The following is a 111963-nucleotide window of genomic DNA, read 5'->3' as shown; positions in this document are numbered from 1 at the left end:
AGATTTCTGCCCACCACTGCGACAGGCGACTGGCACCGTCACCATCGGCAGTCAGCGCACCGAGCGCATCGGCGTTGCTGGCGAACTCGGGCGACTGGGCGCTGAGTTCCTGAACCAGTTCACGCTGGGCGGCAAGCTTGAGGAACAGGCCGGTGCGGTCCGGCTGCTGGGTGCTGTTGAGCGTGGCCAGGCTGCGCGCCAGTTGCTCGCGGGCGGCAAAGGCGCCCGGGTCGCTCTGTTCGCGGAGGATTTCGTCGGCGCCTTCGACCAGGGCCTTGGCGCTGGTGATGTCCTGCAGTGCCGACAAGCGCAGGGTAGCCAGGCGCAGCAGGTGCTCGGCCTCGGCCAGACGCCACTCCTTGCGGCTTTCGCCGAGTGCGGTTTCCAGACGCTGGCTGAGACGCTGCTGGTCGCCTTGCAGCTGCGCCACCAGGCGGCGGCGGTCTTCCAGCTCGCTGGCGGCCGGCAGGCTGGCCAGTTGTGCACTGATCTGCTGCTCACGCTGCTGCAGTGCCGCAGCGCGCTGGCTGAGGGCTTCAAGGTGCTGGCCCTGGTTCACTTCACTGCCTTGCAGTTGCCGCACCTGCCACACACCCCAACCCCCTACTGCGACCCCGGTCGCACCCAGCAACAGCGCCAGCACGGCCAGACCACTGCCAGAGCGCTTTACAGGCTTGTCGGTGACGGGTTGCGCCGACGCTTGCGCCGACGGCTGATCATTGTTGGACAAGACAGTTTCGCTCACGTATCCATCCTTTGCATGGGGGCACCTCGCGCTAGTGCGAAGCGCCTTGAAAAGCAGGTGCAGCGCTGCGCTGCACGGCTGCCAGCAAGGCCGTGGCACTCGCGCCACGGCAATCCACAACCTGTTGGGCCCCGGCGGCCCGGGCCTGTTCAGCGACTCGCGGGCTGGGTACGAACAACGGCAGGCAGGCTACTCGCGGCCAATCGGCTGCGGCCATCTGCTGCAAATGTTCCAGACCCTGCCCACTGCTGACCACCAGGCCATTGAGGCGTTCCGCTTCTATGCGGCGCATCAGCGTGCCCGCCGGGTACTCCGGCAGACAGCGGCGATACAGTTCCAGATATTCGACACTAGCACCTTGCTCTGCAAGACGCTCGGCCAGCAGTTCGCGACCTCCGACGCCACGCACGATCAGCACGCGCGCTCCAGGCGCCGCAATAGCCTGGCGCAAGGCCGGGAGCGCGAGCAAGGCCTCGCTGTCGTCACCCTGCCCGGGAAATCTCACCTGAAGGCCCGCGCCCTGCAACACCGCCGCCGTTGCCTCGCCCACGGTAAACCAGCCTGCAGACGGTGCTTGCATGCCAGCACGCTGCAACTGCTCAAGCAGCAGTCGGGCCGCCGGCTTGCTGACCACGATGATCGCCTGGTACTGCGCCAGCCCGGCCAGCTGTTGACGCTGCCCGTCAGCCACAGCGACGGGCTCGATGGCCAGCAACGGCAGGCAGCTGCTGGCCACACCGGCAGCGGCCAGGCTCTGCGCCAGTGCCGCGCAGTCCTCTTCAGGCCGGGTCAGCAACAGGCGCCAGGGGCTCACGGATGCCCGGCCTCGCCGTAGACTTCCTTGAGAATGGCTTCGGCGCCCTGGCCCAGCAGAGCTTCGGCAACCTGCACGCCCAAGGTTTCGGCAGCCTCACGCGGTGCGCGCGCATCCGCCACCAGCAGGGTACCGCCGCTTGGCTGGCCAACCAGGCCGCGCAGCCACAGCTGATCGCCTTCAAGCACGGCATAACAGGCGATCGGCACCTGGCAGCCGCCGTTGAGGCGCTTGTTCAAGGCACGCTCGGCGACTACGCGGTCAGCAGTATCGGCATGGTGCAGCGGAGCCAGCAGCGCATGGATTTCGCTGTCGGCGCTGCGGCACTCGATGCCTACCGCGCCTTGGCCACCGGCTGGCAGGCTGTCGTCGACGCTGATGGTATCGGTGATGCGTTCCTCGAAGCCCAGGCGAATCAGGCCGGCGGCGGCGAGGATGATGGCGTCGTATTCACCGGCATCGAGTTTGGCCAGGCGGGTGTTGACGTTGCCACGCAGGAAGTGGATTTTCAGGTCCGGCCGGCGTGCCAGCAACTGGGCCTGGCGGCGCAGGCTGGAGGTGCCGACGATGCTGCCGGCCGGCAGGGTGTCGAGGCTGGCGAAGGTATTGGAGACGAAGGCATCGCGTGGGTCTTCGCGCTCGCAGATGCAGTACAGGCCCAGACCTTCGGGGAAGTCCATGGGCACGTCCTTCATCGAATGCACAGCGATGTCGGCTTCGTTGTCCAGCAGCGCTGTTTCCAGCTCTTTGACGAACAGTCCCTTGCCGCCGATCTTCGCCAGCGGTGCATCGAGCAGCTTGTCGCCGCGGCTGACCATGGGTACCAGGGTCACCAGCAGACCGGGGTGGGCCTGCTCGAGGCGGGCTTTGACGTATTCGGCCTGCCACAGGGCCAAGGCACTTTTACGGGTGGCAATGCGGATTTCGCGAGTGGACATGGAACGCCCCGATCCAGAGAAATGCCGCTGATGATAACAGCATCACCGGCATCGCTAGCAGATGTGGGTCAGGATCCAGTTGTGGCCTGTACCGGCGAGGACGCCGGTACTGCGTCAAAGCGTCTGCATCATTTTGCGCACGCCCGCCACATGCCGGCGGCTGACCGTCAGGGCATCGCCGTCCAGGCCCTTGAGGAACAGCTGGAAATGCCCCAGCGGCGTGCGTTGCAGACGCTCGATGCGCTCGCGGGCAACCAGCGCATTGCGATGGATACGCACGAAGCGCTCGCCGAACTCGTCCTCCAACGCCTTGAGCGGCTCGTCGAGCAGCACTTCCCCGGCTTCGTGGCGCAAGGTCACGTACTTGTGGTCGGCGATGAAATAGATCACCTGGGGCAAAGGAATCAGCTCGATCCCCTTGCGCGTGCGCGCACTGATATGGCTGCGCGGGCCGCCACCTTCACTGCCAGGCCGGGTCAACGCCGCCAGCTGGGCGCGGTTGGGCTTTTCGGCCTTGCGCAAGGCATCGCGCAGGGCTTGAGGTTGAATCGGCTTGGTCACGTGGCTGAGGGTGCTTTCCTTGAAGGCCTCTGCACCGTATTCATCGTCGCCGGTACAGAACACCACCGACGGTGGCGCCTCGCGCTCGCACAAGCGAGCGGCGACCTGCAAGCCATCCAGGCCTGGCATGCCGATGTCCAGCAGGACCACATCGGGCTTGAGGCTTTCGATCAATGCCAGGGCCTCTTCGCCATTGGTGGCGCTGGGCTCCAGCACGGAATACCCCTCCAGTTCAGCGAATAGCCGTGTGAGGCGTTCACGGGCTTGGGGTTCGTCATCAACGATCAGGACATTCATAATTGCTCTGGATTCCTGAGTGAGTCTCGCACAGGTATAGCGTAGACAAGAGCAGGTCGAGCGACGCTGCGGTCACGCTCTAGACCGATACGAAGGCCAAAGATTCACTGAGCCGGCAGAAACGCTGCCAGTCCTCTGTCCAACTGTAGACGGTCCGTGGAACACTGCCGTTCAATCGTTGAATATCGTCCTGCCCTGCCTTTATGGATGTTTCCCTCCGGTTTCTGTCGACCGACGCCCTGCGGCAGTCGGCCCAACCCTGCTATTATCGGCGCCACTTTTTCGTTCACGCCTGCATAGAGTGAATCCATGAGCACCGACAAGACCAATCAGTCCTGGGGCGGCCGCTTCAGTGAGCCCGTCGACGCCTTCGTCGCCCGTTTCACCGCCTCGGTCGACTTCGACAAGCGCCTGTACCGCCACGACATCATGGGTTCGATCGCCCACGCCACCATGCTGGCGCAGGTCGGCGTTCTCAGCGATGCCGAGCGCGACACCATCATCGATGGCCTGAAAACCATCCAGGGCGAAATCGAGGCTGGCAGTTTCGACTGGCGCGTCGACCTGGAAGACGTGCACATGAACATCGAAGCACGCCTGACCGACCGCATCGGCATCACCGGCAAGAAACTGCACACCGGCCGCAGCCGCAACGACCAGGTTGCCACCGACATCCGCCTGTGGCTGCGTGACGAGATCGACCTGATCCTGGCCGAGATCACCCGCCTGCAACAGGGCCTGCTGGAGCAGGCCGAGCGTGAAGCCGAGACCATCATGCCCGGCTTCACCCACCTGCAGACCGCCCAGCCAGTCACCTTCGGCCACCACCTGCTGGCCTGGTTCGAAATGCTCAGCCGCGACTACGAGCGCCTGGTAGACTGCCGCAAGCGCGCCAACCGCATGCCTCTGGGCAGCGCCGCGCTGGCCGGCACCACCTACCCGATCGACCGTGAACTGACCTGCAAGTTGCTGGGCTTCGAAGCCGTGGCCGGCAACTCGCTGGACGGCGTTTCGGACCGCGACTTCGCCATCGAATTCTGCGCTGCCGCCAGCGTGGCGATGATGCACCTGTCGCGCTTCTCCGAAGAGCTGGTGCTTTGGACCAGCGCCCAGTTCCAGTTCATCGACCTACCTGATCGCTTCTGCACCGGCAGCTCGATCATGCCGCAGAAGAAGAACCCGGACGTTCCGGAGCTGGTGCGTGGCAAGAGCGGCCGTGTCTTCGGCGCTCTGACCGGCCTGCTGACCCTGATGAAAGGCCAGCCTCTGGCCTACAACAAGGACAACCAGGAAGATAAAGAGCCGCTGTTCGACGCCGCAGACACCCTGCGCGACTCGCTGCGCGCCTTCGCCGACATGATCCCGGCAATCAAGCCCAAGCACGCCATCATGCGCGAAGCGGCCCTGCGCGGTTTCTCCACCGCCACCGACCTCGCCGACTACCTGGTGCGCCGTGGCCTGCCGTTCCGTGATTGCCACGAGATCGTCGGCCACGCCGTGAAGTATGGCGTCGACACCGGCAAGGACCTGGCCGAGATGAGCCTGGACGAGCTGCGCCAGTTCAGCGACCAGATCGAGCAGGACGTGTTTGCCGTGCTGACCCTGGAAGGCTCGGTGAATGCCCGTAACCACATCGGTGGTACGGCGCCTGCGCAGGTACGTGCCGCCGTTGTGCGCGGCAAGGCCCTGCTGGCTTCGCGTTAAGTAGAGTCTGGGGCTGCCCTGCAGCCCCAGCCTTCAACGTTTACCGCTACGAATCATCTCCATGAAGGCCGGCATCGAGGCCTCCTTGTCTGTAACGATCCTCGCCATGTGCGGGTTCTCGCCCATCAATTGCAGCAACGCCTTCGCCTGCGGGAAGTCCGCCAGGAAGTCGATGCCCAGCACTTTCTTGCCTACCGCGTACGCCAGGTCCACCGAGAAGCAGAACATCAGGTCCGCCAGCGTCAGCTGCTCACCCGCCACATAAGGCGCGAAACGGCCATTGCGCTTGAGCGTGGCAAACCCTGCCAGCAAGTCGGTACGCGCACGCTCCTTGATCAGCGGCTCCACCGCCATGCCGAAGAACGACTCGGCATAGCAGGTACGCGCCGGCAGCTCGATATACAGTTCGATTTCCTTGAGCAGTTCGCGCACCTTGGCCCGGCCGAACGGGTCACTCGGCAGCAGCGCCTTGCCACCCTCGGTCTGCTCGATATAGTCGAGGATTACACTGGTTTCGCTGAGGAAGCCGTGTTCGGTTTCCAGCACCGGAACCTTGCCCCGCGGGCTGACTTCCAGGGCCTGCGGTGCCTGCCCGCCGTAGAAGGTGACTTCCTCGAAACGCAGGCCTTTTTCCAGCAGGGCCAGCTTGACCATGTTGTAGTAGTTGCTGACCGAGAATCCGTGAAGCTTGAGCATGGGGTTACAGCCTCCAGGCCGTGTGGGGATAGCTCGGCTGTTATAGACGGTCCGCCGGTGCCTGACCAGCGTCATGCACCGGGTCGATGATCGGGCATTGCCGACGCGGGCATGGCAAACTGTGCGTCCCACCATAGGAGTAGCGCCATGAGCGAACACGACGAAATCGGCAATGACGACGAAGCCTTCGCCGAAGCGACGCTGACCGAAGCCATCGAAAACCAGATCGAAAGCGGCGAGCCGCCAGCGGCCAAGGCCACCTTCAACAAACTGACCCTGGTCGGCTACGAGCGCGAAGACATCCTCAACCTCATGGCCCACGTGCTGGCCTTCGAAATCGACAACATGCTCCAGGAAGACCGCCCGTTCAACGGCGAGTGGTACGAGACCGCCCTGCGCGCCCTGCCCGAGCTGCCGCCTGAGATGGATCAAGGCGACGACGAATAAGCCGACTACACTCCAGGATCAGGCACCGCTGGCGGTGCCGCCATCCTCGTCTGGAAGTCAGGAGTCGCCATGTCTTTTACCCCCGAACTGATCGCCGAACTGGAAGTGCTCGCCCTGTTCAACCTGGACAACCACCAGGAAGGCATCAAAGTTGGCAGTAACGCGTCGCCCGCCCTGATCGCTGCTGCCAAGCGCCTTCATGAAAAAGAACTCACCGACCAGCCCGATGGTGGCTACCTCACCAGCCTCGGGAATGATGCGGCTGAAAGCGTCCAACTGTTGCTTAGCATCCTCAAGTCCACACAGCCCGCATAACCCTGTACCGACCTCTTCGCGGGCAAGCCTGCGAAGAGGCCAGAACAGACGATAGAAAAATGGCGCCAATAATCCATATTCCGCTTATCCGACTGCCCCACTCAGGCTAAACTCGCCTCAGCTTTTCTGGCCCGCCCTGAGTGTGCAATGAACCACCCCCACGAAATCCGCCCTGACCTGGACGAAGGCATCGACCGCAAGGTGCTGGCGACATTGCGTGCGCGCTTCCTGCACATCAACCAGTGCCGGCTCGAACGCGCGATGGAAGGCCTGTCGAGTCGCCAGCAGCTGGTCCTGACCCTCCTGCCGCTGCTGTTCCACGTCAACCACCCGCTGTTGCCCGGTTATGTATCCGGCGCCACACCGGCCGGGGTGGCGGGGTTCGAGCCGGATGCCGAACAGGTTGCCGATGCCCAGCGCCTGGCGCGCTCGTTCGCCTACAAGGCGCGCCACGGCAACCCGCCACGCCCGATCCACGGGCTATTCCTGATGGGCAGCCTCGGCTCACTGGCCCAGGCCGAACAGAGCGACATGGACCTGTGGGTGTGCCATGCCCCGGGCCTGGCCGAAACCGAGCGTGAGGAACTGCGCCGCAAATGCCAGCTGCTGGAGACCTGGGCGGCCAGCCAGGGTGCCGAGGCGCATTTCTTCCTGATCGACCCGCAAAGTTTTGCCCAGGGCCTGCGCGACAGCCAGCTCAGCTCCGATGACTGCGGCACTACCCAGCATTTCCTGCTGCTCGACGAGTTCTACCGCACGGCCATCTGGCTCGCCGGGCGCACGCCGCTGTGGTGGTTGGTGCCGGTCTACGAAGAGCACAACTATCAGGCCTATACCGAGACCCTGCTGTCCAAGCGCTTCATCCGTAATCAGGACGCCCTCGACCTTGGCAACCTTGCGCATATTCCGCCCGGCGAGTATGTCGGGGCTGGGCTGTGGCAGTTGTACAAGGGCATCGACTCGCCCTACAAGTCGCTGCTCAAGCTGCTGCTGACCGAGGTTTACGCCAGCGAGCATCCGACCGTGCGCTGCCTGAGCCTGGACTACAAGCAGGCAGTGTTCGCCAACCACCTCAACCTCGACGAACTCGACCCCTATGTGATGGTGTACCGGCGTATCGAGCGCTACCTGCAGCAACGCGGCGAAACCGCGCGGCTCGAATTGGTCAGGCGCAGCCTGTACCTGAAGGTCAACAAAAAGCTGAGCGGCCTGGACCGTAGCCGCAGCAACGGCTGGCAACGGCAACTGCTGCAGCGCCTGGCCGATGAGTGGGGCTGGGACGAACGGCAACTGGCCATGCTCGACAGCCGCAGCCAGTGGAAGGTCCGCCAGGTCGCCGTCGAACGCCGTGAACTGGTGGCCGAGCTCAACCACAGCTATCGCTTTCTGGGCCAGTTCGCGCAAAGCCAGGCTGCCAGCAGCCGCGCCGACCAGCGTGACCTGAATGTTCTGGGCCGGCGCCTGTACGCGGCCTTCGAACGCCGCGCCGGCAAGATCGAAGTGATCAACCCGGGCATTGCCCCGGACATCGCCGAAGACACCTTGACGCTGGTCCAGTCGCCAAACCGCAAGGAGCCTGGCAGCCACCACTGGGGGCTGTACAACGGTAACCTGGGGGTGCACGAATGGGAGCATTTCAGCCCAATCAAGCGCTGCCGCGAGCTGCTCGAACTGCTGACCTGGGCCCACCGCAACGGCGTCATCGACAGTACCACACGGCTTGCCCTGCACCCGGGCGACAGCGACCTCAGCGAGTTCGAGCTGTTCAACCTGCTGGGTAGCCTGCAGCAGAGCATCCCGCTGCCGCTGGGCAGTGTCAGCGAAGAGCGCCTGCTGCAACCAAGCGTGGCTGACGAGATCCTGCTGCTGGTCAACGTCGGCGTGGACCCGCTGCGCCATCACCGCGACCTGAACATCCTGATGACCACCGAGCGCACCGACTCGTTGAGCTACGCTGGCGTACGCGAGAACCTGGTGCTGACCGTCGACCAGATCACCCTCAACAGCTGGAACGAAGTGCTGGTGCAGCGCTACGACGGTGAACACGCGCTGCTGCGCTGCCTGCGTGACTTCCTCAACAGCCTCGGCCAACGCAGCCACCGCCCTAAGGTACGGGTGCGCTGCTTCTGCCACAACCGCGCCCAGGCAATCAGCCAGCGTGTCGAGGAGGTCTTCGACACGGCGCAACTGCTGCTCGACCAGGGCCTGAACCACCGCTACCTGCTGCAGGTAGCGCAATACACCCATGTGCTGGAACTGTTGCCCGGCCAGGTAAGCCTGGCAACCATGACGGAGCATGACGCCGTGCTCGATCACCTGGGCCAAGTGCGCAGCCGCTACAGCCCGCTGCACCTGGATGGCAATGCGATGCAGGACTACGACCTGCCCCTGGTACTTGAACACGGTCGGCGCAATTGCATCCAGGTGTTCTACCGCTTGCTCGACGGCTGGGCCGACCTGTACGTGCTGGATGAGTACAATGCCCTGTGGCAGCAGCGCCTGCCGCTGCATGATGAAAACCATCTGCTGCTGCCGATGCAGCGCTTCCTGCGATCGGTGGTGATGCGCCACGACGCGCGTTTGCCGCTGGACAGACTGCAACAGGCATCGCTGGAAATCCGCTACGCGCAATTGCTGCCTTCAGGGCCAGGCAAGGCACGCTGCATCGAGCCCAGGCCGACACCGAGCGTTGCCACCGATCAGCCCTACTACGAGGTGCAGGCCATTCTGCAGGCCGGTGCCGGTGGCGAGGTACAGGTCACACTGTATTGCGACCAGCGGGAGTTTTCCGAGCTGGAGCATGGCGACCAGCTGTATGAGGTTGTCGCCCGGCAGATCCTCGGCCAGCGCCGCAGTGCCGGGCACTACCGCTGCTATATCACCGACCTGGAGCTTTCAGAACTGCTAGAGGATGAACAGGGTTCGACCAGCCTGTATCTGCGTTACAAGCGCGAGCTGGAGTATGCGCTCAATCAGGGGCTGGAAAAGATCCAGGCTGAGCTCGCCTGCTGAACCAGCAGGCATTTCCTTCTGCACGGCTCTCCTGGCCAGCGGCATGCTTTGCCCTCATTCAATGACTGAGGTGCATCATGAACAATCAGAACTGGATGGGTAACTTGCCTGAACTGGGTCGCCTGCGTATTGATCAGCTGATTTTGCCCGGCAGCCATGATTCGGGAATGGACAAACAGGCGGACAATATCGTCCCACCGCAGGAAGTGACCCAGGACGTTCCGTGCATCGAGCAGATCCGTGCCGGCATTCGCGTACTGGACCTTCGTGTAAGGGCAAACCGCGAGTATTCACCCGACTCACCTTACCGGTACAAGCTCTATCACCTGAGTACATCGGGACGCACTGTTCTCGGCGACGTAGTGTCCGAGCTTGGTGTTTTCTATGAAGATCCTGCCAACGAGCGAGAAATCATCATCCTCGACTTCCATGAATTCGATAACTTCAGCGCCCGGGAGCATGAGTGGCTGCTGGCGATGCTGGACAAGCACATGGGGCAGCGCATCATCCCCTATGACTTGCATGCTCTGACCCTGGATCAACTGTGGAATGACCACCCAGGCAAAACCGTGGTCATTGCCTATAACGATCCCGCCGGCGGGGACCACTGGAATGGTGTGGAGCAGGTCTGGATGGGTGAGAACACGCCCTCCACAGAAGAACTGAAAGCGTTCATCGACCAGCATAGCCAGCGTTACAAGCCTGACGGCACGCTACGCTCGATTCAGTGCGCGAAGTACAACAAGGTGGTGTTCACGCCTGATGATTTCAGCGACAAGATCGATCAGTGGTTCGACTCGAAAGACCTGGACAGCTACATCCAGGGCTTCCACATCATCAATACCGATTGGTCGCTGCGCAGCCGCATAGTCGATAACTGTATTCACGCCTGCCAGCTCAGGGCGCAGAACGCCCCCTGAACGACCAGTCTCAGAGGTCGAAATCACCAGCCGCTTCAGGCTGGTATTCGACTTCCAGCAACTTCAGCTTCAGGGTCTTGCCCCCCGGTGCCGGCCAGTCGATCTGCTCACCCACCGACAAGCCCAGCAGCGCACAGCCGATCGGCGCAAGGATCGACACCTTGCCCTCGCCACCCGCATCCTTCGGGTACACCAGGGTCAGGTGGTAGTCCTTGCCACTGGCTTCCTCACGGCAATGCACGCGCGAGTTCATGGTCACCACACCGGCGGGCACTTCATCATGGCCGACCACCTGACCGGCACGGTCCAGCTCCTCCTGCAAGGCGAGCACACCCGGCGTATTTTCGTCGAGGCCTTCGATCAGGCGCTCGAGACGCTGTACGTCCAATCGGGTGAGGATGAGGGAAGGCTTGGTGCTCATGATCCAGTCAGACTCCTTTGAACAGGCTGTTTCCTGCAGGCAGATAAAGCAAAACCCCGCCCAAGGGCGGGGTTTGTGAATGCTTTTGCGTCAACGACGCACCCCCTGACACTACCACAGCCGGGCAAATACTCAAGCCCGTACGCGCAGGGCCTCGGCTTCGCGACAGATCTGCCGGCGCCGTTCGTCGTCGGCCGAGCGCCATTCGCGGATGTGCTCGACGTGCCGGTGGCAGCCGGTGCATACCCGCTGCTCATCCAACCGGCAAACGCTGATGCAGGGTGAAGGCACCGCCTGGCTGACGTTGCTGTACAGCGGCTTGGGTGGCCGCAGCTGGCTGGTCATGTCAGATCTCGTCGAAGTCCAGCTTCTCGCCGGCCCGCTCCCAGACGACGCGCTCGAGCATCTCACCAAGCAGCTCTTCGCTCTTCTCGCACACCCACTTGCCGTTCTCTTCGTCGTAATCGAAGTGGAAGCCGCCGGAACGGTCGGCCAGCCACAGCTGACGCAGCGGCTCCTGGCGGCTGAAGATCAGTTGGGCGCCGCCTTCGAACTTGACGGTCAGCACGCCGCCGGAATTTTCCATGTCCAGGTCCAGGCCGCTCTCGTCGAACAGGTCTTCCAGTGCCTGTTGGGTCGCGTCGACCAGATCATGGAAACGCGCTTCGCTCAAACTCATTGCAGGAACCTCGAAATTGGCTGCTTTACGGGCAAGCCGGGCAAGATACGGGCGCCGGGCCATGAATGCAAAGGTTTAGCCGCTGCCGGCACGGGCCCACTACCGGCGGCGATAACCCCTAAGCATAGCCCGCCCGACGGACCGGCTCTTGCGTAGGCAATCCGCCGGTCGCTCGGTATACTCGGGCGCAATACTGCATATTTCAAAGGATTTCACCCATGAAGCGCCTGATTTCCTCGCTCGCGGCGCTGGTCGCGGTTGCCTGCCTCGTTTCGGCCTGCGGTCAGAAGGGCCCCCTGTACCTGCCAGAAGACGGCAAGGACGGCAAAGGCCCGAAAAAGACGCACCAGCACCAGCACGCTCCAGCGGTCCAGCCGCAGGAAGAGCAGCCAATCCAGCCCGAGCAGACGCCAGAGCAGTAAGGAATTCAGATGAACGCTTTCAACTACCGCGACGGTGAACTGTTCGCGGAAGGCGTGGCCCTGTCGGCCATCGCCGAACGTTTCGGCACCCCGACCTACGTGTACTCGCGCGCTCACATCGAAGCCCAGTACCGCAGCTACACCGACGCCCTGCAGGGCACCGAGCACCTGGTCTGCTTCGCCGTCAAGGCCAACTCCAACCTTGGCGTGCTGAACGTCCTGGCGCGCCTGGGCGCAGGCTTCGACATCGTCTCCGGCGGTGAGCTTGAGCGCGTGCTGGCCGCTGGTGGGCGCGCTGATCGCGTGGTGTTCTCCGGCGTCGGCAAGACCCGCGAAGACATGCGCCGCGCCCTGGAAGTCGGTGTGCACTGCTTCAACGTCGAATCCACCGATGAGCTCGAGCGCCTGCAAGTGGTGGCCGCCGAGATGGGCAAGGTTGCGCCGATCTCGCTGCGTGTGAACCCGGACGTCGATGCCGGCACCCACCCGTACATTTCCACCGGCCTCAAAGAGAACAAGTTCGGTATCGCCATCGCCGACGCCGAAGCCATCTACGTGCGCGCCGCGCAGCTGCCGAACCTGGACGTGGTCGGTGTCGACTGCCACATCGGCTCGCAGCTGACCACCGTCGACCCGTTCCTCGATGCCCTCGACCGCCTGCTGGCCCTGGTCGACCGCCTGGCCGAGTGCGGCATCCACCTGCGCCACCTGGACCTGGGCGGCGGCGTTGGCGTGCGCTATCGCGACGAAGAGCCGCCACTGGTGGCCGACTACATCAAGGCCATCCGCGAGCGCGTCGGCACCCGTGACCTGGCCCTGGTGTTCGAGCCTGGCCGCTACATCGTGGCCAACGCCGGTGCCCTGCTGACCCGCGTGGAGTACCTCAAGCACACCGAACACAAGGACTTCGCCATCATCGACGCGGCGATGAACGACCTGATCCGCCCGGCCCTGTACCAGGCCTGGATGGGTGTCAGCGCGGTCGCCCCGCGGGCGGGCGAAGGCCGTGCCTACGACCTGGTCGGCCCGATCTGCGAAACCGGCGACTTCCTCGCCAAGGACCGCGTGCTGAACCTGGCCGAAGGTGACCTGCTGGCCGTGCAGTCGGCGGGCGCCTATGGTTTCGTCATGAGCTCGAACTACAACACCCGTGGCCGTTGCGCGGAAATCCTGGTCGACGGCGACCAGGCTTTCGAAGTCCGCCGCCGCGAGACCATCGCCGAACTGTACGCTGGCGAAAGCCTGCTGCCGGAGTGAGCCCATGCTGCTGCGCTTTACCAAGATGCATGGGCTGGGCAACGACTTCATGGTCCTAGACCTGGTCAGCCAGCACGCGCACATCCAGCCCAAGCACGCCAAGCAATGGGGCGACCGTCACACCGGCATCGGCTTCGACCAGCTGCTGATCGTCGAGGCGCCGAGCAACCCGGAAGTGGACTTCCGCTACCGGATCTTCAACGCTGACGGTTCCGAGGTCGAGCAGTGCGGCAATGGCGCGCGCTGCTTCGCCCGCTTCGTGCTGGACAAGCGCCTGACCGCGAAGAAGCGCATCCGCGTGGAAACCAAGGGTGGCATCATCGAGCTGGACGTGCAGAACGACGGCCAGGTATGTGTCGACATGGGCCCACCGCGTTTCGTCCCGGCAGACATCCCGTTCATTGCCGAAGAACAGGCGTTGAACTACCCGCTGGAGGTCGACGGCCGGGTGCATTCGATTGCCGCCGTGTCCATGGGCAACCCGCATGCCGTGCTGCGCGTCGATGACGTGCACACCGCACCGGTCCATGAACTGGGCCCGAAAATCGAAAACCACCCGCGCTTCCCGCAGCGGGTGAATGCCGGTTTCCTCCAGGTCATCGACCGCCACCGCGCCTACTTGCGGGTATGGGAACGTGGCGCTGGCGAGACCCAGGCCTGTGGCACCGGCGCCTGCGCCGCGGCCGTGGCCGCCATCAGCCAGGGCTGGATGGACTCCCCGGTGACCCTCGACCTGCCGGGTGGTCGCCTGAACATCGAATGGGCCGGCCCCGGCAAGCCCGTGTTGATGACCGGCCCAGCCGTACGCGTCTTCGAAGGACAGGTTCGTCTCTAAGCGAGTAACCGCCATGACCGATCAGCCAGTACCCCAGCAGCCCGATGAGCTCGATGCCGAAGCGGTGGTCGCCTACCTGCGCGCCCACCCCACCTTCTTCGCCGAGCACGACGAGCTGCTGATCGAGCAACGCATCCCCCACCAGCGCGGCGACAGCGTGTCGCTGGTGGAACGCCAGCTCAAGCTGCTGCGCGACCGCAACATCGAGATGCGCCATCGCCTGTCGCAACTGATGGACGTGGCCCGTGACAACGACCGGCTGTTCGACAAGACCCGCCGGCTGATCCTCGACCTGCTCGATGCCAGCAGCTTGGAAGAAGTGGTGATGGCCGTCGAAGACAGCTTGCGCCAGGAATTCCAGGTGCCTTTCGTCAGCCTGATCCTGTTCGGCGACAATGCAGCCCCCGTCGGCCGCTGGGTGAGCAATGCCGAAGCCCAGCAAGCCATCGGCGGCCTGCTCGGCGGCGGCAAGACGGTCAGCGGCAACCTGCGCGAGCACGAACTGGCCTTCCTGTTCGGCAAGGAGCAGCAGCAGGAAGTCGGCTCCAGTGCGGTTGCCGCCCTCGAATACCAGGGGCTGCATGGCGTGCTGGCGATCGGCAGCCGCGACCCACAGCACTACAAGAGCAGCGTCGGCACCTTGTTCCTCGGCTATATCGCCGAAGTGCTCGGCCGCGTGGTACCACGCGTGACCCAGACCCTGCGTTCGGTGCGCTGATGGAACGCCAGCTGGAGGCTTATTGCGCACACCTGCGCAACGAGCGCCAGGTGTCGGAACACACCCTGCTGGCCTATCGCCGCGACCTCGACAAGGTCATCGAATACTGCAACAGCCAGGGCATCGCCGGCTGGGGCGCGCTGCAGATCCAGCAGCTGCGCCAACTGGTCGCGCGCCAGCACCACCAGGGGCAGTCCTCGCGCAGCCTGGCGCGATTGCTGTCGGCGGTGCGCGGCCTGTACCGCTACCTCAACCGCGAAGGCCTGTGCCAGCACGACCCGGCCACCGGCCTGAGCGCGCCCAAGGGCGAACGTCGGCTGCCCAAGGTGCTGGACACCGACCGCGCCCTGCAACTGCTCGATGGCGGCGTCGACGACGACTTCATCGCCCGCCGCGACCAGGCCATCCTCGAACTGTTCTATTCCTCCGGCTTGCGCCTGTCCGAGCTGAACAACCTCGACCTCGAGCAGCTCGACCTGGCCGCCGGCTTGGTGCAGGTGCTTGGCAAGGGCAGCAAGACCCGCGTGCTACCGGTTGGCCGCAAGGCCCGTGAGGCCTTGCAGGCCTGGTTCAAGCTGCGCGGCATCGGCGGCCCGCGCGACAGCGCAGTGTTCATCACCCGCCAAGGCAATCGCATGAGCCCACGGGCCATCCAATTGCGAGTCAAGGCCGCCGGCGAGCGCGAGCTAGGCCAGCACCTGCACCCGCACATGCTTCGCCATTCCTTCGCCAGCCATGTGCTGGAATCGTCCCAGGACCTGCGCGCGGTACAGGAAATGCTCGGCCATGCCGACATCAGCACCACGCAGATCTACACCCACCTGGACTTCCAGCACCTGGCCGCGGTGTACGACAGCGCCCACCCTCGGGCCAAACGCAGCAAAGGCACAGACTCATGAGCATCAAGCTGATCACCTTCGACCTCGACGACACCCTGTGGGACACCGCGCCCGTGATTGCCAGCGCCGAGGTCGTGCTGCGCGACTGGCTCGAAGCCAACGCCCCGATCCTTGGTGGTGTGCCGGTGGAACACCTGTTCGCCATTCGCGAACGCCTGGTGCAGGCTGAGCCAGGCCTCAAGCACCGCATCAGCGCCCTGCGTCGGCGTGTGCTGTTCCACGCTCTGGAGGAAGTCGGCTACAGCGAGAAGCAGGCGCAGGAACTGGCCAACGAGGGCTTTGAAGTGTTCCTGCATGCCCGCCACCAGGTCGAAGTGTTCCCTGAAGTGCAGCCGGTGCTGGAGATCCTGCGCCATCACTACACCCTGGGCGTGGTCACCAACGGCAACGCCGATGTTCGCCGCCTGGGGCTGGCGGATTACTTCCGCTTTGCCCTGTGCGCGGAGGATCTGGGCATTGGCAAGCCGGACCCGGCGCCGTTCATGGAGGCCCTCAAGCTCGGCGAAGTCGAGGCCAGTGCGGCGGTGCATATTGGTGATCACCCGGGCGACGACATTGCCGGGGCCCAGCGCGCCGGTTTGCGCGCGGTATGGTTCAACCCGCAGGGCAAGGCCTGGGCTGGCGATCAGGCGCCGGATGCAGAGATTCAGCGGCTGTCCCAGGTGCCGGACGTCTTGGCGCGCTGGCGCTGACAGACAGGCACAAAAAAGCCCGCAGCGACGGCGGGCTCTTTTGCATTCAGCCACTCAGATAGGGCGGCTGCCGTACTTGTTGTCCGGTTTCTTGGGCGGGTCGGCGACCACGTTGGCCTCGACTTCCTGCACCTTGCCGCCGCGCGAAAGGAACTCTTCCATCGCCTTGGCCAGGGCATCACGCTCTTTCTGCTTGGCTTCCATGCTCGGCATCTCGTCTACCGAGACAGCGGCCTTGGATTTACCCTTGGCAGTCGGTGCCGGGCTGCTGTCGTCATCGCCAGCATCTTCCGCACCATCGTCAGCCGCCGCTTCAAGGCCTTCATCAGCCTCGTCTTCGTCGCCTACTTCGAGGTCATCATTTTCCAGATCGTCGTCGCTCATGTTCTACCTCATGACTTGCGAAAAGCAGGTTAGTTATAGACCAGTGCAGCCGTAGACCGGCAGCCACCAGTGAAAATTCAACTGGCCGTGGGTTAGGCCACTGCCCTTGGGTCGGCGCTCCTGATGGGAGGCGGTACCCAGCAGGCCCTGCTCCTGGCAGGACCTGACAAATCCTTGAACCCTGCTGGCCACTCGCTACTGGCAAGCCTAGCAAAGGCTGGTAAAGCGTGCGGACTACTCGTCAAACACCCTTTGGCGCGCATTCTAGCGCGCCCGTGGAAAAAGCAAAGCACCATAAACGCCCCAAGACTTGTAAGTTTTTGGCCTACGTCGCGAACGTGAGTGATAAACCGTTTGCACTGCGGGAAATGGCAAAAAACAGGCAAAAAAATGCCCGGCGAACCGGGCAAGTTTTTCCAGCGTCGCGGTTACAGGTTGTAGCCGCGTTCGTTGTGCTGAGCCAGGTCGAGGCCGACCGACTCTTCTTCTTCGTTGACCCGCAGGCCCATCACCACATCCAGCACCTTGAGGATCAAGTAGGTGACGATGGCGGTGTAGACCACGGTGAAGATCACGCCCTTGGCCTGAACCCAGACCTGAGCACCAATGTCGGTGACTGCGCCGAAGCCGCCCAGGGCCGGTGCTGCGAACACGCCGGTGAGGATGGCACCGATGATGCCGCCGACGCCATGCACGCCGAAGGCGTCGAGGGAGTCGTCATAACCCAGCTTGCGCTTGAGGGTAGTGGCGCAGAAGTAGCAGATCACGCCAGAGGCAAGGCCGATCACCAAAGCACCCATTGGGCCCACGGTACCGGCAGCCGGGGTAATGGCGACCAGGCCGGCGACCACACCCGAGGCGATGCCCAGGGCACTTGGCTTGCCGTGGAAGATCCACTCGGCGAACATCCAGCCCATTGCTGCGGCGGCGGTGGCGATCTGGGTCACCAGCATGGCCATGCCCGCAGTACCGTTGGCGGCGGCGGCGGAACCGGCGTTGAAGCCGAACCAGCCGATCCACAGCATGGCCGCGCCCATCAGGGTGTAACCCAGGTTGTGCGGGGCCATCGGGGTGGTCGGGTAGCCTTTGCGCTTGCCCAGCACCAGGCAGCAGACCAGGCCTGCGATACCGGCGTTGATGTGCACCACGGTCCCGCCAGCGAAGTCGAGCACGCCCCAGTCCCACAGCAGCGCGCCGTCACCACTCCAGACCATGTGCGCGATCGGTGCGTAGACCAGGGTGAACCAGATGCCCATAAACACCAGCATCGCCGAGAACTTCATGCGTTCGGCAAAGGCACCGACGATCAGCGCCGGGGTGATGATGGCGAAAGTCATCTGGAAGGTGATGAACACCGCTTCAGGGAACAGCGCGGTGGCCGAAGTCAGGTTGGCCGGGGTAACGCCGCTGAGGAACGCCTTGGAGAACCCGCCGACGAAGGAATTGAAGTTGAGCACGCCCTTTTCCATACCGGTGGTATCGAAGGCCATGCTGTAGCCGTAGATGACCCAGAGAATGCTGATCAGGCCAGTGATGGCAAAGCACTGCATCATCACCGACAGCACGTTCTTGGAACGCACCATGCCGCCGTAGAACAGGGCCAGGCCCGGAATGGTCATGAACAGCACCAGCGCTGTCGAGGTGAGCATCCAGGCGGTGTCGCCGGAGTTCAGCGCTGGGGCAGCTGCTTCCTCTGCCAGGGCAAGCCCGGGCATTACGAGGGACAATAGGGCTCCTAGCCCTGCGATCTTACGCAGAGTCATGTTGTTTTCTCCTGGGGCGTTGGGTTTGGTGAGGCTTTTTTCGGCGCTTAGATCGCGTCGGTATCGGTTTCGCCGGTACGGATGCGGATCGCCTGCTCCAGATTCACCACGAAGATCTTGCCGTCACCGATCTTGCCGGTGTTGGCTGCCTTGGTGATGGCTTCGATCACTCGATCAAGGTCCTTGTCGTCGATGGCGACGTCGATCTTCACTTTGGGCAGGAAGTCGACCACGTACTCCGCGCCGCGATACAGCTCGGTGTGGCCCTTCTGCCGGCCGAAACCTTTGACTTCGGTGACGGTAATGCCCTGCACGCCGATTTCCGACAGCGACTCGCGCACGTCGTCCAACTTGAACGGCTTGATGATGGCTGTGACTAGCTTCATGAAACTCTCTCCCGATTTGGTGGACTTGCCCCAGGAAAACAAACCCGTCTCAAGTCTAAGCGCAGCGGTTGGCTTTGTAACGCGTCGTCGGCATCCGGCTCCGCGTGCGCACTGCCTGGTCACAAGGAACTGCATCAGTGCATGGCTCGTACAGGTCTTTGCAGAAACCTTGCCAGTTCCGTTAAAACACCGGAAAACAGCGAGTTATGTGAATCAGTCGGGATTGGCCACTCGCCAGCATGGCGTACATGCACAACTTCGGTGCAGGCAGGCCCGGCGAGTTGCTCAAAAAGCGTGCAATGGCCTGAGGTCAATGGTGCAGGTCTGCCCCGTGCTACACTGCGGGCCATTTCTCAGTATTCAGTGGACAGCCGCCCATGCTCGCGCCAAAAGCCCTTCTCGACGCCCTGAGCGACCAGGCCTCGCGCCTGTTCAGCAGCGATACCGCCCAACCCCGCGCGGAACTGGAAAGCCAGTTCAAGGTGCTGATGCAAGGCGCCTTCAGCAAGCTGGACCTGGTTAGCCGTGAAGAATTCGACAGCCAGATGGTCGTGCTGGCGCGCACCCGCGCCCGCCTCGAGGCCCTGGAGAAGCAGGTCGCCGAACTGGAAGCGCGGATGGCGCCAGCGTCGCAGGAATAACAATCGATAACGAGTAGTCACCCCCGATTTCGATCAGGCCGAAGCCCTGTGATGGCCGGTGGCCTTGGGCGGTAGCTCGCTGGCATGCAGGTCGCCACGGAACAACGCCGCCCCACATACCGTGAACAACGTCTTCACCCGGCTGTGCGAATTGCGGATCTCGGCCTGAATTTCCTCGATGAGCGGATCGCTCGACTGCAGCGCAACGGCACGATTGGCCCATTCGATTGCCGCAAAGCGGCTCTGTTTGCGCGTACCGCTGCCCTGCATCCAGGCCAGCCCGAGTTCCGCACAGGCACGCGCGGCGGTCCAGGCATCGGGGTGCTCGGCCAGCCCCAGCAGATAGTCGACCGCCTCGACACGCTCCAGCGAATCACCGTACTGGCGCAGCAGGATGCCTAACTGCAACTGCGCCTTGGCATGGATGTTCGGATCGCCCATTGCGTCGAGCAGCAGTCGCTTGACCGCCAGCATTGCCTTGCGGTCCTCCAGCCCTTGTGGAGAACCCATACGCTGACGGGCCAGGTCGAGCTTGGCAAGCGGATGGCCAGATTCCGCCGCCCGCAACAGCCAGTGCTCGGCAGCCTTGGCACTCAGATACTGCGCGGGGGTGTTGTCCAGCCAGCCACGATGCAGGTCGTACAGCGCGATGGCCGCATCCGGCAGTTTCAGCTCCGCACAGGCTTCATACAGAAAGTGCGCGGCTTCATGCAGATTGGCAGCCCAGAGCAGGCGCGGCACATCGAGCACATCGAAGCCCTGCCCCTCTCGCCCGCACTGGCGCTTGACCGCCATGCGCAACCACGTTCCAGCCTGCTCGGCAGATTGCCCAAAGCCCCACAAGCCAAACTGGTGCCCCGCAGCCCGCAGAGCGCAGGCCGCTGCCTGTCGACGGTCGTCGCAGAGCCGCTCGATGACGGTACGCAATACCTGCGAATCGTCCTCGGCCTCATTGAACAGCACCAGGCAAACAAGGCTATGGAAAGGCTCGCCAATGGCCGGGACAAAGCCGTGGTCCGGGAAGAGTGCGACGCTGTCGGCAAAGTCGCGCATCGCACCGGCGTAATCACCCATCGAATAGCGCCGCAGCGCGCCACGCCGGGCCAGCAACGTGGCGCGCTCTTTGGGCCTGAGTTCGCGTTGGGCCCATTGGGCAAAGGTTCTTTGCCAGGTTGCGACCTGAGGCAGTTGCTTGGCATGCGGCAGCCAGAAAGTCTCTTCCAGGGCCAGCCAGCGGATCGCATTGCGCTGTGCTTCAGACCAACCGTGGCAAAGCGGCCCGCTGGCCAGTGCGTCAATCGCTTCAGCGCTGCCACCCCAACGAGGGGTCAGGTAAGCGGCATAGGCCTCGATTGCCTCGAAGCAGCCGGGAAACCACCACAGCGCATGGCGCAGCCAGTAATCCCTGGCGGGCTCGCCTTGCTCATGCAAACGCGCGCTCAACCCGGCCGGCAACGTTTGCGGCAGTTCCAGCAAGGGCGTCAGGCCGTACTTGACCAACAATGGCGCTGCGGCCTCCTGCACCTCCACATCGGCATGCGCGCTGGGCCGATAGCGCGCCGCCTGCCCAGCGAACAATTCGACCAACCAGCCAGGCTCGCGCAGGTAAGCGCTGATGTGCAGCATGCCGATGACTGCGGCAACCGGTTGCGCGCTGCGCTCCAGGGCCTGCAGGAAGTGCGCCGTGCCTTTCTCGCAGGCCTGCTCGGCAGCCAGCCAGCGTTCTTCGGACACTTCATGAGCATCAGCCTGCCCACGAATCTGGCAGGCATGGTTGAAGCAGTGAAAACCCATCACCACATGCGGGTGATAAGCCTTGGGGCAGGCGTCGATCCAGGCCTTGAGGGTGTGCGTCAGGGCCTTGCCGCCCTGTGTGTCCCAATCCAGCATGTAGCCTTGCACAGCTTCCAGGTAGACGGGGCACTCACCAGGGGGCGCCTGGCGCCACTGCGCCTCCAGCGCATCGAACAAACGGTTGAGTTCAGCGTATTCATTGGCCTGCACCCGTTCTCGGATCTGCTGGCGGGTGCGAATGAGCGTTTGCACGGGCAGTACCTTAAGTCCATTTCAAGGGTTGCGTTGCCATCCCATGGCAACAGCAGTCGCTGTTGAACACTAAGCTATAGCCGGGTTCTTCGCAAAGAATTGGATCCAGTATTTGTCAGGCTTTTTCAAAAGGCAGGGAAAACCCTGCGTTTCACAGCATGCCTGGCGGCGGCCGACCATTTGGACCGTACAACCGGTCAGCCATGATGCGATCGAAAAAATCGAGGATTTGCTGATTGCCTTGCAGGCGCAGGCCCAGCGAAAGACGCTGAAGCACTTTACTCGATAGAGCGGGCCCCTGGATCACTATGCTTGGGTCAGCCGCAGGAAGCGGCTCCCCACTCATGACAACGGAGCGTCCATGTCCCTCGCCCTCGTTCACAGCCGTGCCCAGGTCGGCGTGCAGGCCCCGGCGGTCAGCGTCGAAACGCACCTGGCCAACGGCCTGCCCCACCTCACTCTGGTCGGCCTGCCGGAAACCACGGTCAAGGAAAGCAAGGACCGTGTGCGCAGCGCCATCGTCAATTCCGGGCTGAACTACCCGCAGCGGCGCATTACCCAGAACCTCGCACCGGCCGACCTGCCCAAGGACGGCGGGCGTTATGACCTGGCCATCGCCCTGGGCATCCTCGCCGCCGATGGCCAGGTGCCGTTGCCCGCCCTGACTGAAATGGAATGTCTGGGCGAGCTGGCCCTGTCGGGTAAGTTGCGCCCGGTGCAGGGCGTGTTGCCAGCGGCACTGGCGGCGCGCGAGGCTGGCCGGGCATTGGTGGTGCCGCGGGAAAACGCTGAAGAAGCCAGCCTGGCGGGCGGGCTGGTGGTATATGCAGTGGGGCACCTGCTGGAATTGGTGGCGCATCTGAACGGGCAGGTGCCACTAGCTCCGTTTGCCGCCAATGGCTTGGTCCTGAAGCAACAGCCTTATCCGGACCTCAGCGAGGTACAAGGCCAGGTTGCGGCCAAGCGGGCATTGCTGCTGGCCGCAGCCGGGGCGCATAACCTGCTGTTCACCGGGCCGCCCGGAACGGGCAAGACGCTACTCGCCAGCCGCCTGCCCGGCCTGCTGCCACCTCTGGATGAACAAGAGGCGCTGGAAGTGGCGGCGATCCAGTCGGTGAGTGGCCACACGCCGCTGAGCAGCTGGCCGCAGCGCCCGTTTCGCCATCCGCACCATTCGGCTTCGGGGCCAGCGCTGGTAGGCGGCAGCAGCCGGCCGCAGCCAGGCGAGATCACCCTGGCGCACCATGGCGTGCTGTTTCTCGACGAGCTGCCAGAGTTTGAACGGCGCGTGCTGGAAGTCCTGCGCGAGCCGCTGGAGTCGGGCGAAATCGTGATTGCGCGGGCGCGCGACAAGGTGCGTTTCCCGGCGCGCTTCCAGCTGGTGGCGGCGATGAACCCCTGCCCTTGCGGCTACTTGGGCGACCCCACCGGCCGCTGCCGCTGCAGCACCGAGCAGATCGCACGGTATCGCAACAAACTGTCCGGCCCGTTGCTGGACCGCATCGACCTGCACCTGACCGTGGCCCGCGAGACCACCACGCTGAACAACCAGCCCAGTGGGGAGACTAGTGCCGACGTGGCTGTAAAGGTGGCAGAGGCTCGTGAGGTGCAGCAGCGGCGGCAAGGCTGTGCCAATGCGTTTCTGAACCTGGAAGGGTTGCGGAGCCATTGTCAGCTGGTAGCGGCGGACCAGGCTTGGTTGGAGAATGCCTGCGAGCGGCTGACGCTTTCTTTGCGGGCGGCGCATCGGTTGCTGAAGGTGGCCCGGACTTTGGCGGATCTGGAAGCTAGCCAGGCGATCAGCCGCGGGCATCTGGCCGAGGCTTTACAGTACCGGCCGGGCAGCAGCTAGAGCCTGGGGCTGCCTTGCCGCCCCAAGATCCATCAGGAAAACTTGCTTCGGCCGATCAACCCGGAGACCGAGTACAGCCCAGGCCCAGTCAACGCCAGCCCGCCATAAAGCGCCACCAGCAACCAGGCAAACTGGCCCTGCTCCAGCGACCAGTCCGGGTGCACCACCACCAGCGCCACCAGCAACACTGCCAGCACCGGCAAGCAGGCCAACCGCGCTGCCACGCCCAGCACCAGCAACACCGGGCAGACCACTTCGGCAAACACCGCCAGGCCCAAGGTCAGCGGCGCCCCCAGGCCAAAAGGATCCTCGATGCGCTGCAACTCCCCGCTCCAGTCCAGCAGCTTGGGTAACCCGTGGATGGAAAACAGCAGCACAGCGGCCATCACCCGCATGAACAGCAGGCCACTGGCGATAAGGGTTGGCGACTGGGGAGCATGAAGGGTCTTGAGGTGTGGCATGGCAAAGATCTCGTGATTCAATCAACCCAACGAGCATCAGCCGGCGGCACAGCAATTGATTGTTCAGGTGTGCTCATTCAGCTGCCAACGCCGCTTCGACCACCTTGAGCAGTACCTCTTCGGAAAACGGCTTACCCAGGCAAGATTGCGCGCCATTTGCTAGCGCCGCCTGCACCGCACCTTCGTCCCAATGCGCCGACATGCCGATCACCGGCAAGCGCCAACCCCGCCGCGCCAGCTCACGCTGCACCTCCAGCCCGCTCATCCCCGGCATCTTCAGATCGAGCAGAACGCACCCAGCCTCACGTGACTGGCCCGAGGCCAGAAACACCTCGCCCGCAGCGAACGCCAAGCACTCGAACCCCGCAGAACGCAGCAGGTTGCCCAGGCTTTTGCGCACAGAAGCATCGTCATCGACGATGCACACCGCTCTGCTCATGTGCCAGACCGAGCCTCGATGACGTTGTGCATGGCCACCAGCTCCAGCAGCGAGCGGGATTGCATCTTGTTCATGATGTTCTTCTTGTGCACCTTTGTGGTCACTTCACTGGTGCCGATCGCCTTGGCAATCTGCTTGTGCGACAAGCCGCCAACCACCAGCGAAAATACCTGGCGCTCGCGCTGGGTCAGGTGCTGGTACTTTTCTTCGACCTGCCGCGCATGCTGCCATTTGCGCCCCTCGGCCACGGCGCGCGTACGTACCGACTCAAGCAGTGCCAGCAACTGGTCTTCGTCGAAGGGCTTGGTCAGGAACTCCACGGCCCCGGCACGCATGGCCTGGACCGTCATGGGGATAGTGCCGAAACCGGTCATGAACACGATCGGCCAAGGCAGCGCCAGCCGGTGCAGCGCAGCCTGAACCTCAAGGCCGCTGGTTTCGGGCAAATGCATGTCCAGCAGCAGGCAAGCGCAAGGGCTTTCCAGGCGAGCGTCGAAAAGCTCTTCGGCGCTGGCGAACAAACGGTGTGGAATGTCTTGCGAACGCAGCAGGCGGCCCAGTGCCGTGCGCACCGAAGGATCGTCATCCACCACCAGCACAGGGACGTTCATGGCGTCGTCGAACGGTTCGTTGGCATCAGCCATAGCGCCAAATGGCGACTGACCGAGGGCCAGGCAAGGTACGTCGAAACTGACCTGCGCAGCCAGACGATAACCCCGGCGCGGCACGGTCTGGATCAGCCCGCGGTCGCCGAAGGCCTTGCGCAGCAGCGACACCTGCACCTGCAGGTTGTTGTCCTCGACTACCGTGCCGGCCCACACCTGGCTGAACAGCTCATCCTTGCAGACCACCCGGCCCTTGGCCTTGATCAGTGTGGCCAACACCTCGAATGCACGCCCGCCCAATGGGACCGGCTTGCCATCGAGAAAGGCTTCTCGCCGCTCCAGCGACACCTGGGCATTACCGATTCGGATCATGGTTTCCTCACGCGGGCATGGGCGTTTGCGCAGCCTCGGGCAGCCTAGGCGAGCAACCGCATTCAGACAATTATCCCGAGGGATAGGTTGGCCTCAGCACTATACAAGCGCCCTCCAGCCGCCAGGTATTGATAACGGACAACGGCGTACCCGTTTCTGCCAAGGAGGCTGCAGGCCGCATTCTTGAAGGGGTTGCTGCGTATACTCGCGCGTCAGGATGTCGCTAGCAGGGAGTGCTTTATGCTCGATGAACGCCTCGCAAACAGGCCCATCGATTTTGACCAGTCGATCGACGACGACTGGCTGAATCGCTGCGACATCACACAACTGGGCCAGGAGGGTGAGCTCAGCTACTTCCGCTTGCGCGACCCCGCCACCCGCCAAGCCTGGATCGCCGTGCGCGCACCGCTCGAGGCCCCCGCTGCCTGCCAGCGTCTTGAGCGCGACTACCGCCTGCAGCTGGACCCGCAATGGGCGGTAATCCCGTCAGCGTTCGTCCGTTCCGCCGAAGGCCCTTTGCTGGTGTACCCGGCCGGCCGCTCCATCGCCGACCTGATCAGCGAGGGCCCGATCGCCCTGGCGACCTTTCTCGACATCGCGGTAAATGCCGCCAACGCCTTGGCCCAAGCCCACGAGCACAATGTACTGCACGGTGCGTTGCAGCCCGAACACGTGTGCCTGCAGCCGAACCAGCGGGTGCGACTGGGCTGCTTTCGTGCCGATACGCCAGAGCTGATCAGCGAGCAGGGCAATGCGCTCGGCAACTGGGCCTACCTGGCACCGGAGCAGGTCTGCCCCCATGGCAGCAGCGGCGACCGGCGCAGCGACATCTATGCCTTGGGCGCGATCCTCTACCAGCTGCTGTTGGGCGAGCTGCCGCTGGCCGGGCGCGACACCCAGCACTGGCGCCAGTTGCATGCCGGCGTCCAGCCACGCACGGCCTGCGAGGTCGACCGCCAGGTGCCGCAGGCGCTCAGCAGGATCCTGGCCAAGGCCCTGGCAAAGGAACCTGACGCGCGCTACCAGAGCGCCCAGGCTCTGGCCGTAGACCTGGCCCACTGCCAACGGCAATGGGCCGCCAGCAAGACCATCGCCCCCTTCGAGCCCGGTTGCGCCGACCCGGTTTCGCCCAGTCGCGAGCGCCTGTACGGCCGCGAGGCCGAACAGAATGTCATCGCCCAGATGCTCAATGCCCTGCGTCGCGATAGCAAACCCCAGGTGTTGTTCATCAACGGCGCGGCGGGCATGGGCAAGTCCAGCCTGGTCCAGGCCGCACTCAAAGCCCATGCCGAAGGCTATTGGGCTGTCGGCACGTGCAGCAGCCCGGAACAGGCTGTGCCCTATGCCCCCTGGGTCGAGATCCTCGGTTCGCTGACCACCCAGCTGCTGGCCAAGAACAGCCAGGACCTGGACACCCTGCGCCGCGAGATCCTGGATCGCATCAAAGACCACGGTCGGTTACTCGGCAAACTGGCCCCAGACCTGCAACTGATCCTCGGCCCCCTGCCCGAGCTACCGGAGAAGCCCACTCGGCTGGCATTGCAGAAGGCACAGCGGGCCATCGTCGAATTCCTGCAGGTGCTCAGCCACCCTGGCCACCCGCTGACGCTATGTTTCGATGACCTGCAGTGGGCCGACGATGCCAGCCAACAGCTGCTGGCACAGTTGCTCACCCAAGCCCCCGACAACCTGCTGCTGATCTTCGTTCAACGCAACGATGCGCACACCGCGGTTACGCCACTTGCCGCGCCCGCAACGCTGCGCAGCATCACCCTGAACCTTCGCCCACTGACCGTCGGTGCAGTCACCGAGCTGGTCGGCGAGCGTTACCACATCGGGCCCGACCAGGCGTTGCAGGTTGCCGAGCTGATTCACGGCAAGACCGCAGGCAACCCGTTCTTCATCAACCAGATCCTCAGGGTCATGGTCGAGGACCGGCTGTTCACCTTCGATACCCAGGCCATGCGCTGGTCATGGTGCCTGCAAGCCGTGGCCCGGCAACGCTATTCCGACAACGTCGCCGATCTGATGATCCACCGTCTGGCACGCCTGCCGGCGCCCCAACGGGATGTGCTGCGAATCGCCAGCGCGGCAGGCAGCCGCTGTGATGAACGCCTGCTGCTTGCACTGCTGCCGGGCAAACCGTTGAAGGCATTGATTGACGCGGGCTTCCTGCTACCGGGCCAAAAAGGTCTGAGCTTCGCCCATGGCCGTGTGATGGAGGCTGCCTATCAACTCACGCCTGCGTGTGATCGCGGCCAGCTGCATGCGAGCATTGCCCTGGCCATGCTCCAGGTCTGGCGCAACGACTTGCAGGAGGCTGTGTTCGAGGTCGCCAATCAGCTGCAACGCGCCAGCCCATGCGGGTTTGCAGCGGATGACTGCGATCTTTTCCTGCAGCTTTTGCGTGATGCGGCGCTGCGCTCGCGTGACACGGGCGCCTGCGAGCAGTCTGCGGCCTACCTGCAAACGTGCGAGCAGTTGCTGCAACAGAGCGCCACGCCGCAAAGCCACGCCACGCATGCCTTTGCCATTGCCTGCATGGCTGCAGAGTGCGACCTGCAGCTGTCGCGCATGACAGCAGCCGAAGAACGGATCATGGAATGCCGCCAGCGCGCACGTTCGACGCTGGAGCGGGCACGGGTATGCCGGCTGCAGGCACGCCTGCACACCGTGAGCGGCGATTACCAGGCCGCCATCAACACCGCCATTGCCGGCCTCGAACTGCTGGGGATCAGCCTGACTTGCGGTGTCGACCCTCAGCAGGTGGAAGCCAGCCATGCGCATGTCCGGGCCCTGATCGATCAGCAAGGCCGCCATTGCCTGGCGTCGCTGCCGCGTACCGACTCGGAGGAAGTCGCGGTTGCCATTAGCTTGCTGGCCACCTTGTCGTCATCGTTTTTCGTAAAGGACGATATCTGCTTCCTGCACCTGGCCAAGCTGATTGAGCTATCGCTGTTGCACGGTGTCGCGCCGGGCAGCACCTACGGCCTGGCCTGGTACGGGGTGATGATCGCCGAGCGCTTCGGCAGCTACCACGACGGCCATGCCTGCTGCCTGGCCGCGCTCAAGCTGATCGAACGGCACGGCTTCGAGGCCGATCTCACCAGCGCGCTGCTGGCCCTGGACCAGGTCAGTGCCTGGACCTCGCCCATGGAGTTTGCCCGCCGCATGGCGCTGGAAGCGCTCGACTCGACACGCGTGAGCGGTGACGTGGCCATGACCTGCTATGCCTGCAACCATCTAGTTTCCGACTCCCTGTTCATGGGCCGCTATCTGCCGGAGGTGGCCGAAGAGGTGGCACAGGGCCTGGCTACCGTGCGCGATTACGGCTACAGCGATATCGAACAGATCCTGCAAGCCCAGCAGGCATTCGTCGCCAGCCTGAGCGGCGTACCCTGCACGATCCTGCCCGCGCAGGTGAACTCACCCATAACGTTGTTCTTCCAGCAGCTGTTCAGCGGCATGTCAGCCTTCTACCTGGGCAATGTCGCGCAAGCCATGCACAGTCTGAACGCTGCGGGCGAAAACGCCTGGGCAGCACCGGCACATATCAACCTGGCGGACTACCACCTGTTCCGCGGCCTGGCCCTGGGCAGCCCGGAAGCCCCCGGCAGCCTTGTCGACAAGCTGGCCGAGCTGCAGGCCCTGCGCGAACGCTTCGGCCGCTGGGCCGGCTTCAATCCGGTGACCTTCCGCAGCAAGCTACTGCTGATCGAAGGAGTAATTGCCAAGCTCGAAGGCGACGGACTGGCGGCCATACGCTGCTTCGACCAGGCACAGATCGCCGCAACCGCCGCCGGTTTTATCCACGAACAGGCCCTGGCCCACGAGCAACTGGCCGAGGTCTGCATCCCCAGCGGGCTGATCTCCGGCGCCAACCTGCACCTGCGTATTGCCCGCGACTGCTTCCATATCTGGGGGGCGACCGGCAAGGTGCAGCAGTTGGAGGCATTGCACCCGTTCTTGCGCACTCAACCCGTCCAGGAGACCTACCGCGCCACCCAGCAGGCCAAGCTGGACCTCGAGGCCGGTATCGAGGCGGCGCGGGCGTTGTCCGAGGAAGTGCTGCTCGAGGGCCTGATCGAGACGCTGATGGGCCACCTCACCCAACACTCCGGCGCCGATCACGGTGCACTGCTGATCGTCAGTGGTGCCGAGTTCCAGATGGCCGCCCTCGCCTTCATCGACGACGCCGGGCTGCACGTGAGCATGGACAACTGCCAGAAGTTCATGACCCAGGCGCCGCTGTCGATCATCAACGCCACCCTCCGTACCAAGAAGCCGTTGGTGCTCAATGATGCCCAAAACGATTGCCCCGAAGCCTTCCGCCAGGAGCTGCACGCACGCAACGCCCGTTCGGTGCTGTGCCTGCCGCTGGTGATCCAGGGCGTGCTGATCGGCCTGGTGTACCTGGAAAACCGCCTGGTGCCGAACCTGTTCGGCAGCCAGCGCCTGGCGATGCTGGAGATCCTCGCTTCACAGGCGGCCGTGTCGCTGCAGACGGCCAAGTTCTATACACGTCTGGCCGAGGACAACCAGGCCCGGGCGCAAATGGAAGAAGAACTGCGCCGATCACGCGCCGAACTTGCGCGCAGCGCCCACTTGCAGGTGATGAGCGAGCTGTCGGCGTCCATTGCCCACGAGATCAGCCAGCCGCTGCTGGGTATTGCCTCCAACGCCGCGGCCAGCCTGCGTTGGCTCAAGCGTGCCGAGCCCAACCTGGAAGAGGCGATTGCCGGCCTGGAAGACATCCGCAACGACAGCGAGCGCGCCGCCAATATCGTCCGCGCACTGCGCTCGCTGGCCAAACAGTCGCCAATGCAGCTCAAACCCGTAAAGGTCGACGAGCTGCTTCGCGAGGTACTACGGCTGACCTCGGCCGATGCCGCCAAGCACCTGGTCGAGGTACAGACCCGATTGCAGGCAGGGGTGAGCGTGATGGCCGACCCGGTGCAGTTGCAGCAACTGGTATTCAACCTGATCACCAATGCGCTGGAGGCCCTGGCCGGGTATCGCAGTGATGGCGTGTTGCGGATTTCATCTGCAGTGGGTGCAGACGTGGTGGAGATCTGCGTGGACGACAATGGGCCCGGCATCCCGCTGGATGAGCGGGCGCAGGTGTTTGACGCGTTTCATACCACGAAGGACGAAGGGTTGGGGATGGGGCTGGCGATCTGCAGCTCGGTGGTGCAGGCCCATGGTGGGCAGCTGCAGGCGCTGGAGTCGGCGTTTGGCGGGTGCCGGATTCGCTTCACTCTGCCTAAGAATCATTCGTAGCCTGTTTCGGCCTCTGCGCGGCGGTTCGACGCCTCGACAAGCCCGCTCCCACAGAGGCCGGGGCAGGTTTACTTCAGCGAGCGCTCAACGCAGCATAGCTGTTCATCAGGTTGCGGTAGTTGGGGATCCGCTGCGACAGCAGGTTACCCAGCCCTTCGATGTCGTTGCGCCAGTCGCGGTGCAGCTCACAGGCCACCGAGAACCAGTTCATCATCTGCGCACCCGCCTGAGTCATGCGCACCCATGCCGCCTGCTGCACAGTCTCGTTGAAGGTGCCCGAGGCATCAGTCACCACGAACACTTCAAAGCCTTCAGCCAATGCCGACAGGGTCGGGAAGGCCACGCACACATCTGTCACCACGCCGGCGATGATCAGCTGCTTGCGGCCAGTGGCCTTGATCGCCTTGACGAAGTCCTCATTGTCCCAGGCGTTGATCTGGCCTGGACGAGCAATGTACGGCGCCTCCGGGAACATCTCCTTCAACTCCGGCACCAGCGGGCCGTTGGGGCCTTGCTCGAAACTGGTGGTGAGAATGGTCGGCAGGCCGAAGAACTTGGCCAGGTCGCCCAGGGCCAGGACGTTGTTCTTGAATTCGTTGGGCGAGAAGTCCTGCACCAGCGAGATCAGGCCAGTCTGGTGGTCGACCAGCAGCACCACGGCGTCGTCTTTGTTCAGGCGATTGTAATCAGGTTGGCTCATGGGGGTGACTCCTTGGGTTGGGAAAACGGGCCGGGACTTGCTCAAGGGCTTATCCCAGCGGATAGATCCGGCTTAAGAAAATGCCTGCGCCTGGCGCCAGGCCTTGGGCGGCTGGCCAACCAGGCGGCTGAAGGCGCGGGTGAAATGGGCCTGGTCGCAGAAGCCGCATTCCAGGCTCACGTGGGTGATCGGTGCCTCGGTGACGAGCAGGCGCTTGGCCTTTTCCATGCGCGCCAGCAAGCGCCAGGCCTGGGGCGACAGGCCGGTGTTGACCTTGAAGGCACGGGAGAAATGGCTACGGGTGAGGTTGCACACAGCCGCGATCTGGATGATCGACAGCGAGCTGCGCAGCATCAGTTCCTTGGCTTGGCGCAACCGCGCGGGCGTCAGTGCGCCGGGGGTCTGCAGAAGCTCTTGGGGCGTCCCAGGGTGCATGGCGACTCTCCTGTTCAATGGAGAAAGTCTCGCCGCCGGCCTGTGACAAAGTCCTGAGCCAAAGCTGAATTGTTCTTAATTGTGCAGCGCTGCCCTAAGATGCAGTGCTCAGAATACGAAGGGCTATGGGGTATGCAGGAAAATCGCGCTCATCGAACCGTGGCCATGGTGCTGTTCAACGACGTGCTATTGCTGGACGTAACCGGGCCGATGGATGCCTTTGCCATCGCCAACCGGTTCTTGCCTGAAGACAAACATTATCGGTTGTTGACCGTGGCCGACGGCCAAGGGACCATTCGAGGCTCATGCGGCCTTAAGGTCGTGGCCGACTTGCGCCTGGAGCAATTGCCGGCCAGCGTCGACCTGTTACTGGTACCCGGTGGACCGGGGGCCTACCACGTCGCCCTGCCGACGATCGAACGCTGGCTGCCCCAGGCCGTGCACCAGGCCCGGCGCTTCGGCGCAATCTGTACGGGGGTGTTTTTGCTCGGGCGTGCCGGGTTGCTCGGTGGCTATCGCTGCACCACCCACTGGAACTACGTGGAGCGTCTGGCCCAGGCGTTTCCCGAGGCCAAGGTTGAAACCGAGCAGATCTACGTGATCGACCGTTGCCTGATCACTTCGGGAGGGATCACTGCAGGGATCGACCTGGCGCTGGCGGTGGTGGCCGAGGACCACGGTAAGGCGCTGGCCCTGGAGGTCGCCAAGGTGCTGCTGGTCGCCCGCCATCGCCAAGGCGGGCAGACGCCTTACGGGCCGCTGCTGGCCGCCGTACCGAGGGATGATTCGCCGATTGCCCGGGTGCAGGCCTATATCGTCGACCACATCGACCAGGCGTTCACCGTGCAGAAGATGGCCGACCTGGTGGCCATGAGCGGGCGCAACTTTGCCCGAACCTTTCAGCGTGAGGTCGGGATCACGCCGCTGCAGTACCTGCAGAATGCGCGGATCGACCACGCGCGCAAACTGCTCGAGTGCGGCGAGCTGCCGTTGAAGGTGGTGGCGGCGCGCTGCGGGTTTGGCAGTGACCGGCATATGAGAAAGGTGTTCTGCGAGCGGATCGGCATGACACCGGCGCAGTATCGGGCGCAGTTTGGCGGGGCTTGAGTCAAGAGGCCGATACGCTTGTCTCGTTTTTCGGGACAATGTTTCTCAATCCGGGCAGATTGTCTGACTCCTGCACATTCCCCAGAATTGTCCGTCAAACTGTTCAAATGCTGCCCCGGCAGCTCATGGAGTACGAGCCAATGCCACACGAAGGCAGCCTTCTGCAAACCGCGGTGATCTTCCTGCTCGCCGCAGTCGTCGCCGTCCCACTGGCCAAGCGCCTGCAACTGGGAGCCGTGATCGGTTACCTGCTCGCCGGCGTGGCCATAGGCCCGCAGGCCCTGGGCCTGATTCGCGACACCGAAAGCGTCGCGCACATTTCCGAGCTGGGCGTGGTCCTGCTGCTGTTCATCATCGGCCTTGAGCTGTCGCCGAAACGCCTGTGGCTGATGCGCAAGTCGGTGTTCGGCGTCGGCACCGCACAGGTGCTGTTGACCGGCGCGGTGATCGGTGCCATTGCCCTGTTCGGCTTCGGCCAGTCGCTACCGGCTGCCATCGTGCTCGGCCTGGGCCTGGCGCTGTCGTCCACCGCCCTCGGCCTGCAAAGCCTGGCCGAAACCAAGCAGCTCAACGCGCCCCATGGCCGCCTGGCGTTCGCCATCCTGCTGTTCCAGGACATCGCCGCGATCCCGCTGATCGCCCTGGTCCCGTTGCTGGCCGCCAGCGGCCCGGACACCAGCCACGGCGACAGCCTGCAACACGGCTTGAAGGTATTCGCCAGCATCGCCGTGGTCATCATCGGCGGCCGCTACCTGCTGCGCCCGGTGTTCCGCACCGTGGCCCGCACCGGCCTGCCGGAAGTGTCCACTGCCACCGCACTGCTGGTAGTGATCGGTACCGCCTGGCTGATGGAAGAAGCCGGCATTTCCATGGCCTTGGGCGCCTTCCTCGCCGGCCTGCTGCTGGCCGACTCGGAGTACCGTCATGAGCTTGAATCGCAGATCGAGCCGTTCAAGGGCCTGCTGCTGGGGCTGTTCTTCATCAGTGTCGGCATGGGAGCCAACCTGAGCCTGCTGCTGGAAATACCACTGGTACTGCTGGGCCTGACCCTGCTGCTGGTGGCGGTGAAGCTGGCCCTGCTGATCGGCGTCGGCCGCCTGGCCGGCGGCCTGAACAGCGCCAGCGCGCTGCGCCTGGGCATGGTGCTGGCCGCCGGTGGCGAGTTCGCCTTCGTGGTGTTCAAGCTGGGCAAGGACCAGGGCCTGTTCGACACCCAGACCTACGACCTGCTGCTGATGACCATTACCCTGTCGATGGCCATCACCCCGCTGCTGATGCTCGGTTGTGCTCGCGCGCTCAAGCGCCCGCAACCGGCGCGTGATGTGCCCGAGCAGTACAAGACCATCGACGCTGGCACGCCGCGGGTGGTGATCGTCGGCATGGGCCGCATGGGCCAGATCGTCGCGCGCATCCTGCGGGCACAGAAGATCCCGTTCATTGCCCTGGAAACCTCGGTGGACACCATCGAAATGACGCGCATGTTCGAACAGGTGCCGGTGTTCTACGGCGACCCGCTGCGTCCCGAGGTGCTGCATGCGGCCAAGGTCGGTGAAGCGGAGTACTTCATCATCACCATCGATGACCCTGAAGCCGCCATCCATACCGCTGAACGAGTGAAGCGCCAATACCCGCACCTGAAAGTGCTGGCCCGCGCGCGTAACCGCCAGCATGTGCACAAGCTGGCGGATGTAGGGGCCGAGCCGATTCGCGAGACGTTTTACTCCAGCCTGGAGATGACCCGCCGGGCACTGGTCGGGCTGGGCTTGAGCGACGAGCAGGCGGCGGACCGGATCGAGCGGTTTGCCCAGCATGACGAGGAAGTGCTGGAGGCTCAGGGGCTGGTGCGTGATGACCGGGCCAAGGTGATGCAGACGGCCAAGGAGGCGCGGGTGGAGTTGGCGCGGTTGTTTGATTCGGATGCCGACTGATTAGTCAGGCAATCACCAGCCGCGCAATCTGTGGATGCTCACGGTTCGCGGCTTGCCATAGATCGTAAGCTGCCTGTTCGGCAAGGTACTGCCGAGCAGGACCAAGGCCCGCCAGCTCAAGTCGATAAGCAAGATCGGCTGAAATGGCGGCGCGCCCATTGAGCACTGTGGATAACTGCCCCCGTGAATAGCCGAGGTGGCGAGCCAACTCAGTGACGTTCATGCCAATTGCGGGCAACACGTCTTCTCGCAAGGATTCCCCAGGATGGGGAGGGTCGAACATAGGCATGAATGAAACCTCCTAGTGGTAATCCAGATAATCGACAAGTTCCACATCGGTACCCACGAAGCGGAATACCAGGCGCCAGTTACCCTAGACATAACTGCCCAAAAGCTGTCCCGCTTTCCATGCAGAGGATGAAGGCGGTTACCAGGACGGCTCATATCTGCAGGCGTTTGTGCGACCTCAAGGGAAGCAAGTAAGCGCCGTAGCCACCGACGGGGTTCCTGATCCAGTTACTGCCGCTGAATGGCAACTGGCTTCGCGCTCGGGGGAAACGCTAGCAACGACACCGGTAAGGGTCAAAGGATGGAACAAAGCGCAACAAAAAAGGCCGGCCCCATGTTGGGGCCGGCCTCTTCTATTTGAACTGCTCGGTGTTACTTACCTGCAGTCAGCGCGTTGTAGCTGGTCATCAGGTTGCGGTAGTCCGGAATATGGTTGGAGCACAACGCCGCCAGCCCTTCGATGTCGTTGCGCCAGTCACGGTGCAGCTCACAGGCCACGCCGAACCACGTCATCAGCTGGGCACCGGCCCGGCTCATGCGGTCATGGGCAGCATCACGGGTCATTTCGTTGAAGGTGCCGGAAGCATCGGTCACCACGAACACCTCGAACTCTTCTTCCAGGGCTGCCAGCGCCGGGAATGCCACGCAGACCTCGGTAACCACACCCGCAATGATCAGCTGCTTCTTGCCAGTCGCCTTCACCGCCTTGACGAAGTCTTCGTTGTCCCAGGCATTGATCTGACCTGGCCGGGCGATGTACGGGGCGTCGGGGAACAGTTCCTTCAGCTCCGGTACCAGCGGGCCGTTGGGGCCTTGCTCGAAGCTGGTGGTGAGGATGGTCGGCAGGTTGAAGAACTTGGCCAGGTCCGCCAGGGCCAGGACGTTGTTCTTGAACTTGTCCGGCTCGATGTCGCGGACCAGGGACAGCAGGCCCGCCTGGTGGTCGACCAGCAGGACAGCAGCGTCGTCTTTGTTCAGGCGGTTGTAGGTGAATTTGCTCATGGTCTGTGCTCCTAAGGTTTATGAATTTTTCAGCAATCTGGGGGTGTTTCGCGTTGATGGGCACAGATTAAAATCATCACCTTTACGGCGATAGACTGCGAAAATTGCCCTTAGCGTTCCATCTGGAGAACGACCGTTGGAAGACCTCAACTCCCTCTATTACTTCACCCAGGTTGTAGAGCACGGTGGCTTCGCCCCAGCCGGGCGGGCGCTGGACATGCCCAAGTCGAAGCTCAGCCGGCGCATCGCCGACCTTGAGGAGCGCCTGGGCGTGCGCCTGCTACACCGCACCAGCCGCCACTGCTCGCTGACCGAGATCGGCCAGGCCTACTACAACCGTTGCCTGGCCATGCGCGTGGAAGCCGAGGGCGCGGCAGAGATCATCGAGCGCAATCGCAGCGAACCGCGCGGGCTGGTGCGCATCAGTTGCCCGACCACCCTGCTCAACTCATGGGTCGGGCCGATGCTGACCCGCTACATGCTCAAGTACCCGCAGGTCGAGCTGTTCATCGAGAGCACCAACCGCCGTGTCGACCTGCTGCACGAGGGCTTTGACATTGCCCTGCGGGTGCGCTTCCCGCCGCTGGAGAACACCGACATGGTGATGAAGGTGTTGAGCAACAGCACCCAGTGCCTGGTCGGCCAGCCGCAGTACCTGGAACAGCTGCCGAAAGGCTTTGACCCAAAGTTGCTCGGCACGCTGCCAAGCCTGCATTGGGGCAGCGCGCAGCGGGAGTATCAGTGGGAGCTGTTCCAGGGCGAGGACAACAGCCGCAGTATCGTCATCCCGCATACGCCGCGTATGGTGACCGATGACCTGTTCGCCCTGCGCCACTTCGTGGTGGCTGGAGTGGGCATTGCGCATTTGCCGCGGGTGGCGGTGCGTGAAGACCTGGCGGCGGGGCGACTGGTGGAGCTGACGCCTGACTGGCACCCACGATGCGGCATCGTGCATGCGATCTTCCCGTCGCGGCGCGGGTTGCTGCCGTCGGTGCGGGCGCTGATCGATCACCTGGCCGAAGAGTTCGCCATCAGCGACATGGCTTGAGGCCGGCAGCGGTTAAGCAGTTCAACCAGCACACCGTTACAAGACCCCTGACCTATCCTTGCTTCACAGTCCCGGATCATCCCCCTTGGAGGCCCCATGATCCGCGCCAATCACGGACCAGGCCGCGCCCTGTTCGCCACCCTCGCCCTCTGCCCGGCACTTGGCCAGGCAGACGAACCTGGCTGGTCGCTGCTCAGCCGCAACTACTTCCTGCACAGCGACTACCGCTCGCCCTCCGCCAGCGGCCAGAACTACCGCCAGGAATGGGCCCAGGGTTTCATCGGCGAGGTCCGCTCCGGCTTCACCGAGGGCACAGTCGGCGTCGGCCTCGACGCCCACGGTTTCCTCGGCCTCAAGCTCGACGGTGGTCGCGGCCATGCCGGCACTGGCCTGCTGCCTCGCGACAGCGATGGCCGCGCCGAGTCCGACTACTCCAGCGCCGGCGCCGCGCTCAAGCTGCGCCTGGGCAACACCCAGTTGCGCTACGGCGAAATGACTGTGGAAACCCCGGTGTTCGATACCGGCGACAAGCGCCTGCACCCCGAATATGCCACTGGCTGGTTAATGGACAACACCGACCTGCCCGACTGGCGGCTGCAGGCCGGGCGCTTCACCGCCTTCAACAACCAGGACAACAGCTCCACCCACGATGACTTCAGCGGCTACGGCGCCACCACCCAAAACCGCGCCATCAGCTTGGCCGGCGCCACCTTCGCGCCGCACGGCCCGTTCGGCGGCGCGCTGTACGCCGGGGAGCTGGAGGACACCTGGCGCCAGGCCTACCTCAACCTGAACCTGGCCGAGGGCAACTGGCGCCTGGACGGCAATCTCTACAAGACCCGTGACACCGGCAACGCCAGCGCCGGAGCGATCGACACCCTCGCCTACAGCCTGCTGACCAAGTACAGCTTCGGCGCTCAGGCCCTGACCCTGGCTTACCAGAAGGTCGAGGGCGACACGCCGTTCGACTTCGTCGGCGGCGACTCCATCTACCTGGCCAACTCGATCAAGTACGCCGACTTCAACGGCCCCGGCGAACGTTCGTGGCAACTGCGCTATGACCTCAACTTCGCCACCCTAGGCGTCCCGGGCCTTAGCCTGATGGGCCGCTACGTCAGCGGTCGCGGCATCGATGGCAGCCATGCCCCTGCGGGCGGCGCCTACGTGAACCAGTACGGCCAGGGCGGCAAGCACTGGGAGCGCGATATCGACCTGAAATACGTGGTGCAGTCTGGCGCTGCCAAAGACCTGAGCCTGTCCTTCTCCCACGTCAGCCACCGCGCCAACCAGGCCCAGGCTGGCGATGACATCGACCGTATCTACCTGATCATCGAATACCCACTCAAAGGCAGCTTCTGACATGAGCACGTCCCCTTCAGGCGCCTGGAGCCCGTTGCGCAACACCACCTTCCGCATGCTGTGGATTGCCACCATAGCCTCCAATATCGGCACCTGGATGCACGAGGTGGGCGCCGGCTGGCTGATGACCACGCTGTCGGCCAACCCACTGCATGTGGCGCTGATCCAAGTGGCCGGCTCGCTGCCGATGTTCTTCCTTGCCCTGCCGGCCGGCGCGGCGGCAGATATCGTCGACAAGCGCCGCTACTTGCTGCTGGTGCAGTTGTGGATGTCATCGGTGGCCGTGGTGCTGGCGGCCCTGACGCTGCTCGGGCTGATGAATGTCACCCTGCTACTGGTGCTGACATTGGCGCTGGGTATCGGCACGGCGTTGATGATGCCGGCCTGGAGCGCGCTGACGCCGGAGCTGGTGGGCAAGGAAGACCTGGCCAACGCGGTAGCCATTTCCAGCGTCGGCATCAACGTGTCCCGCGCCATCGGCCCGGCACTGGCCGGCGTGGTGGTGAGCATGGTCGGCCCCTGGCTGACGTTCGCCTTGAATGCCGCGTCCTTCGCCGGGGTAATCCTGGTGCTGTTCCTGTGGAAACGCGACGTGAAGGAGCCGTTGTTACCGGCCGAGCGCTTCGTCGGCGCCATGCGCACCGGCCTGCGCTTTGCGCGCAGTGCCAAACCCTTGCAGGCCGTGCTGTTGCGGGCGTTGGCGTTCTTTTTCTGCGCCAGTGCCGGGACCTCGCTGCTGCCGTTGATCGTACGCGGTGAGATGCACGGCACTGCGGCCGACTTCGGCCTGCTGCTGGCGGCCATCGGCATCGGTGCGGTAGCCGGCGCCACCTTGCTGCCCCGCCTGCGCGAGCGCATCAGCCGCGACCGCCTGGTGATGTTTGCAAGCTTGCTGTACGCCCTGTTCCTGCTGGCCCTGGCGCTGGTACGCAGCTTCTACGTATTGCTGCCGGCGATGCTGCTCAGCGGTGCAGCGTGGATCGCGGTGCTGTCCAACCTCCAGGTGGCGGCGCAGACTTCGGTACCGGCCTGGGTACGGGCGCGGGCATTGTCGGTGTACATCCTGGTCTTCTTCGGTGCCATGGCCAGCGGCGGGTTGCTGTGGGGTACGCTGGCCAGTCATGCGTCGATCACCCTGAGCCTGTTGCTGGCAGCCGGTGGCCTGGCGCTGGGTACGTTGCTGACCTGCAAGGTCACGCTGCCGGAAACCGAAGCCGAGGAGCTGACGCCGTCGCTGCACTGGCCGGTACCGGTGCTGAGCGATGACATGGACAAGGAAAGCGGGCCGGTCATGGTGACCGTGGAGTACCACATCGAGCCAGCCAAGGCCGAGGCGTTTCAGCAGGCAGCGCGTGAGCTGGAGGCGATGCGCAAGCGCAATGGCGCGTTGTCTTGGGGGTTGATGCGTGACAGTGCAGATCCTGCGTTATGGCTGGAGTTCTTCTTCGAGGAGTCGTGGCTGGAGCATTTACGGCATCACCATCGGGTGACCCGGGGGGAGCTGAAAATCGAGGCGCGGGTGCGGATGCAGCAGACCGATGGGGTCGAGGTGAAGATCCGGCATCTGTTGGCTGGGGGGGAGCACAAGGCTCACCATTGATCGTGGCCTTCCCGCGAAGAGGCCAGCACTGAAGGAACAAAAAAAGGGGGCCAGTAACTGGCCCCCTTTTCACATCAACTCAGCTTAGAAAGCGAAGCACGAGCAACCCAACGCCCCCCAGAAGCCCTGGAAGTCATTGACCGGCACACTCGATTGACGCGCCTTGTCATGGCTGTGCGCATGCACCCCGCACGGCCCCGAGCACTGGTGCACGGCTGCCGCCAGCGACGGCGTACCCACGCGCCAGTGCCCCGGCACCTTGACCACCGGTGACCACTCCGGCAGCACCGGTACCTGCGGCGGGCCGAGCTTGTCGAATTCGGCCGCGCCGTACACCACCTTGCCGTCAACAATCGTCAGCACCGACTCGATGCCCTTGATCGCTTCTTCATCGACGCTGAAGAAGTCCAGCGACAGCGCCGCCAGGTCGGCCAGCTGGCCTACCTTGATCTGGCCCTTCTTGCCCTGCTCGCTGGAGAACCAGGCGCTGCCCTGGGTGAACAGCTGCAGTGCGGTTTCGCGGTCCAGGCCTTCCTTGTACAGCTCCATGCCGCCGACGGTCTTGCCGCTGACCAGCCAGTACAGCGAGGTCCACGGGTTGTAGCTGGACACGCGGGTGGCATCGGTACCGGCACCCACCGGCACGCCCATCTCAAGCATGCGCTTGATCGGCGGGGTCTGCTCGGCCGCCTTGGCGCCGTAGCGGTCGACGAAGTATTCACCCTGGAAGGCCATGCGGTCCTGGATGGCAATGCCGCCACCCAGCGCGCGCACGCGCTCGATGTTCTCGGGAGTGATGGTTTCGGCGTGGTCGAAGAACCATGGCAGGCCGTTGAACGGGATGTCGCGGTTGACCTTCTCGAACACGTCGAGCATGCGCGTGATCGATTCGTTGTAGGTGGCGTGCAGGCGGAATGGCCAGCGCTGCTCGACCAGGTGGCGCACCACCGGCTCCAGTTCTTCTTCCATGGTCTGCGGCAGGTCCGGGCGCGGCTCGAGGAAGTCCTCGAAGTCGGCGGCGGAGAACACCAGCATCTCGCCAGCACCGTTGTGGCGCAGGAAGTCGGTGCCGCTGTGCAATTTGACGCTGGAGGTCCACTTGCGGAAGTCGTCCAGCTCTTCCTTGGGCTTCTGGGTGAACAGGTTGTAGGCGATGCGCACGGTCAGCTGGTTGTTGTCGGCCAGCTCCTGGATCACCGAGTAGTCATCGGGGAAGTTCTGATAGCCGCCGCCAGCATCGATGGCACTGGTCAGGCCCAGGCGGTTCAGCTCGCGCATGAACTGACGGGTGGAGTTGACCTGATATTCCAGCGGCAGCTTCGGCCCTTTGGCCAGGGTTGCGTAGAGGATCATCGCGTTGGGGCGGGCGATCAGCATGCCGGTCGGGTTGCCGAACTTGTCGCGCTGGATCTCGCCACCCGGCGGATTGGGCGTGGTCTTGTCGTAGCCGACGGCCTTGAGGGCAGCGCGGTTGAGCAGCGCGCGGTCGTACAGGTGCAGCAGGAACACCGGGGTGTCCGGCGCAGCCTGGTTGATTTCCTCCAGGGTCGGCATGCGTTTTTCGGCGAACTGGAATTCGTTCCAGCCACCGACCACGCGCACCCATTGAGGGGTCGGCGTGCGTGCGGCCTGGTCCTTGAGCATGCGCAGGGCATCGGCCACCGACGGCACGCCTTCCCAGCGCAGTTCCAGGTTGTAGTTCAGGCCACCGCGGATCAGGTGCAGGTGCGAGTCGTTCAGGCCCGGGATCACCGTGCGCTGCTTGAGGTCGATGATCTGCGTGGCAGCGCCCTTGTGGGCCATGGCCTCGGCGTCGTTACCCACGGCGACGAAGCGGCCGTCCTTGATGGCGACGGCAGTGGCGGTGGGCTTTTCGCGGTCAACGGTGTGCAATTTGCCGTTGAACAGAATCAGGTCGGCGTTCATGGAGCCTCCTTGGGTGGATGCGTGGACGGAACCGGCTTGGCCGGTGAAGGGCAATGCGGACCAGAGAGCGCCGGCGGCACCTAGCACGGTGCTGGTGGCGAGGAACTGGCGACGAGTCTTGTCGTTGCGGTCCTGGGGCATGGGCTTCTCCATCTGGGTGCGACGGCGGCAGCCGCAACTGCGGAGCATGCCGGTTGGTGCAAGGCCAGGGATTGCATGGATGTGCGGTGAGTCGTAGAAGGTTAGCCCTGTTCACCATTTGTGCTGCCAGGGCTTCTCCCGCGAATACCTACCGCAACTACTTCTGGAGGAATGCCAGCAGGTCTTCATTGAGCTGCTGCGCATGGGTCACGGCAAACCCGGCTGGCCAGGAACTCCATCTGCGCGTCCCACATGTCGGCGTCCAGTGGCCAGCCGTGGCTGAACAGCACCGGTTTGCCGCTGCCCCAGTCCTTGTAATAGATCGAAGTGCCGTCGCGGGTAACAAGCGTGGTCATGTCGGCATCTCCTTGAAAGTCAGAAGGTGAAGACGTGGCTCAGCCGCGCAGCCAGTTGGCGCAGCGGCGGGTTACCCAAGGCATGATGTAGAACACCACGGGCAGAATGACGAACAGGTTGACGATGAGGTTGCCGCTGACCGGGCCGCCAAGCTGCGGGAAGCGGGTGAACAACGGTGCCAGCAGCTGCGGGATGACCATGGTCATCGGGCAGATCACCAGATAGGTCAGCAGCGCCTGCTTCCAGCGTGGCGGTTGCGCCGCGTTGACGCTCGGAGGGGTGAACCAGAACTCCGGGTCGTCGTGCACCTGGGTGTGGTCACCGCCTTCGAGCAGTGGCAACACTTCGTTGACCAGCGCCTGGCGCTCGGCCGAGTTGACCCAGGCCTGCAGCAGGCTGGCGTCGGCGAAGCGCACCACGGTGGTGAAGTGCAGACCGCCTTCATCGGGGCGGATGACATTGACGTCCAGATGCCCCGGCTGACGGCGTGCGGCGCTGACCGTACGCTTGAGCCACGCTTCGTAAGCCGCCAGCGACTCGGCGCGGGCCTTGTGCTGGATGACCAAGGTCACCACGTTGCGGTTGTCTTGGAGTGCGGTGTTCATCGGCGTTCCTTGAGATGAGCTTGCCCGCATCCACTGTGCAACGGCGGACGGGCGGAGGATTGAATGAGTGTGCTGCCCTTGGCGGGCACCGCCTGGCGGTGCCCGGGGGCGCGGCTTACTTGTTGGCGTTGAAGGCGTTGTAGCTGGTCATCAGGTTGCGGTAGTCCGGGATGTGGTTGGAGCACAGCGCGGCCAGGCCTTCGATGTCGTTGCGCCAGTCGCGGTGCAGCTCACAGGCCACGCCGAACCAGGTCATCAGTTGTGCGCCTGCCTGGCTCATGCGGTCATGGGCGGCGTCGCGGGTCATGGCGTTGAACGTGCCGGAAGCGTCGGTCACCACGAACACTTCAAACTCTTCTTCCAGAGCAGCCAGCGCCGGGAAGGCCACGCACACTTCGGTCACTACGCCGGCGATGATCAGTTGCTTCTTGCCCGTGGCCTTCACCGCCTTGACGAAGTCTTCGTTGTCCCAGGCGTTGATCTGGCCTGGGCGGGCAATGTATGGAGCGTCCGGGAACAGTTCTTTCAGCTCCGGCACCAGCGGGCCATTGGGGCCTTGCTCGAAGCTGGTGGTGAGGATGGTCGGCAGGTTGAAGAACTTGGCCAGGTCGGCCAGGGCCAGGACGTTGTTCTTGAACGCGTCCGGCTCGATGTCGCGCACCAGGGACAGCAGGCCAGCCTGGTGGTCGACCAGCAGGACAGCGGCGTCGTCTTTGTTCAGGCGGTTGTATTTGAAGTTGGTCATGGTGGTAGCTCCTAAGGGTTTTGATTTTCAGTAAGTTGGGTGTTTCGCGTTGATGGGAGAAGATTAAAACCAACACCTTTGGAGCGGTAGTTAGTGGTTTTTGGCTTTAGCGTTCTATTTAGGGAACGATCTGTTGGCAGTGGATTTGCTGGTCACATTGCTTGCCCGAGCAACCTGCTCTATTACTACGCACAGCCCTCCCCTCATCCCCCGAGACTTCCATGCTGGCGTTCATCCAGTCGTCCCCGTTGTTGCTCGGCACCGCCCTGATCCTGCTCGACCTCGTGCTCTGGCAGCTGATCCCGATCCAGCGCCGGGCCTGGCGAATCGGCGCACGGCTGGCGATATTCCTGCTGTTCAGCTCGGTACTGGTGGCTGCCGGCATGAGCCCGCTGCAACCACCGCCGTGGCCCGACGATGTGTCGCGCAACCTGATGGCCACAGTACTGGCCATCGGTTGGTGGCTGTTTGGCGCGCGTACGGTAACCGTGGTGTTCGGCCTGTTGCTGGTGGCCCGTGGCAGCCATGGCGGGCGCCTGCTGCAGGATGTGCTGGGGGCGCTGATCTTCCTCGCGGCCGTGGTCGCGGCGGCGGGCTATGTGCTGCAACTGCCGGTGAAGGGCCTGCTGGCCACCTCCGGGGTAATGGCCATCGTCATCGGCCTGGCGCTGCAGAGCACCCTGGCCGACGTGTTCAGCGGCATCGTGCTGAACACCACACGGCCCTATCAGATTGGCGATTCGATCTCCATCGACGGCACCGAGGGCAAGGTGCTGGATATCGACTGGCGCGCCACGCGCCTGCTCACCGGCAGTGGCAGCCTGGCGGTGATTCCCAACTCGGTGGCGGCCAAGGCACGGCTCCTCAACCACAGCCGCCCGGCCGATGTGAACGGGGTGTCGATCTGTGTGGTTGTACCGCCCAAAGTACGCCCCAAGCGGGTTTTCGATGCCCTGGAGAAAGCCCTGCAAGGCACCAGCGCGATCCTCCCCTCACCCAAGCCCAAGGTCTCGGTGAAAGCCTCGACACTGGAATCGGTGGAGTACGAGGCCAGCGGATTCATCGCTGACATGGCCGGCAAGACCGACGCACGCAACCAGCTGTTCGACCTGGCGCACCGCCATCTGGAGGCCAATGGGGTGATGTGGAACGTCGACTTGGCCATGCCGCCACGCAGCCGTCAGCGCGAAGTGCTGGACGAGGTGCGGGTGTTCCGCTCACTGAGTGATGAAGAACGGGATGCCTTGAGCCAACGCATGACCGCGGTGGAGTACCTGGCCGACCAGGTGATTTTGGAGGTGGGCGAGCAGTCCGAGCATTTGCTGGTGATTGGCAGCGGCGTGGTTTCGGCGTCGGTGCGCGATGGCGACAAGCTGCTGGAGGCGGGGCGCATGGGGCCGGGTGAGGTGCTGGGGATCGAGGGGATCATCGATGAAGATGACTCGTTTGCCGAGTTCAGGACCCTGACCAGTTGCGTGCTTTATCGGATCGAGAAGGAACAGGTGAAGAGCTGCCTGGTGCAGCGTGGCGAGGTGCAGACGGCGCTGACCAAGTTGCAGCGGTTCCGGCGCCAGAGCCGGGAATCGTTGTTGCTGCAGAAGCCGGTTTCGATCAAGAAAGGCGGCTTCCTCAGCTGGTTGCACAAATAAACCTGTATCGGCCCCGCGAAGAGGGCCGTGGTTACAGCACAACTCTCAGACATTGCCCCGCGTGGTACAGCGAGAACCCGGATTCATAGAACGCGGTCCGCAACGAAGGCGCGCTCACCCCGGCCATGGGCGAGAACGGAATCGGCAAGCTGTCTGCTTCCCCCTTCAGCAGGAACTCGGCAAACGCTCGGCCAATCACGGTTCCGGTGGTGTTGCCACGGCCGTTATAACCCGTCACCGCCACCAGCCCCGGCGCCGGCTCGAACAGCCGCATCAGGTGGTCCGGGGTGAAGTCGATACAGCCGGTCCAGTGCATTTCCCACTCGACCTTGCCCAGCTCCGGGTAGTAATGGCTCTGGATCCGGTCGGCCCAACTGCGCACGAACCAGGCCGGTTTGTTGTCGACCCGGCCGAGGCTACCCAGCAGCAGGCGGCCCTGGTCGTCGCGGCGGATGCTGCTGAGTACGGTGCGGGTGTCCCACGAGCCCTGGCCGTGCGGCAGCACCTTGTCGGCTGCCGCGCCGTGCAGCGGCTTGGACGCCACCTGGTAGTAGTACCCACGGAAGAACTGCTTCTGCAGGTTGCTCCAGTCGCCTTCGGTGTAGGCACCAGTGGAAATCACCACCTTCTCGGCGCGTACCGAACCACGCGCAGTCTTCACCCGCCAGGCATCGCCCTCGCGCTCAAGGCCTTCGACCGAGGATTGCTGGAACAGCTTGCCGCCCAGGCGCGCCACGGCGGCAGCCAGGCCCTGGGTGTAGCCCATCGGGTTGATGGTGCCGGCGCGGCGGTCGAGCAACGCGGCGGAAATTTTGTCGGTACCGCAGTATTCCTGGCACTGGGTGCCGGTCAACAGCTCGACGTCGGCACCACGGCGGCGCCATTGCTCGTGGCGGGCCTGGAGGTCGGCAATGCCGGTGGCGTTGTGCGCCATGTGCAGCGTGCCTTTGTGCTGGGCCTGGCAGTCGATGCCGAGGCGCTCGATCATGGCGAACACTTCAGCCGGGGCTTCACCGAGCACCTTGTTCAGGCGGCTGCCCTGCTTCTGGCCGAGGGTTGCCTCGACGTCATCGGGGCGGATCCAGGTGCCGGCGTTGACCAGGCCGACGTTGCGCCCGGAGCCGCCGTGGCCGATCTTCCAGGCCTCCAGCAGGATCACCGACTTGCCCTGTTCGAGCAGGTGGATGGCCGTCGACAGGCCGGTGATGCCGCCGCCGATCACGCAGACATCGGCCTTGTGTTCCCCGGCCAGGGCCTGGCTGGCGACGCTAGGTTGGCTGACGTGTTCCCACAAGCATTGTTGACGCAGTTCGGACATGGCCCGGCTCCAGCAATTTGTTCTTGTTGGGGCTGCTTTGCAGCCCATTCGCGGGGCAAGCCCGCTCCTACAGGGATCGCGCAGGCGATGGAGATCCCTGTAGGAGCGGGCTTGCCCCGCGAACCGGGGGCTACGCCCCCGGCCATGCAGCATCAATCCATCAGTCGAACACGATACCCTGCGCCAGCGGCAGCTCGCGCGAGTAGTTCACGGTGTTGGTCTGGCGACGCATGTAGCCTTTCCAGGCGTCGGAACCGGACTCACGGCCTCCGCCAGTCTCCTTCTCGCCACCGAACGCCCCACCGATCTCGGCGCCGCTGGTGCCGATGTTGACGTTGGCGATGCCGCAGTCACTGCCCGACGCACTCTGGAAGCGCTCGGCTTCGCGAATGTCGGTGGTGAAGATGCACGACGACAGGCCTTGTGGCACTTCGTTGTTCAGGCGCAGGGCCTCTTCGAAGTCGTCATAAGCCAGCACGTAGAGGATCGGCGCGAAGGTTTCGTGGCGCACAACGTCGCTCTGGGCCGGCATTTCAGCGATGGCCGGCGACACGTAGTAGGCATTCGGGTACTGCTCGGCCAGCTGACGCTCGCCGCCGAATACCTGACCACCCTCGTCACGGGCCTTGGCCAGTGCACCCTGCATGGCGTCGAACGACTGCTTGTCGATCAGCGGGCCGACCAGGTTGTCCTTGCGTGGGTCGCCGATGCGCACTTTGCCGTAGGCGGCTTTGACACGGGCAACCACTTCGTCCTTGATCGAGCGGTGCACGATCAGGCGACGCAGGGTGGTGCAGCGCTGGCCGGCGGTGCCGACCGCAGAGAACAGGATGCCGCGCACGGCCAGGTCGAGGTCGGCGCTCGGGGCCAGGATCATGGCATTGTTGCCACCCAGTTCGAGGATGCTGCGACCGAAGCGGGCGGCAACACGTGGGCCTACTTCACGGCCCATGCGGGTGCTGCCGGTGGCGCTGACCAGTGGTACGCGTGGATCGTCGACCATGGCTTCGCCAGCTTCGCGACCGCCAATCACCAGTTGTGCCAGGCCAGCTGGGGCGTCACCGAAGGCCTTCAGGGCTTTTTCGAACAGCGCCTGGCAAGCCAGGGCGGTCAGCGGGGTCTTCTCGGACGGCTTCCACACCACCGAGTTACCGGCTACCAGGGCCAAAGCAGTGTTCCAGGCCCATACGGCCACCGGGAAGTTGAAGGCGCTGATCACGCCGACCACGCCCAGCGGGTGCCAGGTTTCACGCATGTGATGGCCCGGGCGCTCGGAGGCGATGGTCAGGCCGTACAGCTGGCGCGACAGGCCGACGGCGAAGTCGCAGATGTCGATCATTTCCTGCACTTCGCCCAGGCCTTCCTGGGTGATCTTGCCGGCTTCGATCGAGACCAGCTCACCGAGGTCGGCCTTGTGCTCACGCAGCACTTCGCCGAACAGGCGCACCAGTTCGCCACGGCGCGGAGCCGGCACACTGCGCCAGGCCTCGAAGGCGCTCTGGGCCTGATCGATGCGGGCGATGGTCTCGGCCTTGCCGAGCAGTTTCACCTTGGCGATCTGGCTGCCGTCGATCGGCGTGTGAACAGGGTAGTCGCCCTGGGTGTAAGCCTCGGCGGCAACGCCAAGGCGCTCGAGCAATCCAGCAACCATTTGTGCTTCTCCTACATCGGGTGATGGGGTGGAAAAATGATGTGGATCAGTATTAATCCGATCACACCGGCGCAACAAACGACCTTTATTCCGCATATCATTCCGTCAGGTAATGATTTGAGCCACAGAGACCACTATGTCCAAACGCCTGGTGCCCTCCATGACCGCCCTGCAGTGCTTCGAAGCTGCAGCCCGTCACCTGAGCTTTACCCGTGCCGCCGAAGAGCTGCACCTGACCCAGAGCGCGGTCAGCAAGCAGGTGGCGCAGCTCGAAGAGATGCTGCGCCACCACCTGTTCCTGCGTATCCGCCGGCGCCTGCAACTCACGCCCGCTGGCAGCCTGTATCTGGCCGAGGTCAACAAGATCCTCACCCAGGTCGACATGTCGAGCCGCTACGTGCTCACCTACGGCGAGCAGACCGAGATATTGAAAGTAGCCACTCAACCGAGTTTTGGCGTGCGCTGGTTGATCCCGCACCTCAAGGGCTTTGGCAAACGCCACGCGAACATCCACCTCGACATCCGCAACGAGATGGAGCCGTTCGCCCTGCTGCAGGGCTCAGCGGATGTGGTGTTCTTCTACGGCCAGGGCACCTGGCCGGGGGCTACCTGTGTGGAGCTGTTCGGCGAAGAGGTGGTGCCGGTCTGTGCGCCGGAGTTGCTGGCCGGACGTGAGCTGGCGGATGCCGGCGAGTTGGCGCAGATGGTGCTGCTGCAAAGCACTTCGCGGCCGGAGGCCTGGCATGAGTGGTTCCTCGAGCAGGGGTTGCACAGCGTCAGCGCCTACCACGGGCCGCGCTTCGATACGTTCTACATGGCGTTGAGTGCGGCACAGGCCGGGTGTGGGGTGGCGTTGGTGCCGCGGTACCTGGTTGCCAAGGAGCTGGCTGAGGGGAGCCTGGTCATTGCGTGGAATCATGCGATGCGCAGTGCCGGTAAGCATTACCTGGCCTATGCCGAGCATGCAGCTGAAGTGCCGAAGGTGCGGGCATTGGTGGAATGGATTCGCGAGCAGCTCCAGGCTTGAGGGCCTCTTCGCGGCTTTAGCCGCGAAAGGGCCATGGAGGTCGATCAAAAAAGGAATGACACACTCACTTTTTTTCGCTTGTGAGCAAAGTGCATTCCCAGCTTTCATGTAAGTGTCCGAACCTAACCAGGAAGCTAGCGATGCCCGCCCACGATTTCGTCAGCCCCGACAGCATCCGCGCGCAGTTCTCTGCCGCCATGTCGCTCATGTATAAACAGGAAGTGCCGCTGTATGGCACGCTGCTGGAGCTGGTGAGCGAAATCAACCAGCAGGTCATGGCCGAGCAGCCCAAGGTGGCCGAAGCCCTGCGCTGGACCGGCGAGATCGAGCGCCTGGACCAGGAGCGCCACGGCGCCATCCGCGTCGGCAGCGCCGAAGAGCTGGCCACCATCGCCCGCCTGTTCGCGGTGATGGGCATGGCGCCGGTCGGCTACTACGACCTCAGTTCCGCTGGCGTTCCGGTGCATTCCACCGCGTTCCGCGCCGTGCACGAGCAGTCGCTGCACGTCAGCCCGTTCCGCGTGTTCACCTCGCTGCTGCGCCTGGAGCTGATCGACAACCTGCCACTGCGCGAATTGGCCCAAGGCATCCTGGCCAAGCGCAAGATCTTCACCGCTCGCGCACTCGAACTGATTGCCCAATCCGAGCACGATGGCGGCCTGAACGCGGCCGATGCCGACGAATTCGTCCGCGAAGCTCTGCACACCTTCCGCTGGCACCAGGACGCCACGGTCACTGCCGAGCAGTACCAGCAGCTGCACGACCAGCACCGCCTGATCGCCGACGTGGTGGCCTTCAAAGGCCCGCACATCAACCACCTGACCCCGCGCACCCTGGACATCGACGCAATCCAGGTCGGCATGCCGGCCAAGGGCATCCCGCCGAAAGCCGTGGTCGAAGGCCCACCGACCCGCCGCCACCCGATCCTGCTGCGCCAGACCAGCTTCAAAGCGCTGCAGGAGAAGGTTGCGTTCAGCGATCACCAGGGCAGCCACACCGCACGTTTCGGCGAGATCGAACAGCGCGGCGCGGCACTGACGCCGAAAGGCCGCCAGCTCTACGACAAGCTGCTCGACGCCACCCGCGCCGCCTTGGGTGGCGCGCCAGCCGAGGCCAATGCCGAGCGCTACAGGGCGCTGCTGCAGGAAAGCTTCGCTGCATTCCCGGATGACCTGGCGCAGATGCGTGAACAGGGGCTGGCGTACTTCCGCTATTTCGCCACGGAGAAAGGTATGGCGCAGCGCGACCAGCAGGACCGCCCGACTACGCTGGAAGGCCTGATCGCGGCCGGCCATGTGCACTTCGAGGCACTGGTTTACGAGGACTTCCTGCCGGTGAGTGCGGCGGGGATCTTCCAGTCGAATCTGGGGGATGAGGGCCAGGCCGAGTATGGCAGCAATGCCAACCGCGAGGCCTTTGAAGCGGCGCTGGGGCTGCAGGTGCAGGATGAGCTGGCGCTGTATGCGCAGAGCGAGCGGCGCTCGTTGCAGGCTTGTGCCCAGGCGTTGAACCTGGGTTCGATGTAAGGCTCAGGATTGCCGGGGGCGCTTTGCGCCCCATTCGCGGGACAAGCCGCGAAACGGCCCCCTGCAATCTCAGCGGAAGCGGTCCACTTCCTGGCGCAGCCGCGCCGCCAACCCTTCCAGTTCCCGCGCGGTGAAGGCCAGTTCGTTGGCCACATCGCGCTGCTCGCTGTTGGCTTGGGCAATGCTCTGCAGGTTGCGGCTGAGTACAGTGGCCGTGCTGCTCTGCTCCTGGGTTGCCGTGCTGATCACGGCAAACCGCTCACCCGCCGTACGGCTCTGCTCATCGATCCGCGCCAGCGCCTCGGCGACCTTGTCGTTGCGCGCCAGCCCTTCCTGCATCAGCTGATTGCCCTGCTCCAAGGTATTTATGGCGTGGCCTGTCTGTTGCTGGATGCTGGTGATCATCCCGGAAATCTCATCCGTCGCCTGGCGCGTGCGCGCAGCCAGCCCGCGCACTTCATCCGCGACCACGGCAAAGCCTCGGCCCTGCTCACCGGCCCGGGCAGCCTCGATGGCGGCGTTCAGCGCCAGCAGGTTGGTCTGCTCGGCAATCGCAGTGATCACGCTGATGATGCCGCCGATCTCCTGCGAGCGTGCGCCAAGGCTGTCCATTACCGTGGCAGTACCGCCCAGCGCTTCGGCAATCTGCCGCAGGGAGCTCGACGCTTCATCCATGGCACTGCGGCCGATACGGGTCTGCTGGGCGTTGTCACGGGCCATGCGCTCGGTACCGGCCATGTTGTCGGCGATGTTCATCGAGGTCGCACTGAACTCCTCCACCGCACCGGCCATGCTGGTGATCTCGCCAGACTGCTGGTCCATGCCTTCACAGGCACCGGCAGACAGCCCGGACAGCGAACGCGCGCGGCTGCTGACCTGCTCGGAGGCACTGCGGATGTGCTCGACCATGGTCGCCAGCGCTTCGCCCATCTGGTTGAAGCTGCGCGCCAGCTGGCCGATCTCGTCATGGCTGGTCACGCTCAGGCGCGCATTCAGGTCGCCGGCCCCCAATGCCTCGGCCTGACGCACCAGGTCATCCAGCGGCCGCAGCTTGCGGCGCAGCAGCCACAGGGTGGCGGCCACGGCCAGCAGCATCGCCAGCAGGCTGCCGATGGCCAGGCGCAGGCCGACGCTCCAGGTCACTTCGCGAATTTCCGCCTTCGGCATGCTGGCGACCACGGTCCAGGGGCCCTCGGCGAACGGCGCGCTGGCGCTGAACAGGTCCTGGTCGGCATTGGCCGGCGGCACCAGCCATTGGTCTTTTTCATCGCGAATGGCCAGGGAGCCGGTTTCACCGATACGGAAGCGCTTGAGGTTGGCGAACTGGGCGTTCTGCGCGTCGGTGTAGTCGAAGCCGACGAACAACACCGCGATCACCCGGCCGCTGCTGTCGCTGACCGGCACATAGCGGGTCATGTAGTTGCGCTCGAACAGCACGGCGCGGCCGACGTACATCTGCCCGGCCAGCAGTTTGGTATAGGCCGGGTGCTGGCGGTCGAGCTGGGTGCCGATGGCGCGGGTGCCGTCTTGCTTCTTCAGGTTGGTGCTGATGCGCACGAAGTCATCGCCGCTGCGCACGAACAGGGTCGCGATGCCGGCGGTCATCTGCTGGAATTCGTCGACCACCTGGAAATCGTTGTTCAGCAGCCGATCACCCAGGTACAGGGCGGGCGTGCTTTGGCCTGCGACCTGCACGGTCTCGCTAGCGTGCAGCGACAGGCCCGAGGCGAAGCGGCGCTCGAACAGGCCGCTCAGGCGCTGGGTGTTGTCCTTGAGCGAACCGTGGAAGGTATCGAGCTGGTCGGCCAGCAGCCGTGCTTCGCTGGCCAGGTGGGCCTGGCGGGTGGCGAGATTGGCGTCGTCCAGCGCACGCAGGGCGAACAGGGTACTGCCGGAAATCACCAGCGCCAGCACGATGGCGAGGGCGACACCGAGTTGCGAGGCAATTCGGGCACGCGGTCGAGACATGAAGAAGCTCCTGGCAAGAGGCCGGGATCGTCCTGATCACCCTGACCGCCCGCTTGTTGTAGACGGGAAATCGCGCCCTCTTCCGGGACGCTGGTGCCACTAGATCGGCGTCGCATTTGAATACTTGAGTGTCGGGCCGGGTTATTCGCAAACGTTTTCCTTCAACGTGCCCCGCGAAGAGGCCAGTGCAGGCAGTCAAAGTGCCGGCAGAATTTCCACAGCTGGCAAGTCCACCGCTGCCGCTTCTTCCTGTAGAAACACACTCAGCCGCCGCAACCGCTCCCCACCCGGCCGGGTCCGCGGCCACACCAGGTAATAATCCATGCCACTTGGCACCGCCGTCGGCCACGGCAGGCTCAGGCGCCCCTGAGCCACATCTTCGGCGACCATCAGCAAGTCGCCCATCGAGATGCCGTAACCCCGCGCCGCCGCAATCATGCCCAGCTCCAGCGTATCGAACACCTGCCCACCCTTGAGTGAGACCTTGTCGCTGAGCCCCATGCGCTCCAGCCATTCGCGCCAGTCACGCTTGTCGGGGGTCGGGTGCAGCAGCTCGATACCGGCCAGCCGCCGCTCGTCCCACGGCCCCTCCTTCAACAGGTCCGGCGCACCTACCGGGATCAACAGCTCGGCAAACAACCGACGTACTTCCCAGTCCGCCGGAAACACACCATCGCTGAGCAGCACCGCGCAATCGAACGGCTCCTGATTGAAGTCCACATGGTCGACATCCATCCAGGCACTGGTCAGCTGCACCTCGTTGCCCGGTTGCAGGTGCCGGAAGCGGCTCAGTCGGGCCAGCAGCCAGCGCATGGTCAGGGTCGACGGTGCCTTCATGCGCAGGATGTCATCCTCCCCGCGCAAGGTATCGCAGGCGCGCTCCAGCGCCGCAAAGCCTTCACGCACACCGGGCAACAGCACCCGTGCCGCTTCGGTCAGCTGCAGGCTGCGACCGCTACGCACGAACAGCCGACAGGCGAAGTGCTCTTCGAGGGTGCGAATATGCCGGCTAACCGCGCTCTGGGTGATCGACAGCTCTTCACCGGCACGGGTGAACGAGCTCAGCCGCGCAGCCGCTTCGAATGCGCGCAGTGCATACAGGGGAGGCATCTGGCGGGACATGGGGCACCTGTCATCCGGGGGTGGGAATGGAATGCACAGAATCATATATACATGAGTTCAACTCATGCCAACCATCGCATTTATCCTTTTGTGCAAAGTTGACCGAAGCCTCAGAATCGTCGCCTTGCTCACCGATTCAGGAAGAAGGACACCCCCATGCATGTCGCGCCCACCACAGAACTCAAGGCTTTGCTGCGCCTGGCCGGGCCGCTGATCGCCTCGCAGTTGGCGCACATGCTGATGGTACTCACCGACACCCTGATGATGGCCCGCATCAGCCCGCAGGCCCTGGCCGGTGGCGGGCTGGGTGCAGCGAGCTACTCGTTCGTGTCGATCTTCTGCCTGGGCGTGATCGCCGCAGTGGGCACCCTGGTGGCGATCCGCAAGGGCGCCAACGACATCGAGGGCGCCACTCGCCTGGCGCAGAACGGCCTGTGGCTGGCCTGGGGCCTGGCGCTGGTGGCGGCACTGGTGCTGTGGAACCTGAAACCGGTGCTGCTGCTGTTCGGCCAGCAGCCGGAGAATGTCGACTCGGCGGCCGAGTTCCTCACGCTGCTGCCACTGGCCCTGCCCGGCTACCTGACCTTCATGGCCCTGCGCGGCTTCACCAGTGCGCTGGGGCGCTCGACCCCGGTGATGGTCATCAGCCTGGTCGGCACGGTGCTCAACTATCTGTTCAACGTCGCCCTGATCGAAGGCATGTTTGGCCTGCCGAAGCTGGGCCTGATGGGTATCGGCCTGGTCACTGCGGTGGTGTCGATGGGCATGGCCATCGCCCTGGCGCTGTACATCCGCTGGCACCCGGCTTACGCCGACTACCCGCTGCGCAAAGGGCTGTCGCGCCCTTCGCTACCAGCCCTGCGCGAGCTGTGGCGGCTGGGCCTGCCGATTGGCGGCACCTACATGGTGGAAGTCGGGCTGTTCGCCTTCGCCGCGCTGTGCATGGGCGTGCTGGGCAGCACGCAACTGGCGGCGCACCAGATTGCCCTGCAGATCGTCTCTACCGCGTTCATGGTGCCGACCGGGCTGTCGTATGCAGTGACCATGCGCGTGGGCCTTTACTATGGCGCCGGCAACCTGTTGGCCGCCCGCAGTGCCGGGCGGGTGGGGATCGGCTTCGGGGCGACGATCATGTTTGCCTTTGCGGCGTTGTTCCTGCTGCTGCCAGAGGCTCTGGTGGGGCTGTTCATCGACCGTAACGACCCCGGCTTTACCGCGATCTATCAGCTGGCGGTGCAGCTGCTGATGGTGGCCGCGTGGTTCGAATTGTTCGATGGCATGCAGACCATCGCCATGGGTTCGATCCGTGGCTTGAAGGATGCCAAGACCACCTTCCTGATCGGACTGTGCTGCTACTGGCTGGTGGGGGCGCCGAGTGCCTGGCTGTGACCATTGGCTTCGAGTGGCGGATGAAGCGGTTGCTGGGCAAGGCCGGGGTTGGGGCTGCTGTATCGGCCTGACTGGAGGGCCTCTTCGCGGGACAAGCCCGCTCCTACAGGTCCCGCGCGATCCTGTAGGAGCGGGCTTGTCCCGCGCAGAGGCCCTAGAGGGCGGCTACGAGGGGGCGGTCGGACGCCTGCTGCAGATAATCGATCAACTCCCCCACCGGTAGCGGCTTGCTGACCAGGAACCCTTGTACCTGGTCACAGCCGAACCCGCGCAGCAAGGCCATCTGTTCCGGGCTTTCCACACCCTCGGCCACCACTTCCAGGTTGAGGTTGTGCGCCAGGTTGATCATGGCGTGCACCAGCTTGCGGTTCTCCTCGCGCATCTCCATCTCGGCAACGAAACTGCGGTCGACCTTGAGCAAGGTGATCGGCAGGCTGTTCAGGTGCACGAACGACGAGAAGCCGGTACCGAAGTCGTCCAGCGAGAAGCGCACCCCCAGCCGCCCGAGGGCGTCCATGGTCTGGCGCACCAGCTCATTGCGGCGCATCACCGCCGTTTCGGTCAGTTCGAACTCCAGCCAACGGGCATCAACGCCGTGTTCGATGATCAACCGGCTCAGGGTGGCCAGCAACTGGCTGTCCTGGAACTGGCGGAAGCTCAGGTTCACCGCCATGTGCAGTGGCTCCAGACCGCGCTCGCGCAGCGCCTGCATGTCGCGCAGGGCACGGGAAATCACCCAGTAACCCAGTGGCACGATCAGCCCGCTTTGCTCGGCCAGTGGCACGAACTCGCTGGGCGGCAGCAAGCCGCGCTCGGCATGGCGCCAGCGCACCAGGGCCTCGAGGCCGACGATGCGCCCATCGGGAAGGTTCAGCCGCGGCTGGTAATGCAGCTCCAGTTCGTCGCGGCGCAAGGCTCGGCGCAGTTCGCTTTCCAGGTCGGCCAGGCTGCGCGCATTGCGGTTGATGCGTTCGTTGAACACGTGGAAGGTGCAGCCCTGGCTGCCCTTGGCCTGGCGCATGGCGATGTGCGCGTGCCACATCAGCGGGTCGGGCCCGCCCTGGGCACGAGCGTGGGCCAGGCCCAGGCTGCAACCCAGCAGCAGACTTTCGCCGTCGATCCAGTAAGGTTCGGCCAGCGCCTCGACGATGCGTTCGGCGATCCATTCGGCGCGGTTGGCATCGCGCCGCGTGTCGATCAGCAAGGCGAATTCGTCGCTGCCCAGGCGCGCCAGCTGGTCACCGGCCTCCAGCTGCTGCTTGAGGCGCGCCACCACCTGCAAGATCAGGCGGTCGCCGCACTGATGGCCCAGGGCGTCGTTGACATGGCGAAAGTTGTCAAGGTCCAGGTGGCCGAGGGCCACGCCTCGGCCTTCGTTCTCGGCCAGGCGCGTGGTCAGCAGGGCCTGGAAGCCCTGGCGGTTGGCAATGCCGGTCAGTGGGTCCTGCTCGGCCAGGCGCTGCAAGGTGGCCACCAGCACACCGCGCTCGCGTACATGGCGCAATGAGCGGCGCAGGGCATCGACATTGAGATGGTCGCGTACCAGCCAGTCACTCACGCCCGTTGGGGAAGTGTCTGGTTCATGGTCCAGCAACAGGATGGTCGGCAGCTCGCAGCGCCCGGGGGCGGGCTGCAACGCCGGCGTGGCCAGCACCACCGCCTGGCGATCTGCGCTGAAAAGGGTATCGACTGCCGCCCAGTTCGGCGCGGTCAGCAGTACTGCGCTACCGTCCAGCGGCAGCAGGCATTCGCGTAACAAGGCGGCCCATTCCGGCTCATCAGCCAACAGCAGCAAACGCAAAGGTTCGACAGGCGTGGACAAGCGGGCTCCTTAAGACTCGTAAGGTGTAGCGTTGGATATCGGACATGCCACTGCATAAATGAAAATGATTTTCACTTTTAGACATATCCTTTGCCTACAGTGCCTCCCGTCGCATTTTGACGTGCATCCTGCGCGAAAGTCGGCAAACCAGCAATTACGATTTTTCCGGTGAATAGCATTAGTTTCACTAATGCTTCCCCCCGAACAAAAGTCTGACTCAAACGTCAGACGGTCGCGCCACAAGTGGCCCATGCCTGTTAGAATGCGCGGCTATTTTCTGGCGACCCCCGGTTTCTAGCATGTCCCGACTCAATCCCCGGCAACAGGAAGCCCGTGACTACGTCGGCGGCCCTCTATTGGTGCTCGCCGGTGCTGGCTCGGGCAAGACCAGCGTGATCACGCGCAAGATTGCCCACCTCATCCAGAACTGCGGCATCCGTGCCCAGTACATCGTGGCGATGACCTTCACCAACAAGGCCGCCCGCGAGATGAAGGAGCGGGTCGCCACCCTGCTGCGTCCGGGGGAAGGCCGGGGCCTGACGGTGTGTACCTTCCACAATCTGGGCCTGAACATCATCCGCAAGGAGCACGGGCGCCTGGGCTACAAGCCGGGCTTCTCGATCTTCGATGAGTCCGACATCAAGGCGCTGCTGTCGGACATCATGCAGAAGGAGTACTCCGGCGACGACGGCATCGACGAGATCAAGAACATGATCGGTGCCTGGAAAAACGACCTGATCCTGCCCGCCGAAGCCCTGGAAAAGGCGCGCAACCCGCGCGAGCAGACCGCCGCCATCGTCTACACCCACTACCAGCGCACGCTCAAGGCGTTCAACGCGGTGGACTTCGACGACCTGATCCTGCTGCCGGTCAAGCTGTTCCAGGAGCACCCCGACGTGCTCGAACGCTGGCAGAACCGCGTGCGCTACCTGCTGGTGGACGAATACCAGGACACCAACGCCAGCCAGTACCTGCTGGTGAAGATGCTGATCGGCATGCGTAACCAGTTCACCGTGGTGGGCGATGACGACCAGTCGATCTACGCCTGGCGTGGCGCACGCCCAGAGAACCTGATGCTGCTCAAGGAGGACTACCCCTCCCTGAAGATCGTCATGCTCGAACAGAACTACCGCTCCACCAGCCGCATCCTGCGCTGCGCCAACGTGCTTATTGCGAACAACCCGCATGCATTCGAAAAGCAGCTGTGGAGCGAGATGGGTGTGGGCGACGAGATCCGCGTGATCCGCTGCAAGAACGAGGAAGCCGAGGCCGAACGCGTGGCCATGGAAATCCTCACCTTGCACCTGCGCACCAACCGCCCGTACAGCGACTTCGCCATCCTCTACCGCGGCAACTACCAGGCCAAGCTGATCGAACTGAAGCTGCAGCACCACCAAGTGCCGTATCGCCTGTCGGGCGGCAACAGCTTCTTCGGCCGCCAGGAGGTCAAGGACCTCATGGCCTACCTGCGCCTGTTGGTGAACCCGGACGACGACAACGCCTACCTGCGGGTGATCAACGTACCGCGCCGGGAAATCGGCTCGACCACCCTGGAAAAGCTCGGCAATTATTCCACCGAGCGCGGCATCTCGATGTACGCCGCCAGCGAGGAGCTGGGCCTGGGTGAGCACCTGGACGCCCGCTACACCGAGCGCCTGCAGCGCTTCAAGCACTGGCTCGACGGCGTACGCCACAAGGTCGCCCTGGAAGACCCGATTGCCGCGCTGCACGAGATGATCCGCGACATCGACTACGAGAACTGGATTCGCCAGCAGACCGCCAGCGACAAGGCTGCGGAGTTTCGCATCAGCAACGTCTGGTTCCTGGTCGAAGCGCTGAAGAACACCCTCGAGAAGGACGAAGAGGGTGACATGACCATCGAGGACGCCATCGGCAAGCTGGTGCTGCGCGACATGCTCGAGCGCCAGCAGGAAGAGGAAGAAAACGCCGAAGGTGTACAGATGATGACCCTGCACGCCTCCAAGGGCCTGGAATTCCCTTACGTGTTCATCATGGGCATGGAGGAGGAAATCCTCCCCCACCGCTCCAGCATCGAGGCCGACACCATCGAAGAGGAACGCCGCCTGGCCTACGTGGGCATCACCCGCGCGCGCCAGACCCTGGCCTTCACCTTCGCCGCCAAGCGCAAGCAGTACGGTGAGATCATCGACTGCACGCCGAGCCGGTTCCTCGATGAATTGCCACCGGACGACCTGGCCTGGGAAGGCCTGGACGACGCGCCGGTCGAGGTGAAGGCCGCTCGCGGCAACAACGCCCTGGCCGATATCCGGGCGATGCTCAAACGCTGATCAACCCTTATTCTTTAAATCTGCCGCTTTCAGCGGCCACCTTTGTTACATCGAGGAATACCACAGTGGAAGCACTGCATCAGAAGATTCGCGAAGAAGGCATCGTGCTTTCCGACCAGGTTCTCAAAGTCGACGCGTTTCTCAACCACCAGATCGACCCGGCGCTGATGCAGCTGATCGGTGACGAGTTCGCCCGCCTGTTCGCCGATGCTGGCGTGACCAAGATCGTCACCATCGAAGCCTCGGGCATCGCCCCGGCGGTGATGACCGGCCTGAAGCTGGGCGTACCGGTGATTTTCGCGCGCAAGCACCAGTCGCTGACCCTGACCGAGAACCTGCTGACCGCCTCGGTGTACTCCTTCACCAAGCAGACCGAGAACACCGTGGCCATCTCGCCGCGCCATCTCAACAGCAGCGACCGCGTGCTGGTGATCGACGACTTCCTGGCCAACGGCAAGGCGTCGCAGGCGCTGATCTCGATCATCAAGCAGGCCGGTGCCACCGTTGCCGGCCTGGGCATCGTCATCGAGAAGTCGTTCCAGGGCGGCCGTGCCGAGCTGGACAGCCAGGGCTACCGCGTTGAATCGCTGGCCCGGGTGAAGTCGCTGGAAGGTGGTGTGGTCAGCTTCATCGAGTAACCGCGTCGCCTGCTTCGCGGGCGGTCCGACGCCTCGGCAAGCCCGCTCCTACAGGAGATCGCGTTCCCCTGTAGAAGCGGGCTTGCCGAGGCGTCGGACCGCCCGCGAATGCCCCAGCACCGATCTAACGCGCTGCCGCCAACCCCGCCAGCAGCAACCGCTGGTACAGCTCCTCTTTCAACCCCTGCGGCCGATCCAGCTGCATCCGCGCCAGGTGCGCCTCATACCCTTCCGGCCCCGGCGCCTCCAGTGCTGCCTTGCCCAGCTCCAACACTTCGCTCAGCTTGAACTTGCTCTTCAACCAGTTCAGCGCCCGCAACAGATCGCGTTCTTCTGCCGTGAAATCCGTGCCCAGCGGATACTCGGGGAACAGTCGCGCATGCCGCGCCTTGATCGCTTCCAGCCGCTCAGGCGTATTGTCAGTAAACCGCGCATCCAGCTGAAAGTCCCTGGCCAGCTTGCCGGCACGCTTGGCCTGCTCCATCAACTCGCCCTGAAAGCGCGAATCACTCACCGCCAGCAACCGTGCAATCACCTCGCTGTCGGTCTGCCCACGCAAATCGGCAATGCCGTACTCGGTCACCACGATATCGCGCAGGTGCCGGGGAATGGTGCAGTGGCCGTATTGCCAGAAGAGGTTGGACGTCACTTCACCGCCCGATTCGCGCCAGCTGCGCAGCAGCAGGATCGAGCGCCCTCCTTCCAGCGCATGGCCTTGGGCAACGAAGTTGTATTGCCCGCCGACCCCGCTGAGTACGCGCCCGTCCTCCAGCTGGTCGGCCACCCCGGCGCCGAGCAGGGTCATGCCGAACACCGTGTTGACGAAGCGCGCATGGCGGCGCTGGCGGCGCTTGAAGTCTTCCTGGCCGTACAGTTCGTTGATGAAGCTGATGCGGGTCATGGCGAACCGGGCACGCTGCTCCAGCGGCATCTCGCGTAGACGCTGGTAGAACGCCTGCGGGCCGAGGAAGAACCCACCGTGCACCAGAACGCCCTGCTCGTCCGCCGGGCGCCGCACCACACCGGCCTCGGCCAGCGCCAGCAGGCCGTTGACGAACATTTCACTGCACCCGTACAGGCCCTGAGCAAAGGCATCCAGCCCCCCTTCCCGCTCGATCAGCGCTTGCCACGCGCCGACATCCAGTTCGCCGAGCAAGGCGCGATACCCTTCGTTGTCACCCTGGCGCGCCAGCAACGCGGCCGCCAGCGCATCCCCCATGGCGCCGATGCCAATCTGCAGGGTGCCGCCGTCGCGCACCAGCGAACTTGCGTGCAAACCGATGCAGTGGTCCTGGGTGGTAACCGGCATGTTCGGGGTAGAGAACAGCCGGCGCTGCTCCGCTTCGTCGATCAACAGGTCGAACGCGTCGATCGGCAGTTCGGCATCGCCCGGCATGTAGGGCAGTTCGGTATGCACCTGCCCGAGCATGAGGATGGTTTCACCTGCCGCCCGCCGCTTGGCGATCATCGGCTGCAGGTCGAGGGTGATGTCGGGGTTGCAGGCCAGGCTCAGGTGGACAGGCTTCTCCGGCGTGGCGGCGACCAACTGGGCGACCAGGTTCAGGCCCTTGGCGTTGATGTCGCGAGCGGCATGGCTGTAGTTGCTGCTGATGTAATCCTGCTGGGCAGTTTCGCTGTGCAGCAGGCTGCCGGGTTGCATGAAGAACTGCTCGACACGGATGTTCGGCGGCAGACAGTCGTTGCGCAAGTCGGCGAGGTAGGTGAGTTCTTCGTAGTCGGCGAACACGCGCTCGATGAAGGGCTCGAGGAAGCGCCTTTGCAGGCCGTCGCCCAAGGGTGGCCGGCCCAGGGATAACGCCGTGTAGATTGTCAGGCTCCGCTCCGGCAATTCGCGCACGCGGGCGTACAGCGCGTTGACGAAGGCGTTGGGCTTGCCCAGGCCCAGCGGCAGGCCCATGTGTATATGGGCTGGCAGGCGGGAGAGGACCTGCTCGACGGCCTGGTCGATGGAGCAAAGGTGCATCGTGGCCTCCTGAATCATCCATGGGGTCAGGGGTTGGACATGGCGCTAGTGGGTTGGTTGCCCCGCGAAAGGGCCGGCACAGACTACACAAATACAAAGCCCGCCAAAGAAGGCGGGCCTTGTGCAATTCATCTATGGCTCAGAGCCCGGACATCTTCTTGATGGCCCCTTTCAGGTCATCGTCCGAGCAGTCCGCGCAGGTGCCCTTCGGCGGCATGGCGTTCAGGCCGGTAATGGCCTTGGCCAACAGCCCGTCCACGCCACCCTGCTCGTCAGCGCGCTTCTTCCACGCTGCCCCGTCGCCAATCTTCGGCGCCCCCAGCAAGCCGGTACCGTGGCAGGCGTTGCAATGCTTGGCAATCACGTCATCCGGGGTCTTGGCTCCGCCACCGCCTGCTGCGGCTGCCACTTCCATACCCTTGCATTCCTGGCCCTGCACACACACCTGGCCCACCGGCTCAAGGCGTTTGGCGAGCTCGTCGTTGGTCGCTGCGGTTGCGCTCATTGCCCAAAGGGCGAATACGGCTGCTGGTACGGCCAGCATCTTCTTGATTTGGTTCACGCGAACACCCTCATGGTGGCTAATCACGCCCGCGGCCACGGTAATGCGAGCGTTGAAAAGTATAGCGGGAACCCGGAAACCGTGAAACGACCCCACTCAGGAAAGGGGTATTGCCGAAGCAATGCACTGCGCTGGATCAAAAGTTCGACGGTGTCGCCGCACTGATCAGCCGCGCTGGCGCGTCGAACGGATTGCGGAAACGGTGCGGACGGGTGCTTTCGAAGTAGTAGCTGTCGCCCGCCTCAAGGATGAAGATCTCGTTGCCCACCACCAGTTCGAGCTTGCCTTCGAGCAGGATGCCGGTTTCTTCACCATCGTGGGTGAGCATCTCGGCGCCGGTATCGGCACCGGGTGGATAAACCTCGGTCAGGAAGGCGATGGCGCGGTTGGGGTGCGACTTGCCCACCAGCTTCATGGTCACCGCACCGTCGGAGATGTCGATCAGCTCGTGGGCCTTGTAGACAATCTGCGCGGGGCTTTCGGCCTCCAGCTCGACCGAAAAGAATTCGACCATCGACATGGGAATGCCGCTGAGGACCTTGCGCAGCGAGCTGATCGAGGGGCTGACGCTGTTCTTCTCGATCATCGAGATGGTGCTGTTGGTCACCCCCGCGCGCTTGGCGAGTTCCCGCTGGGACAGGCCCTTGAGCTTGCGGATGGCTTGCAGTCGTTCGCCGACGTCCAAAGCTGGAGCCTCCTGAAACGGTGAGATGGCGGGGTATATGTGAACGATATCATGGCAATGCCGTTCAGTATTTACAACACACCGCCCCTCATGCTGTCCGCTTCGGCGCCTTATTCGCCGTAATAGTCCAGCGGCACGCGTTTCAAGTTGCAGAAGATCTGGTAGGGAATGCTCCCGGCCTGCATCGCCACATCACTGGCCAGCACCTGCTTGCCCCACAGCTCGACCGGGCTGCCGACGGTGGCCTCGGGCACGTCGGTGAGGTCGATGCAGAGCATGTCCATCGACACACGGCCAATCAGCTGGCTGCGCTTGCCGGCAACCATCACCGGTGTGCCGGTGGGCGCATGGCGCGGGTAGCCGTCGGCGTAGCCCATGGCGACCACGCCAACGCGGGTCGGGCGCGGACTGACGAACTTGGCACCGTAGCCCACCGGCTCACCGGTAGGCAGCTCGCGCACACTGATGACCCGCGATTGCAGGGTCATCACCGGCTGCAGGCGCGCAGCCTGGGGCTGGTCGGCTTCGAAGGGGCTGGCGCCGTACAGCATGATGCCTGGGCGCACCCAGTCGCTCGGGGCCTGCGGCCAGGCCAGCACACCGGGCGAGTTGCGCAGGCTGCATTCGGCAGCCAGGCCTTCACGGGCGGCGTTGAACACGGCGATCTGCTGCTCGGTGGCGTCGGCCTCCGGCTCGTCGGCGCGGGCAAAGTGGCTCATCAGCACGATGCGCGAAACCTTGCCGCTGGCCAGCAGGCGCTGGTAGGCGTCGTGGTAGTCCTTGGGGTGCAGGCCGACACGGTGCATGCCGCTGTCGAGCTTGAGCCAGATGGTCAGCGGCTTGTGCACCTGGGTCTGCTCGATGGCTTCGAGCTGCCACAGCGAATGCACCACGCACCACAGGTCGTGCTCGGCGATCAGCGCCAGCTCGCTGGCTTCGAAGAAACCTTCGAGCAGCAATACCGGGGCCTTGATGCCGGCCGCGCGCAACTCCAGCGCTTCTTCGATGCAGGCCACGGCAAAGCCATCGGCTTCGGGCTCCAGGGCCAGGGCGCAACGCACGGCACCGTGGCCGTAGGCGTCAGCCTTGACCACGGCGAGGGCCTTGGCACCGGACAGTTCACGGGCCAGACGGTAGTTGTGGCGGAGGGCTTGCAGGTCGATCAGGGCGCGGGCGGGTCGCATGGCGGCTGCCTTATGGTGGTTCACAAGTTGAAAACGGTGTTGGGTCTTTCGCGGGGCAAGCCCGCTCCTACAGGTTTCACACAGGGCGACGCGGGCCCTGTAGGAGCGGGCTTGCCCCGCGAAGGGGCCAGTACAGGCGACCTTACTGCTGGTGGGCAGGCGCGGCCTGACCGTGCTTGGCGACTTCCGGGCTGTTGCCATACCGGGAGATGTCCAGGCCTTCGGCACTGATCTGCGGCTTCTTGCGCGCAATCAGGTCGGCCAGCAAGCGGCCAGAACCGCACGCCATGGTCCAGCCCAGCGTACCGTGGCCGGTGTTGAGGAACAGGTTGCGGAACGCGGTGGCACCCACGATCGGCGTACCGTCCGGGGTCGCCGGGCGCAGGCCGGTCCAGAAACTGGCCTCGCTCAGGTCGCCGCCGCGAGGATAAAGGTCGTTGACGATCATCTCCAGCGTTTCGCGCCGACGCGGGTTCAGCGACAGGTCAAAACCGGCGATTTCAGCCATGCCGCCAACGCGGATGCGGTTGTCGAAACGGGTGATCGCGACCTTGTAAGTCTCGTCGAGAATGGTCGAGGTCGGCGCCATGTCGGCATTGGTGATCGGCACGGTCAGCGAGTAACCCTTGAGCGGATACACCGGGGCCTTGATGCCCAGGGGCTTGAGCATCTGCGGTGAGTAGCTGCCCAGGGCCAGCACGTAGCGGTCGGCGGTTTCCAGCTTGCCGTCGATCCACACACCATTAATGCGGTCACCGGCGAAGTCCAGGCGCTGGATGTCCTGGCCGAAGCGGAACTCCACACCCAGCTTCACCGCCATTTCGGCGAGCTTGGTGGTGAACAGCTGGCAGTCGCCGGTCTGGTCGTTGGGCAGGCGCAGGGCGCCAGCGAGGATGTCTTTCACCCCGGCCAGGGCCGGTTCCACACGGGCAATACCATCACGGTCGAGCAGCTCGTAAGGCACGCCGGACTGTTCGAGCACGGCGATATCCTTGGCCGCGGCGTCAACCTGGGCTTGGGTGCGGAACAGCTGGGTAGTACCCAGGCTCCGGTTCTCGTAGGCAATACCGGTTTCGGCGCGCAGTTCGTCGAGGCAGTCACGGCTGTACTCGGACAGGCGCACCATGCGCTCTTTGTTCACTGCGTAGCGACTGGCGGTGCAGTTGCGCAGCATCTGCGCCATCCACAGGTACTGGTCGACATCACCGGTCAGTTTGATGGCCAGGGGCGCGTGGCGCTCCAGCAACCACTTGATGGCTTTCAGCGGCACACCGGGGGCGGCCCAGGGCGAGGCATAGCCGGGCGAGATCTGGCCTGCGTTGGCAAAGCTGGTTTCCAGGGCCACTGCCGGCTGGCGGTCGACCACGGTCACCTCAAAGCCTTGCCGGGCCAGATAATAGGCACTGGCGGTACCAATCACACCGCTACCTAGTACCAATACTCGCATCGTTCATCCCTCGCGCGCGGCGCACCGCTATTTTGTTGATATGGCATGGATGCGCGCAGTATAAGAATCTGAGCCCAGTGCAATTCACTATATAAAAGCCTATTATTGGCGAGAATTCTCGGCAAAATCGCCTTTCACGGAGGGGCATCCCCTATGAGAACCCAGCACCAGAGCAAGCGTGAACTGGACAAGATCGACCGTAACATCCTGCGCATTCTGCAGAATGACGGGCGTATTTCCTTCACCGAACTGGGCGAGAAAGTTGGGCTTTCCACCACGCCTTGCACCGAGCGCGTGCGCCGCCTGGAGCGCGAGGGCATCATCATGGGCTACAACGCCCGGCTGAATCCGCAGCACCTCAAGGGCAGCCTGCTGGTGTTCGTGGAAATCAGCCTGGACTACAAGTCCGGCGACACTTTCGAGGAGTTCCGCCGTGCGGTGCTCAAGCTGCCCCATGTGCTGGAATGCCATCTGGTATCCGGCGACTTCGACTACTTGGTGAAAGCGCGCATTTCCGAAATGGCCTCATACCGCAAGCTGCTCGGCGACATCCTGCTGAAGCTGCCACACGTGCGCGAGTCGAAGAGCTACATCGTGATGGAAGAGGTGAAAGAGAGCCTCTGCCTGCCGATCCCTGACTGAGGCTAGACCAGCACCTGGCGCGTGCTGGCGATGAACTGGTGGACCAGCTGTTCGGCTTCGGGCTCGATCATCGGGTCCGGGCCTCGGCCACGCGGGCAGGCCATGCGCGGCGTGGTGCCGAACAGGCGGCAGATCATCGGCCGTTCTTCATAGACGGTGCAGCCGTTGGGGCCCAGGTGCACGCAGTTCAGGTGCTCCAGCGCGGCCTCCTGTTCGGCCTGGGTCTTGCGCGGCAGGCGGGCCATCTCCTCCGATGAGGTGGTCACCGGGCCGCAGCAGTCATGACAGCCGGGCTCGCATTCGAACGAAGGAATGAGCTCGCGCAGGAAGTGGATCTTGTGACGGTTGCAGGACATGGCTGGGTACAAGATTGAAAGTGAAATCCGGTTTGAATTATAGGGCCAATTACCAAGCCACGGCTTATCCTCCTACAACCAAAATCGCCACAGGACCTCGCTCATGATTCACAGCGCGCAGCACGCCGCCTCCTACTACGCCGCCAGCAGCGCGCCCCACCCGGACCATTCCTACCTGCAAGGCGAACACAGCGCCGACGTGTGTATCGTCGGTGGTGGCTACTCGGGCCTGAACACCGCCATCGAACTGGCCGAGCGCGGCTTCTCGGTGATCCTCCTGGAAGCACGCAAGCTCGGCTGGGGCGCCAGCGGGCGCAATGGCGGCCAGCTGATTCGCGGCGTCGGCCACGGCCTGGAGCAGTTTCTCCCGGTGCTCGGCGAAGAAGGCGTACGCAGCCTGAGGCTAATGGGCCTGGAAGCCGTGCAGATCGTTCGCGAACGGGTCGAGCGCCATGCCATCGCCTGCGACCTGACTTGGGGCTACTGTGACCTGGCCAACAAACCCAGCGAGCTGAAGGGCTTTGCCGAGGATGCCGATGAACTGCACAGCCTGGGCTACCGCCACGAACTGCGCCTGGTCGGCAAGGACGACATGCACAGCGTGGTGGGTTCCGACCGCTACGTCGGCGGCCTGATCGACATGGGTTCGGGCCACCTGCACCCGCTCAACCTGGCCCTGGGTGAAGCGGCCGTGGCCAGCCACCTGGGCGCAAAGCTGTTCGAGCAGTCCGAGGTCACGCGCATCGACTACGGCCCTGAAGTCCAGGTGCACACCGCCCAGGGCCGGGTGCGCGCCAAGACCCTGGTGCTGTGCCGCAATGCCTACCATAACGACCTCAACCGTGAGCTGGGCGGCAAGGTGCTGCCCGCCGGTAGCTACATCATTGCCACCGAGCCGCTGGACGAAGAACGCGCCCATCAGTTGCTACCGCAGAACATGGCCGTGTGCGACCAGCGTGTGGCGCTGGACTACTACCGCCTGTCGGCCGACCGCCGCCTGTTGTTCGGCGGTGCCTGCCACTATTCCGGGCGCGACCCGAAGGACATCGCCGCCTACATGCGGCCGAAGATGCTCAAGGTGTTCCCGCAGCTGGCGGATGTGCGCATCGATTATCAGTGGGGCGGCATGATCGGCATCGGCGCCAACCGCCTGCCACAGGTCGGCCGCCTGGCCAGCCAGCCTAACGTCTACTACGCCCAGGCCTATGCGGGCCACGGCCTCAACGCCACCCACCTGGCCGCGCGCCTGTTGGGTGAAGCGATCAGCGGCCAGGAAAGCGGGCGCTTCGACCTGTTCGCCAAGGTGCCGCATGTCACCTTCCCCGGCGGCAAGCACCTGCGCTCGCCAGTACTGGCCCTGGGGATGCTCTGGCATCGGCTCAAAGAGCTGGTCTGAGGCCTTGGATTGCTAGTCTCTCCAGAAGGGTTTGCGCCCCTCGGTATGTGCCTGCTCCCAGCTCAGGCCGATGTCCCGCAGCTGGTGATCATCCAGCTGCAGCAGGGCTCGGCGGGTGTGCCAGCGATGCAGCATCAGCCCCCAACGCCCGAGCCCTACCGGTGCGTTGAAAACCTTGGTCTGCTGCCCGGCGTCCAGTTCCTTGGCCAACAGTTGCAAGCGCACATCGCTCATGCCACCCATCGCTGCTCTCTCCCATTCAGTGTGTAACCGTGGAGAAAGCATGCGCGACGACAAGTGTGGCAATACAGATCCAATACTGGCTTATTATTCCCATACAGAATTGGTCGTCTGACGCCTGAATGCTGTATTTTCAACGCAACTGTACTGGTCGCTTCCTACAAGAAGCGTAGGAGTATGCCGTGACCCTCTACCTGAACCTCGCCGAGCTGCTCGGTGCGCGCATCGAACAGGGCCTCTACCGCCCCGGCCAACGCCTGCCATCGGTGCGCGCCCTCAGCGTGGAGCACGGTGTCAGCCTGAGTACCGTGCAGCAGGCCTACCGCATGCTCGAAGACAGCGGCATGGTCTCGCCACGGCCCAAGTCCGGCTACTTCGTCAGCGACCACCGCCACCTCCCTGCCCTGCCCGCGGTCAGCCGCCCGGCCCAACGCCCGGTGGATATCTCGCAATGGGAGCAGGTACTGGAACTGTTACGCAGCACCCCGCGCCAGGATGTGATCCAGCTCGGCCGCGGCATGCCCGACATCGACAGCCCGACCCTCAAGCCGCTGCTGCGCAGCCTCGCCCAACTGAGCCGGCGCCAGGACATGCCCGGCCTGTACTACGACAACATCCATGGCAACCTGGCCCTGCGCGAGCAGATCGCCCGGCTGATGCTCGACTCCGGCTGCCGCCTGGGGCCGGCCGACCTGGTGGTAACCACGGGCTGCCATGAGGCGCTGTCGTGCAGCATCCGTGCAGTGTGCGAGCCGGGCGATATCGTCGCGGTCGACTCGCCAAGCTTCCACGGCGCCATGCAGACCCTCAAAGGCCTGGGCATGAAGGCCCTGGAAATTCCTACCGACCCGGTCACCGGCATCAGCCTCGAAGCCCTGGAACTGGCGCTCGAGCAATGGCCGATCAAGCTCATCCAGATCACCCCGAGCTGCAACAACCCGCTCGGCTACATCATGCCCGAAGCCCGCAAGAAAGCCCTGCTGAGCCTGGCCCAGCGCTACGATGTGGCGATCCTTGAAGACGACGTGTATGGCGACCTGGCCTACACCTACCCGCGCCCGCGCACCCTCAAATCGTTCGACGACGACGGCCGTGTGCTGCTGTGCAGTTCGTTTTCCAAGACCCTCGCCCCTGGCCTGCGCATCGGCTGGGTCGCCCCCGGCCGCTACCTGGAGCGGGTGCTGCACATGAAATACATCAGCACCGGCAGCACTGCCAGCCAGCCGCAACTGGCGATCGCCGACTTCATCGCCGCTGGCCACTACCAGCCCCATGTGCGACGCATGCGCAGCCAGTACCAGCGTGGCCGCGATCTGATGAGCGACTGGGTAACCCGCTATTTCCCGCCCGGTACCCGGGTCAGCCGGCCGCAAGGCGGCTTCATGCTGTGGGTGGAGTTGCCCGAAGATTTCGACACGCTACGCCTGAACCGCGCTTTACTGGAGCAGGGTGTGCAGATCGCCGTGGGCAGCATCTTCTCGGCCTCGGGCAAGTTCCGGCATTGCCTGCGCATGAATTTCGCCGCGCGGCCAACACCGGAGATCGAAGCGGCCGTGCGCAAGGTTGGTGAAACCGCCCTTCGTCTAGTGGCTGAAGGCAACGTCGAGGCGTAACTTTGCGCCGCCTTTCGTAGTCCAACCCCTTAGTGCTTTGCCGTACAGGACGATTCACCCTTGAGACTCCAGCGAGCCTTGTCTCTGCTGCTGGTGCTGCTGCTCGGCCTCAATGGCTGCGCCAGCATCGGCACGCCCCACGAAACCAGCCAGGCCCTGCCCGCCAGCGAGTCGGCATTCGGCCGCTCGGTGTTGCGCCAGGCCGCGTCCTATAACGGGCGTTCGGGTTTTCGCCTGCTGCCCAACAGCAACGAGGCCTTCCGTGCCCGCGCCGAGCTGATTCGCAACGCCCAGGCGAGCATCGACCTGCAGTACTACATTGTCCACGATGGCTTGAGCACCCGCGCCCTGGTGCACGAACTGCTGCGTGCAGCCGACCGCGGCGTACGCGTGCGCATCCTGCTCGACGACACCACCAGCGATGGCCTGGACACCATCATGGGTACCCTCGATGCCCACCCGAACATCGAGATCCGCGTGTTCAATCCGTTGCACCTTGGGCGCAGCACAGGCGTGACGCGTGCAGTCGGCCGCCTGTTCAACCTGTCGCGCCAGCACCGTCGCATGCATAACAAGTTGTTCCTGGTAGACAACAGCATGGCCATCGTCGGCGGGCGCAACCTGGGTGACGAGTACTTCGATGCCGAACCCAACCTCAACTTCACCGACATTGACCTGCTTGGCGTCGGCCCGGTGGCCGAACAACTGGGGCACAGCTTCGACCAGTACTGGAACAGCGCCCTGAGCCGGCCGATCACCGACTTCCTCTGGCATGCCCCGGATGCCGATGACCTGCGCGCCAGCCGCCAGCGTCTGGAAGTGTCCCTGGCCCAGGCGCGGGTACAGCGCAAGGCGCTGTATGACCGGCTCATGTCCTACCAGACGCAACCGCGCCTGGATACGTGGCGCAACGAACTGATCTGGGCCCACGCCCAGGCACTGTGGGATGCGCCGAGCAAGGTATTGGCCGATGATGAGCCGGACCCGCAACTGCTGATGAGCCAGCAACTGGCACCGGACCTGGCCAACGTGCAACGCGAGCTGATTTTGATGTCGGCCTATTTCGTGCCGGGTGAGCCGGGTTTGCTGTACCTGACCGGCCGGGCCGACGCCGGGGCTTCGGTCAAGTTGCTGACCAACTCGCTGGAAGCCACCGACGTGCCGGCGGTACACGGCGGTTATGCACCCTATCGCCGCGCGCTGCTCGAGCACGGCGTGCAGCTGTTCGAATTGCGTCGTCAGCCAGGCGCCCCGCCCCCTGCGCGCCTGAGCTTCCATGGCAGCAGCTCGGACTCGAGCCTGCACACCAAGGCCATCGTGTTCGACCGCCGCAAGACCTTTATCGGCTCGTTCAACTTCGACCCTCGCTCGGTGCTGTGGAACACCGAGGTTGGCGTGCTGGTGGACAGCCCGGAGCTGGCCGAATACACCCGCGAGCTGGCCCAGCAGGGTATGGCGCCAGCGTTGAGTTACCAGGTCAAGCTGGTGGGCGACAAGCTGGTCTGGGCCACTGAGGACAATGGCCAACGGCACATGCTGACATCAGAACCAGGCGGCCTCTGGCGACGCTTCAATGCCTGGATCAGCAAGGCCGTTGGCCTGGAGAAAATGCTCTAGGCTCAGGCCGAGGCAGGCTCGAATGCTCCGCGCCTGCGGGTCAGCACCACCAGGCCGGCTGCCCCCGCAGCCATCAGCCACAGCAGCGCATGCCCGCTGATCCACTGGCTCCCCGCGCCGGCCAGCAACGGCCCGAGCAGGCAACCGATACCCCATAGCTGCGCCACATGAGCATTGGCCCGCACCAGGGCGTCATCGCGATAGCGCTCGCCGATCAATATCAGCGACAAGGTGAACAAACCACCGGCACTGGCACCGAACAGCACCCACAGGGGCCAGATCGCGGGTGTGTCCAACAACAACGGAATCGCCAGGCTGGAAACCATCAAGGTCACCGCACAGCCGGTGAACAGAGCCTGCCGCGACATGTGGTCGGCCAAGGCGCCGATCGGCAACTGCAGCACCGCATCGCCCACCACCACGGTGCTGACCATGAACAGGGCGACCTCGGTGCTGAAGCCCTGCTCCAGGCAATACACCGGCAGCAAGGTAAGAATCATCGCCTCGAAGGCGGCAAACAGGGCGACAGCCCAGGCAATCACCGGCAAGCGGCGGCAGAAGGCGAACAGGTCGCCGAAGGTCACGCTGCAGGCTTCGGTGCTGGGTGCGCCACCACGCCCGAGCAGCAGCAAGGGTGCCAGCAGCAACAGCCCGGTCGCGGCCCAGAAACCGAAGTCATCGCCGGAACCGAGGAAACCCAGCACCAACGGCCCGGCCAGCTGGCTCAGGGCGTAGCTGCTGCCGTACAGCGCCACCAGGCGACCGCGCCATTGTTCGACCACCAACTGGTTGATCCAGCTCTCGCCAAGGATGAACACCACGGTCAGCGACATGCCTATGAGCAGGCGCAGGGCCAGCCACAACGGGTAGCTTGGGAGCAGCGCCACCAGGCCAATGGACAGCGCCCCACCCCAAAGGCACAGGCGCATCGCCGAGGGCACGCCGACCCAGCCGGCCAGGCGGCTGGCCAAGCTGGCCCCGAGCAGCACGCCCAGCGCCGGCATGGCCGCCATCACGCCGATGGCGAACCCACCGTAGCCCCAAGCCTCAAGGCGCAGAGACACCAGCGGCATGCTCACACCGAGCGCGAGCCCGACACTGAGCACCGACGCCAGCACGGCAAAATAGGTTCCCCAACGCATTGCAGCCTCCCAGGCAGAATTCTTGAATGGCAGAAACGACGAAGCCGGGGCGGTATGAGCCGCCCCGGCCATTGTTGGGGCCGCTAGGCGGCCCCCACTGGAATTACAGCTTGATCCAGGTCGCCTTCAGCTCGGTGTACTTCTCCAGTGCATGCAGCGACTTGTCGCGGCCGTTGCCCGACTGCTTGAAGCCACCGAACGGCGCGGTCATGTCGCCGCCGTCGTACTGGTTGACCCAGACGCTGCCAGCGCGCACGGCACGGGCGGTCTTGTGGGCCTTGGAGATGTCCGAGGTCCAGATGCCAGCGGCCAGGCCATACGGGGTGTCGTTGGCGATGGCGATGGCTTCTTCGGCGGTGTCGAAGGCGATCACCGACAGCACTGGGCCGAAGATTTCTTCCTGGGCGATCTTCATGGCGTTGGTCACGCCGTCGAAGATGGTTGGCTCGACGTAGGTGCCACCGGTTTCTTCCAGGGTGCGCTTGCCGCCGGCCAGCAGCTTGGCGCCGTCCTTGTGGCCGGCGTCGATGTACGACAGCACGGTGTTCATCTGCTGGGTGTCGACCAGGGCACCGACGGTAGTCTGTGGGTCCAGCGGGTTGCCTGGCTTCCAGCCTTTGAGGGCCTCGACCACCATTGGCAGGAACTTGTCCTTGATCGAACGCTCGACCAGCAGACGGGAACCAGCGGTGCAGACTTCGCCCTGGTTGAAGGCGATGGCGCTGGCCGCAGCTTCAGCGGCGGCTTGCAGGTCCGGGGCGTCGGCGAAGACGATGTTCGGGCTCTTGCCGCCGGCTTCCAGCCAGATGCGCTTCATGTTCGACTCGCCAGCGTAGACCATCAGCTGCTTGGCGATCTTGGTCGAACCGGTGAACACCAGGGTGTCGACGTCCATGTGCAGGGCCAGGGCCTTGCCCACGGTGTGGCCATAGCCTGGCAGCACGTTCAGCACGCCAGCCGGGATACCGGCTTCGATGGCCAGCTGGGCGATGCGGATGGCGGTCAGCGGGGATTTCTCGGACGGCTTGAGCACCAGCGAGTTACCGGTAGCCAGGGCCGGAGCGATTTTCCAGCAGGCCATCAGCAGCGGGAAGTTCCACGGCACGATGGCACCGACCACACCCACCGGCTCACGGGTCACCAGGCCAAGCTGGTCGTGTGGCGTAGGGGCGACTTCGTCGTAGACTTTGTCGATGGCTTCGGCGGTCCAGTGAATGGCTTGCGCCGCGCCCGGCACGTCGATGCTGGAGGAGTCGCCGATCGGCTTGCCCATGTCCAGGGTTTCCAGCAGCGCCAGCTCTTCGACGTTCTTGCGCAGCAGGTCGGCAAAGCGGATCAGCTTGGCCTTGCGCTTGGCTGGGGCCAGTTGCGACCAGACGCCGGAATTGAAAGTGGCGCGTGCATTTTCCACGGCGCGGTTGGCGTCGGCCAGGTCGCAGCTGGCAACCTTGGCCAGGAAGCGTCCGTCGACCGGGCTCAGGCAGTCGAATGTTTCACCGGATGCGGCGTCGGTGTATTCGCCGTTGATGAAGGCGCGGCCTTCGATCTTCAGTTGCTGGGCACGTTGTTCCCAGTCCGCACGAGTCAGGGTGGTCATACGAAACTCCTCCTCTTGTTTAGGTGCAACGCCGCACTGAGGACTCACTGGCGTTGTCAGAATGCTGGCCGGGCGACGAGCGCACACGGGCAAGCGATACCCTAAACCAGGCGGGGTAAAGTATCAATATATTTGACACGAACAGCCTAAAAGCCTACTGATGTGCATTTTATTAAACAACAAAAGGAGCCGCACCATGAGCATCGACAGCATCATCGACTTCGCCCAGGTTCTCACCGAGGCCGAACGCTACCGCCCTGCGGCGGAAAAAATTCTCAAGGGCGAGCCGGACCAGGCTGTCTACAACCACTATTCCAGCCCATGCGGGCAGTTTGCCGCAGGTGTCTGGGAAGGTGAGGTGGGGCAATGGACGGTGAGCTACACCGAGCATGAATATTGCGAGATCGTGCAGGGTGTGTCGGTGCTGCGCGACCAGGAAGGTGGGGCCAAGACCCTGCGTGCCGGTGATCGGTTTGTCATCCCGGCAGGCTTCAAGGGCACCTGGGAAGTGCTGGAGCCTTGCCGCAAGATCTATGTGATGTTCGAGCAGAAGTAATTATGTAACGCCGACGCCTTCATCGGCTGCGTGAGGATGATCCCGCCCGCATCGGGCCATTCTCACGCAAAAGGAAGCTCATCATGAACAACGACGAAGTGTTGCAAGCTCTCTCCCACCTGGTCGGTACGCCCTACGAGCCGTCGGTGAAAAGCACCATCACCGAAATCACTGGCCGCCCTCGCGTCGTAGGGCCTAACGAAATGAGTACAAAAGAATACGACATCAACCGGATTCACATCCGCACCGATGCCAACCAGCTGATCCAGGGCTTCAGCTTCAATTGATCTTGCCGCAGGCATAAAAAAACCCGCGTCCTTTCGGATGCGGGTTTTTTTCAGGTCGCCGATCAATTACTTGATCTTGGCTTCCTTGTACACCACGTGCTTGCGAACAACCGGATCGTATTTCTTGATCTCGATTTTGTCCGGGGTGGTGCGCTTGTTCTTGTCGGTGGTGTAGAAGTGGCCGGTACCGGCACTCGAAACCAGACGGATCAATTCACGCATGATGTTCTCCCTTAAACCTTGGCGCCAGCTTTACGGATATCAACCAGAACGGCGTCGATGCCGCGCTTGTCGATGATACGCATGCCTTTGGCGGATACGCGCAGACGCACGAAACGCTTCTCGGATTCAACCCAGAAACGGTGGTGCTGCAGGTTCGGCAGGAAACGACGACGGGTTTTGTTGTTTGCGTGGGAAATGTTGTTCCCGGTTACTGGACCCTTACCAGTAACTTGACAGACTCTCGACATGACTCAGCCCTCTAAAACCACATGCCCAACCCGGCATGGGTTGGCCGCTTAATCTCTCAGTCTTTGGCGCCAGGCGCCGTGATTCTGGAGGTCTTATCGACCGGATCCGCTGATGCGACAGGCCGAGCCCCTAGAAAAGAGCGCTGCTTTATACCAGAAAGACTACGCCGCAACAACAGAAGATGAGCATTCGTGTGCTGCAAATAGCGCGCGAGCAGCATAGCGACTCGCCCGCCGCGCTGTCGACCGCTCGTCGCCAAGCGACTGAAAAAGAAGGTGGTCATTTCCGAAAACGCGCACTAGGGTAGGACTTTTCCAGACTGCGCCGGCAGATGGGCCACTGACCAGCCAAGGAGCCACGATGCGTGCTGCCGCCCTTTCCTTATTGTTCACCTCCCTGATCGCCGCGGGCGTTGCCCAGGCCACGCCGCTGAGCATCTGCACCGAGGCCAGCCCTGAAGGCTTCGACGTGGTCCAGTACAACTCGCTGACCACCACCAACGCCTCGGCCGACGTGCTGATGAACCGCCTGGTCGAGTTTGACGTGGGCCAGGGCAAGGTGGTGCCCAGCCTGGCACAGAGCTGGACGGTGTCGGCCGATGGCCTGACGTACGACTTCAAGCTGCGCGACGGGGTGAAGTTCCATACCACGCCGTACTTCAAACCCACCCGCGAACTGAACGCCGACGACGTGCTGTTCAGTTTCCAGCGCATGCTCTACCCCGCCCACGCCTGGCACAAGACCGCGCCGGGCGGTTACCCGCATGCCCAGTCGCTGCAACTGGGCAGCTTGATAAAGACTATCGAGGCGCCCGAGCCGAACTCCGTGCGCTTCACCCTGACCCACGCCGATGCCACCTTCCTGGCCACCCTGAGTATGGGCTTTGCCTCGATCTACTCGGCCGAGTATGCCGACAAGCTGATGAAGGACGGCACCCCGGAGAAGCTCAACAGCCAGCCTATCGGCACCGGTCCGTTCGTCTTCCAGCGCTTCCAGAAAGACGCAGTGGTGCGATATCGCGCCAACCCGGATTACTTCGACGGCAAGCCTGCGGTCGACCCGCTGATCTTCGCCATCACTACCGACGCCAACGTGCGCCTGCAGAAGCTCAAGCGCAACGAATGCCAGGTGGCCCTGTCGCCCAAGCCGGTGGACATCACGGAAGCCGGCAAGGACGGAAATCTCAAGGTCGCCACCACGCCGGCGTTCATGACCGCCTTTGTCGCCATCAACAGCGAACACGCGCCGCTGGACAAGCCTGAAGTACGCCAGGCGATCAACCTGGCCTTCGACAAGCAGGCCTACCTCAAGGCAGTGTTCGAAGACACCGCCACCGCCGCCAACGGCCCCTACCCGCCCACCACCTGGAGCTACGCCAAGGACTTGCCCGGCTACCCGCTGGACCTGACCAAGGCCAAGGCATTACTGGCCAAGGCAGGCCTGGCCGATGGTTTCAGCACGACCATCTGGACCCGTCCGTCGGGTAGCCTGCTCAACCCCAATCCGAGCCTGGGGGCACAGATGCTTCAGGCCGACCTGGCGAAGATCGGCATCAAGGCGGAAATCCGCGTGATCGAGTGGGGCGAGCTGATCCGCCGGGCCAAGGCGGGTGAGCATGACCTGCTGTTCATGGGCTGGGCCGGTGACAACGGCGATCCGGACAATTTCCTCAGCCCGCAGTTTTCCTGCGCGGCGGTAAAGTCGGGGACCAACTTCGCACGGTTCTGCGATGACCGCCTGGACCAGCTGATCAGTGCCGGGCGCACCACCACTGACCAGAGCGTGCGCAGCCGGCTGTACCAGCAGGCACAAACCCTGATTCAGCAGCAGGCGCTGTGGGTGCCGCTGGCGCATCCGACGGCGGCGACGCTGTTGCGCCAAGGGGTCGAGGGGTATCAGGTGAGCCCGTTCGGGCGGCTGGACTTCAGCAAGGTCTCGGCTACTCGCTAAACCTGCACCGGCCCTTTCGCGGGACAAGCCCGCTCCTACAGGAATCGCGGCACTTGAACTGCGCCCCTGATGTTGGACAAAAAATCCAACCTCAGGGGCGTTTTACGTGAGCAAGCACACCAAGCAGTTCAAACTTTCAGCCATCCATGCCTTTCTGGATCGAATCAAGATGGGGCTGGGCGGCCTGACTCCCGTGGCATACAGGAGTCAGGCTGCAGCAGCCTAATCACAGACTGTCCAACAAATGGGGCGCAGTTCAACTTGTAGGAGCGGGCTTGACCCGCGAAGAGGCCGGCACAGGCTGTAGAAGGTTCTAAGCCACAATCCACCCCTGCTCGACCATCGACAGCGGCTCACCGTCGCCAATGATGATATGGTCCAGCACCCGTACATCAATCAACCCCAACCCCCGCCTCAGCGACAGTGTCAGGTGCACATCATCCTGACTCGGCTCGCTGTTGCCCGAAGGATGGTTGTGACACAGGATCAGCGCCGCCGCATTGTGTTGCAGCGCCCGCCGCACCACTTCTCGCGGGTAGACGCTCGCCCGGTCTATCGTGCCCCTGAACAGGATCTCGAACGCTAGCGGCCGGTGCTTGGAATCTAGAAACAGGCAGCCAAACACCTCACTGGACTCATGACGCAGCATGGACTTCAGGTAACGCCGAACTGACGCCGGACTCTCCAGAACCGGCTTGCGCTCGATGGACTCGTCCAGATAACGCCTGCCGATCTCAAGCAAGGCCTGCAGCTGCGCATATTTCACCGGCCCCAGCCCTGGCTCGAGAAGCACGGCCTCACGGTCTGCCTCAAGAAACTGCCTAAGCCCGCCAAAGCGCAGCAAAATCCCTCGAGCCAGATCCAGCACATTGCGCCCGGCAACCCCCGAGCCCAGCAATACGGCCAACAATTCGGCATCCGACAGCACCGACGCCCCGCGCTCCAACAACTTCTCCCTCGGCCGCTCTGCAGCCGGCCACTCCCTGATATTCATCCCCGCTCCCTGCCCTTGCTGCGGCCCGTTTCGGCCCTGTGTTAATCTATTTCGCCTCGTACATGCGACGTTCTGCCGCAGGCATTTTCAAACGTCGCCGCCCGCTCTCACTGGAAAAAGGCAAGCCTATGCAGCGGCTGTATCGCAAGCGCATCGTTCTCGGCGTCGGAGGTGGCATTGCCGCCTACAAAAGTGCCGAACTGATTCGCCGACTCCTGGAGCACGGCGCGCAGGTGCGCGTCGTCATGACCCGCGGTGGTGCCGAATTCATCACCCCGCTGACCCTGCAGGCGCTGTCCGGCCACCCGGTGCACATGGATCTGCTCGACCCTGCCGCCGAAGCGGCCATGGGCCACATCGAACTGGCCAAGTGGGCCGACCTGGTGCTGATCGCACCGGCCACCGCCGACCTCATGGCGCGCATGGCCCAAGGCATGGCCGACGATCTGCTGACCACTCTGGTGCTGGCCACCGACGCCACCGTGGCCGTGGCCCCGGCGATGAACCAGGCGATGTGGCGCGACCCGGCCACGCAAGACAACCTCGAACTGCTCAAGCGCCGTGGCATCCAGGTCTTCGGCCCGGCCTCGGGCAGCCAGGCCTGTGGCGACGTGGGCCTGGGCCGCATGCTCGAAGCCACCGACCTGGCCTGGTGCGCCGCAGAAAGCTTCAAGCGCCAGGCGCTGACCGGCAAGCATGTGCTGATCACCGCCGGCCCGACCCAGGAAAACATCGACCCGGTGCGCTACATCACCAATCATAGCTCCGGCAAGATGGGCTTCGCCCTGGCCGAAGCGGCCGCCGAAGCCGGTGCTCGGGTGACCCTCGTCACCGGCCCTGTACACCTGCAGACCCCCGACCGCGTTCAGCGTATCGACGTGGTCAGCGCGCGGGACATGCTCACAGCCTGTGAAGCCGCCATGCCGTGCGACCTGTTCATCGCGTCCGCGGCGGTCGCAGACTACCGCCCAGAGGTGGTTGCCCCGCAAAAGCTCAAGAAAGATCCTACGACCGGCGACGGCATGCTGCTGCAGATGGTGCGCAATCCCGATATTCTTGCCACCATCGCTGGCCGTGCCGACCGCCCGTTCAGCGTCGGCTTCGCCGCCGAGACCGAACACTTGCTCGATTACGCCACGCGCAAGCTCAAGGACAAGAACCTCGACCTGATCGTCGCCAATGATGTGGCCAACCCCAGCATCGGCTTCAACAGCGAGGAAAATGCCCTGACCGTGATCGACCGCCAGCAGCACCAGACCCTCTTCGCGCAGACCAGCAAAGGCAAGATCGCCCGGCAACTGGTCGCCTTCATCGCCGAACGGCTCAATCAGGTTCAATAAGTTACATGCACGCTCTTCAAGCCAAGATTCTCGACCCACGCCTGGGCAGCGAATTCCCGCTGCCGCAATACGCCACCCCGGGTTCCGCCGGCCTCGACCTGCGCGCCCTGCTGAAAGAGGACACCGTCCTCGAGCCGGGCCAGACCCTGCTGATCCCGACCGGCCTGTCGATCTACATCGGCGACCCAGGCCTGGCGGCCATGATCCTGCCGCGCTCGGGCCTGGGCCACAAGCATGGCATCGTGCTTGGCAACCTGGTCGGCCTGATCGACTCGGACTACCAGGGCGAGCTGATGGTGTCGTGCTGGAACCGTGGCAACACGCCGTTCACCATCGCTGTCGGCGAGCGCATCGCTCAGTTGGTGCTAGTGCCGGTGGTACAAGCGCATTTCGACATCGTCGAGAGCTTCGACGAGAGCCAGCGTGGCACAGGCGGCTTCGGCCATTCCGGCAGTCACTGAGTCGACCAACAAGCGTTCAGGCCAAGGATGGCGAACTCTCTGGCGATTCCACCGTCCAAGCGTTCAGTTTGCGCCTGCCCAGAAAAGCCTTTGACTAATGGAGTTTCCCGAGATGAACGACATGGCCCACCTGGTCCCGGCACTGCCGGAAAGCATATTCCGCGCCTATGACATCCGCGGTGTGGTCGGCAAGACCCTGCACGGCGAAACCGCCTACTGGATCGGCCGCGCCATCGGCGCGCAGACCATCGCCCAGGGCGAACCACAGATTTCCGTTGGCCGTGATGGCCGCCTGTCCGGCCCGATGCTGGTCGAGCAGTTGATCCAAGGCCTGGTCGATGCCGGTTGCCAGGTCAGCGACGTCGGCCTGGTGCCGACCCCTGCCCTGTACTACGCCGCCAACGTATTGGCCGGCAAGTCGGGCGTGATGCTCACCGGCAGCCACAACCCGTCGGACTACAACGGCTTCAAGATCGTCATCGCTGGCGACACCTTGGCGAACGAGCAGATCCAGGCCCTGCTGACCCGCCTGAAGACCAACGACGTGCCACGCGGCGAAGGCAGCGTGCAGAAGGTCGAAATCCTCGATCGCTATTTCCAGCAGATCGTCGGTGACGTGAAGCTTGTGAAGACGCTCAAGGTCGTAGTGGATTGCGGCAATGGCGCCGCCGGTGTCGTGGCGCCGCAGCTGATCGAAGCCCTGGGCTGCGAAGTCATCCCGCTGTTCTGCGAAGTGGACGGCAACTTCCCCAACCACCACCCGGACCCGGGCAAGCCGGAAAACCTCGAAGACCTGATCGCCAAGGTCAAGGAAACCGGCGCCGACATCGGCTTGGCCTTCGACGGCGACGGTGACCGCGTGGGCGTGGTGACCAACACCGGCAGCATCGTCTACCCCGACCGCCTGCTGATGCTGTTTGCCCTCGACGTGCTGGAGCGCAACCCGGGCGCCGAGATCATCTTCGACGTCAAATGCACCCGCCGCCTGACCCCGCTGATCGAACAGCACGGTGGCCGCGCCCTGATGTGGAAGACCGGCCACTCGCTGATCAAGAAGAAGATGAAGCAGACCGGCTCGCTGCTGGCTGGCGAGATGAGCGGTCACATCTTCATCAAGGAACGCTGGTACGGTTTCGACGACGGCATCTACAGCGCAGCGCGCCTGCTGGAGATCCTCAGCAAGGCCTCGCAGAACGCCGAAGACCTGTTCGCCGCCTTCCCGAACGATATTTCCACGCCAGAAATCAATATTGATGTGACCGACGAGGGTAAATTCAGCATCATTGATGCACTGCAACGCGACGCCGACTGGGGCGAAGCCAACCTGACCACCATCGACGGTGTGCGGGTCGACTACCCGAAAGGCTGGGGCCTGGTCCGCGCCTCCAACACCACACCGGTGCTGGTGCTGCGTTTCGAGGCTGAAAGCGCCGCCGAGTTGCAACGTATCAAAGATGTTTTCCGTGCCCAGTTGCTGCGGGTTGCCCCTGAGCTGCAACTGCCGTTCTGACCGACTATCTGTTCCTTACAGGAGCCCTGCATGACCCTCGATCGCGATGCCGCTTCCCATGTAGCCGAGGTTTTGTCCGAAGCACTGCCTTACATTCGCCGCTTTGTCGGCAAGACCCTGGTGATCAAGTACGGCGGCAACGCGATGGAGAGCGAGGAGCTCAAGACCGGCTTTGCCCGGGACATCGTGCTGATGAAGGCCGTGGGCATCAACCCGGTGGTCGTGCACGGTGGCGGCCCGCAGATCGGTGACCTGCTCAAGCGCCTGTCGATCGAGAGCCACTTCATCGATGGCATGCGCGTCACCGACGCCGCGACCATGGACGTGGTGGAGATGGTCCTCGGCGGCCAGGTCAACAAGGACATCGTCAACCTGATCAACCGCCATGGCGGCAGCGCCATCGGCCTGACCGGCAAGGACGCCGAGCTGATTCGTGCGAAGAAGCTCACCGTCAGCCGCCAGACCCCGGAGATGACCCAGCCGGAAATCATCGACATCGGCCACGTCGGCGAAGTAGTCAGCGTCAACACCGACCTGCTGAACATGCTGGTGAAAGGCGACTTCATCCCGGTGATCGCGCCGATCGGCGTGGGCGCCAACGGTGAGTCGTACAACATCAACGCCGACCTGGTGGCGGGCAAGGTCGCCGAAGCACTGAAGGCTGAAAAGCTGATGCTGCTGACCAACATCGCCGGCCTGATGGACAAGCAGGGCCAGGTCCTGACCGGCCTGACCACCGAGCAGGTCAACGAACTGATCGCCGACGGCACCATCTACGGCGGCATGCTGCCAAAGATCAAGTGCGCGCTGGAAGCGGTCCAGGGCGGCGTCAACAGCTCGCACATCGTCGACGGCCGCGTGCCGAACGCGGTGCTGCTGGAGATCTTCACCGACAGCGGCGTCGGCACCCTGATCACCAACCGCAAGCGTCACGCATAACCCGCGAAGAGGCCGTAACAGGCGTCACAAAAAAGGCGACCTTCTCACGAAGGTCGCCTTTTTTCGTTACCGGGCCAGGATCAGATCCCGTACTGAGCCCGGTATGCCTCGACAGCCGGCAGATGCTGCTTGAGCTGCGGATCGTCCGCCAGGAACTCCAGTACCTGGGTCAGCGAAACGATGCTGACTACAGGAATACCGAAGTCACGCTCCACTTCCTGAATCGCCGACAGCTCGCCATTGCCGCGCTCTTCGCGGTTCAGTGCGATCAGCACGCCAGCGGCCTTGGCCTGCTGGGCGTTGATGATCTGCATCACTTCGCGAATCGCGGTACCGGCAGTGATCACGTCGTCGATGATCAGCACGTCACCGGCCAGCGGCGCGCCTACCAGGCTGCCGCCTTCGCCGTGATCCTTGGCTTCCTTGCGGTTGAAGCACCACGGCACGTCGAGCTGGTGCTGATCGGCCAGGGCCACGGCGGTGGCCGCCGCCAGGGGGATACCCTTGTAGGCTGGGCCAAACAGCACGTCGAACGGGATCTTGCTGTCGACGATGGCTGCCGCGTAGCAACGGCCCAGTTGCGCAAGGGCGGAACCGGTGTTGAACAGGCCGGCATTGAAGAAATACGGGCTGGTACGCCCCGATTTCAGGGTGAATTCACCGAAGCGCAGCACGCCGCGATCGATGGCAAAACGGATGAAGTCGCGCTGATACGGCTGCATGTAAGGTCCCGGACACCACGGATTTAGCTAAATGGGTTGAGCTCGGGTATCATACACGCACGAGATTTTTGGGGCCATTTATGCGGATCATCAGTGTGAACGTGAATGGCATTCAGGCTGCAGCCGAGCGTGGATTGCTCAGCTGGCTGCAAGCCCAGAATGCCGACGTCATCTGCCTTCAGGATACCCGCGCCTCGGCCTTTGAACTCGACGACCCAGCTTTCCAGCTCGATGGCTATTTCCTTTATGCCTGCGACGCGGAGGTACCCGCCCAAGGTGGCGTGGCACTGTACTCGCGCATGCAGCCCAAGGCAGTCATCACCGGCCTGGGTTTCGAGACAGCCGACCGCTACGGGCGTTATCTGCAAGCAGATTTCGACAAAGTCAGTATTGCCAGCCTGCTGCTGCCTTCGGGTATGAACGGCGACGAAGACTTGAACCAGAAATTCAAGTTGATGGACGACTTCGCCAAGTACCTGGACAAGCAGCGTCGCAAGCGTCGCGAATACATCTATTGCGGCTCGTTCTACGTGGCGCAACAGAAGCTCGACATCAAGAACTGGCGTGACAGCCAGCAGTCGCCGGGCTTCCTGCCGCCAGAGCGGGCATGGATGGATGCGATCACCGGCGACATGGGCTATGTCGATGCCTTGCGCGAAGTCAGCCGTGAAGGCGACCAGTACAGCTGGTGGCCGGACAACGAGCAGGCCGAGATGCTCAACCTGGGCTACCGGTTCGACTACCAGATCCTCACCCCGGGCCTGCGCCGCTTCGTGCGCAATGCCCGCCTGCCGCGTCAGCCGCGCTTCTCCCAGCATGCGCCGCTGATTGTCGACTACGACTGGACGTTGACCATCTGAGCCCTGCTCAGACACAAAAAAGCCGACAGTGATGTCGGCTTTTTTGTGTCTGCAGGAACAGTCAGTCGGCCAACGCGGCGTTCTGCAGTTCGAAGATTTCGCTCATGCCCTTTTGCGCCAGCGCCAGCATGGCGTTGAAGTCTTCAGGCTGGAACGGCGCACCTTCGGCAGTGCCCTGTACTTCGATGAAACCACCGGCGCTGGTCATGACCACGTTGAGGTCGGTTTCTGCAGCGGAGTCTTCCAGGTAGTCCAGGTCGAGTACTGCTTCACCTTGGTACATGCCCACCGACACGGCAGCGATCATGTGCTTGAGCGGGTTGCCGGCCTTCAGGCCACCGCGCTTCTTGATCACGGCCAGGGCGTCGCACAGGGCGACCATGGCGCCAGTGATCGAAGCGGTGCGGGTGCCGCCATCGGCCTGGATCACGTCGCAGTCGATGTACAGGGTGATATCACCGAGCTTGCTCATGTCCAGGGCGGCGCGCAGCGAGCGGCCGATCAGGCGCTGGATTTCCAGGGTGCGGCCACCTTGCTTGCCACGGCTGGCTTCGCGCTGGTTACGCTCGCCGGTGGAGCGCGGCAGCATGCCGTACTCGGCGGTCAGCCAACCTTGGCCCTGGCCTTTCAGGAAGCGCGGCACGCCGTTTTCGACGCTGACCGTGCAGATGACCTTGGTGTCACCGAACTCGACCAGTACCGACCCTTCGGCGTGCTTGGTGTAGTTGCGGGTGATGCGGATCGAGCGGAGCTGATCGGCGGCGCGACCACTTGGACGTTTCATCTGGGATACCTGTACTGGGACTTTGAATCTGCCCGCCATTATAGAGCCCGTCGCCCCCAGAGGACATGCCTATTGTCGCGCCCTTGGCAGCCTGTCGCCTTTTCCCACTCCCTGGCACGCGCTCTGTAACATGGGCGGATTGGGCGCCACGTGCGCACTGCGCTACAATCGCGCGCCTTCAATTCATTTACGCGAGGTACTTCCCATGGTGCACAGCATGACCGCTTTTGCTCGTGTCGAGCGTGCAGGCAGCCAAGGCACCCTGGTCTGGGAACTGCGCTCGGTCAACCACCGTTACCTTGAGCCCCACCTGCGCCTGCCGGACGCCCTGCGCGACCTGGAAGGCGCGGTACGTGAAGGCCTGCGCCAGGGTCTGTCGCGCGGCAAGGTCGAATGCACTCTGCGCCTGCACGAAGACAGCAACGGCAAGCCGCTCAAGGTCGACCGTGAGCGCGCCGCGCAGCTGGTCGCCGCCGCCGAGGAGGTAGCCGGCCTGATCAAGCAGCCGGCCGCACTCAACCCGCTGGAAGTGCTGTCCTGGCCGGGCGTGCTGGTGGCCGACGCCACTGCCCCCCAGGCCCTGAACGCCGAAGCCGTGGCGCTGTTCGACGAGGCCCTGACCGAGCTCAAGGCCGGGCGCCTGCGCGAAGGCCAGGAGCTGGCCCGGCTGATCAACGAACGCCTGGACAACATGACCACCGAGGTCACCACCCTGCGCGCCCTGGTGCCGCAGATGCTCGCCGCCCAGCGCCAGAAGATCATCGACCGTTTCGGCGACCTCAAGGCCGAGCTCGACCCGCAGCGCCTGGAACAGGAAATGGTGCTGCTGGCACAGAAGAGCGACGTCGCCGAGGAACTCGACCGCCTCAGCACTCACGTCAACGAAGTGCGCCGGGTGCTCAAGTCCGGCGGTGCCGCCGGTCGGCGCCTGGATTTCCTGATGCAGGAACTCAACCGAGAGGCCAACACCCTGGGCTCCAAGGCCTTCGACCCACGCAGCACGCAAGCGGCGGTCAACCTGAAGGTGTTGATCGAACAGATGCGTGAACAAGTACAGAACATCGAGTAAGGCCACCCCGACCATGAATCAAAGCAGCGGCACCCTCTATATCGTTTCGGCACCGTCCGGCGCCGGCAAGACCAGCCTGGTCACCGCCCTGATCAAGGCCGACCCGCGCGTCAGCGTCTCGGTCTCGCACACCACCCGCGCCATGCGCCCGGGCGAAGAACACGGCGTGAACTACCACTTCGTCAGCCATGACGATTTCAAGGGGCTGATCGCCAAGGGTGACTTCCTCGAACACGCCGAAGTGTTTGGCAATTTCTACGGGACTTCGCGCAGCGCACTGCAAGAGGTGCTGGACCGGGGCAACGACCTGATCCTGGAAATTGACTGGCAAGGCGCCCAGCAGGTGCGCAAGCTGATGCCCGAGGCACGTTCGGTGTTCATCCTGCCGCCGAGCCAGCAGGCCCTGCGCGAGCGTCTGGATGGCCGTGGCCAGGACAGCGAAGAGATCATCGCCGGGCGCATGAAGGAGGCGGTCAGCGAGATGGAGCACTACGACGAGTATGAGTACGTCATCATCAACGACGACTTCGATGTGGCGCTGGACGAATTGAAAGCGGTGTTCGTGGCCAACCGACTGCTGCTGAAGAAACAGCAGCAGGGCAACAGCGAACTACTTAAAGAACTGCTCGCCTGATAAATCGAAAGGGGCCGCTTTGCGGCCCCTTGCATCATTCCTGCAGTGGCAAGGTAGCCTGCTGGCGCAGGGTCGCCCCGAGGAAGTAAGCCGGCGCACGCATCCGCGAAATCATCATCAGCACGATCCCCAGTGCCGAAATGATCGCCGCAATCACGAACACCAACCCCAGCCCGGCCACATGCGAGCCGCTGCCGAAGTCCGGCGAGGCGCTGTCGATGGCCGTGCGCACGAAGATCACCGATAGGATCACCCCTCCCACCAACGGGCACAGGCCGCGCATGAAGAAGTGCCGCAGGCTGCCGAACAGGCTGTCACGGAAGTACCAGACACAGGCGAACGCCGTCAGCGAATAGTAGAAGCAGATCATCATGCCCAGCGCCGTGATGGTGTCTGCCAGCACGTTCTCGCTCAGGGTGCGCATGGTCACGTAGAACAGGCCTGCCGCCACACCGGCGCAGATGGTTGCGTAACGCGGCGTTTGTGAACGCGGGCAGACGCTGGCGAACTTCTGCGGCACTGCGCCGTAGTAACCCATGGCCAACAGCGTGCGCGCCGGCGAAACGAAGGTCGACTGCAGCGACGCCGCGGTACTCGCCAGCACCGCAATCGACATCAGGATCGCCAACGGCCCCATCACCGGCCCGGCCAGGTGCGCGAACACGTTTTCCTGGATGCGCGGGTTGTTCAGGCCCAGGCCCTGCTCGCTGATGCCGGCGAACTGCAGGGTGGCAATGGCGGTAACCAGGTACAGGCCAAGGATCAGCAGCACGGTCCAGGTGGCCGCCTTGCCCGGCACCTCGTCACTGCCGACCGACTCTTCGCTGACGGTCAGGCACACGTCCCACCCCCAGAAAATGAAGATCGACAGCGACAGCCCCGCAGCGAAGGCCGAGAACGACTCGACACCGAACGGGTTGAACCAGGCGAAATCGAACTCCAGCGGCGGCGGCGCGGTGGTGCTGCCGAAGGCCGCGAAGGCAAAGCCGAGCAATACCATCAGCTGCAGCGCCACCAGGCCGTATTGCACGGTCATGGTGGTGGCCATGCCGCGGCAGCAGATCCACACCGCCATGGCAATGAACACGCAACAGGTGGTGACATTGATCAACAGGTTGTCGGCCAGCGCCGCCAGCTCATGGTGGCCGGTGATCTGACTGAGGAACAGATAGAAGAAGTCGACGGCAACACCCGCCAGGTTGGACAGCACGATGGTGGTGGCAACGACCAGCCCCCAACCACCGATCCAGCCAATCATTGGGCCGAAGGCACGGGCCGACCAGGTAAACGAAGTGCCGCTATCCGGCTCGGCCGAGTTCAGCTCGCGGTAGCCCAGGGCAACCAGCAGCATCGGCAGGAAGCCGACAATGAACACGGCTGGAAGATGAGCACCGACCTCACGTACGGTCGGGCCAAGGGCGCCGGTCAGGGTGTAGACCGGGGCGATGGTGGAAATGCCCAGCACCACGCTGGCCAGCAGGCCAAGTCGGCCCTTGGCCAGACCTTTGCTGCGCTGAGTGCTGCCCGAGTCGGCCACATCGGGTGGGCGGCCGGCTTCTGTGTAATTGCTCATGAGTTTTTGCCGTAACTATTGGAATTGTTTTCACAGGCCTCGTTCCCAAGGCCTGCTTCCACTCATTGAAAGCGCGCTGCCGGGGGTGAGTCATCCCGGACTTTTGGCTGACTGCTGTCAGACCTCCCGTGCAGCATGGGCAATACAGGCCTCGCGGAACGCCTGGAAAAGGCTCCGGGAGACCGGGTTGTCGGCGAAACGCCATTCAGGGTGCCACTGCACGCCAAGTACAAAGCCCGGCGCGTCAGGCATCGACACTGCTTCGATCAGGCCATCCGGGGCCCGTGCCTCGACCCGCAGGCCTGGGGCCAGACGGTCGATGCCCTGGCTGTGCAGCGAGTTGACCTCGAACTGCACAGCCAGGCCCAGGCGCTCGAACAACCCGCCAGGCGCAACGCTGACGGGATGACGAGGGCCGTATTGCACCTCCAGGGGTGCATCCTCGGGTTCACGATGGTCCATGTAGCCGGGCAGCTCCTGCACACGCTGGTGCAAGCTGCCGCCCAGGGCCACGTTCAGTTCCTGGAAGCCACGGCAGATGCAGAACACCGGCACGCCAGCGGCAATCGCCGCCTGCAGCAGCGGCAGGGTCAGCCGGTCACGGGCAAGGTCGTGCCGGGTCCCTTCAGCGCTGGCGGCGCCATTGTAATGATGCGGCTCGATATTTGAAGGCGAGCCGGTGAAAACAATGCCGTCGAGCTGGGCCAGCAGCGCCTGCGTGTCACTGCCGCCGTCGCGGGCCGGCAGAATCAGCGGCAATCCGGCGAAGCCGGCGGCCTCCACGTACTTGTCGCCCACCGTGTGCGACGAGTTCTTCCCCACCTGCTGGCGGCAGGCGATGATACCGATCAAGGGGACCGCAATTGCGCTCATGGGCTTACACCGTGTGCAGGTACCAGTTGTACTCGAGGTCGGAAATCGAAACTTCGAACTCGGCCAGCTCACTTTCCTTGCAGGCCACGAAGATGTCGATGTAGTCCGGGCTGATGTATTGGTTGAGAACTTCGCTGTCATCCAGCGCACGCAGGGCGTCGCGCAGGTTGTTCGGCAGGCTCTGCTCCAGCTGTTCGTAGGAGTTGCCTTCGATCGGTGCACCCGGCTCGATCTTGCTGGTCAGGCCGTGGTGGATGCCGGCAAGGATGGCCGCCAGCATCAGGTACGGGTTGGCATCGGCACCGGCCACGCGGTGCTCGATGCGCACGTTATCGCTGCTGTCGGTCGGTACGCGCACGGCCACGGTGCGGTTGTCCAGGCCCCAGCTCGGCGCGTTCGGTACGTAGAACTGCGCACCGAAGCGGCGGTAGGAGTTGATGTTCGGGCACAGAAAGGCCATCGACGCCGGCATTGTCTCGAGCACACCGCCGATGGCGTGGCGCAGGGCGTCGCTTTGCAGCGGGTCTTCATTGGCGAAGATGTTCTTGCCGGTTTTCTTGTCCAGCAACGAAATGTGCACGTGCAGGCCATTGCCCGCCTGGCCCGGGTAGGGCTTGGCCATGAACGTGGTGTCCATCTCATGGTCGTAGGCGACGTTCTTGATCAGGCGCTTGAGCAGAATCGCATAGTCGCAGGCCTTCATCGGGTCGGCGACATGGTGCAGATTGACTTCGAACTGCGCCGGGGCACTTTCCTTGACGATGGCATCGGCTGGCAGGCCTTGTTCCTTGGCCGCTTCGAGCATGTCCTGCAGGCAGTCGGCGTATTCGTCGAGGTCGTCGATCAGGTACACCTGGGTCGACTGTGGGCGCTTGCCCGAGATTGGCGAGCGGGGCGGCTGCGGGCGGCCGTTGAGGTTGTCCTGGTCGATCAGGTAGAACTCAAGCTCGAACGCGGCGCAGATATCCAGGCCCATGGCGTCGAACTTGCTCACCACCTGGCGCAGCACTTCGCGCGGGTCGGCGAAGAACGGCTCACCGTCGAGTTCGTGCATGGTCATCAGCAGCTGCGCGGTCGGGCGCTTCTGCCACGGCTCGTCGGACAGCGTACCGGCAATCGGATAGCAGATACGGTCGGCGTCACCGATGTCCAGGCCCAGGCCGGTGCTTTCCACGGTCGAGCCATTGATATCGAGGGCGAACAACGAGGCCGGCAGGTTGATACCCTTCTCGTACACCTTGTGCAGGCTGGCGCGCTCGATGCGCTTGCCGCGTACCACGCCGTTCATGTCGGAAATCAGCAGATCGACGTACTGCGTATCCGGATGGGCCTGAAGGAAGTCATTCATCTCGCTGGAAGTACTGGCGCACGGGGTGACCGACGTCATGGCTTACATCCTATGATTTGCTGCGGCGATGTGGGGATACGGCTGGCGCCTCACGGGCGACGATGGTTGCAGCTGTTGTTCTTTTCACTTTCCCATCGTGGGGATTGGTTACCCGACCGGGCGCATTGATTCCCGGGGGCCGTTTCACTATAAAATGGCCCTCATGCAACAGACATTGGCAATTCGGCAAGCAGAGCGTGCACCAATGCAATATCAGATTACTCACGCCGACCTTTCCCTGGTCCTGGCACTGGAACGCGGGCGCTCACTGGCCAAGGCCGCCGAACTGCTCAAGGTCGACGTTTCGACCGTGTTCCGCTCGATTCGCCGGCTGGAGTCGGCGCTGGGCACCGCGCTGTTCGTGAAAAGCCGCAAAGGCTACCTGCCGACCGACACGGCCCAGGCCCTGGCCGAGCAGGCCGAGCGCGCCGAGCAGGCGCTGGATGCGGCACGCATCGCCATGACCAGCGGCGAGCAAGTGGTCAGCGGCACCGTGCGCCTGACCTGCACCGAGGCGGTGATGCACAGCCTGCTGCTGCCGGCGCTGGCCGCATTCATGCCGAACTACCCGGCGTTGTCGCTGGAGATGGGCACTTCCAACACCTTCGCCAACCTCAGCCGGCGCGATGCCGATATCGCCCTGCGCCTGACCAATACGCCGCCGGAGCATCTGGTGGGCCGTTGTCTGGGTTCGACATCTTATGTGATCTGCGGTCAGCCGCAGTGGCGCGAGCGCCTGAACGAATCGGCCAGCAGCGTGCCGTGGATCGCCCCGGACGATTCCATGCAGGACCACCCCACCGTGGTCTGGCGCAACCAGCAATTCCCGGGGCTGAACCCGCGCTACCAGTGCAGTGGCATGTCGACCATCGCCCAGCTGGTGAGCACCGGGTTGGGCGTGGCGGCATTGCCGGACTATATGGTGGATGCACTGCCGGGAGTCGACGCGTTGAGCGGGCCGCTGCCAGGCTGCGATACCCAGCTGTGGCTGCTGACCCGTCCGGATTGCCGGGCGTTGCGCTCGGTGCAGACGCTGTTCGAAGAACTGACGCCGCGGTTGCGGGATGCGATGATCTGAGGTTATCGTCAGGACATGCATCGAGGGTGTCTGTTCCGGCCCTTTCGCGGCTGAAGCCGCTCCCACAGGGTATGGTGATACGCAGGCCTGACGGGGTAGCCGATAAAACAGCGCTTCCCTATTGGCTGGTGATTTTTTAAACTATCGAGTCCGCCTGCCCATATTGGGCTGCACGCCTACCGCATTTGCTACTGAGGAAGACCATGGCCCGCGTAACTGTTGAAGACTGCCTGGAACACGTGGATAACCGTTTTGAGCTGGTCATGCTCTCGACCAAGCGCGCCCGTCAGCTGGCTACCGGCGGCAAAGAGCCACGCGTTGCGTGGGAAAACGACAAGCCGACCGTGGTCGCTCTGCGCGAAATCGCCGAAGGTATCGTTACCCCTGAGTTCATCGCCGCCGAAGAGATCGTCACCGAGGATCCGGTCTTCGCCGCGTTCGAGGACGAGTCCAACGAGGCTGTCTGATCGATGCCCTGTCGACGTCGCGCGGCACAAGGCCCTCTTCCTCGGCAAGAGGTGAAACCATGCCGGGCATAGAAGCCTTAGCCGAACGGCTGTCGACCTACCTGGGCCCCGAACAGGTCAACCTGGTTCGCCGCGCCTATTTCTACGCCGAACAGGCACACGACGGGCAGCGCCGCCGCAGCGGCGAGCCCTACGTGACCCATCCGCTGGCCGTGGCCAGCATCCTCGCCGACATGCACATGGACCATCAGAGCCTGATGGCCGCCATGCTGCACGACGTGATCGAAGACACCGGCATCGCCAAGGAAGCCCTCTGCCAGCAGTTTGGCGAGACCGTGGCCGAACTGGTCGATGGGGTCAGCAAGCTGACCCAGATGAACTTCGAGACCAAGGCCGAGGCGCAGGCCGAAAACTTCCAGAAGATGGCCATGGCCATGGCCCGCGATATTCGCGTGATCCTGGTCAAGCTGGCCGATCGCCTGCACAACATGCGCACCCTTGAAGTGCTGTCTGGCGAAAAACGCCGGCGCATCGCCAAGGAAACCCTCGAGATCTACGCCCCCATCGCTAACCGCCTGGGGATGCACACTGTGCGCGTGGAGTTCGAGGACCTCGGCTTCAAGGCCATGCACCCGATGCGTTCGTCGCTGATCCACCGGGCGGTGAAGAGCGCACGCGGCAACCGTAAAGAGATCGTCGCCAAGATCGAGCACTCGCTGGCCAACTGCCTGGCCGCAGACGGCATCGAGGGCGAGGTCAGCGGCAGGCAGAAACACCTCTATGGCATCTACAAGAAGATGCGTGGCAAGCGCCGCGCCTTCAACGAGATCATGGACGTGTACGCCTTCCGCATCATCGTCGACAAAGTCGACACCTGCTACCGCGTGCTCGGCGCCGTGCACAACCTGTACAAGCCACTGCCCGGTCGCTTCAAGGATTACATCGCGATCCCCAAGGCCAACGGCTACCAGTCGTTGCACACCACGCTGTTCGGCATGCACGGCGTGCCCATCGAAATCCAGATCCGCACCCGCGAGATGGAAGAGATGGCTAACAACGGCATCGCCGCACACTGGCTGTACAAGTCCAACGAGGACGAGCAACCCAAGGGCAGCCATGCCCGGGCGCGTCAGTGGGTCAAGGGCATCCTCGAGCTGCAGCAACGTGCCGGCAACTCGCTGGAATTCATCGAAAGCGTGAAGATCGACCTGTTCCCGGACGAGGTCTACGTGTTCACGCCCAAAGGCCGGATCATGGAGCTGCCCAAAGGCTCCACCGCCGTCGACTTCGCCTACGCGGTGCACACCGACGTTGGCAACAGCTGCATCGCCTGCCGCATCAACCGCCGCCTGGCACCACTGTCCGAGCCGCTGCAGAGCGGCTCGACGGTGGAAATCGTCAGCGCCCCGGGCGCACGACCGAATCCGGCCTGGCTCAATTTCGTGGTCACCGGCAAGGCACGCACGCACATTCGCCATGCCCTCAAGCAGCAGCGCCGCTCCGAGTCGATCAGCCTCGGCGAGCGCCTGCTGAACAAGGTGCTGACTGGCTTCGACAGCAGCCTGGAGAAAATCCCTCAGGAGCGTATCCAGGCGATTCTCGCCGAGTACCGCCTGGAGCTGATCGAAGACCTGCTCGAAGACATCGGCCTGGGCAACCGCATGGCCTACGTGGTCGCCCGCCGCCTGCTGTCGGCCGAAGGCGAACAGCTGCCTGCCCCGGAAGGCCCGCTGGCGATCCGCGGGACCGAAGGCCTGGTGCTGAGCTACGCCAAGTGCTGCACGCCGATCCCAGGCGACCCGATCGTTGGCCACCTGTCAGCAGGCAAGGGCATGGTCGTGCACCTGGAAAACTGCCGCAACATCAGCGAAATTCGCCACAACCCTGAGAAGTGCGTACAGCTCTCGTGGGCCAAGGACATCGCTGGCGAATTCAACGTCGAGCTGCGTGTCGAGCTTGAACACCAGCGCGGCCTGATCGCCCTGCTGGCCAGCAGCGTCAACGCTGCCGACGGCAACATCGAGAAGATCAGCATGGACGAACGCGACGGCCGTATCAGCGTGGTCCAACTGGTGGTCAGCGTGCACGACCGTGTGCACCTGGCGCGTGTGATCAAGAAGCTGCGTACCTTGACCGGCGTGGTCCGCATCACCCGCATGCGTACGTAGTCCGCCAACCGCAAGGAGTCATCATGAGCAAGACCGTAATCAACAGCGACAAGGCCCCTGCCGCTATCGGCACCTACTCCCAGGCGATCAAGGCCGGCAACACCGTCTACATGTCGGGCCAGATCCCGCTGGACCCGAAGACCATGGAACTGGTCGAAGGCTTCGAAGCCCAGACCGTGCAGGTGTTCGAGAACCTCAAGTCCGTGGCTGAAGCGGCTGGCGGTTCGTTCAAGGACATCGTCAAGCTGAACATCTTCCTCACCGATCTGAGCCACTTCGCCAAGGTCAACGAGGTGATGGGCCGCTACTTCGAACAGCCGTACCCAGCCCGCGCCGCCATCGGCGTTGCTGCACTGCCGAAAGGCGCCCAGGTCGAAATGGACGCCATTCTGGTCATCGAATGATGCCCCTGGTGACGGGCACCTTGCCCGTCACCCTCCTCTGCAAGGTTATCCCGTCATGCGTCAAGCACTGCCCATCGCGCTGGCAGCCCTGCTTCTGGGCGGCTGCGCCAGCCACAAACCCGAAGATTTCAACGGCACCTGGATCAACCAGGACGCCATCAAGGCCGCCATCAAGGGCGACAGCCTGCGCCAAGCCCTGAACGAACACGGCCCGGTATTCGAGTGGAAGCTCGATGTGAGCAGCCAGCGAGCCAGCTACAGCAATGGCTTCGAGGCGGCCGACGGCCAACTGAGCGCCAACGACAAGCAATGGCAGGCCAGCTTCCCGGGCGGCCAGACTGAATTGCTGGCACTCGACGGCGACGAACTCGAAGCCACCGACCAGAGCGGCACCAAGCAGACCTTCGTGCGCGCCAAGCAACCTGGCAATACGCCGCTGGGTGGCAGCTTCGAGAAGGCGCTGTACCAAGCCTACCTCGGTGGCGACTGGAAGATCATCGAAGGTCAGGGCAAGGGCGCCACCGTACACTTCAGCGATACCGGCAACGTCACCGGCCTGCCAGGCCCGGACCGTTTTGCCCTGTGCCTGGCCGGCGACTGCGCCAGCATGGGTGGCAACAACGACAGCCTGTGGCTGGAGCGCAATCAGCGCGGCGCGCCGTTCATCTTCAAGCGTGATGGCGACAAGATCGCAATCTTCCAGGCGATCAACACTGCCCAGGCGGACGAGATTCCGCAGCTTGCAGCCGGCGCACAGCAGTGGGTGCTGGAGCGGGACTGAAGACCGCTCTCAAACCGAACGCTGCCCCTGCAGAAGGGGGCTTGTCCCGCGAAGAAGCCCCCCGCGGAGCCTGACACCGGCTTTGCCGGTGTTCGCGGGGCAAGCCCGCTCCTACAAAAAACCAGCCAAGCAGCGAATTCAGCTTTTGCCTTCCAGAATCGCCGCATAGCCTTCCTTGTAGCTCGGATACTCCGGCGCCCAGCCCAACGCCCGCACCCGGGCATTGCTGCAACGCTTGCTGCCAGTACGGCGCACCCGCTGCTCATCGGACCACTCGGTAACACCCATGTACTCGCGCAGCCAGGCCACAACATCGGCCAGCGGTGCCGGGTCGTCATCGACGCCGATGTAGCAATCCTCAAGCGCCACACCTTCGGCATCGGCCTGCAGCAGGAACGCCATCAGGCTCGCTGCATCCTCGGCATGAATCCGATTGCCATACAGCGGCGGCTCCTCGGCCACCCGATAGCCTTGCCGCACCTGGCTCAGCAGCCACTCGCGACCCGGGCCGTAGATGCCGGTCAGGCGAATCACGCTGGCAGGCATGCCGCTGGCCAGCGCCAATCTTTCGGCCTCAAGCATCACCTTCCCGGAATAACCTTCAGGTTCGGTGGGCGCGGTTTCGTCGATCCATTCGCCTTCCTTTTGCGCGAACACGCTGCTGCTGGAGACGAACAGCAAGCGCCGTGGGCGCTGACCACGCTCGGCCAGCCACGCCAGTACATGGCGCATACCGTCGACGTAAGCGGCTTGATAGCCAGCCTCATCATGCTGGCTGGCGGCGACGCAGTACACCAGGTAGTCCGGCGAACGCTGTGGCCATGCCTGTGGAATGGCAGGGTCGGACAGGTCGGCAGCGATGGGCGCGATGCCCTCGGGCAGTTGCTCGACCGAGCGGCGGAGGCCACTGATTTGCCAGCCTTTGGCCAGCAGCTGGCGGGCCAGACGGCCGCCTACATCACCACATCCCACGATAATTGCGCAAAGGCCTGACATCACAATACTCCCTAGACCAAAGGATCAGGCTAGCCGTATTACACGATAGGCGGCTAGACCGCAGGTGAAAAAAGCAACAAGATTACTTTTGTTAACAAGAATTACTTGCAATAATGGCACCCCTATCTGTTCTCGGCCGATCTCGAGGCCGTGGAGAACGTACACTTTCTTCTTCATCAGGTCCGGCCAGCATGACACGTACTCAACTTTCCGCTTCGCCAACCCCGTCGCGCGCCTGGCGCGCCATCGCCGCGCTGCTGCTTAGCCTGGTGCTGGCCCCGGTGGCCATGGCCGATGAGCCTGCCGCCAACACCGCCGCCCCAGCTGCTGCCGCTGCGGCCACCCCTGCCACTCCAGCACCCACTGCGGTCGAAGGCCAGGCCGCCACGCCGGTCGATGCACCTGTCGCCGCTGACCCAGCCGTTCAGCAACTGGTTGAAGACACCTCGCTGGGCATGGCCCACGACCTGTCCCCATGGGGCATGTACAAGAACGCTGACATCGTCGTGAAAATCGTGATGATCGGCCTGGCCATCGCCTCGATCATCACCTGGACCATCTGGATCGCCAAGGGCTTCGAGCTGATGGGCGCCAAGCGCCGCCTGCGTGGCGAGATTGCCGCCCTGAAGAAGTCGGTGAGCCTGAAAGAAGCCAGCACCGTCGCCAATAAAGAAGGCACCCTGGCCCACATCCTGGTCCACGACGCCCTCGAAGAGATGCGCCTGTCGGCCAATGCCCGCGAGAAAGAAGGCATCAAGGAACGCGTCAGCTTCCGCCTGGAGCGCCTGGTAGCCGCCAGCGGTCGCGCCATGAGCAACGGCACCGGCGTGCTCGCCACCATCGGCTCTACCGCGCCGTTCGTCGGCCTGTTCGGTACCGTGTGGGGCATCATGAACAGCTTCATCGGCATCGCCAAGACCCAGACCACCAACCTGGCTGTAGTTGCCCCAGGTATCGCCGAGGCCCTGCTGGCCACTGCACTGGGCCTGGTCGCAGCGATCCCGGCCGTGGTCATCTACAACGTCTTCGCCCGCTCCATCGCCGGCTACAAGGCACAGGTGTCCGACGCCTCCGCCCAGGTGTTGCTGCTGGTCAGCCGTGATCTGGACCACCAGGGTGGCGACCGCGCCGCCCCGCACATGGTGAAAGTGGGGTAAACCATGGGCCTGCATCTGAACGAAGGTGGCGACGACCTCGCCGAAAACCACGAAATCAACGTTACGCCGTTCATCGACGTGATGCTGGTGCTGCTGATCATCTTCATGGTCGCAGCCCCGTTGGCCACGGTCGACATCAAGGTCGACCTGCCGGCCTCGACTGCCAAGCCGGCACCGAGGCCCGAGAAACCAGTGTTCGTCAGCGTCAAGGCCGACCAGAAGCTGTATGTCGGCGACGATCAGGTACCTGTTCCCGAACAGCTTGGCCCGATGCTCGACGCCAAGACCAAGGGCGACAAGGAAACCACCATCTTCTTCCAGGCCGACAAGGGCGTGGATTACGGTGACCTGATGGAAGTGATGAACAACATGCGCGCGGCCGGCTACCTCAAGGTCGGTCTGGTAGGTCTCGAGACGGCAGCCAAGAAATGACGAAACCGCGCTCAAACGTGGCGCGCTACGGGGGCAGCCTGGCGATCGTGCTGGGCGTGCACGTGGGCGCCGTGCTGCTGACGCTCGACTGGTCGGTGCCCCAGGCCGTCGAGCTGCCCCCGGCAGCCATGATGGTCGAGCTGGCACCGCTGCCCGAGCCCGCGCCGCCGCCACCACCGAAAGCCGCCCCACAGCCACCGGCACCGGTAGAAGAACCACCGCTGCCCAAGCTGGTCGAGGCGCCGAAACCGAAGATCGCCATCGCCAAGCCGCCCAAGCCGAAGCCCAAACCTCAGCCACCGAAGCCTGAGAAGAAGCCTGAGCCGCCGAAGGATGAGCCACCGGCCAAGGAACAGGTAGCCGATACGCCGCCAAGCAACACGCCACCGCAGAAGTCGGCGGCACCGGCGCCAAGCATCGCTTCCAACAGCCAGGCGCTGCCAACCTGGCAGAGCGACTTGCTGCGCCACCTGGCGAAGTACAAGCGCTATCCGGAGGACGCTCGCCGTCGCGGCCTGCAAGGCATCAACCGCCTGCGCTTCGTGGTCGACGCCGAAGGTAAGGTGGTGTCCTACTCCATGGCAGGCGGCTCCGGCAGCGCGGCCCTGGACCGGGCGACCATGGAAATGATCCGCCGCGCCGGTACGGTACCCAAGCCGCCAGCCGAGTTGCTGACCAATGGCACGATCGAAGTAGTGGCTCCGTTCGTCTACTCGCTGGACCGTCGCTGATACTTTTGTTTCTGTCACAAATCGGCAAGTCTGATAACGTGCGTCTATCGATTGCAGCCGCTATGCTGGGCCCGCAACTTCATGGACGCACGTTATGACCCTCACAGAATTACGCTACATCGTCACGCTCGCCCAGGAGCAGCACTTCGGCCATGCTGCCGAGCGCTGCCACGTCAGCCAGCCGACCCTGTCGGTCGGCGTGAAGAAGCTTGAGGACGAGCTTGGCGTGCTGATCTTCGAGCGCAGCAAGAGCGCGGTGCGCCTGACCCCGGTCGGCGAAAGCATCGTGGCCCAGGCGCAGAAGGTACTGGAGCAAGCCCAGGGCATTCGCGAGCTGGCCCAGGCTGGCAAGAATCAGCTGACCGCCCCGCTCAAGGTCGGCGCCATCTATACCGTCGGCCCGTACCTGTTCCCGCACCTGATTCCGCAGCTGCACCGGGTGGCGCCGCAGATGCCGCTGTATATCGAAGAAAACTTCACTCACGTGCTGCGCGAGAAGCTGCGCAACGGCGAGCTGGATGCAGTGATCATCGCCTTGCCGTTCAACGAAGCCGATGTGCTGACCCTGCCGCTGTACGACGAGCCGTTCTGTGCGTTGATGCCGGCCGACCACCCGTGGACGGCGAAGAAGACCATCGACACTGCCATGCTCAACGACAAGAGCCTGTTGCTGCTTGGCGAGGGCCACTGCTTCCGCGACCAGGTGCTGGAAGCCTGCCCGACGCTGAATAAAGGTGGCGAAGGCTCCAAGCACACCACGGTCGAGTCCAGCTCGCTGGAAACCATCCGCCACATGGTCGCGTCCGGCCTGGGGGTGTCGATCCTGCCGCTGTCGGCCGTGCACAGCCATCACTATGCGCCTGGGGTCATCGAAGTGCGTCCGCTTTCCCCGCCTGCACCGTTCCGTACCGTAGCCATTGCCTGGCGCGCCAGTTTCCCGCGGCCGAAGGCGATCGAGATCCTTGCCGACTCGATCCGCCTCTGCTCGGTGGCCAAGCCACCTGTGGAACAACCGGCCTGATCCATGACTGAGCTGTCGAAGGTCTCGGTCACGGCGCTCAAGGGCGTAGGCGATGCCATGGCGGAAAAGCTCGCCAAGGTCGGCCTGGAGAACCTGCAGGACGTGCTGTTCCACCTGCCCCTGCGCTATCAGGACCGTACCCGCGTGGTGCCGATCGGCCAGCTGCGCCCGGGCCAGGACGCGGTGATCGAGGGCGTGGTCAGCGGTGCCGACGTAACCATGGGCAAGCGCCGCAGCCTGGTGGTACGCCTGGGTGACGGCACAGGCGTGTTGAGCCTGCGCTTCTACCACTTCAGCAACGCGCAGAAGGAAGGCCTCAAGCGCGGCACCCACCTGCGCTGCTACGGCGAAGCCCGCCCCGGCGCCTCGGGCCTGGAAATCTACCACCCGGAATACCGCGCGCTGAATGGCGACGAGCCGCCGCCACCGGTCGAGCAAACCCTGACGCCGATCTACCCGTCAACTGAAGGCCTCACCCAACAGCGCCTGCGCCTGCTCTGCCAGCAGAGCCTGGGGATGCTCGGGCCGCGCAGCTTGCCCGACTGGCTGCCCGATGAACTGGCCCGCGACTACCACCTGGCGCCGCTGGATGATGCCATCCGCTACCTGCACAACCCGCCGGCCGATGCCGACCTCGACGAGCTTGCCGAAGGCCAGCACTGGGCCCAGCACCGCCTGGCCTTCGAAGAGCTGCTGACCCATCAGCTGTCGCAGCAACGCCTGCGCGAGAGCCTGCGCAGCCTGCGGGCGCCGGTACTGCCCAAGGCCAAGCGCCTGCAGGCACAGTACCTGGCCAACCTGGGTTTCCAGCCGACCGGGGCGCAGCAGCGGGTAGCCAACGAAATCGCCTATGACCTCAGCCAGCACGAGCCCATGATGCGCCTGGTGCAGGGCGACGTCGGCGCCGGCAAGACCGTAGTCGCCGCCCTCGCCGCACTGCAGGCCCTGGAAGCCGGCTACCAGGTGGCGCTGATGGCGCCTACCGAAATCCTGGCCGAACAGCATTACATCACCTTCAAGCGCTGGCTGGAGCCGCTAGGCATCGAAGTCGCCTGGCTGGCCGGCAAGCTCAAGGGCAAGGCCCGCGCCAGCGCGCTGGAGCAGATCGCCGGCGGTGCGCCAATGGTGGTCGGTACCCACGCGCTGTTCCAGGAAGAAGTTCGCTTCAAGCACCTGGCCCTGGCGATCATCGACGAACAGCACCGCTTCGGCGTGCAGCAGCGCCTGGCGCTGCGCAAGAAAGGCGTGGCCGGCGAGCTGTGCCCGCACCAGCTGATCATGACCGCCACGCCAATCCCACGCACTCTGGCCATGAGCGCCTATGCCGATCTCGACACCTCGGTACTCGACGAGCTGCCGCCAGGGCGCACGCCAGTGAATACCGTGCTGGTCGCCGACAGCCGCCGCTTCGAAGTGGTCGAGCGGGTTCGCGCCGCCTGTGCCGAAGGGCGCCAGGCCTATTGGGTTTGCACGCTGATCGAAGAATCCGAAGAGCTGACCTGTCAAGCGGCTGAGAGCACTTACGAAGAGCTTGGCAGCGCACTCGGCGAACTGCGCGTGGGCCTGATCCACGGCCGCATGAAGCCGGCAGAAAAGGCCGAGGTCATGGCCGAGTTCAAGCAAGGCAACCTGCAACTGCTGGTCGCCACCACGGTGATCGAGGTCGGTGTGGACGTGCCCAACGCCAGCCTGATGATCATCGAGAACCCCGAACGCCTGGGCCTGGCCCAGCTGCACCAGCTGCGTGGCCGGGTTGGCCGAGGCAGCGCGGTGAGCCACTGCGTGTTGCTGTATCACCCGCCGCTGTCGCAGATCGGCCGCGAACGCCTGGGCATCATGCGGGAAACCAACGATGGCTTCATCATCGCCGAGAAAGACCTTGAGCTGCGCGGGCCCGGCGAAATGCTCGGCACACGCCAGACCGGCCTGCTGCAGTTCAAGGTCGCCGACCTGATGCGCGACGCCGACCTGCTACCGGCCGTGCGTGACGCGGCCCAGGCGCTACTGGCGCGCTGGCCCGACCACGTCAGCCCGCTGCTCGATCGCTGGCTGCGCCACGGTCAACAATATGGGCAGGTGTGACGCCTGTACCAGAATGGACCCAGCTTTGCCAACAGGCTGGTTATACTTCGCGTTTAAAAGAATTTGTGGATACAGACCATGACTGAAGTTGCCCTGGACACCGCAACCCCACACGCACCGTCTGTCATCCGGCTGTTGCTCGAAAAAGTGCGCGTTGCCTTCGAAGAGGTAGCGGAACATCCGGAGCTGCCAGCCGCGTCCCGAGTGCAGGCGGTCCTGCTCGACGACGAGATCGGCGCCCTGCTGGTGCTGTTCCCGCAGAGCAAGCTACTGGACCTCAACCGTCTCGAAGAGTTGACCGGTCGCAAGCTCAAGGCCGTGCCGTTGCCACGCCTCAAGCAGATGCTCGACAAGCACCAGCTCAAGGCCTTGCCGGCCATTCCGGCCCTGACCAGCTCGCCCTGCCTGTACGAAGGCAAGCTGCTCGAGGCCGAAGACCTGTTCATCCAGTCCGGTGAGGACGGCCTGCTGCTGAAAGTGCGCCGTGATGATTTCAAGCGCATGCTCGCCAAGGCCAGTGCCGGCACTTTCGGCCAACCTGTGCGCGATATCCGCCCCAACCTCGATCGTCCGGATGACGACCCCAAGGAAATCACCCAGGCAGTCCAGGCCTTCACGGCCCGGCGCATCCAGAAGCGCCTGGAAGAGACCATCGAGATCCCGCCACTGGCTGACACCGCACAGAAGATCATCAAGCTGCGGGTCGACCCCAACGCCAGCATCGACGACATCACCGGCGTGGTCGAAACCGACCCGGCCCTGGCCGCCCAGGTGGTCAGCTGGGCCGCTTCACCCTACTACGCCTCACCCGGCAAGATCCGCTCGGTAGAAGACGCCATTGTCCGAGTACTGGGCTTCGACCTGGTGATCAACCTGGCCCTTGGCCTGGCGCTGGGCAAGACGCTGAGCCTGCCCAAGGACCACCCGCAGCAGGCCACGCCGTACTGGCAGCAGTCGATCTACACCGCAGCCATCATCGAAGGCCTGACCCGCGCCATGCCGCGCGCCGAACGCCCGGAAGCCGGCCTGACCTACCTGGCAGGGCTGCTGCACAACTTCGGCTACCTGCTGCTGGCGCATGTATTCCCACCGCACTTCTCGTTGATCTGCCGCCATCTGGAGGTCAACCCGCACCTGTGCCACACCTACGTGGAACAACACCTGCTGGGCATCAGCCGCGAGCAGATCGGCGCCTGGCTGATGAAGCTTTGGGACATGCCCGAAGAGTTGTCGACCGCGCTGCGTTTCCAGCATGACCCGGCGTATGACGGCGAATACTCGGCGTACCCCAACCTGGTGTGCCTGGCAACTCGCCTGTTGCGCTCGCGGGGGATTGGTTCGGGGCCACAGGAGCAGATTCCCGATGAACTGCTGGAGCGCCTGGGGCTCACCCGGGACAAGGCGGAGGAAGCGGTGAACAAGGTGCTCGAGGCCGAGGCCTTGTTGCGGGATCTGGCGTCGCAACTCAACGCCCCGCATTGAGGCCATTGGGGCTGCTTTGCAGCCCCGGCGATTTCAGCCTTTCTTCTTGGGCTTGAGGTACTTCATCAGCCCCTGGAACCACATCACCAGCGCCGGGTTGCCCTTGATCTGGATGTTCTTGTCCTGAATGCCCTGCATGAACGCCAGCTGCTTGTTGCTCGCCTGCATCGTCGCAAAGCCATAGGCCGCGTCCTTGAAGGCGATGGCGAAGGCCGGCTGCGGATGGCTGCCGCCTTTGCTGCTGATGCGCTCGCCGCTGACGATGAAGTGCCGCGCCACCTTGCCGTCCAGCGTCTGCATCTGGAACACCAGGTCCTTGTCCTTGAGTTGCTGCTGGAATGCCGGGTTGTTGCGGCTGGCCCGGGCCATCAGCAGCCCCATGGCCCAGAGAAGAAAGCGAAACTTCATCAGCGCGCCTCGAATAAATAATGACTGAAGCGCGCAGTTTATCCTTTTCCTGAACTTATTACGCAAGTTCGCAACACTTAGCCTCCAAAATGCATACGGGCGCCCTGGGGCGCCCGCTTGGATGACACTGAGGGTCAGCAGTCGATCACTTTTTCTTGGCTGGCTTGGCCGGTACGTTGACGCTGTCGCGCAAATTCTTGCCAGGCTTGAAGGCAACGGTATTGCTGGCCTTGATCTTCACCGGCTCACCGGTTTGTGGATTCTTGCCAGTGCGGGCACCACGATGACGTTTTTCAAAGGTGCCGAAACCGACCAGGGTGACCGTGTCCTTGTCCAGGGCTCCGGTGATACTGTCGAGAATCGCGTTCAGCACCAAATTGGCCTTTTCCTTGGTCAGATCAGCCTTTTCGGCGATGACGGCGGCGAGTTCTGGTTTGCGCATAGTGAAGCCTCTTTGACGGGATTTCTTGTTGTTATGCCGTGCTGCCATTGAAGCAGCGTTCAAGGCACCGCAGGCTCTAATCTGCGGCAGACGGAACTGAGAATGGCACGCCCACCGAGGCCGCGCCAGTATCTGGGCGGCCATTGTGCTGACAACAACAGGATAAATCCGACAGAACGCCCGCTATTTACGCCATCAGGGCGGGTAACTGCCGATTCAGCGCCAGCTTTTCCATGACGGCGCTGCCGGTCAGGGCATAGCCGAGCAACTGCCCGTCGCTAGCATGGCAGAGCACTTTGAGGTCGCTACCCTGCCCTTCGACCTGCCAGTTGCCTTCACGGCCCACTGGCGGCGGAGATACCACCAGCGGGCACGCCGGGGTCTTCACGGTGATCGGCATCGGCCCATAGCTGACCGGGGTCGGGTTGCCGGCCAGGGTCTGCGCCAGGGCACGGGCGCAGGCCATCAACGGCATGACGTAGAGCAGGTTGATACCGTCGACTTCGGCGCAGTCGCCAAGGGCGAAAATATTGTTGTGCGAGGTACGCAGTTGGCGGTCCACGACCACGCCGCGATTGGTCTGCAACCCGGCGGCAGCGGCGAGGTCGGTACGTGGGCGCAGGCCGATGGCCGATACCACCAGGTCGCAGGTGATCACTTGTCCATCGGACAGATGCGCCTCAAGCCCTTCACCCGCCTGTTGCAAGCGCGTCAGCACCGGGCCGAGGTGGAAGCGTACGCCCAGCCCTTCCAGGCCGGCTTGCACGGCAGCGGCGGCCGCCGGGTGCAACAAGGTCGGCATGACCTGCTCGCAAGGCGCCACCACGTCGACCTCGAAACCGCCCAGGTGCATGTCGTTGGCGAACTCGCAACCGATCAGGCCGGCACCGAGAATCAGCACGCGCTGCTTGCCCGCAGCAGCGGCCCGGAAGCGCGCGTAGTCTTCAAGGTCGTTGATCGGGAATACCCGCTCGGCACCATCGCCTTCGATCGGCACTCGCACGGTCTGCGCCCCCCAGGCCAGTACCAGGTCGCGATACGCGATCGCCTCTTCACCGATCCACAGGCGCTTGTGGCCCGGGTCGATACCGCTGATGCGGGTATGGGTGCGGATCTCGGCCTTGAGCTGCTCGGCCATCACGCCAGGTTCGGCCATGCACAGCCCATCGGCGTCCTTGTGCTTGGCAAAACCGGTGGAGAGCATGGGCTTGGAGTAGGAACGGCCATCGTCGGCGGTAATCAGCAGCAGCGGCGTGTCGCCATCGAGCTTGCGGAATTCACGGGCCAGGTTGTAGCCGGCCAGGCCGGTACCAATGATTACCACGGGGGACGTCATGCGCTGCTTTCCTCTATCAGCCGATGGAGATCATTTCGAAGTCGCTCTTGCCCACGCCGCAGTCAGGGCACAGCCAGTCTGCCGGCACGTCTTCCCAGCGAGTACCGGGCGGGATGCCGTCATCCGGCCAGCCTTCGGCTTCGTCATAGATCAGGCCACAGACAATACACTGCCACTTTTTCATCAGGTCTTTTTCCTCGTTGTCGCTCAGGCTTTGTTGTAGCCGGCCATTATGCAAGCAGTCGGGGCAATCATGCTAAGCTCGCCGCCTCTCTGGCTGTAATCAAGCATACCGACGTGTCGTACGAATCCCCGCAAGCAGCCGCTCTCGCGTGGCTGCCGTATTCACAGCTGGCCACTGAAATCGACCAGCCAACCCTGGCCTGGCTGTTCGACGAAGGCTCCCTGACTCGCCGCCTCACCCAGCTGTCCCAGGACCACTTCAGTGTCACCCCCCTGTTCGAAGGCTGGCAACCGCTGCGCGATGACGAATGTCTGGCGCTGAATATCGCTCCAGGCGCCGAAGGCTGGGTGCGCGAAGTGTTCCTGCGCGGGCATGGCGAACCTTGGGTGTTCGCCCGCAGCGTGGCCAGCCGCAGCGCCCTGGAACGGGGCGGGCTGGACCTGGAAACCCTGGGCAGCCGCTCGCTGGGCGAACTGCTGTTCTGCGACCAGGCGTTCATTCGCCACCCGCTCGAAGTGTGCCGTTATCCACAAGGCTGGTTGCCAGCCAATGCCGCACAAGCCGGCTTGTGGGGGCGCCGCTCGCGCTTCGCCCGTGACGGCCTCGATCTGCTGGTGGCCGAGGTTTTCCTGCCTACACTGTGGCAAGCGGCCAAGGAGGAGAACCGCTGATGTACCTGCAACTGCTCAAGTCGCTCAACCGCCTGCACCCACGGGCCTGGGACTTCGTCCAGCTCAGCCGCATGGACCGGCCGATCGGCATTTATCTGCTGCTCTGGCCGACCCTGTCAGCGGTATGGATTGCCGGGCACGGTTCGCCAACCTTCGCCAACGTGCTGATCTTCGGCCTGGGCGTGGTGCTGATGCGCGCCGCCGGCTGCTGCATCAACGACTTCGCCGACCGCAAGGTCGATGGCCACGTCAAACGTACTGCCGACCGCCCGCTGGCCAGTGGCCGGGTCAAATCGCGCGAGGCGCTGGCGTTGTTCGCCATCCTGGTCGGGGTGAGCTTCCTGCTGGTGCTGTGCACCAACAGCCGGACCGTGTGGCTGTCGTTCGGCGCGGTGGCGCTAGCGTTCTGCTACCCGTTCATGAAGCGCTACACCTATTACCCGCAGGTGGTGCTGGGTGCCGCGTATTCCTGGGGCATTCCCATGGCCTTTACCGCAGCCGGGGGCGAGTTGCCGGCCAGTGCCTGGCTGCTGTACATCGCCAACCTGCTGTGGACGGTGGGTTACGACACCTACTACGCCATGGTCGACCGTGATGACGACCTGAAGATCGGGGTGAAATCGACCGCGATCCTGTTCGGCGATGCAGACCGAACGATCATCCTGACATTGCAGTTGCTATCGCTGGGCTGCCTGCTACTGGCGGGTAGCCGTTTCGAGCTGGGCGGCTGGTTCCACCTGGGGTTGCTGGGTGCCGCGGTGTGCTTCGCCTGGGAATACTGGTCGACGCGCAAGCTGGACCGCGAGTCGTGCTTCAAGGCGTTTCTGCACAATCACTGGGCGGGGTTGCTGGTGTTCATCGGGGTGGTACTGGATTACGCCCTGCGCTGATCCTTACCTCCCCTGTGGGAGCGGGTGAGCTCGCTCCCACAGGGCCAAGTGTCAGCTTTTACGGCCTGGCGACATGCCAGACGTCCTTCATGCCATCACCGGTCATGTCCCCGGCCTTCTTGTCCTTGACGAAGGTGTACAGCGGCTTGCCGTCATAGGCCCACTGCATCTTGCCGTCGTCACGCTTGATCTGTGTCCACTTGCCTTCAGCCTTCTCGCCCTTCTCGACCATCAGTGGAGGCCAGTTGGTCGCACAATCACCACTGCACATCGACTTGCCGCCTGCATCCTTGTCGAACGTGTACAGCGTCATGCCTTCGTGGTCGACCCACATGCCGTCTTTTTCCATGGCATGGTGGGCGGACGCCACCCCCGGAAGCGCCAGTGCAGCGAAAAGGGCCATCCAGCTCAGCGTATGTCGTGTCATTGGAATCACCATGAATTCGGGGGTGGATTGCATTCTGTTTGCCGCCGCAACGGCCCTGTGAAGCCTAGCCCAGTCATGGAATGTCGCCAGAACGGCCAACACCCTGTCACACAGCTGCAATAATTCCGTTATCTAATGCGGGCCAAGACACGATTACTGGGAGAGGTTTTGAGCATGGTTGGCAGAAACATTCTGATCGTCGACGACGAAGCGCCTATTCGCGAGATGATCGCCGTTGCATTGGAAATGGCCGGCTATGACTGCCTTGAAGCGGAGAATTCGCAACAGGCCCACGCGATCATTGTCGACCGCAAACCGGACCTGATCCTGCTCGACTGGATGCTGCCCGGTACTTCCGGCATCGAGCTGGCACGCCGCCTGAAGCGCGACGAACTGACCGGCGACATTCCGATCATCATGCTCACCGCCAAAGGCGAAGAGGACAACAAGATCCAGGGCCTGGAAGTTGGCGCCGACGACTACATCACCAAGCCGTTCTCGCCCCGCGAGCTGGTCGCCCGCCTGAAGGCCGTGCTGCGTCGCACCGGCCCGAGCGACAGCGAAGCGCCAATCGAAGTCGGTGGCCTGCTGCTCGACCCGATCAGCCACCGCGTGACCATCGACGGCAAGCCGGCCGAGATGGGCCCTACCGAATACCGACTGCTGCAGTTCTTCATGACTCACCAGGAACGCGCCTACACCCGCGGCCAACTGCTCGACCAGGTGTGGGGCGGCAACGTGTATGTCGAGGAGCGCACCGTCGACGTGCACATCCGTCGCCTGCGCAAGGCACTGGGTGAAGCCTACGAAAATCTGGTACAAACCGTCCGGGGCACTGGCTACCGCTTCTCGACCAAGAGCTGATCGAGCCTTCAAGCGCCAAGCTGCAAGTCGTTGTACAAGGACCGTCAATTGAACCAGAACTGGCACGCGACCCTGATTCGCCACCTGTTGCTGCTGATCACCGTCTGCCTGATCGGCGGCCTGGTCAGCGGCTATTACGGCTGGAGCCTGGCCATCGGCCTGGCGCTGTACCTGGGCTGGACCCTCAAGCAGCTGCTGCGGCTGCACGACTGGCTGCGCAACCACCAACCCGATGAAGCACCACCCGATGGCTACGGCCTGTGGGGCGAGGTATTCGACAGCATCTACCACCTGCAGCGCCGCGACCAGCGCGTGCGCGGGCGCCTGCAGGCGGTAATCGACCGGGTGCAGGAGTCCACTGCGGCGCTGCGCGACGCGGTGATCATGCTCGACAGCGACGGCAACCTGGAGTGGTGGAACCGCGCCGCAGAGACGCTGCTGGGCTTCAAGACCCCGCAGGACGGCGGCCAGCCGGTAACCAATCTGGTGCGCCACCCGCGCTTCAAGGAATACTTCGAGGCAGAGAACTACGTCGAGCCGCTGGAAATCCCTTCCCCGATCAACGACCGCCTGCGCGTGCAGCTGCACATTACCCGCTACGGCAACAACGAGCACCTGATGCTGGTGCGCGATGTCACCCGCATCCATCAGCTCGAGCAGATGCGCAAGGACTTCGTCGCCAACGTCTCCCACGAGCTGCGCACGCCGCTGACCGTGATCACCGGCTACCTGGAAACCCTGCTGGACAACGTCGAGGACGTGAACCCGCGCTGGGCCCGGGCGCTGCAGCAGATGACCCAACAAGGTTCGCGCATGCAGACCCTGCTCAACGACCTGTTGCTGCTGGCCAAGCTGGAAGCCACCGACTACCCGTCGGACAACCAGCCGGTCGCGGTCGATGCCTTGCTCAGCGCAATCAAGCAGGATGCCCAGGCACTGTCCGGGCCGCGTAACCAGAAGATCACCCTGGAGGCCGCGCCGGGCCTACGCCTGAAGGGCAGCGAGTCGGAACTGCGCAGCGCCTTCTCCAACCTGGTGTTCAACGCCGTGAAGTACACCCAGGATGAAGGCAACATCCGCATCCGCTGGTGGGGCGACGAACACGGCGCGCACCTGTCGGTGCAGGATTCCGGGGTCGGTATCGACGCCAAGCACCTGCCGCGGCTGACCGAACGCTTCTATCGGGTCGACTCCAGCCGTGCATCGAATACCGGCGGCACCGGCCTTGGGCTGGCGATCGTCAAGCACGTGCTGATGCGCCACCGCGGCAAGCTGGAAATCAGCAGCGTGCCGGGGCATGGCAGTACCTTCACCTGTCACTTTGGGCCGGCACAATTGGCCAACGGCAAGGCCTGAGGTGCCGGGGGCTGCTTTGCAGCCCTTTGCTTTTGCAGCCCCAGCCGCTACATTGGATCCCCTGTGCCAGCAAGAGCTGGCACTTTTTTTCTCTCTATCTCAAAGACGGACCCCGTAAAAACTCCATCATGGACCCTTCCCCTGGTATCAGCCTCGCCTCGTTATTCGCCGATTTCGGCATGATCATCTTCGCCTTCCTGCTGGTGCTGCTCAACGGCTTCTTCGTTGCCGCCGAGTTCGCCATGGTCAAGCTGCGCGCCACCCGCGTCGAGTCCATCGCCGAACTGCATGGCTGGCGCGGCAGCATCCTGCGCAAGGTACACAACCAGCTCGACGCCTACCTGTCCGCCTGCCAGCTGGGCATCACCCTCGCCTCGCTGGGCCTGGGCTGGGTCGGTGAGCCGGCCTTTGCCCACCTGCTGGAGCCGCTGCTGGCCTACCTGGGCGTGGACAGCGCCGAACTGGTCAAAGCGGTGTCGTTCTTCGTCGCCTTCTTCGTCATTTCGTACCTGCACATCGTGGTCGGCGAACTGGCGCCCAAGTCGTGGGCAATCCGCAAGCCCGAGCTGCTGTCGCTGTGGACCGCCGTGCCGCTGTACCTGTTCTACTGGACCATGTACCCGGCCATCTACCTGCTCAACGCCAGCGCCAACACCATCCTGCGCATCGCTGGCCAGGGTGAGCCGGGCCCGCACCATGAGCACCACTACAGCCGCGAAGAACTCAAGCTGATCCTGCACTCCAGCCGTGGCCAGGACCCGAGCGACCAAGGCATGCGCGTACTCGCTTCTGCCGTGGAAATGGGCGAGCTGGAAGTGGTGGACTGGGCCAACTCGCGTGAGGATATGGTCAGCATCGACGCCCATGCCCCGCTCAAGGAAATCCTCGCCCTGGTACGCCGGCACAAGTTCAGCCGCTACCCGGTGTACGACGCCGAGCGCGAGGAATTCATCGGCCTGCTGCACATCAAGGACTTGCTGCTGGAGCTGGCCGAACTCGAACACCTGCCCGCAACCATCGACCTGGACGACCTGGCCCGCCCGCTGGAGCGCGTATCGCGGCACATGCCGCTGTCCCAGCTGCTGGAGCAGTTCCGCAAGGGCGGCGCGCACTTCGTGTTGGTAGAGGAAGCCGACGGCAAGGTGATCGGCTACCTGACCATGGAAGACGTGCTGGAAGTGCTGGTGGGTGACATCCAGGACGAACACCGCAAGACCGAACGCGGCATCCTCGCCTACCAGCCAGGCAAACTGCTGGTGCGGGGCGACACGCCGCTGTTCAAGGTCGAGCGCCTTCTCGGTGTCGACCTCGACCACATCGAGGCAGAAACCCTCGCCGGCCTGGTCTACGAGACCCTCAAGCGCGTGCCCGAGGAAGAGGAAGTGCTGGAAGTCGAAGGCCTGCGCATCATCATCAAGAAGATGAAAGGGCCGAAGATCGTCCTGGCCAA

Annotated in this window: 103 protein-coding genes and 4 pseudogenes (2 of these 107 only partly in view); 55 read left to right on the top strand and 52 right to left on the bottom strand. The window is 63.6% G+C overall.

Features of this window, described 5'->3' with window-relative positions; genetic code table 11:
- The 4 genes from BGP85_RS14310 to BGP85_RS14295 form a co-directional block, all read right to left on the bottom strand.
- Positions 1-745 carry the 5' portion of a uroporphyrinogen-III C-methyltransferase gene (locus tag BGP85_RS14310; RefSeq protein ID WP_103448539.1) on the bottom strand. It extends 356 nt beyond the left edge of the window, so 745 of the gene's 1101 nt are visible here — the first part of the coding sequence; its start codon is at positions 743-745; the stop codon falls past the left edge of the window.
- Between the two features lie 31 nt (positions 746-776).
- Positions 777-1559 (bottom strand): uroporphyrinogen-III synthase, encoded by a 783-nt coding sequence (locus BGP85_RS14305; protein WP_103448538.1) that lies wholly within the window; start codon positions 1557-1559, stop codon positions 777-779.
- Positions 1556-2497: a hydroxymethylbilane synthase gene (hemC, locus tag BGP85_RS14300; RefSeq protein WP_103448537.1), complete on the bottom strand. Its 942-nt coding sequence runs from the start codon at positions 2495-2497 to the stop codon at positions 1556-1558. The genes BGP85_RS14305 and hemC overlap by 4 nt, the downstream gene beginning before the upstream one ends.
- Positions 2498-2611: 114 nt before the next feature.
- On the bottom strand, positions 2612-3355 hold the full coding sequence (locus tag BGP85_RS14295) for a LytR/AlgR family response regulator transcription factor (protein ID WP_103448536.1): 744 nt from the start codon (positions 3353-3355) through the stop codon (positions 2612-2614).
- Between the two features lie 309 nt (positions 3356-3664).
- Between BGP85_RS14295 and argH the strand changes: the two genes are divergently transcribed.
- Positions 3665-5059, top strand: a complete 1395-nt coding sequence (gene argH / locus BGP85_RS14290) for an argininosuccinate lyase (protein WP_027916957.1) — start codon at positions 3665-3667, stop codon at positions 5057-5059.
- Between the two features lie 33 nt (positions 5060-5092).
- Here argH and BGP85_RS14285 read toward each other — a convergent pair whose 3' ends face one another.
- The gene (locus BGP85_RS14285; protein WP_103448535.1) at positions 5093-5755 is read right to left on the bottom strand and encodes a glutathione S-transferase; all 663 of its coding nucleotides are present in this window, start codon (positions 5753-5755) and stop codon (positions 5093-5095) included.
- 147 nt (positions 5756-5902) lie between these two features.
- Between BGP85_RS14285 and BGP85_RS14280 the strand changes: the two genes are divergently transcribed.
- From BGP85_RS14280 to BGP85_RS14265, 4 genes are all read left to right on the top strand, one after another.
- Positions 5903-6202, top strand: a complete 300-nt coding sequence (locus tag BGP85_RS14280) for a hypothetical protein (RefSeq protein ID WP_103448534.1) — start codon at positions 5903-5905, stop codon at positions 6200-6202.
- Between the two features lie 69 nt (positions 6203-6271).
- On the top strand, positions 6272-6517 hold the full coding sequence (locus tag BGP85_RS14275; RefSeq protein WP_103448533.1) for a TIGR02647 family protein: 246 nt from the start codon (positions 6272-6274) through the stop codon (positions 6515-6517).
- A gap of 147 nt (positions 6518-6664) precedes the next feature.
- The gene (locus BGP85_RS14270) at positions 6665-9529 is read left to right on the top strand and encodes a class I adenylate cyclase (protein WP_103448532.1); all 2865 of its coding nucleotides are present in this window, start codon (positions 6665-6667) and stop codon (positions 9527-9529) included.
- 77 nt (positions 9530-9606) lie between these two features.
- The gene (locus tag BGP85_RS14265) at positions 9607-10449 is read left to right on the top strand and encodes a hypothetical protein (protein WP_103448531.1); all 843 of its coding nucleotides are present in this window, start codon (positions 9607-9609) and stop codon (positions 10447-10449) included.
- Positions 10450-10459: 10 nt separating this feature from the next.
- Here the strand turns inward: BGP85_RS14265 and rnk are convergent, their stop codons facing one another.
- The 3 genes from rnk to cyaY form a co-directional block, all read right to left on the bottom strand.
- Positions 10460-10870: a nucleoside diphosphate kinase regulator gene (gene rnk, locus BGP85_RS14260; RefSeq protein ID WP_103448530.1), complete on the bottom strand. Its 411-nt coding sequence runs from the start codon at positions 10868-10870 to the stop codon at positions 10460-10462.
- A 132-nt stretch (positions 10871-11002) separates the two neighbouring features.
- The gene (locus tag BGP85_RS14255) at positions 11003-11215 is read right to left on the bottom strand and encodes a DUF1289 domain-containing protein (RefSeq protein ID WP_103448529.1); all 213 of its coding nucleotides are present in this window, start codon (positions 11213-11215) and stop codon (positions 11003-11005) included.
- Position 11216: 1 nt separating this feature from the next.
- The gene (gene cyaY, locus BGP85_RS14250; RefSeq protein ID WP_103448528.1) at positions 11217-11549 is read right to left on the bottom strand and encodes an iron donor protein CyaY; all 333 of its coding nucleotides are present in this window, start codon (positions 11547-11549) and stop codon (positions 11217-11219) included.
- Positions 11550-11767: 218 nt separating this feature from the next.
- Here cyaY and lptM point away from each other — a divergent pair, with 218 nt between their 5' ends.
- Genes lptM through BGP85_RS14220 form a run of 6 tightly spaced genes read left to right on the top strand, consistent with a single transcriptional unit; the run spans position 11768 to position 16372 of the window.
- Positions 11768-11971: an LPS translocon maturation chaperone LptM gene (gene lptM, locus BGP85_RS14245; protein WP_060507625.1), complete on the top strand. Its 204-nt coding sequence runs from the start codon at positions 11768-11770 to the stop codon at positions 11969-11971.
- Positions 11972-11980: 9 nt separating this feature from the next.
- Entirely contained in the window at positions 11981-13228 is a 1248-nt protein-coding gene (lysA, locus tag BGP85_RS14240; protein ID WP_103448527.1) for a diaminopimelate decarboxylase, read from the top strand.
- A gap of 4 nt (positions 13229-13232) precedes the next feature.
- Positions 13233-14063, top strand: coding sequence for a diaminopimelate epimerase (gene dapF, locus BGP85_RS14235; RefSeq protein WP_103448526.1), 831 nt, complete (start codon positions 13233-13235; stop codon positions 14061-14063).
- A 13-nt stretch (positions 14064-14076) separates the two neighbouring features.
- Complete coding sequence (locus tag BGP85_RS14230) at positions 14077-14781, top strand: DUF484 family protein (RefSeq protein ID WP_103448525.1); 705 nt, start codon at positions 14077-14079, stop codon at positions 14779-14781.
- Positions 14781-15680 (top strand): tyrosine recombinase XerC, encoded by a 900-nt coding sequence (gene xerC, locus BGP85_RS14225; RefSeq protein ID WP_103448524.1) that lies wholly within the window; start codon positions 14781-14783, stop codon positions 15678-15680. The genes BGP85_RS14230 and xerC overlap by 1 nt, the downstream gene beginning before the upstream one ends.
- Entirely contained in the window at positions 15677-16372 is a 696-nt protein-coding gene (locus BGP85_RS14220; RefSeq protein WP_103448523.1) for an HAD family hydrolase, read from the top strand. The genes xerC and BGP85_RS14220 overlap by 4 nt, the downstream gene beginning before the upstream one ends.
- 54 nt (positions 16373-16426) lie before the next feature.
- On the opposite strand, the gene sutA is transcribed toward BGP85_RS14220, so the two are convergent.
- The 3 genes from sutA to glnK all read right to left on the bottom strand — a co-directional run bounded on the left by sutA (position 16427) and on the right by glnK (position 18905).
- Positions 16427-16756, bottom strand: coding sequence for a transcriptional regulator SutA (gene sutA / locus BGP85_RS14215; protein WP_056794110.1), 330 nt, complete (start codon positions 16754-16756; stop codon positions 16427-16429).
- A gap of 428 nt (positions 16757-17184) precedes the next feature.
- Positions 17185-18519, bottom strand: a complete 1335-nt coding sequence (locus BGP85_RS14210) for an ammonium transporter (RefSeq protein WP_103448522.1) — start codon at positions 18517-18519, stop codon at positions 17185-17187.
- A 47-nt stretch (positions 18520-18566) separates the two neighbouring features.
- Complete coding sequence (gene glnK, locus BGP85_RS14205) at positions 18567-18905, bottom strand: P-II family nitrogen regulator (protein ID WP_002555808.1); 339 nt, start codon at positions 18903-18905, stop codon at positions 18567-18569.
- Between the two features lie 377 nt (positions 18906-19282).
- On the opposite strand from glnK, the gene BGP85_RS14200 reads away from it, so the two are divergent.
- Complete coding sequence (locus BGP85_RS14200) at positions 19283-19546, top strand: accessory factor UbiK family protein (RefSeq protein ID WP_103448521.1); 264 nt, start codon at positions 19283-19285, stop codon at positions 19544-19546.
- Between the two features lie 33 nt (positions 19547-19579).
- On the opposite strand, the gene BGP85_RS14195 is transcribed toward BGP85_RS14200, so the two are convergent.
- Entirely contained in the window at positions 19580-21592 is a 2013-nt protein-coding gene (locus tag BGP85_RS14195; protein WP_103448520.1) for a DUF4034 domain-containing protein, read from the bottom strand.
- A gap of 361 nt (positions 21593-21953) precedes the next feature.
- Between BGP85_RS14195 and BGP85_RS14190 the strand changes: the two genes are divergently transcribed.
- Positions 21954-23444: a YifB family Mg chelatase-like AAA ATPase gene (locus tag BGP85_RS14190; protein WP_103448519.1), complete on the top strand. Its 1491-nt coding sequence runs from the start codon at positions 21954-21956 to the stop codon at positions 23442-23444.
- A 32-nt stretch (positions 23445-23476) separates the two neighbouring features.
- Here the strand turns inward: BGP85_RS14190 and BGP85_RS14185 are convergent, their stop codons facing one another.
- The 3 genes from BGP85_RS14185 to BGP85_RS14175 all read right to left on the bottom strand — a co-directional run bounded on the left by BGP85_RS14185 (position 23477) and on the right by BGP85_RS14175 (position 25321).
- The gene (locus BGP85_RS14185; protein ID WP_103448518.1) at positions 23477-23905 is read right to left on the bottom strand and encodes a DoxX family protein; all 429 of its coding nucleotides are present in this window, start codon (positions 23903-23905) and stop codon (positions 23477-23479) included.
- Between the two features lie 73 nt (positions 23906-23978).
- On the bottom strand, positions 23979-24344 hold the full coding sequence (locus BGP85_RS14180; protein ID WP_181004526.1) for a response regulator transcription factor: 366 nt from the start codon (positions 24342-24344) through the stop codon (positions 23979-23981).
- A complete protein-coding gene (locus BGP85_RS14175) occupies positions 24341-25321 on the bottom strand; it encodes a response regulator (RefSeq protein WP_103448516.1) in 981 nt (326 codons plus the stop codon). Before BGP85_RS14175 ends, BGP85_RS14180 begins: the two co-directional genes overlap by 4 nt.
- Before the next feature lie 240 nt (positions 25322-25561).
- Here BGP85_RS14175 and BGP85_RS14170 point away from each other — a divergent pair, with 240 nt between their 5' ends.
- A complete protein-coding gene (locus tag BGP85_RS14170; protein ID WP_103448515.1) occupies positions 25562-30601 on the top strand; it encodes a trifunctional serine/threonine-protein kinase/ATP-binding protein/sensor histidine kinase in 5040 nt (1679 codons plus the stop codon).
- A 73-nt stretch (positions 30602-30674) separates the two neighbouring features.
- Here the strand turns inward: BGP85_RS14170 and ycaC (BGP85_RS14165) are convergent, their stop codons facing one another.
- Together ycaC (BGP85_RS14165) and BGP85_RS14160 are read right to left on the bottom strand one after the other, a co-directional pair.
- Positions 30675-31301, bottom strand: coding sequence for an isochorismate family cysteine hydrolase YcaC (gene ycaC / locus BGP85_RS14165; RefSeq protein ID WP_103448514.1), 627 nt, complete (start codon positions 31299-31301; stop codon positions 30675-30677).
- A 72-nt stretch (positions 31302-31373) separates the two neighbouring features.
- Entirely contained in the window at positions 31374-31736 is a 363-nt protein-coding gene (locus tag BGP85_RS14160) for a helix-turn-helix domain-containing protein (protein WP_103448513.1), read from the bottom strand.
- Positions 31737-31868: 132 nt separating this feature from the next.
- Between BGP85_RS14160 and BGP85_RS14155 the strand changes: the two genes are divergently transcribed.
- Together BGP85_RS14155 and BGP85_RS14150 are read left to right on the top strand one after the other, a co-directional pair.
- The gene (locus BGP85_RS14155; RefSeq protein ID WP_103448512.1) at positions 31869-32843 is read left to right on the top strand and encodes a GlxA family transcriptional regulator; all 975 of its coding nucleotides are present in this window, start codon (positions 31869-31871) and stop codon (positions 32841-32843) included.
- A 140-nt stretch (positions 32844-32983) separates the two neighbouring features.
- Entirely contained in the window at positions 32984-34771 is a 1788-nt protein-coding gene (locus tag BGP85_RS14150; protein WP_103448511.1) for a monovalent cation:proton antiporter-2 (CPA2) family protein, read from the top strand.
- Positions 34772-34775: 4 nt separating this feature from the next.
- Here BGP85_RS14150 and BGP85_RS14145 read toward each other — a convergent pair whose 3' ends face one another.
- Together BGP85_RS14145 and ycaC (BGP85_RS14135) are read right to left on the bottom strand one after the other, a co-directional pair.
- Entirely contained in the window at positions 34776-35060 is a 285-nt protein-coding gene (locus BGP85_RS14145) for a HigA family addiction module antitoxin (RefSeq protein WP_103448510.1), read from the bottom strand.
- A 371-nt stretch (positions 35061-35431) separates the two neighbouring features.
- Positions 35432-36061: an isochorismate family cysteine hydrolase YcaC gene (gene ycaC / locus BGP85_RS14135; protein WP_079230358.1), complete on the bottom strand. Its 630-nt coding sequence runs from the start codon at positions 36059-36061 to the stop codon at positions 35432-35434.
- A 136-nt stretch (positions 36062-36197) separates the two neighbouring features.
- Here ycaC (BGP85_RS14135) and BGP85_RS14130 point away from each other — a divergent pair, with 136 nt between their 5' ends.
- The 3 genes from BGP85_RS14130 (at position 36198) to BGP85_RS14120 (ending at position 40068) form a co-directional block, all read left to right on the top strand.
- On the top strand, positions 36198-37109 hold the full coding sequence (locus BGP85_RS14130; RefSeq protein WP_103448509.1) for a LysR substrate-binding domain-containing protein: 912 nt from the start codon (positions 36198-36200) through the stop codon (positions 37107-37109).
- A gap of 96 nt (positions 37110-37205) precedes the next feature.
- Entirely contained in the window at positions 37206-38468 is a 1263-nt protein-coding gene (locus BGP85_RS14125; RefSeq protein ID WP_103448508.1) for an OprD family porin, read from the top strand.
- A gap of 1 nt (position 38469) precedes the next feature.
- Complete coding sequence (locus BGP85_RS14120; RefSeq protein ID WP_103448507.1) at positions 38470-40068, top strand: MFS transporter; 1599 nt, start codon at positions 38470-38472, stop codon at positions 40066-40068.
- 84 nt (positions 40069-40152) lie between these two features.
- Here BGP85_RS14120 and BGP85_RS14115 read toward each other — a convergent pair whose 3' ends face one another.
- From BGP85_RS14115 to ycaC (BGP85_RS14100), 4 genes and pseudogenes are all read right to left on the bottom strand, one after another.
- Positions 40153-42135, bottom strand: a complete 1983-nt coding sequence (locus BGP85_RS14115) for an amidohydrolase (RefSeq protein WP_103448506.1) — start codon at positions 42133-42135, stop codon at positions 40153-40155.
- Between the two features lie 218 nt (positions 42136-42353).
- A pseudogene (locus BGP85_RS14110) lies at positions 42354-42491 on the bottom strand (alpha/beta fold hydrolase); the annotation flags it as partial.
- 39 nt (positions 42492-42530) lie between these two features.
- Positions 42531-43097 (bottom strand): antibiotic biosynthesis monooxygenase, encoded by a 567-nt coding sequence (locus tag BGP85_RS14105; RefSeq protein WP_103448505.1) that lies wholly within the window; start codon positions 43095-43097, stop codon positions 42531-42533.
- A gap of 115 nt (positions 43098-43212) precedes the next feature.
- Positions 43213-43842, bottom strand: coding sequence for an isochorismate family cysteine hydrolase YcaC (gene ycaC, locus BGP85_RS14100; protein WP_103448504.1), 630 nt, complete (start codon positions 43840-43842; stop codon positions 43213-43215).
- Between the two features lie 221 nt (positions 43843-44063).
- On the opposite strand from ycaC (BGP85_RS14100), the gene BGP85_RS14095 reads away from it, so the two are divergent.
- Positions 44064-45491, top strand: coding sequence for a mechanosensitive ion channel family protein (locus BGP85_RS14095; protein WP_103448503.1), 1428 nt, complete (start codon positions 44064-44066; stop codon positions 45489-45491).
- Between the two features lie 31 nt (positions 45492-45522).
- On the opposite strand, the gene amaA is transcribed toward BGP85_RS14095, so the two are convergent.
- Complete coding sequence (gene amaA / locus BGP85_RS14090; RefSeq protein ID WP_103448502.1) at positions 45523-46809, bottom strand: L-pipecolate oxidase; 1287 nt, start codon at positions 46807-46809, stop codon at positions 45523-45525.
- A gap of 160 nt (positions 46810-46969) precedes the next feature.
- Entirely contained in the window at positions 46970-48460 is a 1491-nt protein-coding gene (gene amaB / locus BGP85_RS14085) for an L-piperidine-6-carboxylate dehydrogenase (protein WP_103448501.1), read from the bottom strand.
- A 136-nt stretch (positions 48461-48596) separates the two neighbouring features.
- On the opposite strand from amaB, the gene BGP85_RS14080 reads away from it, so the two are divergent.
- Both BGP85_RS14080 and hglS read left to right on the top strand, forming a co-directional pair.
- Positions 48597-49487 carry a LysR family transcriptional regulator gene (locus BGP85_RS14080; protein WP_103448500.1) on the top strand — a complete coding sequence of 297 codons (891 nt, stop codon included), beginning with the start codon at positions 48597-48599 and terminating at the stop codon, positions 49485-49487.
- A 140-nt stretch (positions 49488-49627) separates the two neighbouring features.
- Positions 49628-51013, top strand: coding sequence for a 2-oxoadipate dioxygenase/decarboxylase HglS (hglS, locus tag BGP85_RS14075; protein WP_103448499.1), 1386 nt, complete (start codon positions 49628-49630; stop codon positions 51011-51013).
- A 69-nt stretch (positions 51014-51082) separates the two neighbouring features.
- Here hglS and BGP85_RS29595 read toward each other — a convergent pair whose 3' ends face one another.
- From BGP85_RS29595 to BGP85_RS14065, 3 genes and pseudogenes are all read right to left on the bottom strand, one after another.
- The gene (locus BGP85_RS29595) at positions 51083-51805 is read right to left on the bottom strand and encodes a methyl-accepting chemotaxis protein (RefSeq protein ID WP_374755328.1); all 723 of its coding nucleotides are present in this window, start codon (positions 51803-51805) and stop codon (positions 51083-51085) included.
- 135 nt (positions 51806-51940) lie between these two features.
- Positions 51941-52981: pseudogene (locus BGP85_RS29590) on the bottom strand (Cache 3/Cache 2 fusion domain-containing protein); the annotation flags it as partial.
- Between the two features lie 195 nt (positions 52982-53176).
- Entirely contained in the window at positions 53177-54103 is a 927-nt protein-coding gene (locus BGP85_RS14065; RefSeq protein WP_103448497.1) for a LysR substrate-binding domain-containing protein, read from the bottom strand.
- Between the two features lie 156 nt (positions 54104-54259).
- On the opposite strand from BGP85_RS14065, the pseudogene BGP85_RS14060 reads away from it, so the two are divergent.
- Positions 54260-55563, top strand: a pseudogene (locus tag BGP85_RS14060) (NorM family multidrug efflux MATE transporter).
- An 83-nt stretch (positions 55564-55646) separates the two neighbouring features.
- Here BGP85_RS14060 and BGP85_RS14055 read toward each other — a convergent pair.
- Positions 55647-57314, bottom strand: a complete 1668-nt coding sequence (locus tag BGP85_RS14055) for a putative bifunctional diguanylate cyclase/phosphodiesterase (RefSeq protein WP_103448496.1) — start codon at positions 57312-57314, stop codon at positions 55647-55649.
- A gap of 299 nt (positions 57315-57613) precedes the next feature.
- On the opposite strand from BGP85_RS14055, the gene rep reads away from it, so the two are divergent.
- Together rep and BGP85_RS14045 are read left to right on the top strand one after the other, a co-directional pair.
- The gene (rep, locus tag BGP85_RS14050; RefSeq protein WP_103448495.1) at positions 57614-59623 is read left to right on the top strand and encodes a DNA helicase Rep; all 2010 of its coding nucleotides are present in this window, start codon (positions 57614-57616) and stop codon (positions 59621-59623) included.
- A 65-nt stretch (positions 59624-59688) separates the two neighbouring features.
- On the top strand, positions 59689-60261 hold the full coding sequence (locus BGP85_RS14045) for a xanthine phosphoribosyltransferase (protein WP_003253535.1): 573 nt from the start codon (positions 59689-59691) through the stop codon (positions 60259-60261).
- A gap of 124 nt (positions 60262-60385) precedes the next feature.
- Here BGP85_RS14045 and BGP85_RS14040 read toward each other — a convergent pair whose 3' ends face one another.
- The 5 genes from BGP85_RS14040 to dadA form a co-directional block, all read right to left on the bottom strand.
- Positions 60386-62245, bottom strand: coding sequence for an acetyl-CoA hydrolase/transferase C-terminal domain-containing protein (locus BGP85_RS14040; RefSeq protein ID WP_103448494.1), 1860 nt, complete (start codon positions 62243-62245; stop codon positions 60386-60388).
- A 139-nt stretch (positions 62246-62384) separates the two neighbouring features.
- The gene (locus tag BGP85_RS14035; protein ID WP_027917003.1) at positions 62385-62807 is read right to left on the bottom strand and encodes a c-type cytochrome; all 423 of its coding nucleotides are present in this window, start codon (positions 62805-62807) and stop codon (positions 62385-62387) included.
- 136 nt (positions 62808-62943) lie between these two features.
- A complete protein-coding gene (locus BGP85_RS14030) occupies positions 62944-63492 on the bottom strand; it encodes a cupin domain-containing protein (RefSeq protein WP_027917004.1) in 549 nt (182 codons plus the stop codon).
- A gap of 110 nt (positions 63493-63602) precedes the next feature.
- Complete coding sequence (gene alr / locus BGP85_RS14025; RefSeq protein WP_103448493.1) at positions 63603-64676, bottom strand: alanine racemase; 1074 nt, start codon at positions 64674-64676, stop codon at positions 63603-63605.
- Positions 64677-64818: 142 nt separating this feature from the next.
- A complete protein-coding gene (gene dadA, locus BGP85_RS14020) occupies positions 64819-66123 on the bottom strand; it encodes a D-amino acid dehydrogenase (protein WP_103448492.1) in 1305 nt (434 codons plus the stop codon).
- A gap of 153 nt (positions 66124-66276) precedes the next feature.
- On the opposite strand from dadA, the gene dadR reads away from it, so the two are divergent.
- The gene (gene dadR / locus BGP85_RS14015) at positions 66277-66765 is read left to right on the top strand and encodes a transcriptional regulator DadR (RefSeq protein WP_003258963.1); all 489 of its coding nucleotides are present in this window, start codon (positions 66277-66279) and stop codon (positions 66763-66765) included.
- A 2-nt stretch (positions 66766-66767) separates the two neighbouring features.
- Here dadR and BGP85_RS14010 read toward each other — a convergent pair whose 3' ends face one another.
- Positions 66768-67121 (bottom strand): YkgJ family cysteine cluster protein, encoded by a 354-nt coding sequence (locus BGP85_RS14010; protein ID WP_103448491.1) that lies wholly within the window; start codon positions 67119-67121, stop codon positions 66768-66770.
- A gap of 103 nt (positions 67122-67224) precedes the next feature.
- On the opposite strand from BGP85_RS14010, the gene BGP85_RS14005 reads away from it, so the two are divergent.
- On the top strand, positions 67225-68517 hold the full coding sequence (locus BGP85_RS14005; protein ID WP_103448490.1) for an NAD(P)/FAD-dependent oxidoreductase: 1293 nt from the start codon (positions 67225-67227) through the stop codon (positions 68515-68517).
- A gap of 12 nt (positions 68518-68529) precedes the next feature.
- On the opposite strand, the gene BGP85_RS14000 is transcribed toward BGP85_RS14005, so the two are convergent.
- Complete coding sequence (locus BGP85_RS14000) at positions 68530-68760, bottom strand: DUF1127 domain-containing protein (protein ID WP_103448489.1); 231 nt, start codon at positions 68758-68760, stop codon at positions 68530-68532.
- A gap of 179 nt (positions 68761-68939) precedes the next feature.
- Between BGP85_RS14000 and BGP85_RS13995 the strand changes: the two genes are divergently transcribed.
- Together BGP85_RS13995 and BGP85_RS13990 are read left to right on the top strand one after the other, a co-directional pair.
- A complete protein-coding gene (locus tag BGP85_RS13995) occupies positions 68940-70370 on the top strand; it encodes an aminotransferase-like domain-containing protein (RefSeq protein WP_103448488.1) in 1431 nt (476 codons plus the stop codon).
- A gap of 60 nt (positions 70371-70430) precedes the next feature.
- Positions 70431-71987 (top strand): phospholipase D family protein, encoded by a 1557-nt coding sequence (locus tag BGP85_RS13990; protein ID WP_103448487.1) that lies wholly within the window; start codon positions 70431-70433, stop codon positions 71985-71987.
- A 2-nt stretch (positions 71988-71989) separates the two neighbouring features.
- Here the strand turns inward: BGP85_RS13990 and BGP85_RS13985 are convergent, their stop codons facing one another.
- Together BGP85_RS13985 and BGP85_RS13980 are read right to left on the bottom strand one after the other, a co-directional pair.
- Positions 71990-73129: an MFS transporter gene (locus BGP85_RS13985; RefSeq protein ID WP_103448486.1), complete on the bottom strand. Its 1140-nt coding sequence runs from the start codon at positions 73127-73129 to the stop codon at positions 71990-71992.
- Positions 73130-73232: 103 nt separating this feature from the next.
- Complete coding sequence (locus tag BGP85_RS13980; protein WP_103448485.1) at positions 73233-74726, bottom strand: aldehyde dehydrogenase; 1494 nt, start codon at positions 74724-74726, stop codon at positions 73233-73235.
- A gap of 196 nt (positions 74727-74922) precedes the next feature.
- On the opposite strand from BGP85_RS13980, the gene BGP85_RS13975 reads away from it, so the two are divergent.
- Together BGP85_RS13975 and BGP85_RS13970 are read left to right on the top strand one after the other, a co-directional pair.
- The gene (locus BGP85_RS13975; protein ID WP_103448484.1) at positions 74923-75282 is read left to right on the top strand and encodes a cupin domain-containing protein; all 360 of its coding nucleotides are present in this window, start codon (positions 74923-74925) and stop codon (positions 75280-75282) included.
- Between the two features lie 83 nt (positions 75283-75365).
- On the top strand, positions 75366-75569 hold the full coding sequence (locus BGP85_RS13970) for a hypothetical protein (protein ID WP_103448483.1): 204 nt from the start codon (positions 75366-75368) through the stop codon (positions 75567-75569).
- A gap of 66 nt (positions 75570-75635) precedes the next feature.
- On the opposite strand, the gene rpmG is transcribed toward BGP85_RS13970, so the two are convergent.
- Together rpmG and rpmB are read right to left on the bottom strand one after the other, a co-directional pair.
- Entirely contained in the window at positions 75636-75791 is a 156-nt protein-coding gene (gene rpmG, locus BGP85_RS13965; RefSeq protein WP_003253507.1) for a 50S ribosomal protein L33, read from the bottom strand.
- Between the two features lie 11 nt (positions 75792-75802).
- Positions 75803-76039 carry a 50S ribosomal protein L28 gene (gene rpmB, locus BGP85_RS13960; RefSeq protein ID WP_003253504.1) on the bottom strand — a complete coding sequence of 79 codons (237 nt, stop codon included), beginning with the start codon at positions 76037-76039 and terminating at the stop codon, positions 75803-75805.
- A gap of 361 nt (positions 76040-76400) precedes the next feature.
- Here rpmB and BGP85_RS13955 point away from each other — a divergent pair, with 361 nt between their 5' ends.
- Positions 76401-77990 carry an ABC transporter substrate-binding protein gene (locus tag BGP85_RS13955; protein WP_103448482.1) on the top strand — a complete coding sequence of 530 codons (1590 nt, stop codon included), beginning with the start codon at positions 76401-76403 and terminating at the stop codon, positions 77988-77990.
- A 313-nt stretch (positions 77991-78303) separates the two neighbouring features.
- On the opposite strand, the gene radC is transcribed toward BGP85_RS13955, so the two are convergent.
- Complete coding sequence (gene radC / locus BGP85_RS13950) at positions 78304-78984, bottom strand: RadC family protein (protein WP_103448481.1); 681 nt, start codon at positions 78982-78984, stop codon at positions 78304-78306.
- 128 nt (positions 78985-79112) lie between these two features.
- Between radC and coaBC the strand changes: the two genes are divergently transcribed.
- The 4 genes and pseudogenes from coaBC to argB all read left to right on the top strand — a co-directional run bounded on the left by coaBC (position 79113) and on the right by argB (position 83234).
- A complete protein-coding gene (gene coaBC, locus BGP85_RS13945) occupies positions 79113-80324 on the top strand; it encodes a bifunctional phosphopantothenoylcysteine decarboxylase/phosphopantothenate--cysteine ligase CoaBC (RefSeq protein WP_103448480.1) in 1212 nt (403 codons plus the stop codon).
- A gap of 5 nt (positions 80325-80329) precedes the next feature.
- Positions 80330-80785, top strand: a complete 456-nt coding sequence (gene dut, locus BGP85_RS13940; RefSeq protein ID WP_103448479.1) for a dUTP diphosphatase — start codon at positions 80330-80332, stop codon at positions 80783-80785.
- Positions 80786-80921: 136 nt separating this feature from the next.
- Positions 80922-82295, top strand: a pseudogene (locus tag BGP85_RS13935) (phosphomannomutase/phosphoglucomutase); the annotation flags it as partial.
- A gap of 30 nt (positions 82296-82325) precedes the next feature.
- Positions 82326-83234, top strand: coding sequence for an acetylglutamate kinase (gene argB, locus BGP85_RS13930; protein WP_103448477.1), 909 nt, complete (start codon positions 82326-82328; stop codon positions 83232-83234).
- 80 nt (positions 83235-83314) lie between these two features.
- Here the strand turns inward: argB and pyrE are convergent, their stop codons facing one another.
- A complete protein-coding gene (gene pyrE / locus BGP85_RS13925) occupies positions 83315-83956 on the bottom strand; it encodes an orotate phosphoribosyltransferase (protein WP_103448476.1) in 642 nt (213 codons plus the stop codon).
- An 80-nt stretch (positions 83957-84036) separates the two neighbouring features.
- Here pyrE and BGP85_RS13920 point away from each other — a divergent pair, with 80 nt between their 5' ends.
- On the top strand, positions 84037-84816 hold the full coding sequence (locus tag BGP85_RS13920; protein WP_008091582.1) for an exodeoxyribonuclease III: 780 nt from the start codon (positions 84037-84039) through the stop codon (positions 84814-84816).
- Positions 84817-84877: 61 nt separating this feature from the next.
- Here BGP85_RS13920 and rph read toward each other — a convergent pair whose 3' ends face one another.
- Positions 84878-85600, bottom strand: coding sequence for a ribonuclease PH (rph, locus tag BGP85_RS13915; protein ID WP_103448475.1), 723 nt, complete (start codon positions 85598-85600; stop codon positions 84878-84880).
- A gap of 205 nt (positions 85601-85805) precedes the next feature.
- Between rph and BGP85_RS13910 the strand changes: the two genes are divergently transcribed.
- On the top strand, positions 85806-86669 hold the full coding sequence (locus BGP85_RS13910) for a YicC/YloC family endoribonuclease (protein WP_103448474.1): 864 nt from the start codon (positions 85806-85808) through the stop codon (positions 86667-86669).
- 13 nt (positions 86670-86682) lie between these two features.
- Positions 86683-87303 (top strand): guanylate kinase, encoded by a 621-nt coding sequence (gmk, locus tag BGP85_RS13905; protein WP_103448473.1) that lies wholly within the window; start codon positions 86683-86685, stop codon positions 87301-87303.
- A gap of 34 nt (positions 87304-87337) precedes the next feature.
- Here the strand turns inward: gmk and BGP85_RS13900 are convergent, their stop codons facing one another.
- From BGP85_RS13900 to BGP85_RS13890, 3 genes are all read right to left on the bottom strand, one after another.
- Positions 87338-88876 carry an APC family permease gene (locus tag BGP85_RS13900; protein ID WP_103448472.1) on the bottom strand — a complete coding sequence of 513 codons (1539 nt, stop codon included), beginning with the start codon at positions 88874-88876 and terminating at the stop codon, positions 87338-87340.
- 117 nt (positions 88877-88993) lie between these two features.
- The gene (locus BGP85_RS13895) at positions 88994-89749 is read right to left on the bottom strand and encodes a gamma-glutamyl-gamma-aminobutyrate hydrolase family protein (RefSeq protein ID WP_103448471.1); all 756 of its coding nucleotides are present in this window, start codon (positions 89747-89749) and stop codon (positions 88994-88996) included.
- A gap of 4 nt (positions 89750-89753) precedes the next feature.
- A complete protein-coding gene (locus BGP85_RS13890) occupies positions 89754-91136 on the bottom strand; it encodes a glutamine synthetase family protein (protein WP_103448470.1) in 1383 nt (460 codons plus the stop codon).
- A 205-nt stretch (positions 91137-91341) separates the two neighbouring features.
- Here BGP85_RS13890 and BGP85_RS13885 point away from each other — a divergent pair, with 205 nt between their 5' ends.
- The 5 genes from BGP85_RS13885 to BGP85_RS13865 all read left to right on the top strand — a co-directional run bounded on the left by BGP85_RS13885 (position 91342) and on the right by BGP85_RS13865 (position 96034).
- A complete protein-coding gene (locus tag BGP85_RS13885; protein WP_103448469.1) occupies positions 91342-92214 on the top strand; it encodes a LysR family transcriptional regulator in 873 nt (290 codons plus the stop codon).
- 203 nt (positions 92215-92417) lie between these two features.
- The gene (gene rpoZ / locus BGP85_RS13880) at positions 92418-92681 is read left to right on the top strand and encodes a DNA-directed RNA polymerase subunit omega (RefSeq protein ID WP_016394025.1); all 264 of its coding nucleotides are present in this window, start codon (positions 92418-92420) and stop codon (positions 92679-92681) included.
- Positions 92682-92740: 59 nt separating this feature from the next.
- Entirely contained in the window at positions 92741-94849 is a 2109-nt protein-coding gene (gene spoT, locus BGP85_RS13875) for a bifunctional GTP diphosphokinase/guanosine-3',5'-bis pyrophosphate 3'-pyrophosphohydrolase (protein WP_103448468.1), read from the top strand.
- A 23-nt stretch (positions 94850-94872) separates the two neighbouring features.
- Complete coding sequence (locus tag BGP85_RS13870) at positions 94873-95253, top strand: RidA family protein (RefSeq protein ID WP_043199829.1); 381 nt, start codon at positions 94873-94875, stop codon at positions 95251-95253.
- 55 nt (positions 95254-95308) lie between these two features.
- Positions 95309-96034 carry a hypothetical protein gene (locus tag BGP85_RS13865; RefSeq protein WP_103448467.1) on the top strand — a complete coding sequence of 242 codons (726 nt, stop codon included), beginning with the start codon at positions 95309-95311 and terminating at the stop codon, positions 96032-96034.
- Between the two features lie 138 nt (positions 96035-96172).
- Here the strand turns inward: BGP85_RS13865 and BGP85_RS13860 are convergent, their stop codons facing one another.
- Positions 96173-97030: an SDR family oxidoreductase gene (locus BGP85_RS13860; RefSeq protein WP_103448466.1), complete on the bottom strand. Its 858-nt coding sequence runs from the start codon at positions 97028-97030 to the stop codon at positions 96173-96175.
- Between the two features lie 191 nt (positions 97031-97221).
- Between BGP85_RS13860 and exbB the strand changes: the two genes are divergently transcribed.
- The 6 genes from exbB (at position 97222) to BGP85_RS13830 (ending at position 103935) form a co-directional block, all read left to right on the top strand.
- Positions 97222-98187, top strand: a complete 966-nt coding sequence (gene exbB, locus BGP85_RS13855; protein ID WP_103448465.1) for a tonB-system energizer ExbB — start codon at positions 97222-97224, stop codon at positions 98185-98187.
- Positions 98188-98190: 3 nt separating this feature from the next.
- Complete coding sequence (gene exbD / locus BGP85_RS13850) at positions 98191-98619, top strand: TonB system transport protein ExbD (protein ID WP_103448464.1); 429 nt, start codon at positions 98191-98193, stop codon at positions 98617-98619.
- Positions 98616-99350: an energy transducer TonB gene (locus BGP85_RS13845; protein WP_103448463.1), complete on the top strand. Its 735-nt coding sequence runs from the start codon at positions 98616-98618 to the stop codon at positions 99348-99350. Before exbD ends, BGP85_RS13845 begins: the two co-directional genes overlap by 4 nt.
- Positions 99351-99444: 94 nt before the next feature.
- Complete coding sequence (locus BGP85_RS13840; RefSeq protein ID WP_103448462.1) at positions 99445-100371, top strand: hydrogen peroxide-inducible genes activator; 927 nt, start codon at positions 99445-99447, stop codon at positions 100369-100371.
- Between the two features lie 3 nt (positions 100372-100374).
- Positions 100375-102453: an ATP-dependent DNA helicase RecG gene (recG, locus tag BGP85_RS13835; RefSeq protein WP_103448461.1), complete on the top strand. Its 2079-nt coding sequence runs from the start codon at positions 100375-100377 to the stop codon at positions 102451-102453.
- Between the two features lie 78 nt (positions 102454-102531).
- On the top strand, positions 102532-103935 hold the full coding sequence (locus BGP85_RS13830) for an aminoacyl-tRNA deacylase and HDOD domain-containing protein (protein ID WP_103448460.1): 1404 nt from the start codon (positions 102532-102534) through the stop codon (positions 103933-103935).
- A 33-nt stretch (positions 103936-103968) separates the two neighbouring features.
- On the opposite strand, the gene BGP85_RS13825 is transcribed toward BGP85_RS13830, so the two are convergent.
- The 4 genes from BGP85_RS13825 to BGP85_RS13810 form a co-directional block, all read right to left on the bottom strand.
- Positions 103969-104343 carry a helicase gene (locus tag BGP85_RS13825; RefSeq protein ID WP_103448459.1) on the bottom strand — a complete coding sequence of 125 codons (375 nt, stop codon included), beginning with the start codon at positions 104341-104343 and terminating at the stop codon, positions 103969-103971.
- 145 nt (positions 104344-104488) lie between these two features.
- Positions 104489-104785 (bottom strand): HU family DNA-binding protein, encoded by a 297-nt coding sequence (locus BGP85_RS13820; RefSeq protein WP_103448458.1) that lies wholly within the window; start codon positions 104783-104785, stop codon positions 104489-104491.
- A 187-nt stretch (positions 104786-104972) separates the two neighbouring features.
- Complete coding sequence (locus BGP85_RS13815) at positions 104973-106121, bottom strand: NAD(P)/FAD-dependent oxidoreductase (protein ID WP_103448457.1); 1149 nt, start codon at positions 106119-106121, stop codon at positions 104973-104975.
- 16 nt (positions 106122-106137) lie between these two features.
- On the bottom strand, positions 106138-106305 hold the full coding sequence (locus BGP85_RS13810) for a rubredoxin (protein ID WP_027917042.1): 168 nt from the start codon (positions 106303-106305) through the stop codon (positions 106138-106140).
- Positions 106306-106418: 113 nt separating this feature from the next.
- On the opposite strand from BGP85_RS13810, the gene BGP85_RS13805 reads away from it, so the two are divergent.
- Together BGP85_RS13805 and ubiA are read left to right on the top strand one after the other, a co-directional pair.
- Complete coding sequence (locus BGP85_RS13805; RefSeq protein ID WP_103448456.1) at positions 106419-106976, top strand: chorismate--pyruvate lyase family protein; 558 nt, start codon at positions 106419-106421, stop codon at positions 106974-106976.
- Complete coding sequence (gene ubiA / locus BGP85_RS13800) at positions 106976-107866, top strand: 4-hydroxybenzoate octaprenyltransferase (protein ID WP_103448455.1); 891 nt, start codon at positions 106976-106978, stop codon at positions 107864-107866. The genes BGP85_RS13805 and ubiA overlap by 1 nt, the downstream gene beginning before the upstream one ends.
- 58 nt (positions 107867-107924) lie before the next feature.
- Here the strand turns inward: ubiA and BGP85_RS13795 are convergent, their stop codons facing one another.
- Positions 107925-108293 (bottom strand): COG4315 family predicted lipoprotein, encoded by a 369-nt coding sequence (locus tag BGP85_RS13795; protein WP_103448454.1) that lies wholly within the window; start codon positions 108291-108293, stop codon positions 107925-107927.
- Between the two features lie 174 nt (positions 108294-108467).
- Here BGP85_RS13795 and phoB point away from each other — a divergent pair, with 174 nt between their 5' ends.
- The 3 genes from phoB to BGP85_RS13780 form a co-directional block, all read left to right on the top strand.
- Positions 108468-109157, top strand: coding sequence for a phosphate regulon transcriptional regulator PhoB (gene phoB, locus BGP85_RS13790; RefSeq protein ID WP_003253341.1), 690 nt, complete (start codon positions 108468-108470; stop codon positions 109155-109157).
- Positions 109158-109205: 48 nt separating this feature from the next.
- Positions 109206-110513: a phosphate regulon sensor histidine kinase PhoR gene (gene phoR, locus BGP85_RS13785; protein WP_103448453.1), complete on the top strand. Its 1308-nt coding sequence runs from the start codon at positions 109206-109208 to the stop codon at positions 110511-110513.
- A 128-nt stretch (positions 110514-110641) separates the two neighbouring features.
- A protein-coding gene (locus BGP85_RS13780) for a hemolysin family protein (protein ID WP_103448452.1) crosses the window boundary here: on the top strand, positions 110642-111963 show its 5' portion. The gene runs 19 nt beyond the window's last position; the window shows 1322 of its 1341 coding nt (coding positions 1-1322); the start codon lies at positions 110642-110644; its stop codon lies off the right edge, out of view.

The organism is Pseudomonas putida, from assembly GCF_002906855.1.
Taxonomy (GTDB): Bacteria; Pseudomonadota; Gammaproteobacteria; order Pseudomonadales; family Pseudomonadaceae; genus Aquipseudomonas; species Aquipseudomonas putida_N.
This window is presented reverse-complemented; position numbering and strand designations above follow the sequence as displayed.

Excerpts from the sequence above, each read along its gene's own strand:
- BGP85_RS13840 (WP_103448462.1), top strand. The coding sequence starts at position 99,445 with ATGACCCTCACAGAATTACGCTACATCGTCACGCTCGCCCAGGAGCAG.
- dut (WP_103448479.1), top strand. The coding sequence starts at position 80,330 with ATGCACGCTCTTCAAGCCAAGATTCTCGACCCACGCCTGGGCAGCGAA.
- BGP85_RS14010 (WP_103448491.1), bottom strand. The coding sequence starts at position 67,121 with ATGTCCTGCAACCGTCACAAGATCCACTTCCTGCGCGAGCTCATTCCT.
- BGP85_RS13820 (WP_103448458.1), bottom strand. The coding sequence starts at position 104,785 with ATGCGCAAACCAGAACTCGCCGCCGTCATCGCCGAAAAGGCTGATCTG.
- exbB (WP_103448465.1), top strand. The coding sequence starts at position 97,222 with ATGACACGTACTCAACTTTCCGCTTCGCCAACCCCGTCGCGCGCCTGG.
- dadA (WP_103448492.1), bottom strand. The coding sequence starts at position 66,123 with ATGCGAGTATTGGTACTAGGTAGCGGTGTGATTGGTACCGCCAGTGCC.
- BGP85_RS14115 (WP_103448506.1), bottom strand. The coding sequence starts at position 42,135 with ATGCCCCAGGACCGCAACGACAAGACTCGTCGCCAGTTCCTCGCCACC.
- BGP85_RS14285 (WP_103448535.1), bottom strand. The coding sequence starts at position 5,755 with ATGCTCAAGCTTCACGGATTCTCGGTCAGCAACTACTACAACATGGTC.
- BGP85_RS14270 (WP_103448532.1), top strand. The coding sequence starts at position 6,665 with ATGAACCACCCCCACGAAATCCGCCCTGACCTGGACGAAGGCATCGAC.
- rpmG (WP_003253507.1), bottom strand. The coding sequence starts at position 75,791 with ATGCGTGAATTGATCCGTCTGGTTTCGAGTGCCGGTACCGGCCACTTC.
- BGP85_RS14275 (WP_103448533.1), top strand. The coding sequence starts at position 6,272 with ATGTCTTTTACCCCCGAACTGATCGCCGAACTGGAAGTGCTCGCCCTG.
- BGP85_RS14155 (WP_103448512.1), top strand. The coding sequence starts at position 31,869 with ATGCAGGAAAATCGCGCTCATCGAACCGTGGCCATGGTGCTGTTCAAC.
- ycaC (WP_103448504.1), bottom strand. The coding sequence starts at position 43,842 with ATGACCAACTTCAAATACAACCGCCTGAACAAAGACGACGCCGCTGTC.
- xerC (WP_103448524.1), top strand. The coding sequence starts at position 14,781 with ATGGAACGCCAGCTGGAGGCTTATTGCGCACACCTGCGCAACGAGCGC.
- BGP85_RS14180 (WP_181004526.1), bottom strand. The coding sequence starts at position 24,344 with ATGAGCAGAGCGGTGTGCATCGTCGATGACGATGCTTCTGTGCGCAAA.
- BGP85_RS13845 (WP_103448463.1), top strand. The coding sequence starts at position 98,616 with ATGACGAAACCGCGCTCAAACGTGGCGCGCTACGGGGGCAGCCTGGCG.
- BGP85_RS13860 (WP_103448466.1), bottom strand. The coding sequence starts at position 97,030 with ATGTCAGGCCTTTGCGCAATTATCGTGGGATGTGGTGATGTAGGCGGC.
- BGP85_RS14145 (WP_103448510.1), bottom strand. The coding sequence starts at position 35,060 with ATGCCTATGTTCGACCCTCCCCATCCTGGGGAATCCTTGCGAGAAGAC.
- BGP85_RS14185 (WP_103448518.1), bottom strand. The coding sequence starts at position 23,905 with ATGCCACACCTCAAGACCCTTCATGCTCCCCAGTCGCCAACCCTTATC.
- BGP85_RS14040 (WP_103448494.1), bottom strand. The coding sequence starts at position 62,245 with ATGCACCTTTGCTCCATCGACCAGGCCGTCGAGCAGGTCCTCTCCCGC.
- glnK (WP_002555808.1), bottom strand. The coding sequence starts at position 18,905 with ATGAAGCTAGTCACAGCCATCATCAAGCCGTTCAAGTTGGACGACGTG.
- hemC (WP_103448537.1), bottom strand. The coding sequence starts at position 2,497 with ATGTCCACTCGCGAAATCCGCATTGCCACCCGTAAAAGTGCCTTGGCC.
- rep (WP_103448495.1), top strand. The coding sequence starts at position 57,614 with ATGTCCCGACTCAATCCCCGGCAACAGGAAGCCCGTGACTACGTCGGC.
- lptM (WP_060507625.1), top strand. The coding sequence starts at position 11,768 with ATGAAGCGCCTGATTTCCTCGCTCGCGGCGCTGGTCGCGGTTGCCTGC.
- dapF (WP_103448526.1), top strand. The coding sequence starts at position 13,233 with ATGCTGCTGCGCTTTACCAAGATGCATGGGCTGGGCAACGACTTCATG.
- BGP85_RS13795 (WP_103448454.1), bottom strand. The coding sequence starts at position 108,293 with ATGACACGACATACGCTGAGCTGGATGGCCCTTTTCGCTGCACTGGCG.
- BGP85_RS14220 (WP_103448523.1), top strand. The coding sequence starts at position 15,677 with ATGAGCATCAAGCTGATCACCTTCGACCTCGACGACACCCTGTGGGAC.
- argH (WP_027916957.1), top strand. The coding sequence starts at position 3,665 with ATGAGCACCGACAAGACCAATCAGTCCTGGGGCGGCCGCTTCAGTGAG.
- hglS (WP_103448499.1), top strand. The coding sequence starts at position 49,628 with ATGCCCGCCCACGATTTCGTCAGCCCCGACAGCATCCGCGCGCAGTTC.
- BGP85_RS14170 (WP_103448515.1), top strand. The coding sequence starts at position 25,562 with ATGCTCGATGAACGCCTCGCAAACAGGCCCATCGATTTTGACCAGTCG.
- radC (WP_103448481.1), bottom strand. The coding sequence starts at position 78,984 with ATGAATATCAGGGAGTGGCCGGCTGCAGAGCGGCCGAGGGAGAAGTTG.
- BGP85_RS14105 (WP_103448505.1), bottom strand. The coding sequence starts at position 43,097 with ATGAACACCGCACTCCAAGACAACCGCAACGTGGTGACCTTGGTCATC.
- alr (WP_103448493.1), bottom strand. The coding sequence starts at position 64,676 with ATGCGACCCGCCCGCGCCCTGATCGACCTGCAAGCCCTCCGCCACAAC.
- sutA (WP_056794110.1), bottom strand. The coding sequence starts at position 16,756 with ATGAGCGACGACGATCTGGAAAATGATGACCTCGAAGTAGGCGACGAA.
- rph (WP_103448475.1), bottom strand. The coding sequence starts at position 85,600 with ATGAAACGTCCAAGTGGTCGCGCCGCCGATCAGCTCCGCTCGATCCGC.
- BGP85_RS13955 (WP_103448482.1), top strand. The coding sequence starts at position 76,401 with ATGCGTGCTGCCGCCCTTTCCTTATTGTTCACCTCCCTGATCGCCGCG.
- BGP85_RS13980 (WP_103448485.1), bottom strand. The coding sequence starts at position 74,726 with ATGACCACCCTGACTCGTGCGGACTGGGAACAACGTGCCCAGCAACTG.
- BGP85_RS13920 (WP_008091582.1), top strand. The coding sequence starts at position 84,037 with ATGCGGATCATCAGTGTGAACGTGAATGGCATTCAGGCTGCAGCCGAG.
- pyrE (WP_103448476.1), bottom strand. The coding sequence starts at position 83,956 with ATGCAGCCGTATCAGCGCGACTTCATCCGTTTTGCCATCGATCGCGGC.
- BGP85_RS14000 (WP_103448489.1), bottom strand. The coding sequence starts at position 68,760 with ATGGGTGGCATGAGCGATGTGCGCTTGCAACTGTTGGCCAAGGAACTG.
- BGP85_RS14120 (WP_103448507.1), top strand. The coding sequence starts at position 38,470 with ATGAGCACGTCCCCTTCAGGCGCCTGGAGCCCGTTGCGCAACACCACC.
- BGP85_RS13970 (WP_103448483.1), top strand. The coding sequence starts at position 75,366 with ATGAACAACGACGAAGTGTTGCAAGCTCTCTCCCACCTGGTCGGTACG.
- BGP85_RS14175 (WP_103448516.1), bottom strand. The coding sequence starts at position 25,321 with ATGATCCGAATCGGTAATGCCCAGGTGTCGCTGGAGCGGCGAGAAGCC.
- BGP85_RS14210 (WP_103448522.1), bottom strand. The coding sequence starts at position 18,519 with ATGACTCTGCGTAAGATCGCAGGGCTAGGAGCCCTATTGTCCCTCGTA.
- BGP85_RS14065 (WP_103448497.1), bottom strand. The coding sequence starts at position 54,103 with ATGTCCCGCCAGATGCCTCCCCTGTATGCACTGCGCGCATTCGAAGCG.
- amaB (WP_103448501.1), bottom strand. The coding sequence starts at position 48,460 with ATGGTTGCTGGATTGCTCGAGCGCCTTGGCGTTGCCGCCGAGGCTTAC.
- BGP85_RS13865 (WP_103448467.1), top strand. The coding sequence starts at position 95,309 with ATGCGTCAAGCACTGCCCATCGCGCTGGCAGCCCTGCTTCTGGGCGGC.
- BGP85_RS14160 (WP_103448513.1), bottom strand. The coding sequence starts at position 31,736 with ATGCACCCTGGGACGCCCCAAGAGCTTCTGCAGACCCCCGGCGCACTG.
- argB (WP_103448477.1), top strand. The coding sequence starts at position 82,326 with ATGACCCTCGATCGCGATGCCGCTTCCCATGTAGCCGAGGTTTTGTCC.
- BGP85_RS13895 (WP_103448471.1), bottom strand. The coding sequence starts at position 89,749 with ATGAGCGCAATTGCGGTCCCCTTGATCGGTATCATCGCCTGCCGCCAG.
- BGP85_RS13985 (WP_103448486.1), bottom strand. The coding sequence starts at position 73,129 with ATGCGTTGGGGAACCTATTTTGCCGTGCTGGCGTCGGTGCTCAGTGTC.
- BGP85_RS13910 (WP_103448474.1), top strand. The coding sequence starts at position 85,806 with ATGGTGCACAGCATGACCGCTTTTGCTCGTGTCGAGCGTGCAGGCAGC.
- cyaY (WP_103448528.1), bottom strand. The coding sequence starts at position 11,549 with ATGAGTTTGAGCGAAGCGCGTTTCCATGATCTGGTCGACGCGACCCAA.
- BGP85_RS14095 (WP_103448503.1), top strand. The coding sequence starts at position 44,064 with ATGCTGGCGTTCATCCAGTCGTCCCCGTTGTTGCTCGGCACCGCCCTG.
- BGP85_RS29595 (WP_374755328.1), bottom strand. The coding sequence starts at position 51,805 with ATGGCCGGTGCGGTGGAGGAGTTCAGTGCGACCTCGATGAACATCGCC.
- ycaC (WP_079230358.1), bottom strand. The coding sequence starts at position 36,061 with ATGAGCAAATTCACCTACAACCGCCTGAACAAAGACGACGCTGCTGTC.
- recG (WP_103448461.1), top strand. The coding sequence starts at position 100,375 with ATGACTGAGCTGTCGAAGGTCTCGGTCACGGCGCTCAAGGGCGTAGGC.
- rnk (WP_103448530.1), bottom strand. The coding sequence starts at position 10,870 with ATGAGCACCAAGCCTTCCCTCATCCTCACCCGATTGGACGTACAGCGT.
- ycaC (WP_103448514.1), bottom strand. The coding sequence starts at position 31,301 with ATGAGCCAACCTGATTACAATCGCCTGAACAAAGACGACGCCGTGGTG.
- coaBC (WP_103448480.1), top strand. The coding sequence starts at position 79,113 with ATGCAGCGGCTGTATCGCAAGCGCATCGTTCTCGGCGTCGGAGGTGGC.
- BGP85_RS14150 (WP_103448511.1), top strand. The coding sequence starts at position 32,984 with ATGCCACACGAAGGCAGCCTTCTGCAAACCGCGGTGATCTTCCTGCTC.
- BGP85_RS14200 (WP_103448521.1), top strand. The coding sequence starts at position 19,283 with ATGCTCGCGCCAAAAGCCCTTCTCGACGCCCTGAGCGACCAGGCCTCG.
- exbD (WP_103448464.1), top strand. The coding sequence starts at position 98,191 with ATGGGCCTGCATCTGAACGAAGGTGGCGACGACCTCGCCGAAAACCAC.
- BGP85_RS14230 (WP_103448525.1), top strand. The coding sequence starts at position 14,077 with ATGACCGATCAGCCAGTACCCCAGCAGCCCGATGAGCTCGATGCCGAA.
- BGP85_RS14295 (WP_103448536.1), bottom strand. The coding sequence starts at position 3,355 with ATGAATGTCCTGATCGTTGATGACGAACCCCAAGCCCGTGAACGCCTC.
- BGP85_RS14190 (WP_103448519.1), top strand. The coding sequence starts at position 21,954 with ATGTCCCTCGCCCTCGTTCACAGCCGTGCCCAGGTCGGCGTGCAGGCC.
- BGP85_RS13975 (WP_103448484.1), top strand. The coding sequence starts at position 74,923 with ATGAGCATCGACAGCATCATCGACTTCGCCCAGGTTCTCACCGAGGCC.
- amaA (WP_103448502.1), bottom strand. The coding sequence starts at position 46,809 with ATGTCCGAACTGCGTCAACAATGCTTGTGGGAACACGTCAGCCAACCT.
- BGP85_RS13810 (WP_027917042.1), bottom strand. The coding sequence starts at position 106,305 with ATGAAAAAGTGGCAGTGTATTGTCTGTGGCCTGATCTATGACGAAGCC.
- BGP85_RS13825 (WP_103448459.1), bottom strand. The coding sequence starts at position 104,343 with ATGAAGTTTCGCTTTCTTCTCTGGGCCATGGGGCTGCTGATGGCCCGG.
- gmk (WP_103448473.1), top strand. The coding sequence starts at position 86,683 with ATGAATCAAAGCAGCGGCACCCTCTATATCGTTTCGGCACCGTCCGGC.
- BGP85_RS13900 (WP_103448472.1), bottom strand. The coding sequence starts at position 88,876 with ATGAGCAATTACACAGAAGCCGGCCGCCCACCCGATGTGGCCGACTCG.
- rpmB (WP_003253504.1), bottom strand. The coding sequence starts at position 76,039 with ATGTCGAGAGTCTGTCAAGTTACTGGTAAGGGTCCAGTAACCGGGAAC.
- BGP85_RS13890 (WP_103448470.1), bottom strand. The coding sequence starts at position 91,136 with ATGACGTCGGTCACCCCGTGCGCCAGTACTTCCAGCGAGATGAATGAC.
- ubiA (WP_103448455.1), top strand. The coding sequence starts at position 106,976 with ATGTACCTGCAACTGCTCAAGTCGCTCAACCGCCTGCACCCACGGGCC.
- dadR (WP_003258963.1), top strand. The coding sequence starts at position 66,277 with ATGAGAACCCAGCACCAGAGCAAGCGTGAACTGGACAAGATCGACCGT.
- rpoZ (WP_016394025.1), top strand. The coding sequence starts at position 92,418 with ATGGCCCGCGTAACTGTTGAAGACTGCCTGGAACACGTGGATAACCGT.
- BGP85_RS14125 (WP_103448508.1), top strand. The coding sequence starts at position 37,206 with ATGATCCGCGCCAATCACGGACCAGGCCGCGCCCTGTTCGCCACCCTC.
- spoT (WP_103448468.1), top strand. The coding sequence starts at position 92,741 with ATGCCGGGCATAGAAGCCTTAGCCGAACGGCTGTCGACCTACCTGGGC.
- BGP85_RS13870 (WP_043199829.1), top strand. The coding sequence starts at position 94,873 with ATGAGCAAGACCGTAATCAACAGCGACAAGGCCCCTGCCGCTATCGGC.
- BGP85_RS14005 (WP_103448490.1), top strand. The coding sequence starts at position 67,225 with ATGATTCACAGCGCGCAGCACGCCGCCTCCTACTACGCCGCCAGCAGC.
- phoB (WP_003253341.1), top strand. The coding sequence starts at position 108,468 with ATGGTTGGCAGAAACATTCTGATCGTCGACGACGAAGCGCCTATTCGC.
- BGP85_RS13885 (WP_103448469.1), top strand. The coding sequence starts at position 91,342 with ATGCAATATCAGATTACTCACGCCGACCTTTCCCTGGTCCTGGCACTG.
- BGP85_RS13830 (WP_103448460.1), top strand. The coding sequence starts at position 102,532 with ATGACTGAAGTTGCCCTGGACACCGCAACCCCACACGCACCGTCTGTC.
- BGP85_RS14080 (WP_103448500.1), top strand. The coding sequence starts at position 48,597 with ATGTCCAAACGCCTGGTGCCCTCCATGACCGCCCTGCAGTGCTTCGAA.
- BGP85_RS13815 (WP_103448457.1), bottom strand. The coding sequence starts at position 106,121 with ATGACGTCCCCCGTGGTAATCATTGGTACCGGCCTGGCCGGCTACAAC.
- lysA (WP_103448527.1), top strand. The coding sequence starts at position 11,981 with ATGAACGCTTTCAACTACCGCGACGGTGAACTGTTCGCGGAAGGCGTG.
- BGP85_RS14255 (WP_103448529.1), bottom strand. The coding sequence starts at position 11,215 with ATGACCAGCCAGCTGCGGCCACCCAAGCCGCTGTACAGCAACGTCAGC.
- BGP85_RS14265 (WP_103448531.1), top strand. The coding sequence starts at position 9,607 with ATGAACAATCAGAACTGGATGGGTAACTTGCCTGAACTGGGTCGCCTG.
- BGP85_RS14280 (WP_103448534.1), top strand. The coding sequence starts at position 5,903 with ATGAGCGAACACGACGAAATCGGCAATGACGACGAAGCCTTCGCCGAA.